This is a genomic window from Actinoplanes sp. KI2 (genome assembly GCF_025630775.1).
Taxonomy (GTDB): domain Bacteria; phylum Actinomycetota; class Actinomycetes; order Mycobacteriales; family Micromonosporaceae; genus Actinoplanes.
This window is the reverse complement of sequence record NZ_JAOSZE010000044.1, coordinates 1-86,913: the sequence shown is the minus strand read 5'-3', so window position 1 is coordinate 86,913 and position 86,913 is coordinate 1. Positions and strand designations below refer to the sequence as shown.

The window sequence follows — 86,913 nt, the reverse complement described above, 5'->3', positions numbered from 1 at the left end:
ACGGGCCAGCGGCAGCCACGCCTCGATCGCACTGTCGCGCAGCTGGGCGCGGCCGGGGTGGCCGGCCGGGAGCGCGGCCAAGGTGGCGAGCAGGTCGGTGGCGCTCTCGGCGACCGCCTGCTGGGCGGGCGAGGGCCTGGCGTACGTCTGCATCATGCTTGGTCCTCCAGAGCGGGCAGAGAGCCGTGCCCGCACGCGGCGACCGTTCGGTGGTTCCACGTTAACCAAAAAGCCTACACGGCACTAGCCGAAAGTATGAGTCATTCACGCCGAACGGTCGATCGGAGCGGGGGCCGGGTGACCCACGCAGGATTTGATGTCGCCCGCTCGTGGTAAACAGCGGGAAACACATGCGAACCGGGAGACGGGAAACAGGGATGGCCATTCTCGGCATCGACATCGGCGGCTCCGGGGTCAAGGGCGCGCCGGTCGACACGGCGCGCGGCGAGTTGCTCGCCGAGCGGCACCGCGTGCCCACGCCGCAGCCCAGCGACGTGACCAGCGTGGTCGAGGCGGCGGCCGAGGTGGCCGCCCAGTTCGACAACTTCGACCGGGTCGGGCTCACCTTCCCCGGCGTGGTGGTCGACGGCGTGACGCGGACCGCCGCGAACGTGGACAAGTCGTGGCTCGACGCGCCGGCCGCGGCGCTCTTCGCCCAGCGGCTGGGCAAGCCGGTCACCGTGCTCAACGACGCCGACGCGGCCGGCGTGGCCGAGGTCGCCTTCGGGGCCGGCCGTGGCCAGCGCGGGCTGATCATGATGCTGACCTTCGGCACCGGCATCGGCAGCGCCCTGTTCCAGGACGGCGTGCTGATCCCGAACACCGAGCTCGGCCACCTCGAGCTGGACGGCAAGGACGCCGAGGTGCGCGCGTCCGACCGGGCCCGCGAGATCGAGGAGATGAGCTGGGAGAAGTGGGCCGGCCGGGTGGAGTCGTACCTTCGGCACGTCGAGATGCTGCTCTCGCCCCGGCTGTTCATCATCGGCGGCGGGGTCAGCAAGAAGTCCGACCGGTTCTTCCCGCTGATCGACATCCGGACCCCGATGGTCCCGGCGATGCTGCTCAACAACGCCGGCATCATCGGCGCGGCGGTCACCGCCGAGCAGGCGGCCGGCGACCCGGGCGCGATCCAGACCGACGCCGCCCTCGCGGCCCGCCGCTGAGGAGTCCCATGCCGCGCACCGTCGCCACCAACACCACCGTCGACCGCGAGGGCCTGCTGGAGTTCCTCCGCCCCCGGCACCACGCGATCCTGATGACCACCCGCGCCGACGGCCGCCCGCAGGCCTCGCCGAACACCTGCGGCGTCGACGCCGAGGGCCGGATCGTCATCTCCACCTACCCGGAGCGGGCCAAGGCGTTCAACGTCCGGCGCAACCCCGCGGTGAGCGTCCTCGTGCTGTCCGACGAGTTCGGCGGCGCGTGGGTGCAGGCCGACGGCACGGCCGAGGTGCTCGACCTGCCCGAGGCGCTGGAGCCGCTGGTGGAGTATTTCCGGGTGATCTCCGGCGAGCACCCGGACTGGGACGAGTACCGCCAGGCCATGCGCGACCAGGGCAAGTCGCTGATCCGGATCACGATCGACCGCTGGGGCCCGATCGCCACCGGCGGCTTCCCCGCCCGCCTCGCCGACGACTGACTTGGGGTAAGCGCGACCACAACGGGATTGCGCCCGCCGGCGTCGAGGCCTGGCGAAAAGGGCTAGGCGAAGCCGAGGTCCTTTTCGGCGCCCTCGACGCCGGCCTCCAGGGGCGCAATCCCCGCCGTGCCGGAGGCGCGGCCAGCTGGCTCAGCGTCGAGCAGATACAGCAGCGTGTCGCGGTGCATCTCGGCGACCGGTTCGAGCAGATCCGGGTGCCGCAGCAGCACCGCGGCCTCGCGGTCGCGCTCGTCCGGGCTGAGCAGGCGGCGGAACTCGCTCTGCAGGCCACCGACACCGGCCCGCCGGGGGAAGGGCCGGGGGCGGTCGTCCTCGAACGGGACGGCCGCGGCCACCGCGTCGACGCCGCGCCGGGCCAGCATCGGATCGGCCAGCAGGCAGGCCGCCCAGCTCACCACGACCTCGTCGACCCAGGTGCGCCAGCCCTCCTCCTCGGCCTCCTCGTCGTCGGGTTCGCTGCCGGCCCGCCAGTCGAGCACCGCCGAGCCGCCCGGGCCGGCGATCGCGACCAGGGCCGCGTCCATCTCGGTGGGGTAGCGCAGCCAAGCCGCGACCGTCACGGCCTGCCGGGCCTGCAGCTCCGACAGCGTGTACGCGATCGTGTCGGCGGTACCCGCCGGGTAGGCGCGGGACAGCCAGTGCGTGCTGGCCGCGATCACGGGCGAGAGCTCGACGGACGGTCCGGCCACGAACGGCTCCTTGAGGTCGGGCGCGGCGCCCTGGCGGCCGCGTCGAGGTCTCCTTCGCGCGGCGCGGCACGAACATGAGGAACGTGACCGGGATGGGACCGCGCGGCAACCGATGTACTCCCCGCGTACGACGAAGATCCGTCGCGTTTCCTCGGGGTAAAACGCTCGCTCCTGAACGCGCCGCGCCGACCGCTCTCCGGTAGGTTGAGATGCACGGCACGCCGCCGTTTGCGGTGTCTCCGCGCCGGTGCTCCATGCCCTGACGGCGGTCCGAGTTTCGCCGCGCCCGCCCCCGCCCGTCTGACTACGGTGGAGATCATGACCGGTCGTTTTCCCATCGAGGACGTGACCCCGTCGGTGTCCTGTGGCCGCTACCCCGCCAAGGCGGTGGTCGGCGAGCTCGTCCCGGTGTCCGCGACGTCCTATCGCGAAGGACACCACGCGCTCGGTGTCAACGTGGTGTGGCGCGGTCCCGGCGGCGACACCGAGCCGTTCACCCGCCTGCAGCCCGGCGAGCCCGGCCTCGACCGCTGGCACGGCACGATCCGGCCGGACCGGGTGGGCCGGTGGACGTTCACCGTGGAGGCGTTCGACGATCCCTACCGGACCTGGCGCGACGCGGTGGTGAAGAAGATCGGCGCCGGCCAGGGCCTGGAGGATCTCGCCAACGACCTGGCCGAGGGCGCCGAGGTGCTCGACCTGGCTGCCAAGATCGTGCCGGACGACCACGAGGAACGGGTGCGCGCGGCCGCGGCGGCCCTGCGGGACGAGCAGATGTCGCTGTTCGCCCGGGTCTCCCCCGCGCTCGACCTCGAGGACCTGCTCTGGCACAACCCGGTCCGGCACCAGGTGACCACCACGAGGTCGTACGCGATCTGGGTCGATCGGCAGCGGGCGCTCTACTCCGCCTGGTACGAGTTCTTCCCCCGCTCGGAGGGCGCCGAGATCGGCCCGGACGCGATCCCGGTCCGGCACGGCACGTTCGCCACCGCGACCGCGCGGATCCCCGCGGTCGCCGCGATGGGCTTCGACGTGCTCTACCTGCCGCCGATCCACCCGATCGGCCGAGTCAACCGCAAGGGCCGCAACAACACGCTGGTCGCCCGCCCCGAGGACGTCGGCTCGCCGTGGGCGATCGGCTCGGCCGAGGGCGGCCACGACGCGATCCACCCGGAGCTGGGCACCCTCGAGGACTTCCGCGCCTTCGTCCAGGCCGCGCGGGACAACGGGCTGGAGGTCGCGCTCGACCTCGCCCTGCAGGCCGCCCCCGACCACCCCTGGGTGACCTCGCATCCGCGGTTCTTCACCACCAAGGCCGACGGCACCATCGCGTACGCCGAGAACCCGCCCAAGAAATACCAGGACATCTACCCGATCAACTGGGACAACGACTACCGCACGCTGCGCGACGAGGTGTACCGCGTGGTGATGCACTGGGTCGCGCAAGGCGTCCGGATCTTCCGGGTGGACAACCCGCACACCAAGGCGGTCAACTTCTGGCAGTGGCTGATCCCGAAGGTCAAGGAGTCCGACCCGGACGTGCTGTTCCTGGCCGAGGCCTTCACCCGGCCGGCCATGATGAACGGGCTCGGCAAGATCGGCTTCACTCAGTCGTACACGTACTTCACCTGGCGCACCACGGCCTGGGAGATGCGTGAATACATGGGGCAGCTACTCGCCTCGCTGGACTGGATGCGGCCCAACTTCTGGCCGAACACGCCGGACATCCTGCACGAGACGCTGCAGCACGGCGGCCCGCCGATGTTCAAGATCCGGGCGGTGCTGGCCAGCATGCTCTCCCCGTCCTGGGGCATGTACTCCGGCTACGAGCTTTTCGAGCACGTGGCCCGGCCCGGCTCGGAGGAGTACCTCGACAACGAGAAGTACGAGCTGAAGCCGCGCGACTGGGCGGAGGCCGAGCGCAGCGGGCGGTCGCTGGCGCCCTACATCACCCGGCTCAACCGGATCCGGGCCGCCAACCCGGCCCTGCACTGGCTGCGCAACCTGCGCTTCCACGAGATCGACAACGGCGCGCTGATGATCTTCTCCAAGCGCGACCCGGACACCGGCAACACCGTTCTGGTGGTGGTGACCTTCGACGCCAGCAACGTGCAGTGGGGCAACACCACGCTGAACATGCCGGAGCTGGGCCTGGACTGGCACGAGCGGTTCACGGTGACCGATCAGATCACCGGTTCGCAGTACGAATGGGGTCAGCACAACGCGGTCCGGATCGACCCGTACGTCGAGCCCGCGCACGTCTTCGTGCTGCAACGGCAGTGATTCAAGTACCTGCGGGTGGGTAGGTGGAGATCTCGATGGACTCGATCGACTTGACGGACGAGCACGACCCGGCCGAGGGCAGCCATGTCGAGGGCGGCGTGGTCGAGCACCCCACCGCCGAGGACTTCGGCCACGCGCGGGTGCTGCCCGCCGACACCACCTGGTTCCAGCGGGCCGTCTTCTACGAGGTCCTCGTCCGGGCCTTCTACGACTCCGGTTCGGACGGCTCGGGCGACCTGCGCGGCCTGATCGAGCGGCTCGACTACCTGCAGTGGCTGGGCGTCGACTGCCTCTGGCTGCCACCGTTCTACGACTCGCCGCTGCGCGACGGCGGCTACGACATCCGCGACTTCTACAAGGTGCTGCCCGAGTTCGGCACGGTCGACGACTTCGTGGCGCTGCTCGACGCGGCGCACAAGCGCGGCATCCGGGTGATCACCGATCTCGTCATGAACCACACGAGCGACCAGCACGCGTGGTTCCAGGAGTCGCGCCGTGACCCGGACGGCCCGTACGGCGATTTCTACGTGTGGAGCGACACCAGCGAGAAGTACCCGGACGCTCGGGTGATCTTCGTGGACACCGAGGAGTCCAACTGGACCTTCGACCCGGTGCGCCGGCAGTTCTTCTGGCACCGGTTCTTCTCCCACCAGCCCGACCTCAACTACGAGAACCCGGCCGTGCAGGAGGCGATGCTCGACGTCCTGCGGTTCTGGCTCGACCTGGGCATCGACGGCTTCCGGCTGGACGCCGTGCCGTACCTGTACGAGCGGGAGGGCACCAACGGCGAGAACCTTCCCGAGACGCACGCCTTCCTCAAACACTGCCGGAAGGTGATCGACGACGAGTTCCCCGGCCGGGTGCTGCTGGCCGAGGCCAACCAGTGGCCGGCCGACGTGGTCGAGTACTTCGGCGATCCGAACACCGGCGGCGACGAGTGCCACATGGCCTTCCACTTCCCGCTGATGCCGCGGATCTTCATGGCCGTACGCCGTGAGTCCCGCTTCCCGGTCTCCGAGATCCTGGCGCAGACCCCGTCCATCCCGGACAACTGCCAGTGGGGCATCTTCCTGCGCAACCACGACGAGCTGACCCTCGAGATGGTCACCGACGAGGAACGCGACTACATGTACGCGGAGTACGCCAAGGATCCGCGGATGAAAGCGAACGTCGGCATCCGGCGCCGGCTCGCGCCGCTGCTGGAGAACGATCGCAACCAGATCGAGCTGTTCACCGCGCTGCTGCTGTCGCTGCCCGGCTCGCCGGTTCTCTACTACGGCGACGAGATCGGGATGGGCGACAACATCTGGCTCGGCGACCGCGACGGCGTGCGCACGCCGATGCAGTGGACGCCGGACCGCAACGCCGGCTTCTCCACCGCCAACCCGGGCCGGCTGTATCTTCCGGCCAACCAGGACCCGGTGTACGGCTACCAGTCGGTCAACGTGGAGGCACAGCGGGACAGCTCGACGTCACTGCTCAACTGGACGCGTACCATGCTCGCCGTGCGACGCCGTCACGAAGCGTTCGCCGTCGGCACGTTCCGCGAGCTCGGCGGGTCGAACCCGTCCGTGCTGGCCTACCTGCGCGAGAACGGCGACGACGTGGTGCTGTGTGTGAACAACCTGTCGCGCTTCCCGCAACCGATCGAGCTCAACCTGCAGCACTGGAACGGGTACACGCCGGTCGAGCTGACCGGGCACGTGAACTTCCCGCGCGTCGGCCAGTTGCCCTACCTGCTGACCCTCCCCGGGCACGGCTTCTACTGGTTCCAGCTGTGCAGGTCCGAGGAGAAGCAATGACGTTGCCCTTCGCCGAGTGGCTGCCGCAGCAACGCTGGTACGCGGGCCGGTCCCGCACGCTGTCGTCCGTGAAGGAGGCGTCGTCGACCCGGCTCGGCGACAACGTCGACCTCACGCTCGTCGACGTGGAGTACACCGACGGCAGTTCCGAGCGGTACCAGGTGATCGTAGCCTGGGACAACGGGCCGATTGCCGAGTTCAGCGGAGTGGCCACGATCGGCACCACCGAGCACGGCGCCGGCTACGACGCGCTCTACGACCAGGGCGCCGCGCGATACCTGCTGTCGCTGATCGCGGCGGGTGGGACGATCGGTGACGTGGTGTTCGAGCCCGAGCCGGGCGCGGAGTTCCCGGACGACGACGCGTACCCCCGGGTCTTCGACGCCGAGCAGAGCAACACCAGCGTGATCTTCGGCCAGGAGGCGATCCTCAAGGTCTTCCGCCGGGTCGCCACCGGGATCAACCCGGACGTCGAGCTCAACCGGGTGCTCGGCCGGCGCGGCAACCCGCACGTGGCGAAGCTGCTCGGCTGGTTCCTGACCACCGAGGGCGGCGAGCCGTCGCCGCTGGGCATGGTGACCGAGTATGCCGCGAACTCCGCCGAGGGCTGGGCGATGGCCACCGCCTCGGCCCGCGACCTGTTCGCCGACGCGGAGATGCGCGCCGACGAGGTGGGCGGCGACTTCCAGGGCGAGTCGTACCGGCTGGGCGAGGCGGTCGCCTCGGTGCACGCCGACCTGGCCGAGGCGCTCGGCGCGGGCCCGGCGCCGTTCCCGCTGGACGCGGTGCTGGCCCGGCTGCGGCAGAACGCGAACGCGGTCAGCGAGATCCAGCAGTACGTGCCGGCCATCGAGGAGCGGTTCCGGGCGCTGGACGGCGAGACGATCACGGTGCAGCGGGTGCACGGCGACCTGCACCTCGGCCAGGTGCTGCGCACTCCCGAGGCGTGGCTGCTGATCGACTTCGAGGGCGAGCCGGGGGTGCCGCTCGACGAGCGCCGGCTGCCCGACTCACCCCTGCGCGACGTGGCCGGGGTGCTGCGCAGCTACGAGTATGCGGCGTACCAGTTGCTGGTCGACTCGGACGACGACGAGCATCTGGCCGCGCGGGCCCGGGAGTGGGTCGATCGGAACCGGGAGGCTTTCTGCGACGGGTACGCGCACGCCTCCGGCGTCGACCCGCGTACCCATGCGGCGCTGCTGGCCGCGTACGAACTGGACAAGGCGGTCTACGAGGCCGCCTACGAAGCTCGGCACCGGCCCGGATGGCTGCGGATCCCGCTGCGGTCGATCAACCGGCTGGCCGGAAAGAACTAAGGAGCCACTCTCGTGATCGGCCACCCCGCCTCCTCGCTCGCCGCCGACCAGCGCGCCATGAACGGCGTGGTGGCCGGCGACACGCACGACCCGCACGCCGTCCTGGGCGCCCATCCGTCGGGCACCGTCACCGTCATCCGTACGCTGCGCAAGGGCGCCGAGAAGGTCGCCGTGCTGGTCGGCGACGAGCGGACCGAGATGGTCAAGGTGCACGACGCCGGCGTCTTCGCGGCCGAGGTGCCCGGCACGGTCACCGACTACCGGCTCGACGTGGACGGGACGCCGACCGACGACCCGTACCGGCATCTCCCCACGCTCGGCGAGCTCGACCTGCACCTGATCGGCGAGGGCCGGCACGAGAAGCTGTGGCGGGTGCTCGGCGCGCAGCCGCACGGCACCGGCGTGGGCTTCGCCGTCTGGGCGCCGAGCGCGCGGGGCGTGCAGGTGGTCGGCGACTTCATCGGCTGGGGCCCGTTCGACGGGTGGCCGATGCGCTCGCTGGGCTCGAGCGGCATCTGGGAGCTGTATGTGCCGGATGCGCACGTCGGCTCCAAGTACAAGTTCAAGATCCTCGGCCGGGACGGGGTGTGGCGCGAGCACGCCGACCCGCTCGCCCAGCACACCGAGGTGCCGCCGGCGACGGCCTCGGTCGTCTTCTCGTCGTCATACGAGTGGTCCGATTCGGACTGGATGCGGTCACGCGCCTCGAAGGCCTGGCACCAGGAGCCGATGAGCATCTACGAGGTGCATCTCGGCTCGTGGAAGCCCGGCCTGTCCTATGCTGAGCTCGCCTCCGAATTGGTCAATTATGTCGTAGACATGGGCTTCACCCACGTCGAGCTCATGCCGGTGATGGAGCACCCGTTCGGCGGCTCGTGGGGCTATCAGGTGACGGGGTATTTCGCTCCTACGTCGCGTTTCGGTAATCCTGACGAATTTCGGTATTTGGTCGACAAGCTGCACCAAGCGGGCATCGGGGTGATCCTCGACTGGGTGCCGGCCCATTTCCCCAAGGACGAGTGGGCCCTGGCCCGCTTCGACGGCACCCCGCTCTACGAGCACGGCGACTGGCGGCGCGGCGAGCACCCCGACTGGGGCACGTTCGTCTTCGACTTCGGCCGCAAGGAGGTGCGCAACTTCCTGGTCGCCAACGCGCTGTACTGGTGCGAGGAGTTCCACGCCGACGGCCTGCGGGTGGACGCGGTCGCCTCGATGCTCTACCTGGACTACTCCCGCAAGGACGGCGAGTGGACGCCGAACCAGTACGGCGGCCGGGAGAACCTGGATGCGATCAGTTTCCTGCAGGAGATGAACGCGACCGTCTACAAGAACAACCCCGGCGTCGTGACGATCGCCGAGGAGTCCACCGCGTGGCCCGGCGTCACCCGCCCCACCCACCTGGGCGGTCTCGGCTTCGGCTTCAAATGGAACATGGGCTGGATGAACGACACCTTGACCTACATGACCAAGGAGCCGATCCACCGCCAGTGGCACCACCACCAGATGACCTTCGCGACGATCTACGCGTGGAGCGAGAACTACATCCTGCCGATCAGCCACGACGAGGTCGTGCACGGCAAGGGCTCGCTCGCCGGCAAGATGCCCGGCGACGAGTGGCAGAAACTGGCCAACACCCGGGCGCTGCTCGGCTTCATGTGGGCGTTCACCGGCAAGCAGCTGCTGTTCATGGGCAGCGAACTGGCCGACATGCAGGAGTGGAGCGAGGAGCGCGGGCTCAACTGGGGACTGCTGGCCAATCCCTCGTACGGCGGGGTCCAGTCCCTGGTGAAGGACCTGAACCGGGTGTACCGGGAGACCCCGGCGATCTGGACGCAGGACACGTCGCCGTCCGGCTTCCGCTGGATCACCAGCGAGGACTCACAGCACAACACGTTCTCGTTCGTCCGCTTCGCGCCGAACGGCGACACGATGGCGTGCATCGTGAACTTCGCGGCCATCCCGTTCGAGGGCTACCGCATCGGCCTGCCGAAGGCGGGCCGCTGGGCCGAGGTGATCAACACCGACTCCGAGCTGTACGGCGGATCGGGCGTCGGCAACCTCGGCGAGGTGACGACGGAGGACCTGCCGTGGCACGGCTTCGACGCCTCGGTGTCGCTGCGACTGCCGCCGCTGGGCGCCGTCTGGCTCCGCCACCAGCCCTGAGCCGCGGTCAGAAGATCTTGGTCAGCCGGGGGTAGCGGCGCTCCATCTCCTCGTCGTCCTCGAAGTCCCAGGAGACGTCCGAGGGCTTCGGGGAGAGCCGGAACTCGTGCCCGCGGTCGAGCAGCACCCGTTCGAGGTCGCCGTCGGTGGCCTCCTCGTACGCGTCCTCGGCCACGTCGTCGAGGCTCTCCCAGTCGGGCCACTCGGCCTCGTCCCAGTCCCCGTTGTCCCGGCCGGCCAGCTCCCGCACGGCCGGCACGTCGGCGAGGGCGTCCGGGTCGGCCGCCACCGCTTCGAAGACCTTCCGGCCCTGCCCGATCAGCCACGCCTGGAAGTACCAGAACCCGTCGTCGTCGCAGAGCCCGCCGCAGATCAGCCAGGCGGCCCCCCACATCCGGTAGCTGTCGGCGCGATCTCGTAGCGCGTCCACGTGCAGCTGAAAGTCGACGATGTCGCCCGCCTCGTACCCGGCCAGGGCGTCGATCAGCCAGTCGGTGCGCTCCTGAAGGTCGGACGTCTCCCGCCCGCTGCGCTCCACGAGCGCCCAGAACATTTCGAGATCCACACGGGCACTACAGCACACCAAGGTAATGGCAAGATGTCCGCCGTGCCGACGATCGAGGGCAATCTCTGCCCTGCCTGCCAGACCACGCTGACCGCCAGCCCGGACACCGCCGAGCTGGACGCCGCGCCCTGGTGCGGCGCGTGCGAGTGGAACCTCGACCATCACCCCGACGACCGCCGGTACGCCTGGTTCGCGCGGCGGATGGAGCGCGCCGACCGCCAGGCCGGCTTCGCGTCGCAACGTGAGCTGGCCAGGTCGGCCGAACCGGCCCCGGTCCGGGCCGGCGTCCATCGCTTCCTGGTCGCCGTCTCGGCCGCTCTGCTCCTGCTGCTGGCCGGGCTGCTGGTCGGCGGCCTCTGGCTGGTCGCCGGCGGTGGCGGCATCTGGCCGGTCGGCGGCGGCCTGGCCCTGCTGCTGATCGTCCTGCTGCTGCGGCCCCGGTTCACCCGGCTCAAGAAGCTGTTGACCCGGTCCTACCGGGTCGAGCGGACCAACGCGCCCACCATGTTTCAGCTGATCGACCGGATCGCCGACCGGTTGGACGCGCCCCGGCCGGACGTGCTGCTGTTCGACTTCGGCTGGAACGCCGCGGTGGTCGGGATCGGGCCCCGGCCGCGCCGCGCGCTCGTCCTCGGCGTGCCGCTGTTGCTCGCGCTCGGGCCGCAGGAGGTGGTCGCGCTGGTCGGGCACGAGATGGGCCACCTCAAGTACGCCGACAACCGCCGCCTCGTGCTCACCGCACCCGCCCGCACCATGTTCGGCCAGGTAGCCCGGACGATCCGGCCGCCGCTGAGGGCGCCGGCCGACCTCGGCATCGACCCGTCGGTCGCCTTCTTCGTGGTCGCCTGGCAGCTGATCGCCGGCACGGCGTCGCTGCTGCTGCACGCCGCTCACCTCGGGATCAACAGGGCGGCGTCGCGCGACGACCGGACGGTGGAGCTACGCGCCGACGCGATGGCGGCGGAGGCGGCCGGCTCGGCGGCGGCGCTGCGGCTGCTCGACGTGCTGGCGATCCTGCCGACCTTGCCGGAATACGTGCAGCACTACGTGCCCCAGGGCGAGGCGGCGGTGACCTGGCGGCGCATGCTGCGGTCGGTGCGGGAGCGTGAGACGGCGACGGTGGCCTGGCGTCAGCTCTCCATCCGGCGCGACGCGTCGCTGCTCAGCTCGCATCCGGCGGCCGGGCGCCGATACCAGTGGCTGACCGCTCAGCCGGCCCGGGAGGCCGCCGTCGTGCTCACCGAGGCCGAGGCGGAGAGTCTGGAGGCCGAGATCCGGCCGTACGCCGAGGCCCTGCACCGGACGATGCTCAAGGCCCGCCCGGACGACCGCTAGAAGTCCCGCTCCTCGTCGAACCACTCGCGGGCGTCGCCCGGGTCGTCCAGGGCTCGGGCCTCGATAATAGGATTTTTACTCATCTTTCAACCACTCGCCGGCGAGGAGTCCGTAGATCAGATCGTCGGTCCACTCGCCCTTGATGAAGGTCTGCTGCCGCAGCCTGCCCTCGCGGGTGAAGCCGAGCCGCTCCAGCAGTCCCGCCGAGCGCAGGTTCCGCGCGTCGCACTCGCCGGCGACCTTGTGCAGGCCCTGCAGCCGGAACAGGCGGTCGAGGACGGCGTGGACGGCCTCGAAGGCGTACCCCTGCCGCTGGAACGCCGTCGCCAGCGTGAAGCCGATCTCGGCCTGCATCAGGTTTTCGTGCAAATGTACGGCTACGTCACCGATGAGTGCTTTGTCGGCGATACGCTCGATCGCGTACTGGAACCAGCCGGGCTTGTCCGGGTCGGAGGCCATGAAGTTGGCGACCGCCGTCTCCGCTCGCAGCAGCGGGAACGGCGCGTCCCACGACTGGTAGCGCGCCACCTCGGGGTCCGAGCGGTACCCGGCCAGCACCGGCGCATCGGAGGCCCGGAAGCGACGAAGCAGGAGCCGATCCGTGGTGATGAGCATCCGCCGAGGATACGGGCGGGCGGTGTGGTCCGCCGTGAGCGCTGCCATGCTCCTGGCCGCCTGCGGGGACGGCGCCGGTCCGCCCCGGCCGAGCGCCACCGGCGGCGTGTCGCCGACGGTCTCCGCCGCCTCGGCCACCGCCGCCAACGGCACCTGCCGGAAGCTCGGCGCGCCGAAGGGCTGGGGGCGGCTGGCCTTCTCCGACGACTTCAACGGCACGAAGCTGGACCCGAGGAAGTGGTCGGTCTATGACAACCCGACCGGCAAACCGCCCCGCGCCGCGAACCGGGTGAGCGTCGGCGGCGGCGAACTGCGCATCACCGGCAGCATCGGGCCCGACGGCCGGGACCTCTCCGGCGGGCTCTCCAGCAACGTCAACCTCAAGTACATGCACGTCGACGTCTGCTTCCGGGTGGACCGAGGGGCCGGCTACTCGGCGATCGCGCTGCTCTGGCCGCAGACCGAGAACTGGCCGGCCGACGGCGAGATCGACATCGCCGAGGTGAACCGGGGCGCCCGCGCGTACGCGAACAGCTTCGTGCACAACCACGCGGCCAACGACCGGATCGGGCACACCACCTTCGCCGACTTCACCAAGTGGCACGTGGTGAGCGTGGACTGGACGCCCGACCACGTCACCTTCTACCTCGACGGCTCGAAGACGTGGACGGTCGGGCTCGACCCGCGCACGGCCGGGCTCGACCTGGTGCCGACGACCTCGCCGATGCACCTGGCGATCCAGCTCGACCAGGGCTGCGACAAGTTCGTCGAGTGCCGCAACGCCGACACCCCGCCCGAGGTGGTCATGCACACCGACTGGGTACGCGTCTACGCCTACGGGGGCTGACCGCCCGCGCGGGCCGACCGCCTACGCGGGCCGACCGCCTACGCGGGCCGACCGCCTACGCGGGCCGACCGCCTACGCGGGCCGACCGCCTACGCGGGCCGAATCGCGCCCCGCCTACGCGGGCCGGAGCAGGCGGGCCAGCTGCTCGCGCATGACCCGGCGGACCTGCACGGCCCGGGCGCGGATCTCCGCCTCCGGCAGCTCCACCCGCTCCCCCGCCCGCCGCCGCCGGATCTCGTCGGTGAGCTCCGCCGACACGCCCAGCGCGGGCAGCCGGTCGATCGCCTCCCGCTTGGTGATCAGCCGGCCCTCGGCGATCGTCACGTCCGCCCGGGAGAGCGTGGTCAAACCAAGATCGACATGCAGGTCCGTACGCCACACCCGGGCCCGCCGCACCGCGCCGGTCCAGTACCCGCGCAGCTCGACCCGGGCCGCCTCGGCGAGCGCCGCCCGCGGCACGGCCGGCACCACGGCGGCCGGCGGCGGCCCGTACACGGTGACGCCGAACTGGTGCAGCTCGGCGCGGGAGATGCCGCTGAGCGGGCGGCGGAACATGCGCTCGTGCGCCCAGTTGACGTGCTTGGCCGACACGTCGGAGATCTCGGTCAGCGGCACGTACGCGCAGTGCAGCCGGGCCGCGCCGATGGTGCGGTGCAGCTGCCGCAGCCGCTCGCGGCGGGCCCTCGGCAGCGGCGCGCCGAGCACCGCGACCAGGTCGAGGTCGCTGATCCCCGGGTGGTAGTCGCCCGAGCCGATCGACCCGCCGGCATAGAAGGCGGTCACCCCGGCCACCTCGCAGATCGCGGCGGCGAAGCGGGGCACGACGGGCGCGACCGAGAGGCGTTGGTCCATGTCCCTCAGCATGACGCTATTCGGCCACAACCCGCGGGGTGGGACTACGCCCGCGGTGACTTCGGCAGATAGAGTGACGTCGCCAGGTTCGGGGGGACGGGGAACTATTCATGCTGGAGGACCGTACGGAGCCGCTGCGCCCGCACGATCCGCGCGCCCTCGGCGACTACGAGATCGTCGGCCGCCTCGGCGAGGGCGGCATGGGCACCGTCTATTTGGCCAAGACGCCCGGCGGGGTGCTGGTCGCGGTCAAGGTGGTCCGCGCCGACCTGGCCCCCGACGACGAGTTCCGCCGCCGGTTCCGCAGCGAGGTGGCCCGCGCCCGGCAGGTGCCCCCGTTCTGCACGGCCGAGGTGCTCGACGCCGACCCCGACCACGACCGGCCATACCTGGTGGTCGAGTACGTCGACGGCCCCACCCTGGCACACGTGGTCGACGAGCGCGGCCCGCTCACCGCGGCCAACCTGCACAGCGTCGCGATCGGGGTGGCCACTGCGCTGACCGCGATCCACGGCGCCGGGGTGATCCACCGCGACCTCAAGCCGCGCAACGTGCTGCTCGCCCCGGGCAGCCCCAAGGTGATCGACTTCGGCATCGCCCGGGCGATGGAGGCGGCGACCAACGGCCACACGGCCGACGGGCAGATGGTCGGCACGGTGGCGTACATGGCGCCGGAGCGGTTCGGCGACGCCGACTCGCCGCTGACCCCGGCCGCGGACGTCTTCGCCTGGGGCGGCGTCGTCGCGTACGCGGGAATGGGTCGGACCCCCTTCGCGGCGGACTCGCCGACGGCCACCGCCGCCCGCATCCTCACCCAGCCGCCGGATCTCGCCGGCCTGACCGGGCAGCTGCGCGAGCTGGTGGCGCATGCCCTGGAGAAGGAGCCGGCGAACCGGCCGAGCGCCCGCGAGCTGCTCGACCTGCTGATCTCCGGCCCGACCCGGCCGGCCGCCACCTCGGCGGCGCTGGCCGGCCAGCCCGACCTGCGCGCGGCGGCGGCCGAGGCGCAGGCGGTCACGGGCGTGGCCGCGGCGACCGCCGAGGACGCCGCGACCACCGAGGACGGCCCGTCCACCGACGCCGAGGCCGTCGACGGCGCCGCCGCCCGCAGCGGCACGGCCGCCCGCAGCGGCACGGCCGCCCGCAGCGGCACGGCCGCCCGCAGCGGCACGGCCGCCGACGGCGGCGCGGCCCCGACGCTGGTCGGCTACGACGAAAACTCGATCGTCACGGTGCCGATCTCCGACATGCCGATGCCGCCGCCCGGGCCGCCCCCGCCCGAGCCGCGCCGCCGCTGGTTCCTGCCGGCCGCGGTCGCCGCGCTGATCCTGGCGGTGGCCGCCGGGGCGCTGATGGTGGTGCTCGGCCGGCCGGGCAACCGGGCCGACGCGGTCGGTCCGCCGTCGCCGACGCCGAGCGTCGACGCGCACGTGGAGACCCTGCTCATCGAGGACGAGCTCAGCCATCCTCGCTACTGGCAGCCGACGACGCTGGTGACCGAGAAGGCGGACTGCGCCTTCGCCAACGGCGCGCTGGTCGCCAAGCGGGCCGAGAAGGGGCTGTACCGCTGCACCGGACCGGACGACCAGTTGCCGGCCGACTTCCGGGCCGAGGTCGAGGTGCGGCTGCTCACGGCCAACAGCTGCGCCGGCATCTGGTTCCGGTTCGCGCCGTGGAAGGGTTACCTGCGGGGCTACCTGCTCCGGCTGTGCGCCGGCAAGATCTCGGTCGGCACGCACAAGTCGCAGGGCGGGGTGACCACGATCCGGTCGTTCCCGCTCGACCAGCCGCTGATCGTCGGCGGCGACCCGGCCCGGATCGGGCTGCGGGCCGCCGGTCGCGAGCTGGAGCTGACCCTGAACGGGATTTCGCTCGGTACGGTGCCGCTGACCGACCCGGAGATCGTCGGCGGGAAGGTGGCGCTGGGCGTCTACACCGACGGGAACGTGCCGCCGGTCGGTCCCTACGAGGTGGGCTTCAGCAACGTACGCATCTGGGGTCTGCAGTAAGGCCGGGCCCTCGACGGACCCGGCCCCCATCGTCTCAGTCCTTGATCAGGCCGGCCCGGCGCAGCGCCGCGGCCATCTCGTCGTTGAGCGGGCCCGACTGCGGGCGCTGACCGCCGCCACCCTGCCGCTGTCCGCCGCCCTGCCGCTGTCCGCCACCCTGCCGCTGTCCGCCACTCTGACCCTGGCCGCCGCCGCGCTGGCCCTGGCCGCCGCCCTGACCGCCACCGCGCTGGCCCTGGCCACCGCCACCCCCGCCCTGGCCCTGCCGCTGGCCGCCCTGACGCTGGCCGCCGCCCTGACGCTGGCCGCCGCCCTGACGCTGGCCGCCGCCCTGGCCGCCGCCGCCCTGGCCCTGCCGCTGGCCACCGCCCTGGCGCTGCTGCCCCGGCCGGCCGTCCTCGCGCGGCCTCCGCTGGGCCGGCTCGTCCTGCAACCGCATGGTCAGCGAGATGCGCTTCCGCGCCTCGTCCACCTCCAGGACGCGAACTTTCACGACATCACCCGATTTGACAACGTCTCGGGGATCTTTCACGAAATTGTTGGAGAGGGCCGATACGTGGACGAGGCCGTCCTGGTGGACACCGATGTCGACGAACGCGCCGAACGCCGCCACATTGGTCACCACACCCTCGAGGATCATCCCGGGCTTGAGGTCGGCGATCTTCTCGACCCCCTCGGCGAACGTCGCCGTGGTGAACTCCGGACGCGGGTCCCGCCCCGGCTTGTCCAGCTCGCGCAGGATGTCGGTGACGGTCGGCAGGCCGACGGCGTCGGTGACGAACTGCTCGGGGCGCAGCGCGCGCAGCAGCGGCGAGTTCCCGATCAGCGTCTTGATGTCCGCGTTCGCCGTCGCCAGGATCGTCCGGACCACCGGGTACGACTCGGGGTGCACCGCGGACGCGTCGAGCGGGTCGTCGCCGTCCGGGATGCGCAGGAAGCCGGCGCACTGCTCGAACGCCTTCGGGCCGAGCCGGGCCACCTTCTTGATGTCGTTGCGGGTCCGGAACGGCCCGTTCGCGTCCCGGTGCAGCACGATGTTCTCGGCCAGGCCGGCGCCGATCCCGGAGACCCGGGTGAGCAGCGGCGCGGACGCGGTGTTCACGTCCACCCCGACCGCGTTCACGCAGTCCTCCACCACCGCATCGAGGGATTTGGAGAGCTTCGCCTCGGACAGGTCGTGCTGGTACTGGCCGACGCCGATCGACCGCGGATCGATCTTCACGAGCTCGGCGAGGGGGTCCTGCAGGCGGCGCGCGATCGAGACCGCGCCGCGCAGCGAGACGTCCATGCCGGGCAGTTCCTGGGCCGCGTACGCCGAGGCGCTGTAGACCGACGCGCCCGCCTCGGACACCATCACCTTGGTCAGCTTCGCCTCGGGATGCCGCTTGATCAGTTCGCCGGCCAGCTTGTCGGTCTCCCGCGAGGCGGTGCCGTTGCCGATCGCGATCAGGTCGACGTGGTGCACCGACGCGAGCGCGGCCAGCCGGTGGATCGACTCGTCCCACCTGTTCTGCGGCACGTGCGGGTAGATCACGTCGGTGGCGACCACCTTGCCGGTCGAGTCCACGATCGCCACCTTCACGCCGGTGCGGAAGCCCGGGTCGAGCCCCATCGTGGCGCGGGTGCCGGCCGGCGCGGCCAGCAGCAGGTCGCGCAGGTTGGCCGCGAAGACCCGGACCGCCTCGTCCTCGGCCGCCTGCCAGAGCCGCACCCGCAGGTCGGCGCCGAGGTGGATGAGCACCCGGGTGCGCCAGGTCCAGCGGACCGTGTCGAGCAGCCAGCGGTCGCCGGGCCGGCCGTGGTCGGCGATGTTGTTGCGGCCGGCGATGCGCGCCTCGAAGTAGCCCTCGTCCTCCTCCGGGTGCGGTTCCATGGTGAGGTCGAGGACGTCCTCTTTCTCGCCGCGGAACATCGCCAGGATCCGGTGCGAGGGCAATTTCGCGTACGGCTCGGCGAAGTCGAAATAATCCGCGAACTTCGCGCCGTCGGTCTGCTTGCCGTCCCGCACCTTGGCGACCAGCCGCCCCCGAGTCCACATCTGCTCGCGCAGGTCGCCGATCAGGTCGGCGTCCTCGGCGAACCGCTCGATGAGGATGGCCCGGGCGCCGTCCAGCGCCGCCGCCTCGTCGGCCACCCCCTTGTCGGCGTCGACGAAGTTCCTCGCCGTTTCGCGGGGATCGAGTGCCGGGTCACCGAGCAGCTGGTCGGCGAGCGGTTCGAGGCCGGCCTCGCGGGCGATCTGCGCCCGGGTCCGCCGCTTCGGCTTGTACGGCAGGTAGATGTCCTCGAGCCGGGCCTTCGAGTCGGCGCCGAGGATGGCCTGCTCGAGCGCGTCGTCGAGCTTGCCCTGCGAGCGGATCGACTCCAGCACCGCGGCCCGGCGCTCCTCGAGCTCCCGCAGGTAGCCCAGGCGCTCCTCGAGCGTGCGCAGCTGCGTGTCGTCGAGCGCGCCGGTGACCTCCTTGCGGTAGCGGGCGATGAACGGCACCGTGGCCCCGCCGTCGAGGAGATCGACCGCCGCGGTGACCTGCCCTTCCCGAACCCCGAGCTCCGAGGCAATACGCTGATGGATCGCTGTCGTCACGCCGACGATTGTGACCGAGCCGCTCGGCGGTTGTCGCGCCACCCTGCCTGATGATCACCAGAACGGCGTCCGGAGAGCGCCCAGAGCGCCGCCTCGGTCCGCGAGGAAGCGCCCGTTTTGCGCAGCAAGTTCGAGACGTGAACCGTCACAGTCCGCACGGAAATGCCCAGCGCAGTGGCGATCTGCTTGTTCGCCATGCCCTCGGCGAGCAGCCCGAGAACTTCACGCTCCCGAGCGGTCAGCCGTCCAACCACCCCGGACCGGGCTGAAGACAGATCCGCGTGCGGTCGCTCCAGAACGGCCGCCCCTTCGACCGCCAGCAGCTCGCTGAGCCGGTACGGGTTGCCGTCGGTCCGCCGCCACACCGCCTCGGCCACCTCCGGCGAGCAGGCGCCCGGCCCGTACACGTGCTCGAGGATCTCACCCACCTCGGCCGGCAGCAGCCCGCTCAGATGGCGTCGCACGGCACCGGGCCGGCCACCGAGGCGCGCCAGCGTGCGCTCGGTGAGCTGCGGCGAGACGGCGGCCGCGGCCGGCTGACTGGTCACCAGCAGGAGCGCCGGAAGGTCCGTCGTGGCCAGCTCGGCGACCAGGTTCAGGCTGGCCGGGTCGAGGGCATGAAGATCCTCGACCACGAGTACGGCCGGGGCACCGCCGACCAGCGCACGGACGGTCGCCACCGCGATCCGCAGCAGAGCTTCCGGCGTGTACCGCTCCCGGGGGACATCCGGGTCCTGCTTGAGCCAGGCGAGCGCGTCCGGCGGCACGTCGAGCCCGCGCGTGTCCCGCCCCGCGAGCACCGCGGCGAGCCAGTCGTAGGGGGCCGGCGAATGCACCCGCGCGGTCCCGGCGAGCACGGTCGCCGCCCCCGCCTCCCGCAGAAGAGCCGCGACCAGGGCACTTTTCCCAGTTCCGGCGGTACCCGTGACGACTGCGGTGATCGGCGCGCGGCCGGCCTGCGCGCGAGACCAAGACCGCCGCAGCTCCGCCACCGCGGTTGCCCGTCCCACCATCGGCATCGCCATCGTTGACACAGTAGTGCCCAGGCGCTCCCCCGGCTCGGGCCAGTGTCCGCCGCTGTGGCCCCGCGCCCACCGTCCACACCCGCGGCAGCGCCTCACTCACGGCCGACCGTCCACACCGCGGCCCACGGCCATGCCGGCAGCGGCAGCGTCCACACCCGCGGCCCCGGGGTGCGCGGGCGTGGTGCCGCGGCCACCGCGACGGGCCAGGCGGCATCGGGCACAAGGCAGTGACCGGAGATCGCCTGCCGGCGTTACTCCCCTCGTGACGCTGAGCCGGACGATACCGCCGCGGTCCGCCGCACCACCCCGGCCGGCCGAAGCCGTGCCCACCCCCCGGCACCGCCCCGACATCCAGGGCCTGCGCGCGGTCGCGGTGCTGCTCGTGGTCGGCTCCCACGCCGGCATCCCCGGCCTGGCCGGCGGCTACGTCGGCGTGGACGTCTTCTTTGTCATCTCCGGCTTCCTGATCACCGGTCTTCTGCTGGCCGAAAGTTCCGCAACGGGGAAGATTTCGGCAGCGCGATTCTTCGCCCGGCGAGCAATTCGCCTGCTGCCGCTCTCCACCCTGGTGGCCGCGCTGACCTTGGGCGTCGCCTGGTGGTGGCTCCCACCTGCCCGGATCGCGGATGTCGGCGCCGACGCCCTGGGCGCCGCCTCCTACTCGATCAACGTTCGACTGGCCCAGGTCGCCACCGACTACTTCGCCACCACCGACCCGTCCCCGTTTCAGCACTACTGGTCCCTGGCGGTCGAGGAGCAGTTCTACCTGATCTGGCCCCTGCTCCTGATCGCGGCATTGCAGATCGGAGCGGTACGGCTGCACACGCGCCGGATCGGCGGGCGCCGGGTGTTCGCCGTGGTCGTTTCCGTGCTCTGTGGTGCGTCCTTCGTCCACAGCGTCGTCACGACCACCCAAAGCGCACCCTGGGCCTATTTCGGCTCACCCAGCCGAGCCTGGGAGCTGGGCGTAGGCGCCCTGATCGCGGTCGCCGAGTCGGCGCGCCGGACGCGATCCGCCCGGGACGCGCCGCACCGCGACCGATCCACGACGGCCGTATCTGATCGCCGGCTGCTCGGCGTTGGGGCGAACCGGTCCCGGGTGGCGGCCGCGGGCAGGCTGGGACCCGCTCTGCTCAGCTGGATCGGGGTGGCGGCCATCGTCGTCGCCGCGCTGATTTACGACGACCGGACGCCGTTCCCCGGATTCGCCGCCCTGCTGCCCGTCCTCGGCGCCGCGGCCGTGATCACAGGTGGCCGAGTCCGATACCCCCGGGCATTTCCGTTCCTCGGCGAACTCTCCTACGGCTGGTATCTCTGGCACTGGCCACTGCTGATCCTCGTCCCCGCGCTGATCGGCCATTCGCTCGACATCGCTCTCCGCCTCGCCCTCTGCGCGGCGGCCCTGGCGATCGCCTTCGTCACCTATCACCTCGTGGAGAACCCGATCCGCCACCGACGCGCCCTGATCCGGCGCCCGGCCCGCGGGCTGGCGCTCGGGCTGGGCCTGTCCGCGCTCACGGCGGTATCGGCGGTCACGGCCAGCCACCACCCCCGCCCGCTCGTCTTAGGCGCGGACGCCGTCGACACCAGCGCCGCCGTCCACACCGCGCCCGCCGCGCTGACCCGGCTGATCGCCGCCGGCGAGTCCACCCGGCTCATCCCGGCCAACCTGCGGCCCGCCCTCAACGACGCCGCCGCCGACCAGAGCCGCCCGCAGCGCGACGGCTGCCACCTGAGCCTGGGCAGCGGCGCCCGGCCCGGCGAATGCGTCTACGGCCCGGCGAACGCCACCCGTACGGTCGTCCTGCTCGGCGACTCGCACGCGCTGCAGTGGTTCCCCGCACTCGACTCGATCGCCTCGTCCGCGGGCTGGCGGCTGGTGTCGTTGACCCGCAGCTCGTGCAGCCCCGCCCCGGTCGCGGTGCGCAACCTCAAGCTGAATCGGCGCTACACCGAATGCGATGCCTGGCACCGCTGGGTGTCGCAGCGCATCGATCAGTTGCGACCGGATCTGATCGTGGTCGCCTCCAGCACGAACTATCTCGGCATGCTCGCCGATCACCCCGTCGACCCGGTCGCCGAGTGGAGCGCCGCCTGGGACGGGCTGTTCGGCCGGCTGCGGAACGACGCCGGGCAGGTCGTCGTGCTCACCGACACCCCGACGCTCAGCAACGATCCCGTCGGGTGCCTCGCCCGGCACAGCACCGCCATCGGCGACTGCGCCGAACCGGCCGGCACCGTCCTCCGCGATCAGAACGCGCGCCAGGCGATCCGGGACGCCGCGACCCGCGCCGGCGTGACCGTGATCGATCCCACCCCGTGGCTGTGCTCCAGCCGCTGCCCGCTCGTCGTCGGCGACCTGCTCGTCTACCGCGACACCAACCACCTGACCACCGCGTACGCGCAATCGCTGGCGCCGCTGCTGAGCCGAGCCCTCCCCCGGCCCGCCCGGACCCGCGATTGACCGCTGGTGCGCAAGCTGGGACTGGTGTGCCGCGGTCGGCGGAAGTGGCCCATGATGCCGGTCGGCCCGCGCCAACCCGGTCGGGTGACCACCGGCCCGCATCCGCACCCGGACGTGTCGTCGCAGGTCATCGGGGTTCCATCAGCGGCAACGGCATCCCCGGCACACACTACGTAGGAGGTACTAGAGACATCTCCGCGGGCCTTTGGCAGTCTTGTCACATGACGCTTGTTGTCCGGGCGGTCGCCGCCACCGATCAGGGCCTCGTGCGGTCCAACAACGAAGACGCGGTTTTCGTGGGAAACCGCCTCCTCGTGGTCGCGGACGGCATGGGCGGGCTGCCCGCCGGAGAGCTGGCCAGCGACATCCTGGTGCGGGCGCTCGGCGTGGTCGACGAGATGCCGGACACCGGCGAGCCGCTCCAAGATCTGATCGCCGCGCTGCAGACGGCCAACGAGCGGATCGAGGCGGCCATCGCCGACGACGACGCCCGGGACGGCATGGGCACCACGGTCACCGCGATCCTGCTCTCCGGCGACCGGGTCGCGGCGCTCAACGTCGGCGACTCCCGCTGCTACCTGGTCCGCGACGGCGCGCTGACCCAGATCACCAAGGACGACACGTACGTGCAGGCCCTGGTCGACCAGGGCGTGCTCACCCCCGACGACGCCCGCCGCCACCCGCAGCGCGCGCTCGTGACCCAGGCGGTGCAGGGCGGCCCGTTCCGCCCGGCCGGCCGGATGTACCCGGTGGTCGCCGGCGACCGTTTCCTGCTGTGCAGCGACGGCCTCTCCGACTACGTCGAGGACAGCGTGATCCTGCAGACCCTGCTGGCGAACGCCGACCGCAAGACGGCCGCGGCCGAGCTGGTCCACCGCACCCTGGAGAACGGCGCCCCCGACAACGTCACCGTGATCGTCGCCGACATCACCGAGGGCTAGGGGGCGGTCCAGCCCGCGTTCTTGCACGCGGTGGAGAGGTTCTGTGCGGCCGTCTTCCACTGCGACCCGCCCGCGCTTGCCGCTTGCCCCATTTCGGCGGCCCGCTCCTGGATCTCCTTGTTGTCGGTCTTGCCCGACGACTTGGTCACCTGGTCGGCCAGCGCCAGCCGGTCCGGCTTCGTCGACGCCTTCGGGTAGCCCGCGGCGAAGTCGTCGCACGCCTGCTTGCCGGCCGTGTCGAGCCCGGTGTGCGCGTCCTTGCCGCGGGAGTGCGCCACGCACAGCGCGAAAATGATCAGAGCTACGACGGCGATGACCGTGACCAGTCGTTTGGACGGCTTCTTCACATCCGCAGTTGTACCCTACTGTCCACCGTCGAGCCTCTCGACCAGCCCTTTGGGAGCGACCGCCCGGTACGCGTCGGTGCACACCTCGGCGATTTCCGCCCAGTCCGGATCGCGGTCGAGCCGCACCCCGAGCCAGCCCCGATGCCCCACATAGGGCGGCCGGAAGAACCGCTCCGGATCGGCCGCGATCAGCTCCTGCTGCACGCCCGGCCCGGCCGCGCACCACATCTGCGGGAACCCGGCGTCGTGATGCCCGTCCACCATGAGATGCACGAACCCGCGCTTGCCCCGCACGAAGTACGCCGGCGACCCGTGACTGTCCCGCTCGACCACCTCGGGCAGCCCGAGACAGATCCCCCGCACCCGCTCGTCGGTGTCCATGCCCGAACCCTACCGATCGGCACATCCAGGGGTCGGGATCTCAGGGCTCGCTCAGGGCAGTTCCCGATGCCGCCGCCGATCGGAAACCGTCACTCTTGAGATACCAATCAGCGAGAAAGCGAGAGAGACGATGAACTCGGTGCACGACTCGATGAGCCGTCAGGGCCTGATCCGGCCGCTCGAGGGCCGCATGATCGGGGGCGTCTGCGCCGGCCTGGCGCGGCGCTTCGGGCTCGACCCGTGGCTCACCCGGCTGCTGTTCGTCCTGATCCTGCTGGCCATCCCGGGCAGCCAGATCCTGGTCTACCCGATCCTGTGGATCCTGATGCCGTCCGAGCAGCCCACCTACGCCACCACCTACTCAACAAGTGCGCGAACTCCAGCGTCAGCCCGTTACCCGCACGTCTGATCCGGGAACGGGCGGTCAAGCCCCGCGTCACCGTGTACCGGCACGGAGCGGCGACGCGGATGAGCCTGCCGCCGGCGCGGTCCGATCCCCAGTCGGGCCGCCCGGCGGCAGCGCCACCGGCGACCGGCGCCGACGACCAAACCCCCAAGTTCCCAGCACGAGTACGCCGAGCAGCACCACGAACGGCCCGGCGCCGATCGACGAGACGACCCCGGCGAGCCATTCCTGCACCCGCCCGGCCGCGGTCACCAGCGGATCGTGCCCGGCGTACCGCAGGTCGCGCGCCAGCCGCAGCTCGTACCACCCGTAGTACGCCACGTAGACGCCGCTGACCACCAGGATCACCCCGCCGAGCCGCGGCACCACGCCGAGGAAGCGCCGGGCCCGGGTCACCGGCGAGGCGCGCAGCAGGGCCACCGCCACCGCGGTCACCCCCACGACCAGGCCCATGCCGGCCGCGTACGCCAGATACAGCAGCAGGCCGCTTCCGATCGAACCCGCTCGCAGGCTGGAGACCACCAGGGCGAGGAACGGGCCGGCCGCGCAGCCGAGCGAGGCGATCGCGTACGCCACGCCGAACAGCACCATCGACCAGGCCGACCCGGTGAGCCGCGGCGCGCGTACACCCGGAAACGCCGGAAGCGCGCCGCCCAGCGCAAGCCACCCGCCGAGCCCGGCGAGGGCGAGGCCGAAGGCCACGGTGACCCACGGCAGCCGGGGCTGGATCGCGTCGGCGATCGGCGTGAGCGCGAGCCCGAACGCGCCGAACACCAGCACGTACCCGGTGGTCAGCGCGACCGTGCAGCGCAGTGCCCGGGCCACCGCCCGCCCGGGCGCCACCCGATCGGAAGCGACCAGAACCGACAGGTAGGCGGGCAGCAGCGCGAACCCGCACGGGTTGACCGCGCCCAGCATGCCGGCGGTCAGCGCGAGCAGGGCCGCCGCGCCCACCTCAGGCCACCAGCGTCTTGACCTCGGCGGTCAGCTGCAGATCGTCGAGATAACCGGTCTTCACCACCCGGCCGGAGCGGTCGAGGAACACGTACGTGCTCTGCTGTGTGATCTTGAATTTCTTCCAGATCGCGCCGGCCTGGTCGTCGAGGTGCGGGACGGCGCCGACGTTCAGGTCCGATACGAACTCGTGCATCGCCTTGTTCGTGCCGAGGCCCGCGATGCCGAGGATGCCCAGTTGCCCGCGGTACTCGTCGGCGAGGTCGGCGATGCTCTGCGCCTCGCTCGCGCAGGTGGCGCACCACGGCGCCCAGAACCAGAGGATCGTCGGCCGGCCCGCCATGGTGGCCGCGTCGAAGGAGGCGCCGTCGAGCGTCCTGCCGGTGAAGCGCAGCGCGGCCGGAACGGCGGCCGGCGCGCCCGCCGACGGTGACGCCGCGACCGTCCCGGCGGGGAGGTCGGCCGGGGTGATCGGGGTGGACGGCGTGGTGACGACGGGGGCCGCGCAGCCCGCCAGCAGCGCGGCCGACCCGATGGTCGCCAGGAGCCGTCTCAATGCGTCGCCTTCGCGTCGTCCAGCCGCAGCGCGAGCGCCGGGCAGACGTTGACCGCCTTGCGGGCGCCCATCTCCAGCCACGGCGGCAGCGGGGTCTGCGGGAACGCCGGGAACCCGTTCGCGTCCAGCCGGATGATCTCCGGCGCGACGGCCGAGCAGAGGCCGTGCCCGTCGCAGCGGGACCAGTCCAGCGCGAGCTTGCGGGCGCCGGTCTCCGCGGTGTACGGCAGGGGCAGCAGGCCCTTCACCGACTTGCCGCAGCCCTCGCCGTTGGTGTGCGCGTCGACGTCCTTGGCGAACACCTCGAGCGCGGAGAGCGCGAAGCGGGCCGTGCCGTCCGGGTGGCTGCACGCGCCCCGGCCCTTGACCACGCCGGCCGCCTGCCGCACGTTCTCCACCGCGTTGCCGCCCAGCGACACGAGGGTGACCGCGCGGGCCAGGTCGGGCAGGCCCAGCCGGCACGGGCCGCACTGGCCGGCCGACTCGCCGGCCAGGTACTGCACGACCTGGGAGACCTCACCGAGCGGGCAGGTGTTCGAGCCGATCGGGATGAGCATGCCGGCGCCGAGGGTGCCGCCGACCTTCGCGAAGCCCTTGCGGGAGATGGTGACCGTCCTCGCCGCCTCGGCGGTGATCCACTTGCCGTGGTAGCCGCCGACCAGCAGGCCCGGGCCGACGTCCGCGCCGCACATGGTCAGCACGTCCATCAGCGGGGTGCCGGACGGCGCCTCCACGACGGCGGGGTTGGTGGCCGACCCGCCGACGGTCAGCATCACGGTGCCCGGCTCCTCGGGGATGCCGACCGCGTTGTACTCCCACGGCCCGAGCCGGGCCGCGATCGCCAGCTGGGAGAAGGTCTCGGCGTTGGAGAGCAGGGTGGGCAGGCCCATCACGCCGTTGTCGCTGGAGCGCACCTTGCGGCCGGGCGGGATGTGCGCCTCGCCGTTGATGCCGCGGACCAGCGCGCCGCCCTCGCCGGAGATGAACCGGTGCGGGACGGTGACGATCCGGGTCGGGCACGGCATCCGCCGCTCGGCCAGCGCCGCGGTGATCGAGCTCTGGCCGATGCCGTCGTCGGCGATGCCGATCACGATCTCCTCGGCGTCCAGGGCGGCGGCGGCCAGCGCCGCGCCGTCCAGGATCAGGTGCGGCGCCCGGGTGAGGACCGCCTTGTCCTTCCAGGACGGCGGCTCGCCCTCGGTGCCGTTGACCACGATCACCGGGGGCAGGTCCTGCCGGCGGCAGGAGTCGAGCACCGCGCGGACCTTACGGGCGAACGGGAAGCCCGCGCCGCCCCGGCCCCGCAGCTCGATCCGGTCGGCGAGGCCGATCAGCTCGCCGGACGAGAGCGCGGCGAACCCGCCGTGGACCTCCTGATGGGCCAGGAGGTCCAGGCGGCCGTACTCATCCATGCCCGCGGTGATCCGCGGAACGCCGATCGAGGTGACCGGCGGAACCTGGGCGGTGCTCAATTCGCTTCCCCTCGCAGCTGCGACCAGTACTGGTCGTCAGCGACGTCGTCGTCCACCCGGTCGCGGCCACCGCGGCGAGCCCCCCGGCCCGCCTGACCACGCCCGGGTTCCTGCTGGTCCCGCCGAGCCCGGCGGGAGGCCATGTCGACCAGCGTCGGGGTCTCGTCGTCCTCGTCCACCAGGTCGACGAACCCACTGCGGCTGTGCCGTCCCGAGTCGGCGCGGTCGAGATCAGCGCCCCGGTCGCGCCGGGCCCGGGGCGCCTCCTCCGCTTCCTCACCGAAGCGGGGCTCGTAGCGGGCGGAGCGCCGGTCGTCCTCGTACCGGCCGCCGCCGCGCTGCCGGGGAATGTCGTCGTAGTCGGGCTCGGCCCGGCGGCGCCCGCGGGGGGCGTCGTCGTACATCGGCATCGGCTCCGGCGGCTGCGAACGGCGGCGGGAGCGCGGCGCCGGCTCGCCGAAGTCGTCGGCCTCGATGCGGCGCATCCGGCTGCTGGTGTCGTCCATCTCGACCCGGCGCATCCGGCTGCCGGTGTCGTCCATCTCGACCCGGCGCATCCGGCTGCCGGTGTCGTCCATCTCGGCCCGCCGCATCCGGGTGGAGGTGTCCTCCAGGTCCGAGCGGCGCATCCGGGTGGAGGTGTCCTCGTAGTCGGGGCGGCGCATCCGGGTCGAGGTGTCCTCGCCCGGGTAGCGGCGGCCGCGCGGGGCCGGCTCGTCGTACTCGATCTCGTCCTCGACGGCCCGGCGCTGCCGCGGCGCGGCCGGCGCGACCAGCTCGGCCCGCTCGCTCGCCAGTGGTGGTGCGGCGGGCTGGAAGGTGTCGACCACGGCGACCGGGCCGAGGGTCTGCGGTTCGGGCTCGGGGTCGCGGCGGCGCGGCTTCTTCATCGCCGGGGACGAGGTGGGCACCATGTTCCCGGCCGGCTTGATGCCGACTCCCGAGCTGGAGGAGAAGTCCTTGCGGCGGTTGAGGCTCACCGAGAGGCGCACGGCCAGGCCGATCAGCACCATCAGCACGCAGACCACATAGCTGACGATCACCCAGGTCTTCGCGGCGCGACCGGCACCCAGACCGTGCATGAGGGCGATCGGCCACATCAGGTACGGGATCGAGTGGATCGCGCGCCACATCCACGGCTTGCCGCGGCCGATGAACCGGGCACGGGCGATGCCGGTCCAGATCACCAGGATGAGGATGTACGCCGAGATCTGGCCGAAGCTGATGTAGAGGCGGTTGGACTGGGCGATGAACGGGATCACGATGTCGATCGCCCGAATGTGCCCCTCGGCGGTTTTCGTCCAGAGATGGAACGCCAGGGCGACGACCGCCATCACGCCGGTCGTCCGGTGGATGGACTGCAGGAAGACCCGCTGCCTGATGGACAGGACCAACCGGTCGGTCGAGACGAGTCCGACCATGATGGTGATGGATATCGAGACCAGGACGAGAACGCCCATGTAGAACTCGAGGTACATGAAGACGTACACATAGATGACCCGGCCGATCGGGGTCATCATCGCCAGGGCCCACAGCGCGGCGAGCACGCACGCGCCGAGGACCAGGATGGCGCCGGTGGACGCCGATTTCGTTCCGGTAGCACCGACATCGACGGCCACACGATTGGCGGATCGCTGGTTGTTACCTGTCCGGGCCATTGACTCCTCGTTCTCCGCAGCGGGTACGTCCCGATGGGCGTCGGAACGCAGGCATCCGTGGGGGATACCCCGTGCTTCAGGTGGTGCGGGCCGGGTGCCGGTCGCCCGGTCCTTGCCCTCCCCGACATACGTGCAGCGGGCGGCTTCGGATGAACGTCACGGGCCGAATTTGTCGGCTAGTTTCCACCGGCCGCCGGCCGACCCTCGCTGAGCTGGGCCGATACCGGCCGGTAACGGCCAACTAACCAAAAAATAAGGCCCGTCGTAGAGTGACCCGGCGCACCGGGTGAACCTTTCACCGCCGCGGCACGAACCATCCAGTGCGCACGTGCGTGCATGTACGCGCCCGAAGGAGATGATCGTTCATGCGACACCGGGTATCGGCACGGGTCACCACCGGGCTGGCACTGGTCGCCGCCGTCCCGGCAGTTCTCGCCGCTGTCCTGGCTTTTTCCGCGACGCCGGCCGCCGCCGCCGACGGATTTCAGGTGACGATAGGTCAGGCGCCGGCCACGTTCACCATCGGTCAGCAGGCGCGCACGGTCGCCGCGTCCGTCGCCACCGATCGGCTGCGCCGCTGCGTCAAGGTGCGCTGGTCGCTCGTGATCACCACCGACGGCGTCAGCCTCGACCAGGTCCGGGTCAACCGGGTAGAAAATGGACAATCTTTCCCCGTACGCGCTCAGCTGGGCGCCGACGCCGCGCGGATCACCGACGTGCAGGCCGACCCGGGTCAGCTCTGCCGGAACCGGACGGACAGCGCCGAGTGGGGCATCTCGTTCACCGGCCCCGACAACGGCCGGGTCACCTTCACCGCGCACGCACAGGACCTGACCGGCCGTGAGCTGGGCTCGGCCGAGGTGAGCAGCCGGGTGGTCACCGCGGTGGCCGACAAGCCGAGCCCGACCCCGTCGGCCAAGCCGTCGCCCACCCAGGAGGCGACCGAGGCGCCGGTGGCCGACGACCAGCAGACCACCCCGGCCGCGCGGGCCAGCACCTCGTCGGCGGCGCTGACCCCGACCGCGGGGACGCCGAGCGTGCTCGGGCCCGGCCTGATCATCGGGGCGGTGCTGGTCTTCCTCGGGGTGGCGCTGCTGCTGCGGATCCGTACCCGCAACCGCCGGGGCGACGGCGACCCGGCCTGGCAGGCGCAGACCCAGGCGCTGCCGACCGGCTTCTACTCGATGCCGAAGCGCCGCCGGCGTTAGTTTTTCGTTAAGACTGTTTACCGATACCCGGCCGTCGGGCTAGCCTCGGCCCATGCGCCGGGTATCGAAGCTTCTCGCTGTCCTGCTGCTGCTCGGCGGGTGCGGGTCACCTGCGCCCGCCCCGGCCACCTCCGCCATTGCCACGTCGGGCGCCGGGAACCGGCACACGAGCGCGGACGTACGGTTCGCCCAGGCGCTCATCCCCCATCATCGGGAGGGCATCGCGCTCGCGTCGGCGGTCGCCCGGCAGCCGGCCGCCCGCACCCTCGCCGAGGCGATCATCGTCACCGAGCAGGACGAGGTGGTACGGATGACCGGCTGGCTGCGCGAGTGGTCGGCGGACCTCCCGGCGGCCTCCTCCCCCGCAGCATCCTCTCTCGCGACACCCTCGTCCGCTGCCGGGAATCCGGTCCGGGCGCTGATCGCTCACCAGGAGGAGGCGATCAGGCTGGCGCAGCAGGAGCAGGCCGGCGGCGCCAACCCGGCCGCCCTGGCGTTCGCCAAACAGATCGTCGAGTCGCGCACCGAGGAGATCGCTCAGCTACGCACGTATCTCGGGTGAGCCAGAACTCCTTGCCCTGGGCGGGCAGTTTCGCATAGAACGTCTTACATGCGTCATGGGGAGCTCGCGGAGGCTTGGTTCGACATGTGCCGAGCGGGGGACGAGAAACGGTTCGCCGAACTGACCACCGATGACTTCCTCTTCCACGGACCGGGCGGCACCGGGGACCGGGCGACGTTCGTCGACTGGCTGCGCTGGTACCCGACCGCGTTCGCCGACCAGCGACCCGGCATCAACGACGTGATCGCCGCCGGGGACCGGGTGGTGGTCCGCTACGTGGTGCGCTCCACCTATCGCGGCGGCTACCTCGACCTCCCGCCGCGCGGGCAGCACGTCGAGGAGACCGGGATCATCATCTACCGGCTGGAGGGCGACCGGGTCGCCGAGACCTGGTTCGAGTCGAACGATCTCGAAGTGGCACAGCAACTCGGCGGCCGGGTGCAACTCGAGGCGTGATCGCCGGGCGCGGCGGGACGTGACCGCGAGGCGTGACCGTCTGGCGTGAGCGGGGCGCGCGAGCGCGGGACGTGACCGCGGGGCGTGACCGTGTGGCGTGACCGCGGGACGTGACCGCGGGGCGTGACCGTGTGGCGTGATCGCGGGACGTGACCGCCGGGCGTGACGGCGAGACGTGACCGCCGGGCGCGGACCGAGGCGTGAGCGCCGACGTGAGCCCGGGAGGTGACCAGGGGCGAGCCCGCAATACAAGCCTGCGGCGGCTAGCCAGGAAAGCGCTTGCCTGAATCGATGGGCGTTGATTGAATGACGGCATGACGCTCGATCGGAGAATGTTGCTGCGCGCCGCGGCCGGCGGTGCGATCGCCGGGGCGTACGGGATGATCGCCTCGCCCGCGCGGGCCGTCGGCCGCCCGCCTCGCCACACCATCTATGTCGCCGGTGACTCCACGGCCGCCACCTATGCGACCGCCGACGTGCCGCGCGCGGGCTGGGGGCAGGCGCTGCCGGTGTTCCTGCGGCCGGAGATCGCGGTGGTGAACGGCGCCCTCTCCGGGGCGAGCTCGAAGAGCTTCGCCGACCTGGGCCGGCTCGATCTGATCCGCACCGCGATCCGGCCCGGCGACGTGCTGCTGGTCTCGTTCGGCCACAACGACGAGAAGGTCGACGACCCGGCCCGCTACACCACGCCGTACGGAACGTTCCAGGACTACCTGCGGATGTATCTCGACGGCGCGCGGGCCAAGCGCGCGCACCCGGTGCTGGTGACGCCGGTCGAGCGGCGGCGCTTCACCGCGGACGGCGTGGCGTACCTGTCGCACGGGGATTATCCGGACGCGATGCGAGCGCTCGCGAGCGAAACCGGCACGCCCCTGATCGATCTGACCGCGCTGTCGTTCGCCCTCTGGGGTCAGCTCGGACCGGAGGCGACCAAGGAGTACTTCCTCTGGCTGGATCCGGGCGAGTCGCCGAACTATCCGGCCGGGGTCTCGGACAACACGCACTTCCAGGCGCACGGGGCGATCGAGGTGGCCCGGCTGGTCGCGTTGCACGGGTGCACGCTGCCCGGGCGCGACTTCCGGGCGCTGCACGACCCCTCGATCCCGGACGATTCCCTGATCTGGCCGGCAACCCGACCCGCCGAGAGCTGATCCGCAGGCCGGCTGGGTTCGAGCGGTCCGGTGGCCGGCCCGGCACAATGAGGGATCGTGCGCATTCCCAGTGATCTCGCGATTCGGTCCCTGCACGAGCGACTCGCGCCGAATCCGACCGCTCTCGACCTGGTGCACACCCACTGCGTGATCGTGGCCGAGATAGCCGCGCAACTGATCGCCCGCGACCGCCTCGACGTCGACGCCGACCTGGTTCGGGCCGGTTGCCTGGTGCACGACATCGGCGTCTACCGCTTGTACCGGCCCGACGGCTCGCTCGACCACGCCAACTATCTCCAGCACGGCATCCTCGGCCACGAACTGCTGCGCGACCTCGGCTTTCCCGAGCAGCTCTGCCGGTTCTGCTCCTGCCACACCGGCGTGGGCATCACCCGCGACGACATCCTGCGCCAGTCCCTCCCCCTGCCGCCGGCCGACTACATTGCGCAGACCGCCGAGGAGCGCCTGGTCATGTACGCCGACAAGTTCCACAGCAAGTCCACCCCGCCGAAGTTCCTCACCGCCGCCACATACCAGTCCGAAGTAATCAGATTCGGCCACGACAAGGCGGCCACCTTCGCCGCGATGGTCACCGACTACGGCGAACCGGACCTCGAGCTTCTGGCCGCCACCCACGGTCACGTCCTCGTTTGACCGGCCCCGCCCAACCGCGGCGCATCACCGCCACACCCCCCAACCGCACAAGCCGGCCCGACCTCCACTCACGCCCGCCGCACCGCCTTGGCCGACCCAACCACCACCCCCGCCGCCCGCATCGCCCTGGCCGGTCCAACCACCACGCCCGCCGCACTGCCTTTGGCCGACCCGGCCATCACCCAGTCCGGCCGCACGGCGCAGTCGGCCCGATTGTGCCGAACGGCCAGACGTCCGCGATTCGCGGTGTCCTCGGGTGGGCTTGTGAGTGCGTATAGAAATTGCTGTCAAATTCCTATGGAAATTCCTCTCGTCGTTATTTTCGGCGCAATTTCTTGATTGACGCCTTGCGCTACGTCGATAACTTTGTCGACAATCCTGTCGCGATCTCGTCAGCGGGACCGCGACGATGTGGATCGTCGTGGGGGCACCCGGCGACGCGGCGGAACGCGCCCGAAACCTCACTTCGCAAGGAGCCATGGGTGAACGACGAGAAGAGCCGGCCCGCCGCGCCGGCCCGCAGACGGTGGCGGGGCTTCGCCATCGGTGCAGTGGCGGTGGCCCTGATCGGCGGCGGCTACGCCACCGCCAGCGCCGGAACCGACGACAAACCCAAGAATCACACGGCCGTCTCGCTGCCGGTGCCCCGCGGCACCGGTGTCACCGCGGTGGTGAACGCCGCCAACACCTTCCTCGCCACGCTTTCGGACGAGCAGAAGTCCGAAGTTCTGTTGGACTTCACGCAGGCGAATGCGACCGCGTGGTCGAACCTTCCGTGCGGCGGAAGTTGCCGCCCGGGCATCCAGTTCGGCACCCTGAGCGACACGCAGCTGGCCGCGGCGAAGGCCGTGCTCAAGGCGGCACAGGGCACCGGCGGCGGCACCGGCTTCGACCAGGCCATGCAGATCCTGCAGGCCGACGACGTGCTGGCCGCCGCGCAGGGCAGCGACACCGGCGGCGGCGCCCCGCCGGCAACCGGCCCGTCCACCACGGCCACCACCTCGGCCGACACATCCGGCACGGCCACCACATCGCCCGACCCGACCGGCACGGCCACCACATCGGCCGACCCGACCGGCGCGGGCACGACGTCGGTCGACCCGTCCACCACGGCCACCACGACGGCGGACGCGTCCGGGACGGGCGCGGCGACCGCGGACCTGTCCGGCACGAGCACGGCCGACCCGTCCACGACCGCGTCAGCCGACCCGTCCACGACCGCGTCAGCCGACCCGTCCACGACCGCGTCTGCCGACCCCTCCACGACTGCGTCGGGCGAGCCGTCCGCGACCGCGTCCGGCGTGCCCACCGACCTGCCGTCCGGCACTCCCCCGTCCGGCGGCGACGGTGGGCCGGGCGGCTTCGGCTACGGCAGCGGCATCTACTTCCTGGCGTTCCTCGGCACCCCGTCGACGACCGGCACCTGGCAGCTCCACTTCGGCGGCCACCACCTCGCGGTCAACCTCACCTACCGGGCCGGCCGGGTGGCCGGCTCCAGCCCGTACTTCGTCGGCGTGGAACCGACCAGCTTCACCGACGCGGACGGCGACACGCTCCAGCCCTTGTCGATCATGCGGGACGGCATGCTCCGGCTCACCGGCAGTCTCACCACCGCCCAGCAGGCCAAGGCCAAGCTGACCGAGTCGTTCAGCGATGTGCTGATCGGCCCCGGCAAGGACGGGCAATTCCCGACCACGAAAGAAGGCATTTCCGTACGGGAACTTTCCCCGTCCCAGAAAAAGCTGGTTCTTGCCGCCATCCACCCCTGGGTCGCGGTGGTCGACGACGCGACGGCCGGTCAGCTGATGAAGGCGTACGAAAGGGAGCTGGACCGCACCTTCGTGTCGTATTCCGGCGGCCTCGGCCTGGACACGCACGGCGACTACGTGCGGATCGACGGGCCCGGCGTGTGGATCGAGTTCATCTGCCAGGACGGTGTGGTCTTCCACGATCAGATCCACTTCCACACCGTCTATCGCGACCACACCCGCGACTACGGCGGCGAGTTCACGTTCTGATGCCACGACCGTCGCTGTCCCGCTTGCCGGCCGGGATCGCGGTGGCCGTGCCGGCGGCGCTCCTGCTCGGGGCGCCGCCGGCCTCGGCACACCCGATGCCGCACTCCGTCGTGCTCCTGGATGTGCACGACACGTCGGTCACCGCCGACCTGGAACTCCCGGTCACCGACTTCGCCACCGCGAGCGGCCTGCCGGTGACCGCGGGCCCGCTACCCACCGACGCCATCCGCTCCTACCTGATCGCGCACATCAAACCGAGCACCGACGGCCGCGCCTGGACCGTGACGGTCGGCGACGTCTCGCTGAGCCAGGCCGAGCAGACCACGACCGAGCAGACCACGACCGAGCAGACCACGACCGAGCAGACCACGACCGAGCAGACCACGACCGAGCAGACCACGGCCGAGCAGACCACGACCGAGCAGACCACGACCGGGCAGACCACGACCGGCCCGTATCGCGAACTGCTCGCCTCGGCCACGCTCACTCCCCCGCCGGGCGTGCCGGTGCGCCGCTTCACGCTCGGCTACGACGTGATCGTCCACCGGGTCGTCACTCATACCGCCCTGGTCTCGGTCCGCCACGACTGGTCGTCCGGCCGTACCGGGGCCGCGACCCTCGGCACGATCGGAATCGACATCCGCAGCATGACCGTCCCACCGCTGGCCGTGGACCTGGGCAGGGCGAGCGCGTGGCGAGGCTTCGCGGCCATGCTGCGCCTGGGCGGCGAGCACATCTTGACCGGTACGGATCACCTGCTGTTCCTGTTGATCCTGCTGCTACCCGCGCCGCTGTCGGCCGTCGGGCGGCGCTGGCGATCGACCGCGCCCACCCGCGTCGCGATCGCCCGGATCGGCCGCACCACGGTGGCGTTCACGATCGGCCATTCGATCGCACTGGCCGTGAGCGCTCTCGGTCGGGTGCACGTCCCGGCGTGGCCGGTCGAGGCCCTCATCGCCGCCAGCATCCTGATCGGCGCGATCCACGCGATCCGCCCGCTGTTCCCCGGCCGGGAGGGGTCGGTGGCCGGCGTCTTCGGCCTGGCACACGGCATGGCGTTCTCGTTCACGCTCGCCGAGATGCGGCTGAACACCGGCCAGCTGGCGCTCAGCCTGCTCGGTTTCAACCTGGGCATCGAACTGGTCCAACTGCTCCTGGTGGCCCTGGCCCTCCCCACGATCCTGGCCGTCGCGCACCTCGAGGCCCCGCTGACGCGCCGGATCAGCGGCACCACGAGCCGGGTCGTCGGAGGCAGAGGAGACCCTCGGGTGTGCGATGCCGTACGGATGGCGGGCGCGACGGCCACCGCGATCGCGGCAACGGGATGGCTGGTCGACCGCTTGGGCGTGGCCAACCCGATCGCTCGAGCCGCCGACAGCGCCGGTGCCCACCCCACGCCGATGCTCGTCGCCTTGGCGGCAGCGGCCCTGCTCGCCCTCGCGCGAAGCGTTCTACGCCGGCGCAGTCGCCGCGGATCGCCTCCGGCCCGAACAGGTCGCGGCCCCGGACGCCGACCATGGAGACCTTCCGCGCGCGCCTAACGCCAACCCTTCTAGCTCGGGCACAGTCCGCTGCATTGGGCACAGTCCGCCGCATCGGGCACAGCCTGTGGCGTGTCAGGGGCGGAGCCGCAGCACGTCCAGGAGGAACCACTCGTCGTCGTGGGTGACCACCCTCTCCAGGCCGGGGAGGGCGGCCAGGGCGTCGTGCACGTGGGCGCCGTCCCAGGTCGCGCCGGTGCGATCGCGGTAGTGCATCGCCACGATCTCCCCGCCCGGCTCCAGGCGGGTCCGCAGACCCGACAGCAGCTCGGCAAGATCGCCGCCGGACAGGTAGTAGAGCAGGTCACCGATCACGATCAGGTCGAACGTGCCGGCCGGCAGATCGGCCGGCAGCACCGCCTGTTCCACCGTGACGTGCGGAAACTCGCGAACCGCGGCGGCGGCCTGGCGCACCGCCTCCGGCACCGCGTCGACCGCCAGCAGCTCGTCGCAGCGCGGCGCCAACTGCCGGGTGAACAGGCCGACCGCGCAGCCCGGCTCGTAGGCGCGGCGGTACCGCGCCCGCGGCAGGCTCGCCAGGGCCACCGCGTATTTGCGCTGGTCGGACCGCTTGGTGGCGTTGTCCCACGGGTCGGTCTTGGCCTCGTACATGCCGATGAAGTGGTCCAGCGAAACCGATCGGTCCGGCGGCGACGGATCGCCCTGCGCGCGTGTCACGACCGGAATTCTGCCAGTCGGGTCCCGGACCGAGCAGTTCAGTGTGTTGCCGGTCGTGGCTAGCGTGAACCCACGTGCGGGTCAGGCTTCTGGGGCCGGTCGATGTCACCGTGGAGGGCGCTGCGCGATCCGTCGCCGGCACACGCCGGCAGGCGGTCCTCGCGGCGCTCGCCCTCGCGCCCGGTCATGTGGTCAGCACCGATCGGCTCGCCGACCTGGTGTGGGGCGACGCTGCCCCGCCCACCGCGGCGAACACCTTGCAGAGCCACGTCTCCTATCTGCGCCGGCTGCTCGGCGTACGGGGGGCGATCCTGGCCCGGCCGCCCGGGTACCTTCTCGACCTGGGCGCCGAGCCGACCGATGTGGCCGCCGCGGAGCGGCTGATCGGGCAGGCCGAGCGGAGCGCCGACCCGGGCCGCCGGGCCGGGCTGCTCAGCGAGGCGGTGGCGCTGTGGCGCGGGCCGCCGCTGGCCGACCTGCCCGGTTTCGAGCGCGAGGCCCAGCGCCTCGACCAGCTGCTGCTGCGGGCCCGGCGGCAGCTCGTCGACGTGCGGCTCGAACTGGGCGAGCACGCGGCGCTGCTGGGCGAGCTGACCGAGCTGAGCCGGCAGTACCCGCTGGACGAGGAGGTGGCCGGGCGGCTGATGCTCGCGCTGTACCGGGCCGGGCGCCAGGCGGACTCGCTCGACGCGTACCGGCGGCTGCGCGCCACCCTGCGCGAGGATCTAGGGATCGACCCCGGCCCGGCCGTACGCGATCTGGAGTCGGCGATCCTGCGGCAGGACCCGGCGCTGGAGCTGCCCGCCGTGCCCGCCTCCGCCGAGGTCCCGGCCCAGCTGCCGCTGGCGGTCGCCGCCTTCACCGGCCGCGCCCGGGAGCTGGCCGCCCTCGACCGGCTGATGGACGAGGCCGGGCAGCGGGACGAGACCGGGCAGTCGGTGGCGATCGCGGCCGTCTCCGGCACCGCCGGCGTCGGCAAGACCGCCCTCGCCGTCCGCTGGGCGCACCGCGCGGCCCCCCGCTATCCCGACGGGCAGCTCTACTGCGATTTGCGCGGCTTCGATCCGGGCGGCGCGGTGCTCGACCCGGCCGACGCGCTGCGCGGCTTCCTCACCGCGCTCGGCATGCCGGCCGGCCGCATCCCCGACGGCCTGGCGGCGCGGTCCGGGCTCTACCGCAGCCTGCTGGCCGGCAAGCGGGTGCTCGTGCTGCTGGACAACGCCCGCGACGTCGATCAGGTGCGGCCCCTGCTGCCCGGCACCCCGGGCTGCCTGGTGGTGGTGACCAGCCGGGACCGGCTCACCCCGCTGCTGGCCATCGAGGGCGCCCGGCCGGTGACCCTGGACGTGCTCTCCCCCGGCGAGGCGCGCGACCTGCTCACCGGGCGGATCGGCCGGGACCGGGCCGCGGCCGAGCCGGCCGCGGCCGACGAGATCGTCGAACGGTGCGCCCGGCTGCCGCTCGCGCTCGCCATCGCCTGCGCCCGGGCCGCCGCGTACCCGGAGCTGCCCCTGGCCAAGCTGGCTGGCGAGCTGCGCGACGCGGCCGGGCCGCTGGACGCGCTGTCCGGTGACGACAGCGGCACCGACCTGCGGGCCGTGTTCTCCTGGTCGTACCGCCGGCTCGACCCGGCGGCGGCCCGGCTGTTCCGGCTGCTGGGTCTTCATCCGGGGCCGGACGTGACGGCCGCCGCGGCGGCCAGCCTCGCCGGGCTGCCGCTCGGGCGGACCCGGCCGCTGCTCGCCCAGCTCACCCGCGCGCATCTGCTCACCGAGAGAACCGCGGACCGGTTCTCCGCGCACGACCTTCTCCGGGCGTACGCCGCGGAGCTCACCGGTCCGGCGGATGAGCCGAGGGCCGCCCAGCTGCGGCTGCTCGACCACTACACGCACAGCGCGCACCGGGCGGCCGGGATCATGCACGTTCCGACCGATCCGATCACCCTCGACCCTCCGCGCGAGGGGGTGACCGTGGCCGAGCTGACCGATCAGCCGGGCGCGCTGTGCTGGCTCGGGGCGGAATACCTCACCCTGGTGGCGGCCATCGATCGGGCGGCGGAGGAGGGCTTCGACGCGTACGTGTGGCGGCTGGCGCTGATCCTGTGGGACTTCCAGGACCGGCAGGGGCGCTGGCACGACCTGGACGCGTCGATGGCCGGCGCGCTGGCCGCCGCGTACCGGATCGGAGACCGCGACGCCCAGGCCCGCATCCATCGACGGGCCGCCGTGGCCCGCCGCCGGCTCGGCCGCGGCGACGAGGCCGAACGGCACCTGCGGCTCGCCATGGACCGCTACCGGGAGCTCGGCGACCGGGTCGGCGAGGCGCACATCCTGCAGAGCCTCACCGTGCTCTACGACCAGCAGGGCCGCTACGACGAGGCGTTGCGGCACGCGCGGATGGCCTTCGATCTGCACGCCGAGCTGGGCGACCGGCGCGGACAGGCGACCGCCGGCAACATGATCGGCTGGTGCCTGGCCCGGCTCGGGTCCTATCCGGAGGCCGCCGCGCACTGCCGGCGGGCGCTGGCCGAGCACCGGGCCGGCGGCGACGAGGACGGCCAGGCCGATGCGCTGGACAGTCTCGGGGTCATCAACCACCACCTCGGCCGGCCCGAGGCGGCGATCACCGATCTCGAGGAGGCGCTGCGGCTGTTCCGGCAGAGCGGCGACCGCTTCTCCCAGTCGCAGGTGCTCGACCACCTCGGCGACGCGCGCGCGGCGGCCGGCGACCGGTCGCTCGCCCGCGCCGCCTGGCGGGAGTCGCTGGCGATCCTGCACGAGCTGGCCCACCGGGACGCCGACGCCCTGCGCGCCAAGCTTGACGCGCTGCGCTGATCGGTTCCAGCCGCGCATCAGGCCCGCTCCAGCGCGGGCTGGGATCGTGCCCCCGTCCGCTGGACAAAGGGGGGAAGAAATGAGGCTACCAAGCATGCTCGCGGTCGCGGGCGCCTTGGCGATGGTGGTCGCGGCCGCGCCCGCGGTGGCGCAGGCGGCGTCCCCGGCGTGGCCGCAGTACGGCTTCGACGCCGCGAAGACCGGCGCCAACCCGGCCGAGCACACGATCACCCGCGGCACGGTCGCCGGGCTCACGCTCGACTACGTCGCCTCCGGGCCGGGCAGCGACCTCTTCGACGCCATCTCCGACTCGTCGCCGGCCGTGGTGGGCGATGTCGCGTACGTCGGCACCGACTCCGGCTTCCTGGTCGCGTGGCCGGCCACCGGGTGCGGCAGCGACAGCTGCTCGCCACTGTGGACGGCGCAGCTGAGCAACGGCGTGCACACCACCCCGGCGGTGGCCGGCGGGCTGGTGTTCGTCTCGTCGGCCGGTTCGGTCGAGAACGGCATCGGCACGCTGTACGCGTTCAAGGCGGCCGGCTGCGGCCAGGCCACCTGCAAGCCGGTGTGGACCGCGCCGGTGCCGAACACCGATTCGTCGCCAACCGTGGCCGACGGCGTCCTGTACATCGTCTCCGGTGACGGGCGGCTGCTCGCCTTCACCGCCGCCGGGTGCGGCCGGGCAACCTGCGCGCCACTGTGGACCGGCAACCTCAAGACGTCCGGGAACGGGGCGCCGGCGGTGGCCAACGGGCTGGTCTACGCGACCTCGCAGGAGCGGTTGATCGCGTTCCGGGCCGCCGGCTGCGGGCTCAAGACGTGCCCGCCGGTCTGGGCGAGCCAGCCGGTTGCCGGGTCGGACACCGGCTCCGGACTGATCCAGGACGCCGGTCCGACGGTCAGCGGCGACAAGGTGTACTTCCCGAGCGTCGACTTCCAGGCGCCGGACGGGAAGGCAGGGACGGTCTATGCGTACTCGTCCTCGGCCTGCCTGGCCGGCAACAACCTGAACTGTTCGCCGCTGTGGGTGGCGCACCCGGCCGACTTCGACTCGATCAACACCAACCTGACCGTCTCCGACGGGATCCTGTACGGCAGCGCCACCGGGTTCGTCTACGCGTTCGCCGCGAACGGCTGCGGTCAGCCGGTATGTGGTTTCCTGTGGCTGGGCGGGCTGGGTCCGAGCTCCGGCACCCGGGCGGCGCCGTCGGTGGCCGGCGGGGTCGTCTACTACACCCAGAACACCGGGCTGATCGGCGGCTTCGACGCGGCCGGCTGCGGCGACATCACCTGCTCGCCGCTGTGGTCGGCGGTGACCGAGCAGTTCGACGGGTTCATGACGACGCCGGTGATCGTGAACGGGCGCGTCTACGTGGCCGGCCCGGCGGTCGGCGGCCGGCCGACCATGTGGGTCTACCACCTCGCGAAGTAGTGCGGCGGCGGGCCCCGACGCGGGGCCGGCCGTCCCAGGTGTCGCGCGGAACGGCCCTGCCGGTCATGCGCCGGACGCCTGCCGGCCAACGTGGCTGCCGAGACTGTCCGGATGAACGGGACGGAGGTCGCACGCGACCTGCTGGCGCCGATCCCCGCGCACGCGACGACCGGCCTGTCGGTCGTGTCCGCCCGCGACGGCGTGGGTGTCGTCTCGATGGATCCGGTCCCGTCGCTGGCCAACGTGATCGGATCGCTCACTCGAGCGGCCTGATCACCCTGATCGACGCGGCCGGGCTGGCCGCCATCATCGCGGCCGGCCCCGCCGAGATGGACGGCGTGATCCCGCTCGGCTCGGGCGCGACGCTGCGTTTCCTGGCCCCGGCACGCGGCCGCCTGACCGCGACGTGCACATTGGACAACCACGCCCGCGATCAGTTGGCGGCCCTGTTCGGCCGGGCCACCCATAAAATCAACATCAAGACCACCGCAGACGTACGCGACGAGCGCGGCATCCTGGTCTGCGTGGGCAGCTTCCAGTGGAGCGTCCGCCGGACAGTCTGACGGAGACGATCGCCTCGCTCCTGAGGGGCCGGGCCAGGCTCGGCACGCCCGGGCGCGAGGGGTTTCCGTCTCGGGCAGGGCCGAGGCGGTCGGTCGGGTCAGCTCCCGCCGGACGCCGAGGCCGGCTTCTCGGTCAGGTCCTTGAGCGCCAGCGCGTCGACCACGTTCTTGCTGGCGTTCCACTTCTGCAGGGTCGAGCCGGTGCACAGCGCCACCTTGATCTTGGCGACCGAGGAGCCGGAGCTGTACAGGTCCGACGGGTCTGGCTGCAGGCAGTACTTCCCGCTGCCGTCGACGATCTGGTAGCTGGTCGCGTAGGCGTTGGTTCGCCCGTACACGGTCCACTGCTGGTCGTTCCGGCCGTTGACGCACGCCATGGGATTCACGTAGCCGGTGGCGGACATCGGACTCTGCAGGCAGTAGACGCTGCCGTTGTTGGTGGTGATGGTGCCGGTGGCCTTGTTCGCCGGGTCGCCCGCCTTGTTCGCCGGCAGGGCGGGGGTGGTGTACCGCTGGTTCCATTTCACCAGGTTCATGTTCGGGTTCTGCTTGCACGGCCAGGCGATCATGTAGCCCTTGCCGACGTTCGCCTCGGTGATGTCCAGACACCGGCCGAACTGCTGGTAGTTGACCAGCATGCCGGCCGCCTGGCCGGCTGCCGACGAGGCCGCGCCGGCGCCGGCGTTCGCGTCCGCCGAGAACACGCTGCACGACGACGAGCCGAGATTGATGCCGCTGCCCGCCGCGCCGCCCACCACCACGAAGCAGCTCGTGTCGATGTTGCTGCCGTCGCTCTTGCTGCCGTCCAGGTGGGCGTTGTCGTCGAAGCTCCACGCCTGCCGGTATCGGGCCGGCGCGGCGGTCTCGCACAGCCCCATGACGATGGCATTGGTGGCGAGGCTGTGGTTGGCGTTGGCGTCGAGGCACATGCCCTGCGGGTGCGCCGGGGTCTGCGAGGAGACCAGCTGGAACTGCAGATTCTCGGTGTAGGCCCAGGTCTGCGACAGCTTGCCGGGGTTGCAGGTCTCGACGGTGACCTTGTCACCCGCGGCCGGGTCGCTGGAGCCGGCGTCGAGGCACAGCGTCGACCCGTAGTGGACAAGGCCACCGGCGATGTTCGCGTTGCTGGTGTGCACGATGTACGTGCCCTCGATGAGTCGGCTCGAGGTGTCGCCCTTCGTGACCGTCCCCGTGGCCGAGAACAGCGCGTAGGCCGGTACCGAGCTCGGGGCGTACAGGCCGGCACACGCGATCTGCAGAGTGTTCCGCTGCTGGTCGGTCATGGCCTGCGGGTCGCTCGCGTAATAGCGGATCTGCACGCTGTAGCTGGCGGTCTTCGCCTTGTCCACGTACCCGCGCAGCGGCCCGCACGGCAGCATGCCGGCGTTGCCGTCGTCGTCGCCGGCGTCGCTCTTGGTGCCGTAGTCGGCCGCTCGGATCTGCGCCCGGGCCACGTCGAGCCCGGTCTGGGCGGCCTGCAGGGCCGACATCCGGCGGATGCCGTAGTCGGAATTGTGGACCGACGAGACGACGAAGGTGGCCAGCATCGCGCTGACCGTCGTGCCGACCAGCACCAGCAGCAGCGCCAGCGGCATCGAGCCACGATCGTCGGACCGGTTCATGACGACACGCTCCTGCCTTCGATACACACCTTCGAGCTGTCGGCGACGCTGGTGTTGAGCGCGGTGAACGACACATTCGTCTCGCGGGCGGAGCCCTGGGCGCCGGCACCGGTGGTGGACGTGACGTTGAGAGTCAGCGTCTGGAAACGAAGCCCGGTCAGGGTCGCCTTGTCGGCGATCGTCGTGGCGAACGGCGTGGTCGCGGTGACGCCGGAGGCCAGCGTGGTCCACCCGGTCGGCTGCAGCGGCGTTGCGCCGTGCACCCACTGCCGGCGCTGGAGCTCCCGGGTCGCGGTCTTGAGGCGCAGTTCGACACAGGTGTCGACGCCATTGACGGTGACCGAGTACTCGACGTACGAGTCGCCGCTGACCTGGGCCGGGGTGCTCACCCCGGTCGCATAGCGGACCTCCCGGTCCAAGCGCAGGAACGCGGAGTTGATCTGATTCTGCGACTCGTAGGTGCTGTCCGCCTTGTTGATCGATCGGCGGATCTGCACGATGCCCGTGGTGAACATCGCGCCGACCATCGCCATCAGCGACATCGCCACGAGCAGCTCGACCAGCGAGACACCCGCGTCGTCGCGGGGCGGCCGCATCACTGCACGTTCCAGGTGGCGGTGCCGGTCGCGGTGGCGCCCGACGCGTCGGTCACGGTGAACGTCACCACGTAGAGGGCCTTGGTGGTGGGGGTGCCGCTGATCGCGCCGGTGACGGCATCCAGCACCAGGCCGTCCGGGAGACCGGTCGCCGCCCAGGTGTACGGCTGGATGCCACCGGTCGCGGCCAACTGGACCGGGGTGATCGGGGTATCCGACACCGAGACCTGGTTCGCGGGCTTGGTGACCGCCAGCGCCGGTACCGTCCAGGTGAACGTCTGCGACACGGTCGCCGAGGCCGAGTCGGTGACCGTCACCGTCGCCGGGAAGGCCCCCGCCGCCGTCGGCGTCCCCGACACCGTGCCGGTGTCCTTGTCGATCTTCAAACCCGCGGGCAGGGTCGCCGTCCACTGGTACGACTGGGTGCCGAAGCCGGCGGTGAACGTCCTGGTGTACGCGACGCCGCCGGGTGTGCTGATCGGGCCCGGGTTCGCGAAGGTCAGCGCCGGGTAGACGGTCCAGGTGAGGATGATCGAGTCCTTGACCCCGTTCTTGTCGACGACGACCACCGAGACCGTGTACGACCCGGCGGTTTTCGGCGTGCCGGTGATCACCCCGGTCGTCGACGTGGCGGGGCCGAGCCCGCTGGGCAGCCCGGTGAACGTCCAACTGTTCCCGCCGGCGCCGCCGGTCGCCCGGAACGTGTACGACACCGCCGTGCCCACGTCGCTGAGCATGTCGCCGGGCGGGCTGATCTGCGGGGTCGCGGTGTTGAAGACCGGTTCGTCGCTCTTCGTGCCGACCAGCGTCTCCAGGAAGTACGAGCAGAGGCCGCTGCTGCCGCAGATGCGGTCCTTCCAGGTGACCGCCACGACGACGTGATAGTACGGGGTGTCCGGCGCGGCGGGGTTCACGCTCGGCGCCTTGTTGCACGTCATCGGCTTGACGGCGGAGTATCGCGGATCGTCCGACGGCCGATAGCAGTTCTCGAGGAACCAGGACTGGTTGTAGGTGTTCCCGGCGACCGACACCGGCACCGGCGTGGTCGGCAGCGGCGCGGTGATCCCGGTGACGGCCGCACCGACCGGGATGGTGCCGCCCAGCAGCACCGTGTCGATGTTCGGCACGTAGCTCGCGCCGGTCTGGTCCCGCGCCGCCGTCAACTGGTCGGCCGTGCTCTGCGCGTCGCGACCGGTCAGCAACGCGCTCACCTGCACCGCGCGCACCTTCTCCATCGCGCCGTCGGCCACCTGCACGGCCACCTGGCGGTCGCCCTGCTGATGGTTGACCCGCAGCGAGACGGTGAAGAAGGAGGTCATGCCCAGCATCACCACGCTGATGATCCCAATGGAGACGATGACCTCGACCAGCGTGAAGCCGTCCTCCCCCGCGGCGTTCGCGGGGCGGTGGGTGGGCAGCACGTGATCTCCTCTCCAGCGGTTCACCTGGCCCCTATCGGCAGGCGTACGCGCTCGGAAAGGGTTTCCGCCGGACCCATCCGGGTCGCCGGGAGCGGCGGGGACAACGCGACGGATGTGGCGGGTGATCCGGCGCTCCGGAACAGGGTGCCGGTCAGCCGCCGGCCATGGCGCCGACCACCAGGAACGGCTCCTTGCCGGCCGCGACCTCGTCCGGGAGCGGCGCGTCCGGCGACTCGTTCGACAGGTCCTCGGAGCAGGCGAAGAAGCGCACCAGCGGGCGTCGTTTGCCGGTGGTTCGATCGCGCATGGTGCCGCGCAGCATCGGGAAGCGCTCCTCGACGGCGTCCAGGACGTGCCGCTGCGTCACGTCGCCGGCGACCGACACGGTCACCTCGCCGCTGACGTGCGCGAGCGTGCGCAGATGCGGCGGCAGCACCACCCGGATCATGGCAGCACCTGTGCCTCGACCGAGAGGACGGGCGGCAGGTCGCGCACGATCGGCTGCCAGGAGTCGCCGCTGTCCGAGGAGCCGTAGATCTGGCCGCCGGACGTGCCGAAATAGATGCCGCACTCGTCCAGGGCGTCGACGGCCATCGCGTCCCGGAGGACGTTGACGTAGCAGTTCTCCTGCGGAAGGCCGTTCGTGAGCGGCTCCCACTCGTTCCCGCCGGTACGGCTGCGGTAGACGCGCAGACGGGCGTCCGGCACGTAGTGCTCGGAATCGCTCTTGATCGGAACGACGTAGACGGTCTCGGGCTCGTGGGCGTGCACCGCGATCGGGAAGCCGAAGTCGGTCGGCAGGTCGCCGCTGATCTCGTGCCACTGGTCGCCGGCGTTGTCCGACCGCATCACGTCCCAGTGCTTCTGCATGTAGAGCACGTCCGGCCGGGACGGGTGCATGGCCAGGCGGTGCACGCAGTGGCCGACCTCGGCGTCCTCGTCGGGGATCTGCTCGGAGCGCAGGCCACGGTTGATCGGCTGCCAGGTCCGGCCGCCGTCGTCGGTGCGGAACGCGCCGGCCGCGGAGATCGCCACGAAGATCCGGTCGGGGTTCACCGGGTCGAGAATGATCGTGTGCAGGCACAGGCCCCCGGCGCCCGGCTGCCAGCGCGGGCCGGACTCGTGGGTGCGCAGGGCGGTCAGCTCCGTCCAGGTCGCGCCGGCGTCGGCCGAGCGGTACAGGGCGGCGTCCTCGGCGCCGGCGTAGACCACGTCCGGGTCGGTCCGGGAGGGCTCGATGTGCCAGATGCGCTTGAACTCCCACGGGCGCGGCGTGCCGTCGTACCAGAGGTGCTCGCCCACCTCACCGGCGTAGGCGAAGTCGTTGCCGACCGGTTGCCAGCTGCGCCCACCGTCGTCCGACCGCTGAATGATCTGACCGAACCACCCCGACGTCTGCGACGCCCACAACCGATCGGGATCGGCCGCCGAGCCGTTGACGTGGTAGATCTCCCACCCGCCGAAGTGCGGACCGCTCACCTCCCAGTCCTTGCGCGTGCCGTCCGCGGTCAGGGTGAACGCTCCCTTGCGCGTGCCGACCAACAGCCGTACGGCGGTCATGTCTCACTCCCCTCCGGTAGTCGTCCGCACCATCGTGCCGCAGACGACCGGTCCCGTGTGACTCGGGTCACCCGACCGCGAACCGTCGCCCGGCCGCTCGCTGCGACACCTGCCGGTCATCGTCGGCACGTATCGTCCCCGGCATGACCCGCATCCTGCTGATCTCGGGCAACACCCGGCCGGACTCCCTGCACACCGCTGCCCTGCGCACGGCCGCCCGGCACGCGCCCGCCGAGATCAGCGCGTCGCTCTACGACGGGCTGCGCGACCTGCCGGCGTTCGTCCCCGGCGAGTACACCCCGCCGGACGCGGTGTCGTTCCTGCGCCTGCAGGTGTCGGCGGCGGACGCGGTGCTGTTCAGCACGCCCGAGTTCGCCGGCTCGATGCCCGGCAGCCTGAAGAACCTGCTCGACTGGCTGGTCGACGGCGGCGACCTGACCGGCAAGCCGGCCGCATGGCTGTCGGTCGCGGTGCCCGGCCAGGACGAGGGCGCCTGCACGGCGCTGGAGACCGTGCTCGCTCATGCCGGGGCGAAGGTGCTGCACCCGGCGTGCGTGCGCATCCCGCTCACCCAGTCCGCGATGGACGACGCCGGCACGGTCGCCGACCCGCAGCTGCACCAGGCGCTGCTCGACCTGGTGCAAACCCTGGTCCGGGCACTGGCCGCCCCGCGCCCGAAGGCGCAGCCGTCCTGGCAGGCGGTGTCCAGCCTCTACCCGGTGGTCCAGCGCAACGACGCCTCACCTTTGCGCAGCTGGCGGGCCGAAATCTGGCGCCCCGGGGAGCGCCCCGGAGAGTAAAGTGAATCTTACTTTTCGTGGAGGGAGTATCGATGACCGACACGCTCTCGACCGACCGTCGTACGGAAAAGTTCCTCTGGTGGCTCGCCCTGTCCGGGGCCGTCGTCTCGCTGGTCTTCGGCATCCTGTTCCTCGTCTGGCCCGACGAGACCCTGCACGTCGGCGCCGTCCTGTTCGGGCTGTGGCTGCTCTTCCACGGCATCGTCTACCTGGTCAACGCGATCACCGCGCGCGGCGCCGACGGCCTGCACCGGGCGCTACGCGGGGTGATCGGCCTGCTGTTCATCATCGGCGGCATCGTCTGCCTGCGCGACGTCGTGGTGTCGCTGCTGGTCATCGCGACCATCATCGGCATCAGCTGGCTGGTCGGCGGCGTCATCGCCCTGATCGAGGCCTTCGCCGACTTCCGCGGCGGCCCGGCCCGCTGGCTCCTCGCCCTGCTCGGTGGGCTGTCCGTGCTGGGCGGGCTGATCGTGCTCATCTGGCCGGGCCCGTCGCTCACCACGATCGTCGTGCTGACCGGCATCTGGCTGCTCCTGCTGGGCGCGATGCAGCTGGTCCTGGTGCTGCGCTCGCGTCCGTCGGCAGTCTGACACCGGGTGGCGCCGCCGCCACCGGCGATCGTCTGCTGGAATGCAAGGCGATGAGACTGCGGGTGGGGGCGGCGCTGGTCGCACTGATGATCGGGGTCGGTCTGCTGGTCGCGCCGGGTGTGGCGCTCGCTTCGCAGCGGGTGTGCCGGATCGGCGGCAAACACCTGACCGAGCTGTCCGGGATGGTGGCGACTTCCGGCGGGTTCGTGGTGGTCAACGACGGGTCGGACGATCCGGCCGCGCGGAAGATCTTCTACCTGAACGGGCGGTGCGCGGTCACGCGTACGGTGTCGTATCCGTCGCGGCCCCGGGACACCGAGGACATGGGACTCGCGCCGGGCGGGACACTGTGGGTCGCCGACATCGGGGACAACAACCGGAACCGGCCGACGATCGGGCTGTGGCGGCTGCCGCCGGGATCGAGCCACCCCAGGCTCTACCGGCTGGCGTATCCGGACGGGCCGCACGACGCCGAGGCGCTGCTGTTCGACGGCGACGGCACACCGATCGTGGTGACCAAGACGATAGGCACCGCGGGGATCTACGAGCCGGCCGGAGACCTGGCCGCCAAGGCGACGACGCCGATGCGCAAGGTGGGTGAGGTCGCGCTGCCGATCACGGCGACCGACAACCCGTTCTCGATCGCCGGGCGGCTGCTCATCACCGGCGGCGCGGTCAGCCCCGACGGCGGGCACGTGGTGCTGCGGACCTACGCGGACGCGTTCGAGTTCCCAGTGACGCGCGGGGACGTCGTGGGCGCGATCACGCACGGCGAGCCGCGGCAGATCCCGATGCCGGACGAGCCGCAGGGCGAGTCGGTCGCCTACACGCCGGACGGGACGGCGCTGGTGACCGTCTCCGAGACGTCCCGGCAGCCGGCCGGGACGAAGGCCGACATCCTGCGCTACGCCCTGCCGCCGCGGCCGGCGGTGACCACGAGCCCGGCCGCCGCGCCGGCCACCAGCTCGGCGGTCACCACCGGCACGGCCGCCGCGCCGGCCGGCGGCCCGGGGGTCGCCCAGGCGGCGAAATCCGCCGTCCGGCGCGCCGGGACTCCGGCCGGTCTGCTGATCACCGGTGGCGTGCTGCTGCTGGGTCTGGCCGCGCTGCTCGGCATCCTGCTAGCCCGGCGATCGGTCCGCCGCTGAACCTGCCGATGGTGCTGGAGGCGAGCGGCCCGGCGACATCCGGCGCTGAACCCGGCGATCGGTCCGGCGCTGAACCCGGCGATCGGTCCGCCGCTGAGCTTCAGGCGACGCCCAGGCGCTCGCAGAGGCCGCGCAACTGGGTGCCGCCCGACCGGTCCAGGAGCGATCGGGTCGTTTCCTGGGCGAGCGGCGACGCATGAAGGTGTTGCGGCGCGATCCGCTCGGCGGTGAGCAGGAACCGGATCGCCTCCCGATCCCGCCCGCGCAGTTGGGCGAGCGCCCGCGCGGTGTCGGCGTAATAGAAGACCTGCCGGCAGCCGGCCGCGATGGTGGCCGGGTTGGTGTGCTCCGCGACGGCGACCGCCCGCGCTCGATCCGGCTCCAGGTGGCGTGGGAGACGCCGGCCCGGCTCGCCGCGTACCGCATGCTCCAGCCGCGCAGCAGGCGCCGCGCCCTGATCCGCTCTCCGACCGTCATGCCCCGACGCTAATTTCGCCGACGCCCCGGGCGGTACAGCCCTGTACCGCCCGGGGGAACAAGCTGACCCGTCCGGGGTATCGCCGCGGGCCGGCCGGGAAGCGCCTATCGGCCGCCGAAGAAGGAGACCGCCTCGGCCAGGGCCAGATCGGTCAGGGCCGGGTCGTGGCGGGCGCCGATGTCGCGCATGAAGGCGTGTTCGCCGCCCCGGTAGATGTGCAGTTCCAGATCGTCGAGGCCCGCGGCGTACAGGGCCGAGACGACCTGCAGGCGGGCGTCGGCGGGCACGTGCGGGTCCTGCGATCCGAAGACGACCATCAGGCGGCCCCGGATCCCGGCGGCCCGGGAGAGCGAGTCCGCCACGTCCGCGCCCAGCCCGCCGTTCTGCAAACCGGTCGGGTAGAAGCACACCGTCGCCGCCACCCGCGGGTCGAAGGCCGCCCGGAAGGCCAGATGCCCGCCGATGCAGAACCCGGTCACGAACAGCGCCGTCACGTCGTCGCGGGCCGCCAGGTAGTCGAGAACGGTCCCGCGGTCGGCGTCGAACGACGCGGTCGGCGTGGCCGCGGCGCCGGCCAGCCCGGCCGCCTTCCCGGCGTCGTCGAACTCCAGGGCGACGCCGGCCAGCTCACCGTGCGGATAGATTTCCGGTACGCAGACGACGAATCCCGCCGCCGCGAGTCGCCGGGCGGTGCGCAGCGTCGACTCGGTCAGCTGGAAGATGTCCGTGTAGAGCAGCACCCCGGGCCACGACCGCTCGCCCACCGGCCGGATCACGATCGACCGGATCCGGCCGGAAACCTTCACTTCTTCCTCGCGTACCTTCATGCCGAGTGACCCTAGTGGCGCGAGTGACCGGACGCGGCCGAACCGCGGGTCAGGACACCAGTTCCACGCCGGCCATCATGTCGGCGAAGGCGGCCGCCGCGGCCTGGTTGGTGAACAACCGGTCGAACCGCGCCCGGGCCAGCCGCCGCCGGAACGGATCGCCGTCGATGTCGTGCACCATTTCGGTGAACCAGCGGGAGAAGTCCTGGTAGTCCCAGGTGCGGCGCAGGCACACGTCGGAGTAGGCGCGCAGCGCGGCGTCGTCTCCGCGCAGCGCCGAGGTGAGCGCGTCGGCCAGCACGTCCGCGTCGGCGATCGCCAGGTTCATCCCCTTGGCGCCCATCGGCGTGATGATGTGGGCGGCATCGCCGGCCAGGAACAATTTCCCGTACGCCATGGGCTCGGCCACGAAGCTGCGCATCTCCACGATCTCGCGGTCGGTGATGGCCCCGCCCGGCAGGCCGGGATCGCCGAGCCGGACCCGCAGCTCGGCCCACGTCCGGTCGTCCGGCCAGGCACGCGGGTCCTCGGCGCCCGGCCGGTACTGCACGTAGAAGCGGCTTGCCCCGGGCCCGCGGGCGAACTGCGCGGCGAAACCGTTCGCACCGATTCCCATCAGTGGGTAGCGGGGCGGCGGCGCGTCGGCGAGCACCGTGTACCAGCCGATGCCGTGGTCGAACGTGTACGTGGTCAGCTCGTCCTCGGGGATGCTCGGCCGGCTCACCCCGTGGAAGCCGTCGCAACCGGCCACGTACGAGCACTCGATCTCGTGCGGTCCGGCGGCGTCGGTGTATGTCACCCGCGGCGCGGAGGTCAGGTCGTGCAGCGCCACCTCCCGCGCCTCGAACCGCAGATCGCCGCCGCCGGCCAGGAACGTGCCGAGCAGCCGCCGCACCAGCATCTGTTGCGGGACGATCCACCCGGCCCGCCCGCCGGCCAGGGCGGGCACGTCCAGCAGGTGCGGCTTCCCCTCGTACCGGAGCTCGAGGAACCTCTCGACCGGCGCGCCCGCGAGCACCTCCGCGGCGAGCCCGGCTCGCTCGAAGATCTGCCCGCCGTAGTGGTCGAGCACCCCGGCGCGCTGCCGCTGCTCCACATAGGAGCGGTCGCGGGCCTCCAGGACGACGCAGGCGATCCCGTTGCGCTGCAACAGGTTGGCGAGAGTGAGACCGGCCGGCCCGGCCCCGACGACCACGACATCGGCGGACATGACGCCCACCGTACCCAAAGGCGTCAGCCGCGGCAGTACCGGCGGGGACGTCCGCCGTGTCGAGTAGCGTCAGCCTCGGTAGTACCGGCGGGGGCGGCGGCCGACCAGGAAGCGGGTGCCGAGGATGCCGGCCAGGATCCCGCCGGCCAGCGCGAGCAGGATCACCGGCGTGCTGGTCACCGGCGAGGTGGTCCGGCGCTCGGCGGCGAGCACCGGGGCGGCGCTCGCGGACGGCGGCGGCACGGTCGGCAACCCCTGGAAGTCGACGATTCCGCTCGACTCGAGCAGCGTCATGTGTGTCATCACGAACTGGTTGGCCTGCTGCGCGAGCCGCCGCACGGTGTCGTTGCGGGTGCCGGCCCGGATCGCCGCGATCGCCGGGAAGATCTTCCCGTGCGCGGCCCGCAGCCGGTCGATGTAGATCTGGTCGAAATCGGCGCCGGTCGCGTCGCGCATCTCGCCGAGCCACTTCTGCTGGTCGCTGTTCGGCTTGTCCGGCAGGTCGATCTTGAGCTTGGCGGCGGCGGCGCGGGTGAGCTCGTCGAGCGCCTTGTGCTGCCCGGCGATCGTCCGCCCGATCTCCTGGATGCGCGCGTTCTGCGAGCGTTGCTGCGCCATGTCCCCGGCCGGGATCTCCCACAGCCCGGCCAGGCGCACCTTGGTCACGAAGTCGCGGTCGGCCGCGGACACCGCACCCCGGGCCTTGTCGGAGAGCAGCCCGTTGGGCGGGACCGGAACGCCCGGCTCCGCCCAGGCCGCCCCCGGGTCGATCAGGGTCAGCGCGAGGGCCGCGATCGCGGGACCCCAGAGTCGACGCCAGCCAAGCATGCGGACCTCCTGCACAGGATGTTGACAGGAAGTACGCGTCACCGAGCGGAAAAGATTAACTACGCGATGACGAGCGTCGAAGCACGGCTGTGGACGATGCCGTCACCTGCTCGGACGGGATCGGTTCGGCCGGAGTTGGCGCGAAAACGTGCTGAATGAGCACCGCGAACCCGGAGATGGCGAGCGCCACCGCGCCGGCCAGCAGGAGGCCGAGGAGCGGCCGCCCGGTGAACACCTCGCCGCCGAGGTAGCCGATCAGCGCGGCCTCGACCGCCCACACCACCACGCCGATCGCCGTGTACCAGTGGAACCGCGCCGCGGGGTAGCCAACCAACCCGGCCGCCAGCGCGGTGGTCGACCGGCCGCCGGGCAGGTACCGGGCGAACACGATGACCAGCCCGCCGCGGCTGTGCAGCAGCCGGCGCACCCAGGCGTGCAGGGCCCGCGCCCGACGGTGGCTCAGCCGCGCCTCGACCGGTCCGGTGCTGCGCCGGCCGATCCGGAACGACGCCTGATCGCCCAGGTACGCGCCCGCCGAGGCCGCCGCGATCAGCAGCGCCAGATGGGGCCGCCCCGTGCCGGCCGCCGCCACGCCGCAGGCCACCACCGTCGACTCGCTCGGCATGAACGGCAGCAGCGCGTCGAGCCCGGCCACGACGAACACGACGGCCAGGACCCACGGGCTGCCGGCGACGGTGTTCAGGTACTGGGGCATGTCGTCACGATGAGGGACCAAACGAACACCCACGTGTACGGGGATCGAACAACCGACCCAGAGCGCCGGAAGCTACCCGTTCGCCGCGCGCCGGGCCGTGTACTCGCTCCGGCGGGTGGGGTACTGGATCAGGTTGTCCGGGACGTCCTCCCAGCCGCCGCCGCGCGGGTCGTCGTACTGGGCGCGCGGGTCGTCGTACTGGCCGCGCGGCAGGAACTGGCGGCCGTAGTCCATCATCCCGTCGATCAGCCGGTCGACGTCCCGTGCCGGGCGCACCACCAGCCGCATGAACTGGCTGGTCATGCCGAGCTTGTTGCCGCACTCCCGGGTGTAGACGCCGTGGTTGGCGACCAGGAAGTCGCGCAGCGCCACGCCGGACCACTCGGTCGGGAGTTTCACCAGGATGAAGTTTCCCTGGGACGGAAAGACGGTGAGTCCGGGTACGCGGGACAACTCCCCCGCCATCTGCCGCCGGTCCCGGCTCAACAGGCGCAGGCTGTCCTCGTACTCCTCCTCGTGTTCTTGAATCATGAAGACGACCTTCTCCGCGAGGGAGTTGAGGTTCCACTTCGGCAGCGCCTTGCCGATCGTCCCGGCGATCGCCGGGTTCGCCAGCATGTAGCCGAAGCGGATGCCGTGCAGGCCGAAGTTCTTGCCGAGGCTCTTCAGCACGACCGTGTTCGGCCGGATCACCGCGTCCGGGCCGACCGACGGGTACTGCTCGGCGTCGGAGAAGTCGATGAACGACTCGTCGATCACCACGAGGTCGAGGTCGCCGAGCATGTCCATGAACCGGATGACGTCGCGGCGGGGGATGTAGTTGCCGTCCGGGTTGTTCACGTTGCAGATCACCGCGACCCGCGACTTGCGCTCGCGGATGAACCGGACATAGTCGTCCAGGTTGAGCCGGAAACCGTCGCGTTCCTGCAGGGGGAACATGTCGACCCGCTTGCCGGTCTCGAACGGCTGGTCGGTCCAGCGGCCGAAGGTCGGGATCGGGATCGCCACGCTCTCCTTGATCAGCAGGTGGTCGATCCAGGTGATCAGCTCGGTGGACCCGTTCGCCATCGCCACCGTCTGCGGGTGCAGGCCGAGCACGCTGGCCAGCTTCTTGGTGATGCCGGCCGAGTCCGACGGGTAGTACTTGAGGATGTTCTTCAGCTCCCGGGCGAGCTCGTCGAACATCTCCGGGGTCGGGAAGTACGGGTTGCACGGGATGCAGAAGTCGACGATCTCCACTCCGTCGCCGGCACTTCGAGCGAGATCGAAATAAGACGCACTGTGCGACCCTTTGTGCAGGATCGAGGTGTCGATTCCGGTCCCTGCCATCGCGACTCCCACTCCCTCTTCGGCGACCTTGCCCTTCACGAGTACGGGCGGACCGGGGCGATCGTTCAATGCAATTGCCTCTATGCTGACCCCCGTGGATCGAGCCCATCCCGCCCGCGTTTACGACTACCTGCTCGGCGGCAAGGACAACTTCGCCGTCGACCGCGCGGCGGCCGAGGAGGGGCTGAAAGCCAACCCGAACGCCGCGACCGCGCCCCTGCAGAACCGGGCGTTCATGCGCCGGGCGGTACGCTGGCTGGCCGCCGACGCCGGGATCCGCCAGTTCCTCGACATCGGCACCGGGCTGCCCACCTCGCCGAACGTGCACGAGGTCGCCCAGGGGGTCGACCCGGCCGCGCGGATCGTCTACGTGGACAACGACCCGCTCGTGCTCACCCACGCCCGAGCACTGCTGACCAGCGCGCCGGCCGGCCACACGGCGTACGTCGACTCGGACCTGAGCGATGTCGATCGGGTGCTCGCCGGCGCCCGCGACAATCTCGACCTGTCCCGGCCGGTCGCGTTGCTCCTGTTCGCCATCCTGCACTTCTTCGAGGACGACGCCGACCCGTACGGCCTGGTGGCAAAGTTGCTGGCCGCCCTGCCGAGCGGCAGCTACCTGGTGGTGTCGCACGTGACCGCCGACCACGAGCCGCAGAAGTGGGCCCGCTTCGTCGAGGTCATGCGCCGCCAGGGCATGCCCAGCCATCTGCGGTCGCGGGCCGAGGTGACCCGCTTCTTCGACGGCCTCGACCTGGTCGATCCGGGCGTGGTGCCGATCCTGCAGTGGCGCCCGACCGAGCCGGCCGAACTGACCGACGCGCAGGTCGCGCTCTACGGCGGCGTGGGCCGCAAACCCTAGCGGGTCACTGTCCGACCCAGAAGTTCACCTCGCGCAGGGCGGCGCTGTCCGGTGTCAGGTACCAGCCCTGCCAGGTGTCCGCGTCGACCAGGCCCTTCCAGCGCTTGGCGACCGGCTGGAGCTGGCGGCGGAAACGCCACCGATACTGGTTGTACACGCTCATGATGTTCGTGGCGTACGCCGCCGCCACCCCCGGCGCGTCCCGGATCACCAGCAGGTTCTCGTCATTGGTGCCGCTGGCCCTCGGGCCCAGGTTGTGCGATCCGGTCAGCACGGCCGGGCGGTCGCCGAACGGATCGACCACGATCACCTTGCTGTGCACCATCGCGAACCCGCGAGCGAGCTTCTTCAGCTCGGCCCGGAAGAAGTCGGTCGCCTTGTCGATCGCCGCGGGCAGCACCACGTCGTAGTCGGCGAACTCACGGTTCTTCTGGTCGAACAGGCCGACCGGGTTCGGTTTCGTGCTCGGGTCCTGGTTGAGCACGCCCCGCAGGTAGAGCCGGCTGCCGGCGTGCGGGGCGCGCGCCAGGTCGAGGATGGCGTTGAGCAGTGAGTCTCGCGGGCCCGGGTTGAACATCAGGAACAGCACGGCCTGTTGCGCGTTCGCGATGATCTTGCGGGTGTCGACCAGATCGGCGTACGCGATGGTCGGGGTGAACCACAACCGGACGCCGGCCTTGTCCACCTGCTGGTCGCGCGGCAGGGTGTTCGCCTGCTTCAGCGACGCGGGGGTGAGGTCGCCGGCCCCGCGCAACAGGTCCCATTGCGATCGGTACTGCGCGGCCAGTTGCGGGTCGTCGATCAGGACCGAGTTGTTGGCCTGCGTGCACAGGCCGGTCATCGTCCAGTTCTGGCTGCCGGTCCACACCCAGCGGGGCGATCCGTCGACGTCGCAGATCACCAGGAACTTGTTGTGGCCCAGGGCGCGTGGCGCGCACATCCGGTCGTGCACCTCGACCTGGCCGGCGACCAGGGCGGCGCGGGCGGCGGCGTTCTCGTCCTCGCCCTTGGTGTCCACGCTGCCGTTGGCGAGCACCAGGTGCGCCCGCGAACCGATCGCCAGCAGCGCATCCATCAGCTGCGGATCGTCCAACTCGAACAGTGCCGCATAGATCTCGCGCTTCTCGGCGGCCGCCTCGGCCAGCAGCGCGAACAACCGATCGCCGAGCGGACCGGCCAGATAGGATCGCAGCTTGTCGCCGGGCGTCGCGATCATCCGGTCGAGGTACTGATTTTGCAGGTCGTGATCGGTCACGCCGAGCCGCCGGGACACCCACTGCGAGGCCACGATCCCGCGGTTGAACAGCACCTCGACGCCCGGCGAGACCAGGTGCGACAGGGTCACCGGCTCGGTCCAGTCGCTCGCGGTGGCCGGGTCGGGGTGCAGGTTGTCCCGGTCCGGCCCGACCATCGGCAGCACCCGGTAGGCGAGCTCGTCGCCCGGCTGCGCCATGTAGTCGGTCCACTGGTACTTCTGGATCGGCCAGTTCGTCGAGGCACGCCGCTCGCCGTCGGCGGCCGGCTGCCCCGCGAAACCCACCCAGGTGCTGACCACTTCCTCGACCCCGTTGCGGCGCCGCAGCAGAGCGAACCCGCGGCACTGCGGGATGATCCCGTCCGGCTTCCACGCGATGAAGACGTCATCGCCGTTGTGATAGACCCTGACCTTCATGGCCGCCCCCAGCACTGCCGACAGTCATGATGGTCGCACGGGATCGGCGCAGGTCACCGGTCCATTTCCCGACAGGATCGATGCCCTCGAATACCGACGATGACCTTCATGGTGAGACCGTTCCGCCGGCGAGGTCCGCGTCCCGCCCCCGGACCGCTGTGGCGCACCGCACAGCCGGTTTCCGCTAGGTGCCTAATGGACCGGCGTGGATAGCTTTTCCGCAGGTCCGAAGGGGTATCCGAAGGGAAGCATTGACATGATCACAGTGGTGGGGGCAACCGGGAACGTCGGTGGGCCGCTGGTGCGGATGCTGGCCGAGCGCGGGGCGGACGTGACCGCGGTGTCCCGCCGGGCGCCGGACGTTGCGGGGCGGCACGTGCGGGCCGATCTGGCCGCGCCGGAGACGCTGCGGCCGGCCTTCGACGGGGCGGACGCGGTGTTCCTGATCGTGCCGGGCGCGGGCGGCGGGATCGACCCGCACGCCGTGGTCGACCGGGCGCGGGCTTCCGGCGTACGCCGGATGGTCCTGCTCTCGTCGCAGGCCGTGGCCACCCGGCCCGGCTCGGCGGCCTACGCGCCGATGCGCGCCCTCGAAGCGGCCGTCGAGAGGTCCGGCCTGGCCTGGACGCACCTGCGGGCGGGCGGCTTCGCCAGCAACGCGTACGCCTGGCTACCGGCCGTCCGAGAGCTCCGCACGGTCGCGGCGCCCTTCGGCGATGTCGGGCTGCCGATCGTCGACCCGCTGGACATCGCCGCGACGGCCGCGGCGGTGCTGCTCGGCGACGGGCACGACGGCCGGGCGTACGAGCTGACCGGGCCGGCGCTGAGCACGCCCCGGTCACGGGCCGCCGACCTCGCGTCCGCGCTCGGCACGCCGATCCGGTTCGCCGAGCAGACCCGCGCGCAGGCTCGCGAGCAGATGCTGCGCCTCATGCCGGCGCCGGTGGCCGACGGGACCCTCGAGATCCTCGGCGCGCCGACCGTGGACGAGCAGCGGGTCAGCCCGGACATCGAGAAGATCCTCGGCCGGGCGCCGGGACCGTTCGCGGCGTGGGCGGCCCGGCACGTGGCGGCGTTCCGCTGAGGTGCCGACGGCCCGCGGCTCTCCGCCGAGGTACAACTGATCGATGAGCGACGACGGCCCGATCGATGGCCCGATCGCGGCCTGCCCGATCGGGCCGGTCGTCGACCTCGTCTTCCGCCGGTGGACCACGCCCATCCTGCTCACCCTGCATCGCGACGGGCGGCTGCGCTTCGTCGAGCTGCACCGGCGGATCGGCGGGATCACCGCCAAGGTGCTCACCGAGCGGCTGCGCCGGCTCGAGCGGGACGGCCTGGTCACCAGGCACTACTTCGCCGAGGTCCCGCCCCGCGCCGAGTACGAGATCACCGAGCTGGCACGCAGCCTCGGCCCGGTCTTCGCCACGCTCGCCGCCTGGCAGGCCGAGCACCTGAGCGAGGTGGAGAAAGCCCGCCGCGGGTTCGAGGGGTGACGCAGGTCACTTTCGGGACGAATCCGCAGGAAGCCCTGCGTACGCGTCCGGATAGGACACTTGTCGGTCCCGAAGTTGTCGGACCCTCGCCGTAGTGTCCGTCGAGGTAACGGAGAGCCACCGTTCGTGACGACGGGAGCACGTCCGATGACGACGCTCGACCAAGACGCGGCCGCGGCGACCAGCCGCCGGCTGCGCACGCAGGAGGAAGTGGAGGCGCACATCCGCGCCATCTGCTTCAAGACCGGCCCACCGGCGCTGATCGGCGCCGAACTCGAATGGACCGTGCATCACACCGCGGCGCCCCGCGCGCCCCTCGACCGCGAAACCCTGCGGCAAGCCCTCGGCCGGCACGCCCCGGCCACCCTCGATCCCGGGCACCCGCCCGAGCCGACCGGGCATCCGCCCGAGCCGAGTGGGTACCCGCCCCAGCCGACCGGGCATCCACCCGAGTCGCCCGGGGATCCGCCCGAGCCACTGCCCGCCGGCGGCCAGATCACCATCGAGCCCGGCGGCCAGGTGGAGATCTCCTCGGCCCCGGCCCGATCGGTCGCCGCGCTGCACGCGGCCGTCACCGCCGATCTCACCACTCTCACCGCTCTGCTCGACGGCGCCGGGCTGCGCCTCGGCGAGCACGGCATCGACCCACACCGATCGCCCCGGCGGCTGCTGGACACCCCGCGGTACGCGGCGATGGAACGGGTCTTCGACGCCCGCGGCCGACACGGCCGGATCATGATGAGCAGCACCGCCGGTCTGCAGGTCTGCCTCGACGCGGGCACCCCGGCCGAGCTGCCCGCGCGCTGGCGGGCCGCGCTCGCGCTCGGGCCGCCGCTGCTCGCCCTGTTCGCCAACTCGTCCCGGCACGCCGGCCGGGACACCGGGCTCGCCTCGGCCCGGATGGCGGCGTGGTGGGGCATGGATCCCCGGCTCACCCACCCGCCGATCGGGCCACCGTCCGACCCGGCGGCCGCCTGGGTCCGCTATGCGCTGGCCGCACCGCTGATCTGCGTACGGCGCGGCGTCGCCTGCTGGGACCCGCCGCCCGGCGCGACGCTGGCCGACTGGCTGGCCGGGGCTCTGCCCGACCCGCCCACCGCCGCCGACGTCGACTACCACCTGTCGACGCTCTTCCCGCCGGTCCGGCCGCACGGCTACCTGGAGATCCGTTACCTGGACAGCCAGCCGGGCGACGAGTGGATCGCGCCGGTGGCCCTGCTCGCGGCGCTGTTCGCCGACCGGCGGACCACCGAGGCGGCGCTCGAGCTGGCCGGGCCGGTGGCCGGGTGCTGGCACACGGCGTACCGGTACGGGCTGGCCGACCCGCCGCTGCGCCGCGCCGCCACCGCGCTGGCCGACCTGGCCCACGGCCGGCTCGAGACCGGCCTGCCCGCCGGCGTCCGCACCCACATCACCGACACCGTCCAGCGGCGCCTGCGCGGCGCCGGCACCGCCGAGGAGCCGTCATGACCATCGAGACCGACCGCCCCCGCGGCGCCGGCACCATCCGGGAGCCGTGATGACCATCGAGACCGACCGCCCCCGCAGCGCCGCCACCCGGGAGCCGTGATGACCATCGAGACCGACCGCCTGCGTGACCGGGTCGCCGCCGAGCTCGGACGGGCCCGCGACCGCACCGTCCTGCTGACCGAGGCCGTCGACGACGGCGACCTGATCCGGCAGCACTCGCCGCTGATGTCGCCCCTGGTGTGGGATCTCGCCCACGTCGGCAACCAGGAGGAGCTGTGGCTCGTCCGGGACGTCGGCGGGCGCGAGCCGGTGCGCCGCGACATCGACGAGCTGTACGACGCGTTCAAGCATCCGCGCCGGGACCGGCCGCAACTGCCGCTGCTCGGTCCGGCCGAGGCCCGGCGGTACGTGGCGACCGTCCGGGACAAGGCGCTCGACGTGCTGACCCGCAGCCGGCTGGACGGTGCGCCGCTGGTCGACCAGGGGTTCGCGTTCGGCATGATCGTCCAGCACGAGCAGCAGCACGACGAGACCATGCTCGCCACCCATCAGCTGCGCCGCGGCGCGCCGGTGCTCGACGCGCCCGCGCCGCCGGCATCGTCCGGGCCGGTGACCGGGGAGGCCCTGATCCCGGCCGGCCCGTTCACCATGGGCACCAGCACCGAGCCGTGGGCGCTGGACAACGAGCGGCCGGCTCATCAGGTGGTGGTGCCGGCCTTCCGGATCGACCGGGCGCCGGTGACCAACGGCGCCTACGCCGAGTTCATCGACGACGGCGGGTACGACGACCCGCGCTGGTGGAGCGCCTCGGGATGGGCATACCGGCAGGCCGCGGGGATCGTCGCCCCGTCGCACTGGGAACGCGATGGCGACGCTTGGGCGTACACGAAATTCGGTCGCACCCAGCGGATCGTTCCCGACGAGCCGGTCGTGCACGTGAGCTTTTACGAGGCCGAGGCGTTCGCGGCCTGGGCGGGCAAACGGCTGCCGACCGAGGCCGAGTGGGAGAAGGCAGCCCGCTACGACCCGGCGACCGGGCGGTCCCGGCGGTATCCGTGGGGCGACGAGGAGCCCACGGCTGCGCAGGCGAACCTCGGACAGCGTCATCTGCGACCGGCCCCCGTCGGGGCGTACCCCTCCGGAGTCTCGCCGTTCGGGGTGCATCAGCTGATCGGGGACGTCTGGGAGTGGACGTCGACGGACTTCGCCGCTTACCCGGGGTTCGTGGCGTTTCCCTACCGGGAGTACTCGGAGGTGTTCTTCGGCCCGGAGTACAAGGTGCTGCGCGGCGGATCGTTCGGCACCGACCGGTCGGCCTGCCGGGGCACCTTCCGCAACTGGGACTATCCGATCCGGCGGCAGATCTTCAGCGGGTTCCGCTGTGCGCGGGACGCCTGATGTGCCGCCATCTGGCCTATCTCGGGCCGCCCGTGCCGCTGGCCTCGCTGGTGTTCGACCCGCCGCACTCGCTCGTGCATCAATCCTGGGCGCCGCGAGACATGCGCGGCGGCGGGACGATCAACGCGGACGGGTTCGGGGTCGGGTGGTACACCCCGGCCGGCCCCGTTCGGTACCGACGCGATACTCCGATATGGAGTGACGTCTCGCTCCCGGCGATCTCCCGCGCGACCTCCTCCGGCGCGGTCCTCGCGGCCGTGCGCAGTGCGACCGTCGGCATGCCGGTGGTGGAAACGGCCGCGGCGCCGTTCGGCGACGGGCCCTGGCTGTTCAGCCACAACGGGGTCGTCACCGGCTGGCCCGCGTCGGTCGCCAAGCTCGCCGGAACATTGCCACCCACGGACTTGTTGACGATGGACGCGCCGACCGATGCGGCGCTGCTGTGGGTCCTGGTCCGTGATCGGCTGCGGGCCGGCGCCTCGCTTGCCGAGGCGCTGGCCGGTGTGGTGGCCGAGGTGTCGCGGGCCGCGCCGGGCTCGCGGCTCAACTTGCTGCTCACCGACGGCGTGGCGCTCGCCGCCACGGCGGTTGGACACTCCTTGTCGTATATCTCCGATTTTTCGTTTATAACGGTCGCTTCCGAGCCGCTCGACGACCGCTCCGCCTGGCGTCCGGTCCCCGACGGGACCCTGCTGACCGCCACGGCCACCGACCTCACCCTTACTCCACTGGGAGAAGCATGAACGCGCCCGCGCTCGAAGTGCACATGGACGCCGACGACCTGGCCCGCACGCTGCGGGCCGACGTGATCGCCGGCCTCACCGCCGACTCGAAATGGCTACCGCCCAAGTGGTTCTACGACGCCCGGGGCAGCGAGCTGTTCGAGAAGATCACCGAGCTCGACGAGTACTACCCGACCCGCAGCGAGCGGCAGATCCTGCACGACCACGCGGCCGAGATCGCGTCGCACACCCGGGCGCGGTCGCTGCTCGAGCTCGGCTCCGGCTACTCCACCAAGACCCGGCTGCTGCTCGACGCGCTCACCGCGGCCGGCACGCTGGAGACGTTCGTCCCGATGGACGTGTCGCCGACCGCGCTGTCGGCGGCCGCGACGCGGATCACCGCCGACTACCCGGGGCTGCGGGTGCACAACATCGTCGGGGACTTCGCCCGGCATCTGAAGCACCTGCCGGACGGCGGGGACCGGCTGGTCGCGTTCCTCGGCGGCACGATCGGGAACCTGGTGCCGGAGGAGCGGGCCCAGTTCCTCGCCGACGTGCGCTCGGTCCTCGACCCGGGCGAGCATCTGCTGCTCGGCACCGACCTGGTGAAGAGCCCGCGGGTCGTGGTGCCGGCGTACGACGACGCGGACGGGGTGACCGCCGACTTCAACCGGAACGTGCTGCGGGTGCTCAACAGCAGCCTGGACGCGGATTTCGATCTGGACGGGTTCGCGCACGTCGCGCTCTGGGACGCGGACCGGGAGTGGATCGAGATGCGGTTGCGGGCCCGCTGGCCGATGCGGGTGACGATCCCGGGGGTGGGTCTCGTGGTCGACTTCGCGGCCGGCGAGGAGGTCCGCACCGAGGTGTCGGCGAAGTTCCGCCGGGACGGGGTGGACCGGGAGCTGGACGATGCCGGGTTCGCCCTCGACCACTGGTGGACCGACCGGGACGGGTTGTTCGCGGTCTCCCTCGCACGCGCGGTCTGAAGTTCGGGGCCGCCCCGCCCGGGGCGGCCCTAACTGCTCAGAACTCGCACCGGAGAGCCGGCGCGCCAGGCCACGACGTTCTCGACGACCTGCTCGTACCAGGTCCGGTAGGTGGCGTCGGTGACGTAGCCGAGGTGCGGCAGCAGCACGGTGTTCGGCGCGCCCCGCAGCGGGTTCTCGGCCGGCAACGGCTCGACGTCGTACACGTCCAGGCCCGCGCCCGCGATCGATCCCGCGGTCAGCGCGGTCACCAGCGCGGCCTCGTCCACGATCGGCCCGCGCGACGTGTTGACCAGGATCGCGCCCGGCTTCATCGCCGCGAGCTCGGCGGCGCCGACCAGACCGACCGTCCGCTCGCTCAGCTTGAGGTGGACGGTCAGCACGTCGCTCGCCGCGAACAGCTCATCCCGGCTCACCAGCGTCGCCCCGGCCGCCTCGGCCCGCTCCGGCGTGAGGTTCTCGCTCCACGCGATCACCCGCATGTCGAACGCCTGCCCGATCCGGGCCACCTGCGTGCCGAGCCGGCCCAGCCCGAGCACCCCCAGGGTGGTCCCGGCCAGATCGGTGCCGATCGTGGTCTGCCAGCGGCCCTCGCGCAGCGCCCGGTCCTCGGTCACCACCCGGCGCCGGCAGGCCAGGATCAGCGCCCAGGTGAGCTCGGCGGTGTTCCGCGCCGCCCCCGACGCGGTGCCGCACACCGTCACGCCGTGTGCCGCGGCCGCGGTCAGATCGATCGACGCGTTCGCCATCCCGGTGGTGATCAGCAGCCGAAGGTCCGGCGTTTTCGCGAAGATCTCGGCCCGGAACGGTGTGCGTTCGCGCATCGCCACCACGACCTCGGCGCCGCGCAGCGCCCGGGCCAGCTCGTCCACGCCGACGAGGTGCTCGTGCAGCACCTCGACCTCGGCGTCCGGCAGCGCGTCGAACGGGGCGTACGAGCGCGCGACCCGCTGATAGTCATCGAGCACGACGATCTTCATGTGGCCACCGTACGCGGGCCCGTGCTGTGTGGACCTACCCGGACGGGACAGCTAGGCGGAGCACTCCGGGGCGGCGTAGCGGCCGGTCTGCCGCGCGCTGCTGAGCACCTTGCCGCCGACCGTGATCGAGCAGGTCACCGCCCCGGTGCCGCCCTGCTTGCGCTGCGCGATGAGGACGAACCCGTGCGGCTCCCCGGTCACCTGGAAGGTGACCCGCCACGGCAGATCGATGCCGCCGCGGCTGACGATGGTGCCGTCCTGATCGGTGTACTGCACGCTGCCGATGTCCCCCGACCCCGCGGTCACCGCGTAGACGACGGTCACCGTCGCCGGCGCCGAGCCGGCCGAGGCGGTCGGTGCGGGAGCGGCGAGCGTGGGCGCGGGGCCGGGCGAGCGCGGCGAGCGCAACCCGAAACCGATCGCCGCGGCGAGAACGACCACGGCGGTCAGGGCGACCCATCGCCAGGGGAGCCGGCGGTGCGGGGCGTCCGCGGGGCCCATGTCGTCGGGGACGGGCGGTGACGGCCACGCAGCGGCGTCCAGCGGGGCTGCCTCGTGCCACGGATCAGACGGCGGAACCGGGCCGCCCCGATCGAGCTTCGTCACACCGCTCACGGTAGGCGCTCCCGGCAACACCGTCAGTACATCAACTGCTCCTCGGTGTTGAGAACAAGTCTTTGCATAGGTATCTTCTCATCATGGTGGAGAACCGGCCCCGTCTCCTGACCGACGTCGAGGCGCTCAAGGCGCTCGCTCACCCGCTGCGTCAGCAGCTGCTCACCCGGCTCCAGCGGCAGGGTCCGGCCACCTCGGCCGACCTGGCCACCGAGTTCGGCGCCGATCGGGGCGCGACCAGTTACCACCTGCGGCAGCTGGAGCGCTTCGGCTTCCTCGAGGAGGACACGGCCCGCTCGGCCGGCCGGCGCCGATACTGGCGAGCCATCCCCCAGGACCTGCGCCTGCCCCGCCGGGCAACCGACCCGCAGATCGCCGCCGCGGCCGACGAGGTGGGCCGGCAGTGGTTCGAGCGGTCGGGGCGCGAGTTGCTGGCCTACCTCACCGACCGCGACTCCTACGGCGACTTCTCGGACGCCGCCCAACACTCCTTCGGCGGCACGACGCTCACCGCCGAGGAACTCGCCCGGTTCGCCGAGGAATACCTCGCCTTGCTCTCCCGCTGGTACCGCGACCCGGATCAAGCCTCCCCCGGCGCACGGCACATCTCGGTGGTGTTCCACGCCTTTCCCACGCCGGAGATCCCGTGACCACTCCCCTGTGGCGCAACCGGGATTTCGTGGCGCTGTGGAGCGGCCAAGTCGTGTCGCAGCTCGGCGCCCAGATCAGCGGCACGGCGATGCCGCTGCTCGTGCTCGCGACCACCGGCTCCCCCGGCGACGCCGGCCTGGTCGCCGCCGCTGGATCGCTGCCGTTCCTGGTCGCCAACCTGCCGGCCGGCCCGCTCGTCGACCGTTGGAACCGGCACACCGTCCTGCTGGTCAGCGAGCTCACCGCGGCCGTGGCGGTGGTGAGTGTGCCGATCGCCGTCCTGGCGGGAGCGCTCACGGTCGCGCACCTGGCCGCGGTTGCGTTCGCGGTCGGTCTCTGCTCGGTCTTCTTCGGCCTCGCCGAGCGGGCGGCCCTCCCGCTGGTCGTCCCCGCCGGCCTCCTGCCCGCGGCGATCGCCCAGAACGAGGCCCGCACCCGCGGCGCCGGCCTGATCGGGCCGCCGCTCGGTGGACTGCTGTTCGCCGCGGGCCGAGCCGTACCGTTCCTGGTCGATTTCGCCTCGTTCCTGCTCTCCGCCCTTGCCCTGGTGCTGGTCCGCCGCGACCTGAAAGCACCCTCGCCGGCCCGGCCGCAGAACGACGCCGCCGCCCCCGCACCCGCCGAGCCAGCCGCCCCCGCCCCTGCACCCGCCGACCCGGCCGCCGGCCGCTCGGCGGACCGGCGGGAATCGCTCTGGCGAGCGACGCTCGACGGACTGCGGTGGATCTGGCGGCAGCCGCTGATCCGGATGACGATCGCGCTGCTCGCGGTCAGCAACCTGGTCTTCCAGGCGCTCGTGCTGATCCTGGTGGTGCTGGCCCACGAGCGCGGCTCGGCCTCGGTCGGCGTGCTGCTCGGCCTGTACAGCGCGGGCGGCCTGGCCGGCGCTCTGGCAGCGACGAAACTGCACCGCCACCTCACCGCCCGCCGGGTCGTCGTCGGGGTCACCTGGGTCTGGGCCGCGCTGCTCCCGCTCTTTCCCTTCACGACCAACCCGATACTGCTCGGCGTGCTCGGCGCCGCCTGCGCGTTCGTCGGTCCGCTGTGGAACGTCGTGCTGACGAGCTGCGCGGCCGTGCTCGTTCCCAACCATCTGCTCGGCCGCGTGACGAGCGCGGCCATGACGGTCACGTGGGGCGTCATGCCGCTGGCCTCGCTGATCGCCGGCTGCCTGCTGACCGCTCTCCCCCCGCACGCGGCGATCTGGCCGCTCGCCGCCCTCATGCTGGCCGCCGCGATCGCGGCGACCATCAGCCCCGCGGTCCGCCACGCGCCACCACTGCCGAGCGCCGGCCCGCAGCATCCGGCGGCGGCCACCGGTGGCGCCCCGCCGCTGCCGATCGATCCCGCACCGGTGCAACGCCTACGAAATGGCGTCCCAACCGTCGGCGACCGTGACGCCGGCGCGCCGGTCGGCAGCACGCCGCCTTAAGCCCGGCACGTTAGGCGCGACGCCTCAAGTGCGGCGGCGGGTGGTCTTGTCGGCGAGGGACGGCGGTTGATATCCGGCGTCGATCGGGTTCAGGTTCGTGCCGGGCGGGACGATCTCGTCGATCCGGTCGAGCACGTCCGGCGGCAGCGTCACCTCGCCGGCGCCCAGTTGTGACTCGAAATGCTCGATCGTGCGCGGCCCGATGATCGCCGAGGTGATCGCCGGGTGCGCGAGCACGAACCCGAGCGCCAGGTGGATCAGCGACAGGCCGGCCTCGTCGGCGAGTTTGGCCAGTTCGTCGACCGCTGCCAGCTTCGGGGCGTTGGCGGGGCGGGTCGGGTCGAACCGCTCGGGAAAGCGCGACGCCCGCGCGGAGATCGGCGCGTCCAGGCCCGAGTGGTAGCGCCCGGACAGGTATCCGCCGGCGAGCGGACTCCACGGCAGGACGGCGAGGCCGTAGCGGGCGGCCACCGGGAGCATCTCGCGCTCGATCCCCCGCACCAGGATCGAGTACGGCGGCTGCTCACTGACCACCCGCTCGCGACCGCGCCGCTCGGCGATCCACTGCCCCTCCACGATCGCCGACGGCTCGAACGTCGACGTGCCGAGGTAGCGGACCTTTCCCTGCCGGACGAGGTCGGTGAGCGCCCCGAGCGTCTCGTCGAAGTCGGTCTCCGGCTCGGGCCGGTGCACCTGGTACAGATCGATCCAGTCGGTCTGCAGACGACGGAGGCTGTTCTCCACCTCGGCGACGATCCACCGGCGCGAGTTCCCGCGCGTGTTGCGGCCCTCGCCGATCTGCCCGTGGAACTTGGTGGCCAGGAATACGTCGTCGCGGCGGCCGTGCAGCGCCTTGCCGACGATCACCTCGCTCTCGCCCTGCGAGTAGACGTCCGCGGTGTCGATCGCGTTGATCCCGGCGTCGAGGGCCCGGTGGATTATCCGGATGCCCTCGGCGTGATCGGGGTTGCCCGACTGACCGAAGTTCATCGCGCCGAGCGTCAGTGAGCTGATCTGCACGCCGGTGCGCCCGAACGGTCGGTACTGAACCATGCTGTTCCAGCCTCCCAGAAGCGACTACCTATCGAGGTATGTCAAGACTTTCACGGCTCGGCGTCCGGCGCGCGCCGCGACCGATCTCGATCGATCACGAGTTTCGGCCGTTCGTGCACGGGTACAGCCGCATTGGAGGTGACGTGATGAAGTTCGTGGTCAAGAGGACCAGCAACGGTGAGTTCCGGTTCAACATGGTGTCCACCAACGGCCAGGTCGTGGCGACCAGCGAGTCGTACAAGCAGAAGGCTTCGGCGCTGAACACGATCGCGTCGATCCAGAAGAACGCCGGCGGCGCCTCGGTCGACGACCAGACCGACTGATCCGGCCGTTCTCGGCCGTTCCCGGGGCGTCTCGGATCTGATCCGAGGCGCCCCGGGGCGGCCGTCATCGCAGACCCGCGGCCATCTCCATCAAGTGACCGAGCACGGCCTCGCCCGACGTGCGCAGACCGTCGTGCTCGTATTCGTTGGTGACCCAGGTGCGCACGTTGCCGACCGCCGCCGCCGTCTCCAGCGAAAGGCCCGCGTCGACGTACATGTCATCGAAGTAGACCGCGGCGAGCACCGGCACCTCGTTCGCGGCCAGCCGGGCGCGGTCGTAGAGCGGCGGCCAGTCGTCCGACGAGGCCAGAATGTCGGCGGCGCCGGCGAACGGGCGCAGCGCGGCGATCTGCTCGAACATCCAGGGGTACATCATCTCGCCGGTGAACAGCAGCGGATCGGCGTCCGCGGCGAAGGCCGGATGGCTGCCGAGAGCGCGCCAGGCGGCCCAGTTCGTCGGGCCGGTTCCCTGTCCGTAGCAGTACTCCTGCAGGGCGAACAGCGGCTGATCGATGAAGCCGGTCCGCGTCATCACCTCGTACCGGAAGCCGTCGGACAACTGCTCGCCGTGCCACGCGCCGTCGAGCAGCCAGCGAACCTGGGCGTATCCGTCGCTCATCCCGAAGGTGTTGCCGAGGAAGCGCAGCCGCTCGACGGTGAGCCGGTCGCCGTCGGGCAGTCGCACGTCGTCGGCGGCCAGGTGGTCGGCGATCCGGCGGACGGCCGCCGCGGCGCCCGGGAACGACGCGTAGAACTCGGCGTTCTTGGCCGCCACCCGCGGGTAGGTGCGCGCGTAGACCTGCTCGGCGGTCGCGGTCAGGCCCGGCAGACCGCCGGTCACGTAGCAGGTGCGCAGCCCGCCTGGCGCCATCGACAGATAGGTCATCGTGACGAGACCGCCGTAGCTCTGCCCGAGCGTGTCCCACCGGCCGCCGCCGGCCACCCGCTCGCGCAGGATTTCGGCGTCCGCGACGATGCTGTCCGCTCGGAACAGCCGCAGGTGGCCGGCCAGTTCCGCGGCCGACCGGCCGGCCGCCGTGCGGGCGGTGATCGGCGTGCTCCGGCCGGTTCCCCGCTGGTCGAGAAGCAACACCCGGTGGGTGCGCACGGCACGGGCGATCCAGCTCTCGGAGCGCACCGGACGCGGCGACTTCCCACCGGGGCCGCCCTGCAGGAAGAGCAGCCAGGGCAGATCGTCGCCGGCCCGGTCGGCGGCGACCACCTCACGGGCGAAGACCTCGATCGTGCCCTCGTCCGGTCGCTGGTGGTCGAGCGGCACGGTGACGGTGTGGTCGGTGAGGCGCAGTCCCGGGTGAGCGATCATGCACTCACCCTAGGAGAACGCCACATTCTCGTACCGCGAAGACCGCTTTACGATCCGGCGACCAGCTGCGAGATCTCCGCGCAGGAGGCCAGCACCACCGGCTTGAGCTCGCGCACGATCCGCTGCGCCGACCAGTCCCGGGCCTGCACCGCGAGGTTGACCCCGGCGATCACCCGGCCGTCCGGCCCGGTGATCGGCCCGGCGACCGATCGCAACCCGTACGCGAGCTCCTCGTCCTGCACCGCCCACCCCTGTTCGCGGATGTGGGCCAGTTCCGCACGCAGCTCGTCGAGCGACACCTTCGCGTTCGGCCCGTGCTGCGCCGGGAAGGACGCCTCGGTGACCTGCTCGGCGAGCACCTCCGGCTCGAGGTCGGCGAGCAGCAGCTTGCCGATCGACGTGTGCACGGCCGGCAGCGTCGAGCCCACCTGGATGTTGGCCGTGACCAGATCGGAGTTGCGCAGCCGCACCAGGTAGAGCACGCGATCGCCGGTCAGCACCGCGAGATTGACCGTCTCGCCGGTCTGCGCGGCCAGCTGTTGCAGGCGCGGCGTCGCCAGCTCCACCAGGTCGAGGCTGCGCAACGCGGCACCGCCCAGCGTCAGCACGCGTACGCCCGGCCGATAGTCACCGCCCGGCAGATGATCGAGATAGCCCTCGGAGGTGAGCGTCTGCACCACCCGGTAGGCGGTCGGCATCGGCAGCCCGGCCGCCTCGGCGAGGTCGGTGACCCGCCAGGTGGGCCGCTGCTCGGTGAAGAGACTGAGCAGTCGGAGCCCCTTGGCCAGGGCTTCGACCCGGTACTCCGGCTTCGCGTCCGCCATCGTGCTCCCCGCGACGAAGGTTGAGAACCATGAGCCTAGAGCCCGGCGCAACCGCAGCCTGGACAGGCCCAACCCCACCGTCTACGGTACTGGATAGTCGCTTTCGTGATGTGAGAATAGGAGCTGGAAAATGGCGGACTGGCTGGCGCTTACGGGTCGGCCGGCGCTCGTGGTCGGCGCGGGCGGCCTCGGCGGCGCGAGCGCGGTGAGCCTCGCCGCGCAGGGCGCCCGGGTGGCGCTGGCCGACCTCGACGAGGGCAAGCTCGACGCGGTGGCCCGCCAGGCCAAGGAGGCCGGCGGCGTCATCGAGACGATCCGCGGTGACCTGCGCGATCCCGCTCGCTGCCGGCAGGTGGTCGACGAGGCGGCCGCGCGGATCGGCGTACCGCAGGTGTTCCTGCACGCCGTCGGGCGCAACGTCCGCCGCCCGGTCCTCGATCTCACCGACGCCGACTGGCAGCAGCTGATGGAGCTGAACCTCTCCACCGCCTACTGGATGGGACAGCACGTCGGCCGTCTGATGGTCGGCGCCGGCTACGGCCGGATGGTTTTCATGTCCTCGGTGTCCGGCCTGCTCGCGCACGCCGACCACGCGCCGTACGCGGCGACCAAGGGCGGTCTCAATCAGCTCGTACGCGTGATGGCCCGGGAGTGGGCGGCGCGCGGCGTCACGGTGAACGCGATCGCGCCCGGTTACATCGAGACCGACCTGACCAAGGACCACCTCGACCGCAACGGCAACCGCGCCGCCCTCGAACGTCTCGTCCCGGCCCAACGCCTCGGCGTGCCGGAGGAGGTGGCCGACGCGGTCACCTTCCTCGCCTCCGATCGGGCCCGCTTCATCACCGGCCAAGTCCTCTACGTCGACGGCGGGCGCGTGCTCGTCTGAAAGGAAGCTCCCGTGGCTCTGCACCCCGTTCCCGTCCCCCGCCGCTTCGAGGGCCGATCGGTCGTCGTCACCGGGGCCGGCACCGGTTTCGGCGCCGAGATCGCCGTCCGCGCCGCGCAGGAGGGCGCCCGCATCGTCGGCGTGCACTACCGGTCGTCGAAGGCCGGCGCCGAGCAGACCGGCGACCGGGTCCGCGAGGCCGGCGCCGAGCCGGTGCTGCTGCAGGCCGACATCGCCGACTGGGCGCAGGTCAAGGCGCTCGCCGACGACGCCTTCCGGCAGCTCGGCGGCGTCGACGCGGTGATCAACAACGTCGGCGACGTGGCCCGCGAGCAGATGTCCTGGCGGGACATCACCGAGGAGTCGGTCGACCACGTGCTCGCCGTCGACATCAAGGGCACGATGGCGTGCGTCCACGAGTTCGGCGCCCGGATGCTCGACCAGGGCCACGGCGCGATCGTCAACATCGGATCGACCGTGATCGTCCGGGGCAGCGCCCGCGCCCCGCAGTACGCCGCGGCCAAATACGGCCTGCTCGGTCTCACCAAGTCGTACGCGCACGCGTTCGCTCCGATCGTGCGGGTCAACGTGTTCGCGCCCGGTTTCATCGAGACCGAGGCGACGCTGGGCCGCAAGGACTGGCGCGAGGGCCGCGGCGACCAGCTGCGCAGGATGACCCCGATGGGCCGCATCCCGGGCCCGGCCGAACTGGCCGGCACCGCTCTCTTCCTCGCCACCGACGATGCGTTCCACATGACCGGCGGGTACCTGGTCGCCGACGGCGGATACAACATGGTCGGCGCCTGATGACCGCGGTCCACCCCGTCGACCTCCCGTTGGCGGAGGCCCGGGCGTTGGTGCGCCGGGCGGTGGACAAGGCCGAGCAGTTGGGTCTGCGCGGCGCGATCGCGGTGGTCGGCGCGAGCGGTGCGCTGGTCACGGCCTCGCGGCTCGATCACGGCGGCCCCGGCGGCATGTGCCGGGCCCGCTCCAAGGCGTGGATCTCGGCGACCCAGCAGATCCCGAGCGCCGAGCACCTGCACCGGATGACCACCCTGCCCGCACCGATCAGCCGGGGCTTCGTGACCGCTTCCCCGGAGGCGCTCTTCCCCGGCGCGGGCGGCCTGCCGATCCGTGCCGGGGAGGTGGTCGTCGGCGGCATCTCCGCGTCCGGCGCGACGGTCAGCCCATTCCTGCCCGCCGGGGTGGCGCCCGAGGCGGTCTCGGCCGAGGGCGAGCCGGCCAACCCCGAAGACCTCCTTCTTGCGTACGCCTTGAGCACGCCCTACGCGGGACAGCACGGCGACGATCGCTCTCGCTGGCAGGCCCGGTTCGGCGATCTGACGGTCCCGCCCGACCGCAGCCTCGGCCTGAAACCGGCCCCGCCCGCGGTGCGGCAGAGCGAGCTCGACTGGGCCGTGGCGGTTTGCGATCGGGTGCTGGTCGCGGCCGCGGGTGCCGGTCTGCGGGTGAGTGTGGCCGTCGTCGACCGGGGCGGCGACCCGATCCAGCAGGACCGGATGGACCACGCGGTGGCCGGCGGCGTCGACGTCGCCCTGGCCACGGCGAGCGCGGCGGCGCGCTTCGGCGTCCCCAGCGACCAGCTCGCCGACTGGTATCCGGCCGCACAGCTCGCCGCGCTGCATCCGGCGCCGCTGCTGGCCGCGCCCGGCGGACTGCCGATCGTGCTCGACGGCCGGGTGGTCGGCGGCCTCGGCATCGGCGGCGCCGACCCGGCAACCTGCGCCACTCTGGCCAGGGCGGCGCTGTGACCCGGGCGCCCGGCGGTCCGCGCGCCGGCGGCGCCGGGGCGGCGCTGTGACCCGGGCGGCCGGCGGTCCGCGCGCCGGCGGCGCCGAGGCGGCGCGGTGATCCGGGTGGCCGTGCTCGGGTGCGGCGCGATCGGCAGCCTGTACGCCGCCCACCTCACCCGGGCGCCGGGCGTCGAGGTCTGGGCGGTCGACCCGTGGACCGAGCACATGACCGCGATCGCGCGGAACGGTCTGCGAGTGACCGGGCCGGCCGGCTTCACCGCTGCCGTGCACGCGCTGACCGACGCCGCCGGCCTGCCGCCCTGCGACTTCGGCATCGTGGCGACCAAGGCGCAGCACACCCGGGAGGCGGTCCGAGCCGCGCGGAAAGCGTTGTCGGCCGCCGCCGTGGTGAGCGTGCAGAACGGGGTCGGCAACGAGGAAACGATCGCCGAACTGATCCCCCGGGTCATCCGGGGCACGATCGTCACCGCCGGGGCGGTCACCGCGCCCGGCACCGTCCGCTACGACGCACCCGGCGACACCTGGATCGGGCCGTTCGAGCCGAGCCCGGCACGATCGGACGAGATCGCTCTGCTGGGCCGGCTGCTCGACGCCGGCGGCCTGACCACCCATGTGGTCGCCGACGCCCGGGGTCCGCAGTGGACGAAAGTCGTGTTCAACGCGGCCACCAGCCCGCTATCCGCGCTCACCGGGCTCACCGTGGGCGAGGTGTGCACCGATCCGGGACTGCGCCGAGAGGTCGAGCGCCTGATCGAGGAGGCGGAGAGCGTCTGCGACCGGGCGGGCATCGCGCTCACTCGTGATCCGCGCGAGGCGGTCGAGGAGGCGATCCGGGACGCGTACGCCCACAAACCCTCGATGCTGCAGGACGTGCTCGCCCGCCGGACCACCGAGATAGCCGTGCTCAACGGCGGCATCGCCGCCGAGGGCCGCCGGACCGGCGTGCCCACGCCCGCCCACGACGCGATGGTCGCTCTGCGGCGCTGGCCGGCTGTGTCTGCGGATCGCTGGTCACGCACGGCACGCCGACCTGGCCGGCGATCGTCGCGGCCCTCCTCCTCGGTTGTGTGGTCGGTGCCGTCAACGGCCTGATCACCCTTCGCGGCTTCAACCCGATCGTGGTCACGATCGGCACGCTGTCGGCGATGACCGGGCTCGCCTCGGTCCTCGTCGGCGGCTACACCATCCCCGGGCTGGACTCGCTCACCTTCATGGGCACCCAGCGCTACCTGGGCGTCCCGGCGCCGGTCTGGATCACCGCGGTGCTGTTCGCGGCCGGCACGGTGTTCCTGACCCGCACCCGGGACGGCATCCGCCTGATGGCGGTCGGCGGCAACCCCGAGGCGGTCCGCCGCTCCGGCATCCACGCCGACCGGTACAAGGTGCTCGGCTTCGTGATCAGCGGTTTCTGCGCGGCGCTCGGCGGCCTGGTGACCACGGCGCTGGTCACCGAGGCCAGCCCGGCGGCGAACGCGAGCATCATCTTCAACGCGCTGACCGCGGTCGCGCTGGCCGGTGTCTCGCTCGCCGGCGGGCGCGGGTCGCTGCCGCGGGTGCTGGTCGGCGCGCTCATCCTGGGCACCATCTCGAACGCGCTGACCCTCAAGGGCATCTCACCGTACTGGGGCACCGCGGTGACCGGCCTGCTGCTGCTCGGCTCGCTCGCGGTGGAGAAGTGGGTGTCCAGCACGGTCTCCAGGCGGCTCGTGCAGTCCGCCCACGCATCCGTCCACACCGGAACGAGGTGACCTCCCCCATGACTTCGCCATCAGTTCCAGCGCTCGAGTTGCGCGGCGTGGACATGCACTACGGCTACGTGCGAGCGCTCGACAGCATCGACATCGAGGTACACCAGGGCGAGGTGCTCGGCCTGCTCGGCGACAACGGCGCCGGCAAGTCGACCCTGCTCAAGGTGATGTCCGGCGTGCACCAGCCGACCTCCGGCGAGATCCGGGTGCACGGCGAGACGTCGACCTTCGCCTCGCCGGCCGACTCCACGCACGCCGGCATCCAGATGGTCTACCAGGACCTCGCGCTGGTCGACGCGCAGGACATCGCCACCAACCTCAACCTCGGCCGGGAGATCCTGCGCAAGGGTCCGCTCGGCTGGCTCGGCTTCGTCGACCACCGGGCGCAGCGCCGCCGGTCGACGGACGAGCTGGCGAAGCTCGGCGTCCGCACCGCGGCGATGACCCGGCCGGTGGAGATGCTCTCCGGCGGCCAGCGGCAGGTGGTCGCGCTCGCCCGCGGCGCGACGCGGGTGAACGGCGAGAAGAGCGGCATCCTGCTGCTCGACGAGCCGACCGCGGCGCTCGGCTACGAGCAGACCCAGCAGGTCCAGTCGCTGATCAGGAGCCTCGCCGAGCAGGGGGTGGCGTGCATCCTGGTCACGCACAACCTGCCCCTCGCGATGACCGTCTGCGATCGGATCGCGGTGCTCAACCGTGGCCGGAAGGTGGCCGACGTGCCGGTCGCGGAGACGGACAACGACCAGCTCGTCGGGTGGATCACCGGGGCGCGGCCGTCGATGTTCGGCTAGACGTCCGCGGCCTCTCCCTCGTCGAGGCGGCGGACCACCCCCTTGCCGCAGAACGCGGCGAGCATCCCGAAGTACTTGGCCGGGTCGGTGGTCTCGCCCTCGTGCATCGGCACCGCCGCCCGCGGGTCGACCGCCCGCACGTAGTCGACCGCCTCGGCCAGCTTGAGCCACGGCCCGTCCACCGCCACCGCCAGCACGTCCACTTCGGACGACGGCACGAGGAAGGAGTCGCCCGGATGGAAGAACGCTCCCTCGTCGATCAGGTACGCCGCGTTGCCGCACCCGGGCACATCACCGTAGACCGGCGCGTGCAGTCCGCCGAAGACGTCGACGGTGGTCGCGCCGAACCGCAGACGGTCGCCCGGCTCGACCACCGCGTGATCGGGCAGGCCCTCGACGGCGGACGCGGTGTCGACGTCGACGACCAGGCTCGCGCCCGGGTTCGCGGCGAGCAGCGCGGCCAGGCGGGTCACGTCCAGGTGATCCGGGTGCTGATGGGTGACGAGCACGGCGTCGAGGTCGCGTACGCCGGCGAAGTCGGACATCGTGCCCGGATCGAGCAGCAGGCGGGCGCCGGTCTCCACGAGGAGGCAGGCGTGGCCGAGATGGGTCAGCTTCACAGCGTCGCAGCATACTCTCGCATCGGGAACATCGTTTCCGTACAGCAAGAACGGTAGGCCTTCGATGGACGGACTCTTCCTCCGCGGCGAGGACGGATACGAGGAGGCTCGGATCGGCCGGGTCTTCAACCGGCGACGCCCTTCGCGGTACCCCGACGCGGTGCTGATCGCGGCCGACGCCGACGCGGTGGCCGAGGGCGTGCGGCTGGCCCGGTCCCGGGGCTGGCCGGTCGCGGTCCGCTCCGGCGGGCATTCCTGGGCGGTGTGGAGCGTGCGCGACAGTGGACTGCTCATCGACTTGCAGAAGCTCAACACGATGTCGTACGAGGCGGGAACGGGCATCGCCGTCGCGGGTCCGTCGGTGCGCGGCGGTGCGGAGTTGGCGCCCTTCCTCGCGTCGCACGGCCGGGCGTTCCCGGGCGGGCACTGCCCGACGGTCGGGATCGGCGGGTTCCTCCTTCAGGGCGGTCAGGGCTGGAACAGCCGATCGGTCGGGTGGGCCTGCGAGAGCGTCGTCGCCGTGGACGTCGTCACCGCCGACGGCGATCGGATCCGAGCGGACGCCAGGCAGAACAGCGACCTCTACTGGGCGGCGCGGGGCCGGCCCCGGGTTCCCGGCCATCGTGACCGCCTTCCACCTGCAGACCTACCCGGCGTACCCGCATGTGTGGCAGGACACCTGGACGTTCGCGCTCGCCGACGGCGGGACGCTGCTCGCCTGGATGCACGAGCTGCTGCCCCAGCTCGATCGGCGGGTCGAGCCGGTCATCGCGGCGACCCGGCTGCCGGACGTACCGCTCGACCCCGGGGTCCCGCATCCCGGCGGGACGGTCCTGCTGCTGCACACCACGGTGATGGCGTCGTCGCCGGAGGAGGCGGCGTCGATGCTGGCGGTCTTCGACGACGGGCCGCTCGCCGAGCGGCGGCTGGGACACGTGCGCGGGGCGACCAGCATCGAGGAGGAGAACCGGGCGCAGGCGGGGCAGAGCCCGGAGGGCTACCGGTACGCCGTCGACTGCACCTGGACCGACGCGCCGGCGTCGTCGCTGGCGCCGCCGCTGCTGCGGCTGTGGAGCGAGCTCGATACGGAACACTCCTTCTCGATCTGGTACGGATGGGCCCCGGACCGGCCGTTGCCGGACATGGCGTTCTCGGTCGAGGGGAACGTCTACATCGCCACGTACGCCATCTACGAGAACGCGGCGGACGACGAGAAGTACCGATCGTGGGTCCATTCGCGGACGGCAGCCCTCGGCGGCGCCGGCGTCTACCTGGGCGACACCGACTTCACCCGGCGCCAGGACCGTTTCGTATCGGACACGAACTTCGAACGCCTGTCGGCGGTTCGCGGGAAGTGGGATCCGGACGGCCGGTTCGTGTCCTACCTCTGCGCCGACCCGGCGAGGTTGAACAGCCGTGTCTGAGCCTCGCCTCGACCATGTCGGTCTCGCGGTGCACGACCTCGACGGGGCGGCCGCGTGGTACTGCGCCGCGTTCGGTTACGAGCGTGAGGTGATCCTGCGAGTCGACCCGATCGATCTCGACATCGTGATGCTGCGGCACGCCGCCCACGGCGACCGGCTCGAACTGCTGCACCGGCCCGGATCGTCCGCGGGCCTGCGAGCGGCGAACCCGGCCGAGGCGGCCCTGTCGGAGACGTTCGGCCACATCGCCTTTGCCGTCCGCGGCTTGGACGCGGCGTTCGCACGGGCGGTCGGGCTGGGCGCAAGGCCGGTGCTGACCCCGCAGCCGTCCCCGGAGAAGGGCGTGCGGATGGCCTTTGTGGCCGACCCCGAAGGAAACCTCGTCGAGCTTCTGGAGCGGCCATGAGCAAGGTTCTCGGACTCGGCGCGGGAACGGCCGGCGGCAGCGCGGAGATCGTGCTGCGCCTCGCGCTCGCGGCCACCGGCACCGAGGCCGAGTTGGTCCGGCTGGCGGATCTCGCCCTGACGGTGCAGAGCGATCTCGACTGGCTATGGGAGAAGCTCGTCGAATGTGACGCGCTGATCGTCAGCACGCCGATCATGAGCCGCACCATGGCGGCGGGCCTCAAGCTGCTGGTCGACCGCCTGCTCGGCCCGAACGCCGACGCCGCCATCATCGAGCAACTGGTCGCGGTGCGCCGGGCGGGCAACGAGCCGGCGGTGCCGTTCCGGGTCGACGAGCGGGTGCTCCGGCCGCGGGTGGCCGGCTTCCTCGCGGTCGGCGGATCGCTGACGCCGCAATGGAAGACGCTCGCCCTGCCGCTGATGCACACGCTGACGTTCTCCATGCACATCGCGGTGGTCGACCAGGTGGTCTTCGGCGGCGCCGGCACGCCCCGCTCGATCCTGCTCGACGACGACGCCCTCCGGCGGGCCACCCGGCTGGGCGCGAACGTGGCGAGCCAGCTCGGCAAGGCTCACGACGACGTTTCCTACCTCGGCGAACCCGGCCTCTGCCCGATGTGTCACTTGAGCGTGATCGAGCTGACCGGCGCCGACGTGGCCTGCGCGACCTGCGGCTGCCGGGGCACGCTCCGCGACGCCGGCCGGATCGATTGGACCGACCGAACGACCTCGGTGCTCTCGATGGACGAGAAACGGGCGCACGCCGCCGAGATTCAGGAGACTGCCGGGCGGCATCGGGAGCTTCGGCCGACCATCGCCGAGCGCGCGGCGGCGATCCCGGCGTTCGCGCCGGTGACGCCGCGATGACCGGGGCTGCGCAGGGTCTCCGGGTCGAACACCTCGATCAGCCGCTCGGGCTGCTCGAGCCGGCGCCGCGGCTCTCGTGGCAGCTGCCCGGAGGCACCGCACGGCAACTGGCCTACCGGCTGCGCGCCGACACCGGCTGGGACACCGGGAAGGTCACGAGCGACCGGTCGCTCCTGGTCGCGTACGCGGGAAAGGCGCTCGCGTCCGCGCAAAGAGTGACCTGGCAGGTGAAGGTCTGGAGCGATCTCGGCGAGCACGAGTGGTCGGAGCCGGCCTGCTGTCCACGTCCGACTGGACGGCGTCGTGGATCTCGCCGGACTCGCTCGTCCGGGGTGTCTTCGACGTCGCCACCGCCTACCTGTCGTATTCCGCCCGCTTGATGGCGCGGATCGCCGACGTGATCAGCCGTTCCCTGCTCGAACCGGCCCGGTGGGACGCGCTGGCCGATGCCGCCCGAAACGCGTGGCAGCGGGAGTTCATCGGCCCGGACGGGCGGCTCACGCCGGACACGCAGGCCAACCACGTGCGGGCGCTCGCGTTCGATCTGGTCCCGCCACCGCTGCGGGCCGCCGTGGCCGATCGCCTTGTCACGTTGGTCGAGGCGGCCGGCGTTCACTTGACGACCGGCTTCCTGGCCACCCCGGACCTGTTGCCGGTGCTGGCCGACGAGGGTCATTTCGACGTCGCGTACGCGCTGCTGCGGCAGGACACCCCGCCGTCCTGGCTGACGATGATCGACCGTGGCGCGACGACCATGTGGGAACGCTGGGACGGGGTGACCGCCGACGGGGTGGCTCACGAGTCGCTGAACCACTACGCCAAGGGCGCGGTCGTCTCCTATCTGCACCGGTACGTGGCGGGGCTCACCCCGATCGATCCCGCCTACCGGTCCTTCCGGGTCCAGCCCCGCCCCGGCGGGGCCTGACCTGGGCCCGGGCCGCGCACGAGTCGCCGTACGGCCGGATCGGGGTCCGCTGGTCGCGCACCGACGGCCGGTTCGACCTGTCCGTCTCGGTGCCGCCCGGCACCACGGCGACGGCGGTCCTGCCCGACGGCGCGGTCCATGCTCTCGAGCCCGGCGAGCATCATCTGAGGGCCTGACCGGCGGCGCGGACGCTTGCACCCCCACAGGTTCGGCCGATTTCGGCGGCGTAGCGTCGCCCGACGTGAACACGATCGAGGGTGTGCTGGTCTTCGCCGGAATTCCGCTGGCCGTGGTGGGCATCGTCTTCGGCGCGGTCTTCAGCACCACCCCGAAGCCGCCTCGCGACGAGTCGACCAAGGCCGAGCAGAAGAAGAACGAGAAGCCCTGATCAAGCCCGGCTGTCGCCACCGATCGCGCCACGTGTGGCGGTCCCGTCGAACGGCGGCATAGAATATTACTCATGGGTAACTTGGGACTTCAGGAAGCACTCGACGGGCGGTGGGCGGACGTGCGGCGGGCCGCCCGCGAGCAGCTCGCGGGAACGCACTTCGTGGCGGTGCCGGGTGAGACGCTCGAGCAGAGCCGGGAGCGGATCACGCGGCTCCTCCGGGAGCTCCCGGTCGAGTCGGGGGTCGGGGCGGGGTTTCCGGCCACCCATGGCGGCAGCGCCAACCCGGGCGGCGCGGCCGTCGCCGCCGAGATGCTGGCGCAGCTCGACCTGTCGCTGATGGTCAAGGCCGGCGTGCAGTGGGGGCTGTTCGGTGGCGCGGTGGTGGCGCTCGGCAACCGGCAGCAGCACGACGCCTACCTGCGCGACATCATCTCGACCGACCTGCTCGGCTGCTTCGCGATGACCGAGACGGGCCACGGCTCCGACGTGCAGCACCTGCGCACCACCTGCATGTACGATCCGGACACGCAGTCCTTCGATCTGCACACGCCGCACCAGGCCGCCCGCAAGGACTACATCGGCAACGCCGCGCGGGACGGGCGGATGGCGGTCGTGTTCGCACAGCTCATCACCGGCGGCCGGACGTACGGCGTGCACGCCTGGCTGGTGCCGATCAGAGACGGTCAGGGCGAGCCGCTTCCGGGCGTGACCATCGGCGACGACGGGCACAAGGCCGGCCTGCTCGGGGTGGACAACGGACGGCTCAGCTTCGACCACGTCCGCGTGCCACGCGAGATGCTGCTCGACCGGTACGGGCAGGTGGCACCGGACGGCACCTACTCGAGCCCGATCGACAACGACACTCGCCGCTTCTTCACCATGCTCGGGACGCTCGTCCGCGGCCGGGTCGTGGTCGGCGGTGCCGCGTCCGCGGCGACCAAGCAGGCACTGACCATCGCGGTGCGCTACGGCGAGGCCCGGCGGCAGTTCGCGGCGCCCGGCGAGCAGCGGGAAATCGTGATCAACGACTACCTCGCTCATCAACGGAAGTTGCTGATCCCGCTGGCCACGACGTACGCGCTGAGTTTCGCCCAGGAAGAACTGGTCAACGCCCTGCACGAGGTGCAGACCACGGACGGTGCGGTCGACGAGCACCGTCAGCGCGAGCTCGAGTCGCGGGCGGCCGGGCTGAAGGCCACGCAGACCTGGCACGCCACCCGGACGATCCAGGTCTGCCGCGAGGCGCTGGGCGGCGCCGGGTACCTCGCCGAGAACCGGCTCCCCGGGCTGAAGGCGGACACCGACGTGTTCACCACCTTCGAGGGCGACAACACGGTGCTGCTCCAGCTGGTCGCGAAGGGCCTGCTCACCGGCTTTCGGGACGCATTCGGATCGCTCGACGGCTGGGGGCGCACGACGTTCGTGGCCGAGCAGGTGCGCGAGATGGTGCTCGAACGGACGGCGGCGCGCTCGTTGATCCAGCGCCTGGTCGACGCCGTGCCCGGCCGGGACGAGGAGGTGGCGCTCACCGATCGCGGCTGGCACCTCAAGATGTTCGAGGACCGGGAGAAGCACCTGCTCGACGGCGCGATCCGGCGGCTGCGCGGGGGCGCGGCGAAGAAGCCGGAGCGATCGTTCGACATCTTCAACGACGTGCAGGACCACGTGCTCGAGGTGGCGTCCGCGCACGTCGACCGGGTCGTGTTGGAGGCGTTCGTGGCGGCGATCGCGCGCACGACCGATCCGTACGCACGCGATCTGCTTGCCAAGGTTTGCGACCTGTACGCGTTGAGCACCATCGAGGCGCACAAGGGGTGGTTCCTGGAGCACCAGCGACTCACCCCGGCCCGCGCGAAAGCGGTCACCGGCATGGTGAACGACCTGCTCAAGCAGCTGCGACCGGCCATGGCCGAGCTGGTCGACGCGTTCGCGATCCCGGACGAGTGGCTGGCGTGCGCGGCGCTGCGCGAGGAGCCGGGCCGTCAGGAGGTCATGGCGGACCACGATCTCCTGACGGCCACCCCCGAGCCGGTCGCGTCCGCGCGCTAGTTGCTTGCGCCGTCGCCGTTGCCGCCGTTGTTTCCGTTGTTGCCGCGGCCCGTCGCCCAGCCCCGGGCGCCGCGGGCCGCCGAGCCCGCGAGGTCGGCCGCGCCGCCGGCGGCCCGGCGGGCCAGCGTCACCAGCGGGTCGGACGAGTCCCGGAACTGATCGCGATAGCTGGCCGCGGCCGCCTTCACGTCGTCGGTCACCGACGCGTCCCGATCGTCGTCGCGGCGCGGGTAGTCGCCCTCGATGATGCGGGCGTACGCGCCCGAGTCCACCCAGCGGCGCAGCTCGGCGGCCCGGGCCACCGGGAACGGCTCGCTGTTGAACAGGGTCATGCCCAGCTTGTGCAGGCTGTCGCGCAGGTCGCCGCCGCCCTCGTACTCAGCGGCCTGCTCGAGGAACGCGGTGGTGTCGATCTGCGACAGGTCGCCACCGCCGGCCATCTTCATGAACAGCCGGATCGACGCGCCCTGGTCCTGCGCGGCGAGCAGGCCGGCCCGGTCGGCGGACAGCTCGGCCTTGCGCCACCACTCGTACATGGCCACGATGATGGCCCGCAGCGCGAGCGCGCCCATCGGGACCCAGCTGATGCTGGTGACCCACCGCGTCAGGATGGTGAGGATGGTCTGGTAGACCGCGTGGCCGCTGCGCACATGACCGATCTCGCGGCCGAGCAGCGTACGCAGCTCCTCGTCGTCGAGCTTGTCCACCGCGGCCGTGCTGATCACCACGAACGGCCGGTCCATACCGATCGCCTGCCCGCTGATGATCGGCGACTGGTGCACGTACAACTCGGGCGGCTCGGGCACGTCGAGCGTGCGCGCGGCCTCGGTGAAGCGCTGGTAGACCCGTGGGTACTGCCGGTGGTCGACCCGGATCGCGCCGGCCAGGTACTGCAGGCGGAACCCCCGCTCGTTCCACATGCCGAAGAACGCCTTCACCAGGTCGTCGAAGCCGCGCAGCTCCCGCAGCGCGGTGAGCGCGCCGCGATCGGCCGGATGCTCCCATGCCCGCGAACTGATGCCGGTCAGCGTGACCCGCTGACGTTCCGGCCGATTCTCCCCGTCGTTCGTCATCGTGACCCTCCGTCTCGTCGGGATAAGAGCCTTCCCGACCGGCCGCCCTCGCACATCGGCCCACGGCCGGGATTCGGACCCGCCCGCTACGACTTTCGGCCGATGCCGCCGGAGCCTACAAAACGGTCACAACCGCTCCCGCCGATCGCCCGCCGAGGGATCCATTCACCATGCTGACGGCCAGGGCGACCGCTGTCTAGAACACGTTCCACCGAGGGCGCCGCGGCACTGTCCTGTTCGGACGGCACCGCGGGTCAGAGCCAGGCGCTCGTGTCCAGGCGGCCGGTGGTGCCGAGGTCCATCGGGACGGGCAGGTTCACGATCTGGCGTGGCGCGCCCTGGACCGGCGCGACCGAGAGGGCGACGCCGGTGACCGCAGTGCCCTCGGTGACCGTGTTGTGCCAGGACAGGACGGCCATCGCACCTTCGCCCGGCCGCACGTTGATCCGGCGTGGGTCTGCGGTGTAGTGAACGCTCGGTCCGACCGTGACCTTCAGCGGCTGCAGGCGCTCGTCGAGGACGACGATGTCGGGGCGGCCCTGGAGCAGGTAGCTGGTGTCGCCGCAGCGACGCAGCGTCAGCGTCATCTCGCGATAACCTGCGGCCGCGTCGCCCCGATCGGCGGTGATCAGCACACCGGGCGCCGGGCAGTCGGCGGAAGCCGCCGAGGCCGATGCGGGCGCGCTTGCGGTGGGCGACGTGGGCTCGGAGGCGGGAGCCCCCGTGCAGGCGGCGGTCGCCAGGGCGGCGATCAAGGTCAGGACTCGGCTGGCTCGCATGTTCATCGATCTTGCCGCGGGGAGGCAAGCAAATCTCGGAGAGCGCTCCGGGCGACCGTGATCTGCCTCGGCTTCGGCCGACCGGCGGCACGTCGAGGATCGCGAACGGTTGCCGTACCTGCACAACCGGATCGCTCGGCCAGACCGTGCACCTGCCGGCTTTGGTATGACAGTCCCAGAAACGGCCCGCGCTCAGCAGCGCGCCTCGGCGGCGACCGCTCGACCGTGTGCGCGGACCGGTGCTATCCGCGCCCGGCCGCGGCCGCGGCGGTCTCCTCGGCGACCAGATCGAAATTGATCTGCGCGCCGGCCAGGGCGCCCTGCGCGGCCGCGGCACTCACCTGGGCGGACAGGTCGGTGACGTTGCCGGCCGCCCACACACCGGGAACCTCGGTGCGGCCGGTTGCGTCGGCCGGGACGTGCTCGCCCATGCCGGACGGATGGTTGATCGGTTTGAGACCAAGTCCGCTCAGAAAGCCGCCCCGGGCGACCATCCTGGTCGCCACCGCGATCGCCTGCCGCGGGAAGAACTGCCCCGACCGCAGATGGACGCCGCCCTCCGCGACGCGGTCCACCTCGCCCGGCACGACGGTGATGCCGCGGGCGGCCAGCTGCTCCGCCTGCTCGTCGGAGAGGTCCGGCTGACGGTGCAGAAAGAACAGCACGTCGTCGCTGAGCTGCCGGAACAGCAGCGCCTGATGGACCGACATCGGCCCGGTCGCGAGCACGCCGACGGCCCGGTCGCGGATCTCCCAGCCGTGGCAGTACGGGCAGTGCACCACGTCGTGGCCCCAGCCCTCGCGCAGGCCGGGCACCTCGGGCAGTTCGTCGACCAGGCCCGTGGTGACCAGCAGCCGCCCGGCCCGGATCCGGCGCCCGCCGGCCATCTCGACCGCGAAGCCGTCGCCGTCCCGGACCGCGCTCGCGACCTCGCCATCGACGATCTCGCCACCGTAGCCGCGCACCTCCTCGCGGCCGTGGGCGACCAGGTCGAGCGGGCTCATGCCCTCGCGGCCGAGCAGTCCGTGCACCCCGTCGGCGGGCGCATTGCGCGGCTGCCCGGCGTCGATCACCAGCACGCGGCGGCGGGAGCGGGCGAGCATCAGAGCGCCGCTCAGGCCCGCCGCACCGCCACCGATCACGATCACCTCGTACGCATCAGTCATGCGACGACCATGCCCGCGTTCGCTCCGGACCGGCGAGGAACTTTGCCGAACCGGCAAGGCCGGGAACCAGGCCGAACCGGTCACGTGCAGGAGAGGATTTGTCGGAAATCGAGCGGTTCGGCCGGTGCCCGCATATAACGAGAGGTGGTCATCACCACCGCGCTATCCGAGGAGCTCGCATGACCGCAGTCGCCCCGCGCCCGGTAGCCACCCGGCCGTACCCGGTCCGGCGGCAGGTCAAGGGTTCGGCGCTGGCCCGGATCCTGCGCACGACGGACGCGAAGCAGATCGGGATCATGTACATGATCACGTCGGTCGTGTACTACGTGGTCGGCGGGTTCCTCGCCCTGCTCATGCGCACCGAACTGGCCCGGCCCGGCATGCAGTTCCTGTCCCCCGAGCAGTTCAACCAGCTGTTCACCATGCACGGCACGATCATGCTGCTGTTCTTCGCGACGCCGATCGTGTTCGCCTTCGCCAACTTCGTGGTGCCGATCCAGATCGGCGCCCCGGACGTCTCGTTTCCGCGCTTGAACGCTCTCGCCTACTGGCTGTACCTGTTCGGCACGCTGATCGCGATGGCCGGCTTCGTCACCCCGGGCGGGGCGGCCGACTTCGGCTGGTTCGCGTACGCGCCGCTGAGCGACTCGCTGAACTCCCCCGGCGTCGGCGGGAACATGTGGGTGGTCGGCCTGGCCATCGGCGGTCTCGGCACGATCCTCGGCGCGGTCAACATGATCACCACGATCCTGACCCTGCGCGCGCCCGGCATGACCATGTTCCGGATGCCGATCATGACGTGGAACATCCTGGTCACCAGCCTCCTGGTGATCCTGATCTTCCCGTTCCTGGCCGCGGCCCTGTTCGCCCTCGCCGCCGACCGCATCCTCGACGCGCAGGTGTTCAACGTGAATACCGGCGGCCCGATGCTCTGGCAGCATCTGTTCTGGTTCTTCGGCCACCCCGAGGTGTATGTCATCGCCCTGCCGTTCTTCGGCATCATCACCGAGGTCGTGCCGGTCTTCAGCCGCAAGCCGGTGTTCGGCTACAAGGGT

84 protein-coding genes and 1 pseudogene are annotated in these 86,913 nt (G+C 71.6%); 51 read left to right on the top strand and 34 right to left on the bottom strand.

Annotated features, from left to right (window positions below; all coding sequences use genetic code 11):
- Positions 1 to 377: 377 nt before the first annotated feature.
- Together ppgK and ODJ79_RS36790 are read left to right on the top strand one after the other, a co-directional pair.
- Positions 378 to 1,163 carry a polyphosphate--glucose phosphotransferase gene (gene ppgK / locus ODJ79_RS36795; protein WP_263028292.1) on the top strand — a complete coding sequence of 262 codons (786 nt, stop codon included), beginning with the start codon at positions 378 to 380 and terminating at the stop codon, positions 1,161 to 1,163.
- Between the two features lie 8 nt (positions 1,164 to 1,171).
- The gene (locus ODJ79_RS36790; RefSeq protein ID WP_263028291.1) at positions 1,172 to 1,639 is read left to right on the top strand and encodes a PPOX class F420-dependent oxidoreductase; all 468 of its coding nucleotides are present in this window, start codon (positions 1,172 to 1,174) and stop codon (positions 1,637 to 1,639) included.
- A gap of 62 nt (positions 1,640 to 1,701) precedes the next feature.
- On the opposite strand, the gene ODJ79_RS36785 is transcribed toward ODJ79_RS36790, so the two are convergent.
- The gene (locus ODJ79_RS36785; RefSeq protein WP_263028290.1) at positions 1,702 to 2,349 is read right to left on the bottom strand and encodes a hypothetical protein; all 648 of its coding nucleotides are present in this window, start codon (positions 2,347 to 2,349) and stop codon (positions 1,702 to 1,704) included.
- Between the two features lie 318 nt (positions 2,350 to 2,667).
- Here ODJ79_RS36785 and ODJ79_RS36780 point away from each other — a divergent pair, with 318 nt between their 5' ends.
- Genes ODJ79_RS36780 through glgB form a run of 4 tightly spaced genes read left to right on the top strand, consistent with a single transcriptional unit; the run spans position 2,668 to position 9,913 of the window.
- Positions 2,668 to 4,632, top strand: a complete 1,965-nt coding sequence (locus ODJ79_RS36780) for an alpha-1,4-glucan--maltose-1-phosphate maltosyltransferase (RefSeq protein ID WP_263028289.1) — start codon at positions 2,668 to 2,670, stop codon at positions 4,630 to 4,632.
- 35 nt (positions 4,633 to 4,667) lie between these two features.
- Positions 4,668 to 6,434, top strand: a complete 1,767-nt coding sequence (gene treS / locus ODJ79_RS36775) for a maltose alpha-D-glucosyltransferase (RefSeq protein ID WP_263028288.1) — start codon at positions 4,668 to 4,670, stop codon at positions 6,432 to 6,434.
- The gene (locus ODJ79_RS36770; protein ID WP_263028287.1) at positions 6,431 to 7,750 is read left to right on the top strand and encodes a maltokinase N-terminal cap-like domain-containing protein; all 1,320 of its coding nucleotides are present in this window, start codon (positions 6,431 to 6,433) and stop codon (positions 7,748 to 7,750) included. The genes treS and ODJ79_RS36770 overlap by 4 nt, the downstream gene beginning before the upstream one ends.
- Positions 7,751 to 7,807: 57 nt before the next feature.
- On the top strand, positions 7,808 to 9,913 hold the full coding sequence (glgB, locus tag ODJ79_RS36765) for a 1,4-alpha-glucan branching protein GlgB (RefSeq protein WP_263028295.1): 2,106 nt from the start codon (positions 7,808 to 7,810) through the stop codon (positions 9,911 to 9,913).
- A gap of 7 nt (positions 9,914 to 9,920) precedes the next feature.
- On the opposite strand, the gene ODJ79_RS36760 is transcribed toward glgB, so the two are convergent.
- On the bottom strand, positions 9,921 to 10,478 hold the full coding sequence (locus ODJ79_RS36760) for a DUF4240 domain-containing protein (protein WP_263028286.1): 558 nt from the start codon (positions 10,476 to 10,478) through the stop codon (positions 9,921 to 9,923).
- 42 nt (positions 10,479 to 10,520) lie between these two features.
- On the opposite strand from ODJ79_RS36760, the gene ODJ79_RS36755 reads away from it, so the two are divergent.
- Positions 10,521 to 11,813 (top strand): M48 family metallopeptidase, encoded by a 1,293-nt coding sequence (locus tag ODJ79_RS36755; protein ID WP_263028285.1) that lies wholly within the window; start codon positions 10,521 to 10,523, stop codon positions 11,811 to 11,813.
- 75 nt (positions 11,814 to 11,888) lie between these two features.
- Here the strand turns inward: ODJ79_RS36755 and ODJ79_RS36750 are convergent, their stop codons facing one another.
- On the bottom strand, positions 11,889 to 12,428 hold the full coding sequence (locus tag ODJ79_RS36750) for a GNAT family N-acetyltransferase (RefSeq protein ID WP_263028284.1): 540 nt from the start codon (positions 12,426 to 12,428) through the stop codon (positions 11,889 to 11,891).
- 34 nt (positions 12,429 to 12,462) lie between these two features.
- On the opposite strand from ODJ79_RS36750, the gene ODJ79_RS36745 reads away from it, so the two are divergent.
- On the top strand, positions 12,463 to 13,275 hold the full coding sequence (locus tag ODJ79_RS36745) for a glycoside hydrolase family 16 protein (protein ID WP_263028283.1): 813 nt from the start codon (positions 12,463 to 12,465) through the stop codon (positions 13,273 to 13,275).
- A 114-nt stretch (positions 13,276 to 13,389) separates the two neighbouring features.
- On the opposite strand, the gene ODJ79_RS36740 is transcribed toward ODJ79_RS36745, so the two are convergent.
- Complete coding sequence (locus ODJ79_RS36740; protein ID WP_263028282.1) at positions 13,390 to 14,127, bottom strand: nucleotidyltransferase domain-containing protein; 738 nt, start codon at positions 14,125 to 14,127, stop codon at positions 13,390 to 13,392.
- Between the two features lie 110 nt (positions 14,128 to 14,237).
- On the opposite strand from ODJ79_RS36740, the gene ODJ79_RS36735 reads away from it, so the two are divergent.
- Positions 14,238 to 16,136: a serine/threonine protein kinase gene (locus ODJ79_RS36735; RefSeq protein WP_263028281.1), complete on the top strand. Its 1,899-nt coding sequence runs from the start codon at positions 14,238 to 14,240 to the stop codon at positions 16,134 to 16,136.
- A 34-nt stretch (positions 16,137 to 16,170) separates the two neighbouring features.
- Here the strand turns inward: ODJ79_RS36735 and ODJ79_RS36730 are convergent, their stop codons facing one another.
- Together ODJ79_RS36730 and ODJ79_RS36725 are read right to left on the bottom strand one after the other, a co-directional pair.
- Positions 16,171 to 18,720, bottom strand: a complete 2,550-nt coding sequence (locus ODJ79_RS36730; RefSeq protein WP_263028280.1) for a Tex family protein — start codon at positions 18,718 to 18,720, stop codon at positions 16,171 to 16,173.
- A complete protein-coding gene (locus ODJ79_RS36725; RefSeq protein WP_263028279.1) occupies positions 18,717 to 19,745 on the bottom strand; it encodes a helix-turn-helix transcriptional regulator in 1,029 nt (342 codons plus the stop codon). The genes ODJ79_RS36730 and ODJ79_RS36725 overlap by 4 nt, the downstream gene beginning before the upstream one ends.
- Before the next feature lie 262 nt (positions 19,746 to 20,007).
- On the opposite strand from ODJ79_RS36725, the gene ODJ79_RS36720 reads away from it, so the two are divergent.
- Complete coding sequence (locus ODJ79_RS36720; RefSeq protein ID WP_263028278.1) at positions 20,008 to 22,209, top strand: acyltransferase family protein; 2,202 nt, start codon at positions 20,008 to 20,010, stop codon at positions 22,207 to 22,209.
- A gap of 221 nt (positions 22,210 to 22,430) precedes the next feature.
- Positions 22,431 to 23,150: a PP2C family protein-serine/threonine phosphatase gene (locus ODJ79_RS36715; protein ID WP_263028277.1), complete on the top strand. Its 720-nt coding sequence runs from the start codon at positions 22,431 to 22,433 to the stop codon at positions 23,148 to 23,150.
- Here ODJ79_RS36715 and ODJ79_RS36710 read toward each other — a convergent pair.
- Positions 23,147 to 23,497 (bottom strand): hypothetical protein, encoded by a 351-nt coding sequence (locus tag ODJ79_RS36710; protein WP_263028276.1) that lies wholly within the window; start codon positions 23,495 to 23,497, stop codon positions 23,147 to 23,149. The genes ODJ79_RS36715 and ODJ79_RS36710 overlap by 4 nt on opposite strands.
- 15 nt (positions 23,498 to 23,512) lie before the next feature.
- On the bottom strand, positions 23,513 to 23,878 hold the full coding sequence (locus tag ODJ79_RS36705) for an MmcQ/YjbR family DNA-binding protein (protein ID WP_263028275.1): 366 nt from the start codon (positions 23,876 to 23,878) through the stop codon (positions 23,513 to 23,515).
- Positions 23,879 to 24,008: 130 nt separating this feature from the next.
- Here ODJ79_RS36705 and ODJ79_RS36700 point away from each other — a divergent pair, with 130 nt between their 5' ends.
- Positions 24,009 to 24,287 carry a PspC domain-containing protein gene (locus ODJ79_RS36700; RefSeq protein WP_263028274.1) on the top strand — a complete coding sequence of 93 codons (279 nt, stop codon included), beginning with the start codon at positions 24,009 to 24,011 and terminating at the stop codon, positions 24,285 to 24,287.
- Positions 24,288 to 24,314: 27 nt separating this feature from the next.
- Here ODJ79_RS36700 and ODJ79_RS36695 read toward each other — a convergent pair whose 3' ends face one another.
- From ODJ79_RS36695 to ODJ79_RS36680, 4 genes are read right to left on the bottom strand one after another with little or no spacing between them, the layout of a single operon-like run.
- Complete coding sequence (locus ODJ79_RS36695; RefSeq protein ID WP_317620735.1) at positions 24,315 to 25,202, bottom strand: cytochrome c biogenesis CcdA family protein; 888 nt, start codon at positions 25,200 to 25,202, stop codon at positions 24,315 to 24,317.
- Between the two features lie 37 nt (positions 25,203 to 25,239).
- A complete protein-coding gene (locus tag ODJ79_RS36690; RefSeq protein WP_263028272.1) occupies positions 25,240 to 25,794 on the bottom strand; it encodes a TlpA family protein disulfide reductase in 555 nt (184 codons plus the stop codon).
- The gene (locus tag ODJ79_RS36685; RefSeq protein WP_263028271.1) at positions 25,791 to 27,266 is read right to left on the bottom strand and encodes an NADH-quinone oxidoreductase subunit NuoF family protein; all 1,476 of its coding nucleotides are present in this window, start codon (positions 27,264 to 27,266) and stop codon (positions 25,791 to 25,793) included. Before ODJ79_RS36685 ends, ODJ79_RS36690 begins: the two co-directional genes overlap by 4 nt.
- Positions 27,263 to 28,924, bottom strand: coding sequence for a translation initiation factor III (locus tag ODJ79_RS36680; protein WP_263028270.1), 1,662 nt, complete (start codon positions 28,922 to 28,924; stop codon positions 27,263 to 27,265). The genes ODJ79_RS36685 and ODJ79_RS36680 overlap by 4 nt, the downstream gene beginning before the upstream one ends.
- A 365-nt stretch (positions 28,925 to 29,289) precedes the next feature.
- Between ODJ79_RS36680 and ODJ79_RS36675 the strand changes: the two genes are divergently transcribed.
- The 7 genes from ODJ79_RS36675 (at position 29,290) to ODJ79_RS36645 (ending at position 36,514) form a co-directional block, all read left to right on the top strand.
- Positions 29,290 to 30,132 carry a hypothetical protein gene (locus ODJ79_RS36675; RefSeq protein ID WP_263028269.1) on the top strand — a complete coding sequence of 281 codons (843 nt, stop codon included), beginning with the start codon at positions 29,290 to 29,292 and terminating at the stop codon, positions 30,130 to 30,132.
- A 52-nt stretch (positions 30,133 to 30,184) separates the two neighbouring features.
- The gene (locus ODJ79_RS36670; RefSeq protein ID WP_263028268.1) at positions 30,185 to 30,694 is read left to right on the top strand and encodes a DUF305 domain-containing protein; all 510 of its coding nucleotides are present in this window, start codon (positions 30,185 to 30,187) and stop codon (positions 30,692 to 30,694) included.
- A gap of 48 nt (positions 30,695 to 30,742) precedes the next feature.
- Positions 30,743 to 31,150, top strand: a complete 408-nt coding sequence (locus ODJ79_RS36665) for an ester cyclase (protein ID WP_263028267.1) — start codon at positions 30,743 to 30,745, stop codon at positions 31,148 to 31,150.
- A gap of 314 nt (positions 31,151 to 31,464) precedes the next feature.
- A complete protein-coding gene (locus tag ODJ79_RS36660) occupies positions 31,465 to 32,301 on the top strand; it encodes a rhamnogalacturonan acetylesterase (protein WP_263028266.1) in 837 nt (278 codons plus the stop codon).
- A gap of 57 nt (positions 32,302 to 32,358) precedes the next feature.
- Positions 32,359 to 32,955, top strand: coding sequence for an HD domain-containing protein (locus tag ODJ79_RS36655; protein WP_263028265.1), 597 nt, complete (start codon positions 32,359 to 32,361; stop codon positions 32,953 to 32,955).
- 482 nt (positions 32,956 to 33,437) lie between these two features.
- A complete protein-coding gene (locus ODJ79_RS36650) occupies positions 33,438 to 34,973 on the top strand; it encodes a DUF3500 domain-containing protein (RefSeq protein ID WP_263028264.1) in 1,536 nt (511 codons plus the stop codon).
- Positions 34,973 to 36,514: a HupE/UreJ family protein gene (locus tag ODJ79_RS36645; RefSeq protein ID WP_263028263.1), complete on the top strand. Its 1,542-nt coding sequence runs from the start codon at positions 34,973 to 34,975 to the stop codon at positions 36,512 to 36,514. The genes ODJ79_RS36650 and ODJ79_RS36645 overlap by 1 nt, the downstream gene beginning before the upstream one ends.
- Positions 36,515 to 36,589: 75 nt before the next feature.
- Here ODJ79_RS36645 and ODJ79_RS36640 read toward each other — a convergent pair whose 3' ends face one another.
- Positions 36,590 to 37,192, bottom strand: coding sequence for a nodulation S family protein (locus ODJ79_RS36640; protein WP_263028262.1), 603 nt, complete (start codon positions 37,190 to 37,192; stop codon positions 36,590 to 36,592).
- A gap of 74 nt (positions 37,193 to 37,266) precedes the next feature.
- Here ODJ79_RS36640 and ODJ79_RS36635 point away from each other — a divergent pair, with 74 nt between their 5' ends.
- From ODJ79_RS36635 to ODJ79_RS36620, 4 genes are all read left to right on the top strand, one after another.
- A complete protein-coding gene (locus tag ODJ79_RS36635) occupies positions 37,267 to 40,026 on the top strand; it encodes an AfsR/SARP family transcriptional regulator (RefSeq protein WP_263028261.1) in 2,760 nt (919 codons plus the stop codon).
- Between the two features lie 79 nt (positions 40,027 to 40,105).
- On the top strand, positions 40,106 to 41,458 hold the full coding sequence (locus ODJ79_RS36630) for a PQQ-like beta-propeller repeat protein (RefSeq protein WP_263028260.1): 1,353 nt from the start codon (positions 40,106 to 40,108) through the stop codon (positions 41,456 to 41,458).
- Between the two features lie 111 nt (positions 41,459 to 41,569).
- Positions 41,570 to 41,731: a hypothetical protein gene (locus tag ODJ79_RS36625; RefSeq protein ID WP_263028259.1), complete on the top strand. Its 162-nt coding sequence runs from the start codon at positions 41,570 to 41,572 to the stop codon at positions 41,729 to 41,731.
- Positions 41,732 to 41,796: 65 nt separating this feature from the next.
- Positions 41,797 to 42,021 (top strand): hypothetical protein, encoded by a 225-nt coding sequence (locus ODJ79_RS36620; protein WP_263028258.1) that lies wholly within the window; start codon positions 41,797 to 41,799, stop codon positions 42,019 to 42,021.
- Positions 42,022 to 42,119: 98 nt separating this feature from the next.
- On the opposite strand, the gene ODJ79_RS36615 is transcribed toward ODJ79_RS36620, so the two are convergent.
- The 5 genes from ODJ79_RS36615 to ODJ79_RS36595 all read right to left on the bottom strand — a co-directional run bounded on the left by ODJ79_RS36615 (position 42,120) and on the right by ODJ79_RS36595 (position 47,220).
- Positions 42,120 to 43,643, bottom strand: a complete 1,524-nt coding sequence (locus tag ODJ79_RS36615) for an RICIN domain-containing protein (protein WP_263028257.1) — start codon at positions 43,641 to 43,643, stop codon at positions 42,120 to 42,122.
- The gene (locus ODJ79_RS36610; protein ID WP_263028256.1) at positions 43,640 to 44,239 is read right to left on the bottom strand and encodes a type II secretion system protein J; all 600 of its coding nucleotides are present in this window, start codon (positions 44,237 to 44,239) and stop codon (positions 43,640 to 43,642) included. The genes ODJ79_RS36615 and ODJ79_RS36610 overlap by 4 nt, the downstream gene beginning before the upstream one ends.
- The gene (locus ODJ79_RS36605; RefSeq protein ID WP_263028255.1) at positions 44,239 to 45,660 is read right to left on the bottom strand and encodes a putative Ig domain-containing protein; all 1,422 of its coding nucleotides are present in this window, start codon (positions 45,658 to 45,660) and stop codon (positions 44,239 to 44,241) included. Before ODJ79_RS36605 ends, ODJ79_RS36610 begins: the two co-directional genes overlap by 1 nt.
- Before the next feature lie 151 nt (positions 45,661 to 45,811).
- Complete coding sequence (locus tag ODJ79_RS36600) at positions 45,812 to 46,108, bottom strand: MoaD/ThiS family protein (RefSeq protein WP_263028254.1); 297 nt, start codon at positions 46,106 to 46,108, stop codon at positions 45,812 to 45,814.
- The gene (locus ODJ79_RS36595) at positions 46,105 to 47,220 is read right to left on the bottom strand and encodes a WD40/YVTN/BNR-like repeat-containing protein (protein ID WP_263028253.1); all 1,116 of its coding nucleotides are present in this window, start codon (positions 47,218 to 47,220) and stop codon (positions 46,105 to 46,107) included. Before ODJ79_RS36595 ends, ODJ79_RS36600 begins: the two co-directional genes overlap by 4 nt.
- Positions 47,221 to 47,363: 143 nt before the next feature.
- On the opposite strand from ODJ79_RS36595, the gene ODJ79_RS36590 reads away from it, so the two are divergent.
- From ODJ79_RS36590 to ODJ79_RS36580, 3 genes are read left to right on the top strand one after another with little or no spacing between them, the layout of a single operon-like run.
- A complete protein-coding gene (locus ODJ79_RS36590; RefSeq protein WP_263028252.1) occupies positions 47,364 to 48,020 on the top strand; it encodes an NADPH-dependent FMN reductase in 657 nt (218 codons plus the stop codon).
- 32 nt (positions 48,021 to 48,052) lie between these two features.
- Positions 48,053 to 48,613 (top strand): HdeD family acid-resistance protein, encoded by a 561-nt coding sequence (locus tag ODJ79_RS36585; protein WP_263028251.1) that lies wholly within the window; start codon positions 48,053 to 48,055, stop codon positions 48,611 to 48,613.
- 50 nt (positions 48,614 to 48,663) lie between these two features.
- Positions 48,664 to 49,761 (top strand): hypothetical protein, encoded by a 1,098-nt coding sequence (locus tag ODJ79_RS36580; RefSeq protein WP_263028250.1) that lies wholly within the window; start codon positions 48,664 to 48,666, stop codon positions 49,759 to 49,761.
- Here ODJ79_RS36580 and ODJ79_RS47290 read toward each other — a convergent pair.
- From ODJ79_RS47290 to ODJ79_RS36550, 6 genes are all read right to left on the bottom strand, one after another.
- Positions 49,735 to 50,187 (bottom strand): hypothetical protein, encoded by a 453-nt coding sequence (locus tag ODJ79_RS47290; RefSeq protein ID WP_411267408.1) that lies wholly within the window; start codon positions 50,185 to 50,187, stop codon positions 49,735 to 49,737. The two genes, ODJ79_RS36580 and ODJ79_RS47290, sit on opposite strands and share 27 nt — an antisense overlap.
- Before the next feature lie 156 nt (positions 50,188 to 50,343).
- A complete protein-coding gene (locus ODJ79_RS36570; RefSeq protein ID WP_263028248.1) occupies positions 50,344 to 51,066 on the bottom strand; it encodes a dienelactone hydrolase family protein in 723 nt (240 codons plus the stop codon).
- A gap of 49 nt (positions 51,067 to 51,115) precedes the next feature.
- The gene (locus ODJ79_RS36565) at positions 51,116 to 52,276 is read right to left on the bottom strand and encodes a 4-hydroxybenzoate 3-monooxygenase (RefSeq protein ID WP_263028247.1); all 1,161 of its coding nucleotides are present in this window, start codon (positions 52,274 to 52,276) and stop codon (positions 51,116 to 51,118) included.
- A 69-nt stretch (positions 52,277 to 52,345) separates the two neighbouring features.
- Positions 52,346 to 53,104: a DUF4142 domain-containing protein gene (locus ODJ79_RS36560; protein WP_263028246.1), complete on the bottom strand. Its 759-nt coding sequence runs from the start codon at positions 53,102 to 53,104 to the stop codon at positions 52,346 to 52,348.
- Positions 53,105 to 53,159: 55 nt separating this feature from the next.
- Complete coding sequence (locus ODJ79_RS36555) at positions 53,160 to 53,819, bottom strand: DedA family protein (protein WP_263028245.1); 660 nt, start codon at positions 53,817 to 53,819, stop codon at positions 53,160 to 53,162.
- A 72-nt stretch (positions 53,820 to 53,891) separates the two neighbouring features.
- A complete protein-coding gene (locus tag ODJ79_RS36550) occupies positions 53,892 to 55,148 on the bottom strand; it encodes a pyridoxal phosphate-dependent aminotransferase (RefSeq protein ID WP_263028244.1) in 1,257 nt (418 codons plus the stop codon).
- 94 nt (positions 55,149 to 55,242) lie between these two features.
- Between ODJ79_RS36550 and ODJ79_RS36545 the strand changes: the two genes are divergently transcribed.
- Complete coding sequence (locus ODJ79_RS36545; RefSeq protein ID WP_317620733.1) at positions 55,243 to 56,010, top strand: SAM-dependent methyltransferase; 768 nt, start codon at positions 55,243 to 55,245, stop codon at positions 56,008 to 56,010.
- A 4-nt stretch (positions 56,011 to 56,014) separates the two neighbouring features.
- Here the strand turns inward: ODJ79_RS36545 and ODJ79_RS36540 are convergent, their stop codons facing one another.
- The gene (locus ODJ79_RS36540) at positions 56,015 to 57,682 is read right to left on the bottom strand and encodes a phospholipase D-like domain-containing protein (RefSeq protein ID WP_263028242.1); all 1,668 of its coding nucleotides are present in this window, start codon (positions 57,680 to 57,682) and stop codon (positions 56,015 to 56,017) included.
- A 256-nt stretch (positions 57,683 to 57,938) separates the two neighbouring features.
- On the opposite strand from ODJ79_RS36540, the gene ODJ79_RS36535 reads away from it, so the two are divergent.
- The 6 genes from ODJ79_RS36535 (at position 57,939) to egtD (ending at position 63,754) form a co-directional block, all read left to right on the top strand.
- Complete coding sequence (locus tag ODJ79_RS36535; RefSeq protein ID WP_263028241.1) at positions 57,939 to 58,766, top strand: NAD(P)H-binding protein; 828 nt, start codon at positions 57,939 to 57,941, stop codon at positions 58,764 to 58,766.
- Between the two features lie 43 nt (positions 58,767 to 58,809).
- Entirely contained in the window at positions 58,810 to 59,175 is a 366-nt protein-coding gene (locus ODJ79_RS36530; RefSeq protein WP_263028240.1) for a winged helix-turn-helix transcriptional regulator, read from the top strand.
- 147 nt (positions 59,176 to 59,322) lie between these two features.
- Positions 59,323 to 60,645 carry a glutamate-cysteine ligase family protein gene (locus ODJ79_RS36525; RefSeq protein WP_263028239.1) on the top strand — a complete coding sequence of 441 codons (1,323 nt, stop codon included), beginning with the start codon at positions 59,323 to 59,325 and terminating at the stop codon, positions 60,643 to 60,645.
- 99 nt (positions 60,646 to 60,744) lie between these two features.
- Positions 60,745 to 62,043 (top strand): ergothioneine biosynthesis protein EgtB, encoded by a 1,299-nt coding sequence (gene egtB, locus ODJ79_RS36520; RefSeq protein WP_263028238.1) that lies wholly within the window; start codon positions 60,745 to 60,747, stop codon positions 62,041 to 62,043.
- Entirely contained in the window at positions 62,043 to 62,786 is a 744-nt protein-coding gene (gene egtC / locus ODJ79_RS36515; protein WP_263028237.1) for an ergothioneine biosynthesis protein EgtC, read from the top strand. The genes egtB and egtC overlap by 1 nt, the downstream gene beginning before the upstream one ends.
- Positions 62,783 to 63,754: an L-histidine N(alpha)-methyltransferase gene (gene egtD / locus ODJ79_RS36510; RefSeq protein ID WP_263028236.1), complete on the top strand. Its 972-nt coding sequence runs from the start codon at positions 62,783 to 62,785 to the stop codon at positions 63,752 to 63,754. The genes egtC and egtD overlap by 4 nt, the downstream gene beginning before the upstream one ends.
- 29 nt (positions 63,755 to 63,783) lie before the next feature.
- Here egtD and ODJ79_RS36505 read toward each other — a convergent pair whose 3' ends face one another.
- A complete protein-coding gene (locus ODJ79_RS36505) occupies positions 63,784 to 64,734 on the bottom strand; it encodes a D-2-hydroxyacid dehydrogenase family protein (protein WP_263028235.1) in 951 nt (316 codons plus the stop codon).
- A 51-nt stretch (positions 64,735 to 64,785) separates the two neighbouring features.
- A complete protein-coding gene (locus ODJ79_RS36500) occupies positions 64,786 to 65,340 on the bottom strand; it encodes an MmpS family protein (RefSeq protein ID WP_263028234.1) in 555 nt (184 codons plus the stop codon).
- A gap of 92 nt (positions 65,341 to 65,432) precedes the next feature.
- Here ODJ79_RS36500 and ODJ79_RS36495 point away from each other — a divergent pair, with 92 nt between their 5' ends.
- Both ODJ79_RS36495 and ODJ79_RS36490 read left to right on the top strand, forming a co-directional pair.
- Entirely contained in the window at positions 65,433 to 65,999 is a 567-nt protein-coding gene (locus ODJ79_RS36495) for an ArsR/SmtB family transcription factor (protein ID WP_263028233.1), read from the top strand.
- On the top strand, positions 65,996 to 67,432 hold the full coding sequence (locus ODJ79_RS36490) for an MFS transporter (protein ID WP_263028232.1): 1,437 nt from the start codon (positions 65,996 to 65,998) through the stop codon (positions 67,430 to 67,432). Before ODJ79_RS36495 ends, ODJ79_RS36490 begins: the two co-directional genes overlap by 4 nt.
- Positions 67,433 to 67,456: 24 nt before the next feature.
- Here the strand turns inward: ODJ79_RS36490 and ODJ79_RS36485 are convergent, their stop codons facing one another.
- On the bottom strand, positions 67,457 to 68,485 hold the full coding sequence (locus ODJ79_RS36485; protein ID WP_263028231.1) for an aldo/keto reductase: 1,029 nt from the start codon (positions 68,483 to 68,485) through the stop codon (positions 67,457 to 67,459).
- A 146-nt stretch (positions 68,486 to 68,631) separates the two neighbouring features.
- Here ODJ79_RS36485 and ODJ79_RS36480 point away from each other — a divergent pair, with 146 nt between their 5' ends.
- A complete protein-coding gene (locus ODJ79_RS36480; protein WP_263028230.1) occupies positions 68,632 to 68,808 on the top strand; it encodes a YegP family protein in 177 nt (58 codons plus the stop codon).
- A 64-nt stretch (positions 68,809 to 68,872) separates the two neighbouring features.
- Here ODJ79_RS36480 and ODJ79_RS36475 read toward each other — a convergent pair whose 3' ends face one another.
- Positions 68,873 to 70,132, bottom strand: coding sequence for an alpha/beta fold hydrolase (locus ODJ79_RS36475; RefSeq protein ID WP_263028229.1), 1,260 nt, complete (start codon positions 70,130 to 70,132; stop codon positions 68,873 to 68,875).
- Positions 70,133 to 70,179: 47 nt separating this feature from the next.
- Positions 70,180 to 70,956: an IclR family transcriptional regulator gene (locus ODJ79_RS36470; RefSeq protein WP_263028228.1), complete on the bottom strand. Its 777-nt coding sequence runs from the start codon at positions 70,954 to 70,956 to the stop codon at positions 70,180 to 70,182.
- Positions 70,957 to 71,086: 130 nt separating this feature from the next.
- Between ODJ79_RS36470 and ODJ79_RS36465 the strand changes: the two genes are divergently transcribed.
- The 6 genes from ODJ79_RS36465 (at position 71,087) to ODJ79_RS36440 (ending at position 76,159) form a co-directional block, all read left to right on the top strand.
- A complete protein-coding gene (locus ODJ79_RS36465) occupies positions 71,087 to 71,845 on the top strand; it encodes an SDR family NAD(P)-dependent oxidoreductase (protein WP_263028227.1) in 759 nt (252 codons plus the stop codon).
- A gap of 12 nt (positions 71,846 to 71,857) precedes the next feature.
- On the top strand, positions 71,858 to 72,652 hold the full coding sequence (locus ODJ79_RS36460; RefSeq protein ID WP_263028226.1) for an SDR family NAD(P)-dependent oxidoreductase: 795 nt from the start codon (positions 71,858 to 71,860) through the stop codon (positions 72,650 to 72,652).
- Positions 72,652 to 73,617 carry a GlcG/HbpS family heme-binding protein gene (locus ODJ79_RS36455; RefSeq protein WP_263028225.1) on the top strand — a complete coding sequence of 322 codons (966 nt, stop codon included), beginning with the start codon at positions 72,652 to 72,654 and terminating at the stop codon, positions 73,615 to 73,617. The genes ODJ79_RS36460 and ODJ79_RS36455 overlap by 1 nt, the downstream gene beginning before the upstream one ends.
- A 96-nt stretch (positions 73,618 to 73,713) precedes the next feature.
- Positions 73,714 to 74,712, top strand: coding sequence for a ketopantoate reductase family protein (locus ODJ79_RS36450; protein WP_263028224.1), 999 nt, complete (start codon positions 73,714 to 73,716; stop codon positions 74,710 to 74,712).
- Positions 74,604 to 75,368: an ABC transporter permease gene (locus tag ODJ79_RS36445; protein WP_317620734.1), complete on the top strand. Its 765-nt coding sequence runs from the start codon at positions 74,604 to 74,606 to the stop codon at positions 75,366 to 75,368. Before ODJ79_RS36450 ends, ODJ79_RS36445 begins: the two co-directional genes overlap by 109 nt.
- Before the next feature lie 8 nt (positions 75,369 to 75,376).
- Entirely contained in the window at positions 75,377 to 76,159 is a 783-nt protein-coding gene (locus tag ODJ79_RS36440; protein ID WP_263028223.1) for an ATP-binding cassette domain-containing protein, read from the top strand.
- Here ODJ79_RS36440 and ODJ79_RS36435 read toward each other — a convergent pair.
- Positions 76,156 to 76,779, bottom strand: coding sequence for an MBL fold metallo-hydrolase (locus ODJ79_RS36435; RefSeq protein WP_263028222.1), 624 nt, complete (start codon positions 76,777 to 76,779; stop codon positions 76,156 to 76,158). The genes ODJ79_RS36440 and ODJ79_RS36435 overlap by 4 nt on opposite strands.
- A 64-nt stretch (positions 76,780 to 76,843) precedes the next feature.
- Between ODJ79_RS36435 and ODJ79_RS47285 the strand changes: the two are divergent.
- From ODJ79_RS47285 to ODJ79_RS36400, 8 genes and pseudogenes are all read left to right on the top strand, one after another.
- Positions 76,844 to 77,326 (top strand): annotated as a pseudogene (locus ODJ79_RS47285) (FAD-dependent oxidoreductase); the annotation flags it as partial.
- Between the two features lie 76 nt (positions 77,327 to 77,402).
- Complete coding sequence (locus ODJ79_RS36430) at positions 77,403 to 78,203, top strand: hypothetical protein (protein WP_263028221.1); 801 nt, start codon at positions 77,403 to 77,405, stop codon at positions 78,201 to 78,203.
- Positions 78,196 to 78,609: a VOC family protein gene (locus ODJ79_RS36425; RefSeq protein ID WP_263028220.1), complete on the top strand. Its 414-nt coding sequence runs from the start codon at positions 78,196 to 78,198 to the stop codon at positions 78,607 to 78,609. The genes ODJ79_RS36430 and ODJ79_RS36425 overlap by 8 nt, the downstream gene beginning before the upstream one ends.
- Positions 78,606 to 79,475, top strand: a complete 870-nt coding sequence (locus ODJ79_RS36420) for a flavodoxin family protein (protein WP_263028219.1) — start codon at positions 78,606 to 78,608, stop codon at positions 79,473 to 79,475. The genes ODJ79_RS36425 and ODJ79_RS36420 overlap by 4 nt, the downstream gene beginning before the upstream one ends.
- A 259-nt stretch (positions 79,476 to 79,734) precedes the next feature.
- Positions 79,735 to 80,400, top strand: a complete 666-nt coding sequence (locus tag ODJ79_RS36415) for a hypothetical protein (RefSeq protein WP_263028218.1) — start codon at positions 79,735 to 79,737, stop codon at positions 80,398 to 80,400.
- Positions 80,397 to 80,576: an alpha-L-rhamnosidase C-terminal domain-containing protein gene (locus ODJ79_RS36410; protein ID WP_263028293.1), complete on the top strand. Its 180-nt coding sequence runs from the start codon at positions 80,397 to 80,399 to the stop codon at positions 80,574 to 80,576. The genes ODJ79_RS36415 and ODJ79_RS36410 overlap by 4 nt, the downstream gene beginning before the upstream one ends.
- 65 nt (positions 80,577 to 80,641) lie before the next feature.
- A complete protein-coding gene (locus ODJ79_RS36405; RefSeq protein ID WP_263028217.1) occupies positions 80,642 to 80,788 on the top strand; it encodes a hypothetical protein in 147 nt (48 codons plus the stop codon).
- A gap of 72 nt (positions 80,789 to 80,860) precedes the next feature.
- Positions 80,861 to 82,840 (top strand): acyl-CoA dehydrogenase, encoded by a 1,980-nt coding sequence (locus tag ODJ79_RS36400; protein WP_263028216.1) that lies wholly within the window; start codon positions 80,861 to 80,863, stop codon positions 82,838 to 82,840.
- On the opposite strand, the gene ODJ79_RS36395 is transcribed toward ODJ79_RS36400, so the two are convergent.
- The 3 genes from ODJ79_RS36395 to ODJ79_RS36385 form a co-directional block, all read right to left on the bottom strand.
- Positions 82,837 to 83,913, bottom strand: a complete 1,077-nt coding sequence (locus ODJ79_RS36395; RefSeq protein WP_263028215.1) for a M48 family metallopeptidase — start codon at positions 83,911 to 83,913, stop codon at positions 82,837 to 82,839. The genes ODJ79_RS36400 and ODJ79_RS36395 overlap by 4 nt on opposite strands.
- Before the next feature lie 254 nt (positions 83,914 to 84,167).
- Positions 84,168 to 84,692, bottom strand: coding sequence for a DUF4232 domain-containing protein (locus tag ODJ79_RS36390; protein ID WP_263028214.1), 525 nt, complete (start codon positions 84,690 to 84,692; stop codon positions 84,168 to 84,170).
- Positions 84,693 to 84,934: 242 nt separating this feature from the next.
- Positions 84,935 to 85,858, bottom strand: a complete 924-nt coding sequence (locus ODJ79_RS36385) for an NAD(P)/FAD-dependent oxidoreductase (RefSeq protein WP_263028213.1) — start codon at positions 85,856 to 85,858, stop codon at positions 84,935 to 84,937.
- A 179-nt stretch (positions 85,859 to 86,037) separates the two neighbouring features.
- Between ODJ79_RS36385 and ODJ79_RS36380 the strand changes: the two genes are divergently transcribed.
- Positions 86,038 to 86,913: cbb3-type cytochrome c oxidase subunit I (locus tag ODJ79_RS36380; RefSeq protein ID WP_263028212.1), on the top strand; the 876-nt coding region annotated here is incomplete at its 3' end.

Coding starts and splice junctions, on each gene's coding strand:
- ppgK (WP_263028292.1), top strand. CDS start 378: ATGGCCATTCTCGGCATCGACATCGGCGGCTCCGGGGTCAAGGGCGCG.
- ODJ79_RS36790 (WP_263028291.1), top strand. CDS start 1,172: ATGCCGCGCACCGTCGCCACCAACACCACCGTCGACCGCGAGGGCCTG.
- ODJ79_RS36780 (WP_263028289.1), top strand. CDS start 2,668: ATGACCGGTCGTTTTCCCATCGAGGACGTGACCCCGTCGGTGTCCTGT.
- treS (WP_263028288.1), top strand. CDS start 4,668: ATGGACTCGATCGACTTGACGGACGAGCACGACCCGGCCGAGGGCAGC.
- ODJ79_RS36770 (WP_263028287.1), top strand. CDS start 6,431: ATGACGTTGCCCTTCGCCGAGTGGCTGCCGCAGCAACGCTGGTACGCG.
- glgB (WP_263028295.1), top strand. CDS start 7,808: ATGAACGGCGTGGTGGCCGGCGACACGCACGACCCGCACGCCGTCCTG.
- ODJ79_RS36750 (WP_263028284.1), bottom strand. CDS start 12,428: ATGCTCATCACCACGGATCGGCTCCTGCTTCGTCGCTTCCGGGCCTCC.
- ODJ79_RS36740 (WP_263028282.1), bottom strand. CDS start 14,127: ATGGACCAACGCCTCTCGGTCGCGCCCGTCGTGCCCCGCTTCGCCGCC.
- ODJ79_RS36735 (WP_263028281.1), top strand. CDS start 14,238: ATGCTGGAGGACCGTACGGAGCCGCTGCGCCCGCACGATCCGCGCGCC.
- ODJ79_RS36725 (WP_263028279.1), bottom strand. CDS start 19,745: ATGGCGATGCCGATGGTGGGACGGGCAACCGCGGTGGCGGAGCTGCGG.
- ODJ79_RS36715 (WP_263028277.1), top strand. CDS start 22,431: ATGACGCTTGTTGTCCGGGCGGTCGCCGCCACCGATCAGGGCCTCGTG.
- ODJ79_RS36705 (WP_263028275.1), bottom strand. CDS start 23,878: ATGGACACCGACGAGCGGGTGCGGGGGATCTGTCTCGGGCTGCCCGAG.
- ODJ79_RS36700 (WP_263028274.1), top strand. CDS start 24,009: ATGAACTCGGTGCACGACTCGATGAGCCGTCAGGGCCTGATCCGGCCG.
- ODJ79_RS36695 (WP_317620735.1), bottom strand. CDS start 25,202: ATGCTGGGCGCGGTCAACCCGTGCGGGTTCGCGCTGCTGCCCGCCTAC.
- ODJ79_RS36680 (WP_263028270.1), bottom strand. CDS start 28,924: ATGGCCCGGACAGGTAACAACCAGCGATCCGCCAATCGTGTGGCCGTC.
- ODJ79_RS36675 (WP_263028269.1), top strand. CDS start 29,290: ATGCGACACCGGGTATCGGCACGGGTCACCACCGGGCTGGCACTGGTC.
- ODJ79_RS36670 (WP_263028268.1), top strand. CDS start 30,185: ATGCGCCGGGTATCGAAGCTTCTCGCTGTCCTGCTGCTGCTCGGCGGG.
- ODJ79_RS36665 (WP_263028267.1), top strand. CDS start 30,743: ATGCGTCATGGGGAGCTCGCGGAGGCTTGGTTCGACATGTGCCGAGCG.
- ODJ79_RS36660 (WP_263028266.1), top strand. CDS start 31,465: ATGACGCTCGATCGGAGAATGTTGCTGCGCGCCGCGGCCGGCGGTGCG.
- ODJ79_RS36645 (WP_263028263.1), top strand. CDS start 34,973: ATGCCACGACCGTCGCTGTCCCGCTTGCCGGCCGGGATCGCGGTGGCC.
- ODJ79_RS36630 (WP_263028260.1), top strand. CDS start 40,106: ATGAGGCTACCAAGCATGCTCGCGGTCGCGGGCGCCTTGGCGATGGTG.
- ODJ79_RS36625 (WP_263028259.1), top strand. CDS start 41,570: ATGAACGGGACGGAGGTCGCACGCGACCTGCTGGCGCCGATCCCCGCG.
- ODJ79_RS36615 (WP_263028257.1), bottom strand. CDS start 43,643: ATGAACCGGTCCGACGATCGTGGCTCGATGCCGCTGGCGCTGCTGCTG.
- ODJ79_RS36610 (WP_263028256.1), bottom strand. CDS start 44,239: ATGCGGCCGCCCCGCGACGACGCGGGTGTCTCGCTGGTCGAGCTGCTC.
- ODJ79_RS36600 (WP_263028254.1), bottom strand. CDS start 46,108: ATGATCCGGGTGGTGCTGCCGCCGCATCTGCGCACGCTCGCGCACGTC.
- ODJ79_RS36595 (WP_263028253.1), bottom strand. CDS start 47,220: ATGACCGCCGTACGGCTGTTGGTCGGCACGCGCAAGGGAGCGTTCACC.
- ODJ79_RS36590 (WP_263028252.1), top strand. CDS start 47,364: ATGACCCGCATCCTGCTGATCTCGGGCAACACCCGGCCGGACTCCCTG.
- ODJ79_RS36585 (WP_263028251.1), top strand. CDS start 48,053: ATGACCGACACGCTCTCGACCGACCGTCGTACGGAAAAGTTCCTCTGG.
- ODJ79_RS36580 (WP_263028250.1), top strand. CDS start 48,664: ATGAGACTGCGGGTGGGGGCGGCGCTGGTCGCACTGATGATCGGGGTC.
- ODJ79_RS47290 (WP_411267408.1), bottom strand. CDS start 50,187: ATGCGGTACGCGGCGAGCCGGGCCGGCGTCTCCCACGCCACCTGGAGC.
- ODJ79_RS36570 (WP_263028248.1), bottom strand. CDS start 51,066: ATGAAGGTACGCGAGGAAGAAGTGAAGGTTTCCGGCCGGATCCGGTCG.
- ODJ79_RS36565 (WP_263028247.1), bottom strand. CDS start 52,276: ATGTCCGCCGATGTCGTGGTCGTCGGGGCCGGGCCGGCCGGTCTCACT.
- ODJ79_RS36560 (WP_263028246.1), bottom strand. CDS start 53,104: ATGCTTGGCTGGCGTCGACTCTGGGGTCCCGCGATCGCGGCCCTCGCG.
- ODJ79_RS36555 (WP_263028245.1), bottom strand. CDS start 53,819: ATGCCCCAGTACCTGAACACCGTCGCCGGCAGCCCGTGGGTCCTGGCC.
- ODJ79_RS36550 (WP_263028244.1), bottom strand. CDS start 55,148: ATGGCAGGGACCGGAATCGACACCTCGATCCTGCACAAAGGGTCGCAC.
- ODJ79_RS36540 (WP_263028242.1), bottom strand. CDS start 57,682: ATGAAGGTCAGGGTCTATCACAACGGCGATGACGTCTTCATCGCGTGG.
- ODJ79_RS36535 (WP_263028241.1), top strand. CDS start 57,939: ATGATCACAGTGGTGGGGGCAACCGGGAACGTCGGTGGGCCGCTGGTG.
- ODJ79_RS36530 (WP_263028240.1), top strand. CDS start 58,810: ATGAGCGACGACGGCCCGATCGATGGCCCGATCGCGGCCTGCCCGATC.
- ODJ79_RS36525 (WP_263028239.1), top strand. CDS start 59,323: ATGACGACGCTCGACCAAGACGCGGCCGCGGCGACCAGCCGCCGGCTG.
- egtB (WP_263028238.1), top strand. CDS start 60,745: ATGACCATCGAGACCGACCGCCTGCGTGACCGGGTCGCCGCCGAGCTC.
- egtC (WP_263028237.1), top strand. CDS start 62,043: ATGTGCCGCCATCTGGCCTATCTCGGGCCGCCCGTGCCGCTGGCCTCG.
- egtD (WP_263028236.1), top strand. CDS start 62,783: ATGAACGCGCCCGCGCTCGAAGTGCACATGGACGCCGACGACCTGGCC.
- ODJ79_RS36505 (WP_263028235.1), bottom strand. CDS start 64,734: ATGAAGATCGTCGTGCTCGATGACTATCAGCGGGTCGCGCGCTCGTAC.
- ODJ79_RS36495 (WP_263028233.1), top strand. CDS start 65,433: ATGGTGGAGAACCGGCCCCGTCTCCTGACCGACGTCGAGGCGCTCAAG.
- ODJ79_RS36485 (WP_263028231.1), bottom strand. CDS start 68,485: ATGGTTCAGTACCGACCGTTCGGGCGCACCGGCGTGCAGATCAGCTCA.
- ODJ79_RS36480 (WP_263028230.1), top strand. CDS start 68,632: ATGAAGTTCGTGGTCAAGAGGACCAGCAACGGTGAGTTCCGGTTCAAC.
- ODJ79_RS36475 (WP_263028229.1), bottom strand. CDS start 70,132: ATGATCGCTCACCCGGGACTGCGCCTCACCGACCACACCGTCACCGTG.
- ODJ79_RS36470 (WP_263028228.1), bottom strand. CDS start 70,956: ATGGCGGACGCGAAGCCGGAGTACCGGGTCGAAGCCCTGGCCAAGGGG.
- ODJ79_RS36465 (WP_263028227.1), top strand. CDS start 71,087: ATGGCGGACTGGCTGGCGCTTACGGGTCGGCCGGCGCTCGTGGTCGGC.
- ODJ79_RS36455 (WP_263028225.1), top strand. CDS start 72,652: ATGACCGCGGTCCACCCCGTCGACCTCCCGTTGGCGGAGGCCCGGGCG.
- ODJ79_RS36440 (WP_263028223.1), top strand. CDS start 75,377: ATGACTTCGCCATCAGTTCCAGCGCTCGAGTTGCGCGGCGTGGACATG.
- ODJ79_RS36420 (WP_263028219.1), top strand. CDS start 78,606: ATGAGCAAGGTTCTCGGACTCGGCGCGGGAACGGCCGGCGGCAGCGCG.
- ODJ79_RS36400 (WP_263028216.1), top strand. CDS start 80,861: ATGGGTAACTTGGGACTTCAGGAAGCACTCGACGGGCGGTGGGCGGAC.
- ODJ79_RS36395 (WP_263028215.1), bottom strand. CDS start 83,913: ATGACGAACGACGGGGAGAATCGGCCGGAACGTCAGCGGGTCACGCTG.
- ODJ79_RS36390 (WP_263028214.1), bottom strand. CDS start 84,692: ATGCGAGCCAGCCGAGTCCTGACCTTGATCGCCGCCCTGGCGACCGCC.
- ODJ79_RS36385 (WP_263028213.1), bottom strand. CDS start 85,858: ATGACTGATGCGTACGAGGTGATCGTGATCGGTGGCGGTGCGGCGGGC.